The sequence below is a fragment of the Nocardia sp. NPDC047038 genome (assembly GCF_040644075.1).
In the GTDB taxonomy this organism is placed as follows: domain Bacteria; phylum Actinomycetota; class Actinomycetes; order Mycobacteriales; family Mycobacteriaceae; genus Nocardia; species Nocardia sichangensis.
The window spans coordinates 169,423-276,771 of record NZ_JBEYVQ010000003.1 but is presented as its reverse complement, the minus strand read 5'-3'; the positions used below and the strand labels follow the sequence as shown (position 1 = coordinate 276,771).

Annotated in this window: 105 protein-coding genes and 2 tRNA genes (1 of these 107 only partly in view); 44 read left to right on the top strand and 63 right to left on the bottom strand. The window is 68.1% G+C overall.

All coding sequences use genetic code 11. The features are described 5' to 3' along the window. The 4 genes from ABZ824_RS14810 to ABZ824_RS14795 form a co-directional block, all read right to left on the bottom strand. A partial coding sequence (locus tag ABZ824_RS14810) for an ABC transporter transmembrane domain-containing protein (RefSeq protein WP_356963668.1) occupies positions 1-1,514 on the bottom strand: 1,514 nt, incomplete at its 3' end. A gap of 4 nt (positions 1,515-1,518) precedes the next feature. Beyond that, a complete protein-coding gene (cydB, locus tag ABZ824_RS14805; RefSeq protein WP_355076974.1) occupies positions 1,519-2,550 on the bottom strand; it encodes a cytochrome d ubiquinol oxidase subunit II in 1,032 nt (343 codons plus the stop codon). 9 nt (positions 2,551-2,559) lie between these two features. Further along, entirely contained in the window at positions 2,560-4,050 is a 1,491-nt protein-coding gene (locus ABZ824_RS14800) for a cytochrome ubiquinol oxidase subunit I (protein ID WP_356963667.1), read from the bottom strand. 176 nt (positions 4,051-4,226) lie between these two features. Further along, a complete protein-coding gene (locus ABZ824_RS14795; RefSeq protein ID WP_356963894.1) occupies positions 4,227-5,087 on the bottom strand; it encodes an aminodeoxychorismate lyase in 861 nt (286 codons plus the stop codon). Between ABZ824_RS14795 and ABZ824_RS14790 the strand changes: the two genes are divergently transcribed. From ABZ824_RS14790 to ABZ824_RS14770, 5 genes are all read left to right on the top strand, one after another. Then, the gene (locus tag ABZ824_RS14790) at positions 4,995-5,240 is read left to right on the top strand and encodes a hypothetical protein (RefSeq protein ID WP_355077071.1); all 246 of its coding nucleotides are present in this window, start codon (positions 4,995-4,997) and stop codon (positions 5,238-5,240) included. The genes ABZ824_RS14795 and ABZ824_RS14790 overlap by 93 nt on opposite strands. A gap of 89 nt (positions 5,241-5,329) precedes the next feature. Beyond that, on the top strand, positions 5,330-6,442 hold the full coding sequence (locus ABZ824_RS14785; protein ID WP_356963666.1) for a folate-binding protein: 1,113 nt from the start codon (positions 5,330-5,332) through the stop codon (positions 6,440-6,442). 101 nt (positions 6,443-6,543) lie between these two features. Continuing rightward, a complete protein-coding gene (locus ABZ824_RS14780) occupies positions 6,544-7,260 on the top strand; it encodes an MOSC domain-containing protein (protein WP_355076969.1) in 717 nt (238 codons plus the stop codon). Continuing rightward, the gene (locus ABZ824_RS14775) at positions 7,257-8,210 is read left to right on the top strand and encodes an asparaginase (RefSeq protein WP_356963665.1); all 954 of its coding nucleotides are present in this window, start codon (positions 7,257-7,259) and stop codon (positions 8,208-8,210) included. The genes ABZ824_RS14780 and ABZ824_RS14775 overlap by 4 nt, the downstream gene beginning before the upstream one ends. 175 nt (positions 8,211-8,385) lie before the next feature. Then, on the top strand, positions 8,386-8,598 hold the full coding sequence (locus tag ABZ824_RS14770) for a DUF3073 domain-containing protein (RefSeq protein ID WP_039794982.1): 213 nt from the start codon (positions 8,386-8,388) through the stop codon (positions 8,596-8,598). Between the two features lie 149 nt (positions 8,599-8,747). Here the strand turns inward: ABZ824_RS14770 and purM are convergent, their stop codons facing one another. From purM to purF, 7 genes are all read right to left on the bottom strand, one after another. Continuing rightward, a complete protein-coding gene (gene purM / locus ABZ824_RS14765; RefSeq protein WP_355076965.1) occupies positions 8,748-9,824 on the bottom strand; it encodes a phosphoribosylformylglycinamidine cyclo-ligase in 1,077 nt (358 codons plus the stop codon). A 130-nt stretch (positions 9,825-9,954) separates the two neighbouring features. After that, positions 9,955-11,643 (bottom strand): ABC transporter ATP-binding protein, encoded by a 1,689-nt coding sequence (locus ABZ824_RS14760; protein ID WP_356963664.1) that lies wholly within the window; start codon positions 11,641-11,643, stop codon positions 9,955-9,957. Further along, entirely contained in the window at positions 11,636-12,550 is a 915-nt protein-coding gene (locus tag ABZ824_RS14755; RefSeq protein WP_356963893.1) for an ABC transporter permease, read from the bottom strand. The genes ABZ824_RS14760 and ABZ824_RS14755 overlap by 8 nt, the downstream gene beginning before the upstream one ends. Before the next feature lie 83 nt (positions 12,551-12,633). Beyond that, complete coding sequence (locus ABZ824_RS14750) at positions 12,634-13,644, bottom strand: ABC transporter permease (protein WP_356963892.1); 1,011 nt, start codon at positions 13,642-13,644, stop codon at positions 12,634-12,636. A 125-nt stretch (positions 13,645-13,769) separates the two neighbouring features. Beyond that, positions 13,770-15,302, bottom strand: coding sequence for an ABC transporter substrate-binding protein (locus tag ABZ824_RS14745; protein ID WP_356963891.1), 1,533 nt, complete (start codon positions 15,300-15,302; stop codon positions 13,770-13,772). Between the two features lie 433 nt (positions 15,303-15,735). Beyond that, a complete protein-coding gene (locus tag ABZ824_RS14740) occupies positions 15,736-16,122 on the bottom strand; it encodes a hypothetical protein (protein ID WP_355076962.1) in 387 nt (128 codons plus the stop codon). A 64-nt stretch (positions 16,123-16,186) separates the two neighbouring features. Continuing rightward, positions 16,187-17,776, bottom strand: a complete 1,590-nt coding sequence (purF, locus tag ABZ824_RS14735; RefSeq protein ID WP_355076960.1) for an amidophosphoribosyltransferase — start codon at positions 17,774-17,776, stop codon at positions 16,187-16,189. A 205-nt stretch (positions 17,777-17,981) separates the two neighbouring features. Here purF and ABZ824_RS14730 point away from each other — a divergent pair, with 205 nt between their 5' ends. Next, positions 17,982-19,250, top strand: a complete 1,269-nt coding sequence (locus ABZ824_RS14730; RefSeq protein ID WP_356963890.1) for an ABC transporter permease — start codon at positions 17,982-17,984, stop codon at positions 19,248-19,250. A 30-nt stretch (positions 19,251-19,280) separates the two neighbouring features. Here the strand turns inward: ABZ824_RS14730 and ABZ824_RS14725 are convergent, their stop codons facing one another. The 3 genes from ABZ824_RS14725 to ABZ824_RS14715 form a co-directional block, all read right to left on the bottom strand. Next, positions 19,281-19,670, bottom strand: coding sequence for a sterol carrier family protein (locus ABZ824_RS14725; protein WP_355076959.1), 390 nt, complete (start codon positions 19,668-19,670; stop codon positions 19,281-19,283). A gap of 157 nt (positions 19,671-19,827) precedes the next feature. Then, a complete protein-coding gene (locus tag ABZ824_RS14720) occupies positions 19,828-20,493 on the bottom strand; it encodes a lysostaphin resistance A-like protein (RefSeq protein ID WP_356963663.1) in 666 nt (221 codons plus the stop codon). A gap of 14 nt (positions 20,494-20,507) precedes the next feature. Beyond that, entirely contained in the window at positions 20,508-22,241 is a 1,734-nt protein-coding gene (locus ABZ824_RS14715; protein ID WP_356963662.1) for an alpha/beta hydrolase, read from the bottom strand. 185 nt (positions 22,242-22,426) lie between these two features. On the opposite strand from ABZ824_RS14715, the gene ABZ824_RS14710 reads away from it, so the two are divergent. Further along, a complete protein-coding gene (locus ABZ824_RS14710; protein WP_356963661.1) occupies positions 22,427-22,717 on the top strand; it encodes a YiaA/YiaB family inner membrane protein in 291 nt (96 codons plus the stop codon). Between the two features lie 61 nt (positions 22,718-22,778). Here the strand turns inward: ABZ824_RS14710 and purL are convergent, their stop codons facing one another. Next, positions 22,779-25,073, bottom strand: coding sequence for a phosphoribosylformylglycinamidine synthase subunit PurL (gene purL, locus ABZ824_RS14705; RefSeq protein WP_356963660.1), 2,295 nt, complete (start codon positions 25,071-25,073; stop codon positions 22,779-22,781). A 170-nt stretch (positions 25,074-25,243) separates the two neighbouring features. Between purL and ABZ824_RS14700 the strand changes: the two genes are divergently transcribed. Next, complete coding sequence (locus ABZ824_RS14700) at positions 25,244-26,557, top strand: glycosyltransferase 87 family protein (protein ID WP_356963659.1); 1,314 nt, start codon at positions 25,244-25,246, stop codon at positions 26,555-26,557. Here ABZ824_RS14700 and ABZ824_RS14695 read toward each other — a convergent pair. Beyond that, positions 26,506-27,804: a M18 family aminopeptidase gene (locus ABZ824_RS14695; protein ID WP_356963658.1), complete on the bottom strand. Its 1,299-nt coding sequence runs from the start codon at positions 27,802-27,804 to the stop codon at positions 26,506-26,508. The two genes, ABZ824_RS14700 and ABZ824_RS14695, sit on opposite strands and share 52 nt — an antisense overlap. 228 nt (positions 27,805-28,032) lie before the next feature. Next, entirely contained in the window at positions 28,033-28,464 is a 432-nt protein-coding gene (locus tag ABZ824_RS14690) for a MarR family transcriptional regulator (RefSeq protein WP_355076947.1), read from the bottom strand. 49 nt (positions 28,465-28,513) lie between these two features. On the opposite strand from ABZ824_RS14690, the gene ABZ824_RS14685 reads away from it, so the two are divergent. Further along, positions 28,514-29,590 (top strand): substrate-binding domain-containing protein, encoded by a 1,077-nt coding sequence (locus ABZ824_RS14685; protein ID WP_356963657.1) that lies wholly within the window; start codon positions 28,514-28,516, stop codon positions 29,588-29,590. 18 nt (positions 29,591-29,608) lie between these two features. On the opposite strand, the gene purQ is transcribed toward ABZ824_RS14685, so the two are convergent. Together purQ and purS are read right to left on the bottom strand one after the other, a co-directional pair. After that, on the bottom strand, positions 29,609-30,286 hold the full coding sequence (gene purQ, locus ABZ824_RS14680; RefSeq protein ID WP_355076943.1) for a phosphoribosylformylglycinamidine synthase subunit PurQ: 678 nt from the start codon (positions 30,284-30,286) through the stop codon (positions 29,609-29,611). Further along, positions 30,283-30,519 carry a phosphoribosylformylglycinamidine synthase subunit PurS gene (gene purS / locus ABZ824_RS14675; protein ID WP_195078153.1) on the bottom strand — a complete coding sequence of 79 codons (237 nt, stop codon included), beginning with the start codon at positions 30,517-30,519 and terminating at the stop codon, positions 30,283-30,285. The genes purQ and purS overlap by 4 nt, the downstream gene beginning before the upstream one ends. 131 nt (positions 30,520-30,650) lie before the next feature. Here purS and ABZ824_RS14670 point away from each other — a divergent pair, with 131 nt between their 5' ends. Then, positions 30,651-31,295, top strand: coding sequence for an MBL fold metallo-hydrolase (locus tag ABZ824_RS14670; protein WP_356963656.1), 645 nt, complete (start codon positions 30,651-30,653; stop codon positions 31,293-31,295). 2 nt (positions 31,296-31,297) lie between these two features. On the opposite strand, the gene ABZ824_RS14665 is transcribed toward ABZ824_RS14670, so the two are convergent. Then, positions 31,298-32,653, bottom strand: a complete 1,356-nt coding sequence (locus tag ABZ824_RS14665) for a dipeptidase (RefSeq protein ID WP_356963655.1) — start codon at positions 32,651-32,653, stop codon at positions 31,298-31,300. Positions 32,654-32,846: 193 nt separating this feature from the next. Here ABZ824_RS14665 and ABZ824_RS14660 point away from each other — a divergent pair, with 193 nt between their 5' ends. Then, positions 32,847-34,238: a glutamate decarboxylase gene (locus ABZ824_RS14660; RefSeq protein ID WP_356963654.1), complete on the top strand. Its 1,392-nt coding sequence runs from the start codon at positions 32,847-32,849 to the stop codon at positions 34,236-34,238. Positions 34,239-34,352: 114 nt separating this feature from the next. Here ABZ824_RS14660 and ABZ824_RS14655 read toward each other — a convergent pair whose 3' ends face one another. The 3 genes from ABZ824_RS14655 to ABZ824_RS14645 form a co-directional block, all read right to left on the bottom strand. After that, positions 34,353-35,054 carry a DUF2334 domain-containing protein gene (locus ABZ824_RS14655; RefSeq protein ID WP_356963653.1) on the bottom strand — a complete coding sequence of 234 codons (702 nt, stop codon included), beginning with the start codon at positions 35,052-35,054 and terminating at the stop codon, positions 34,353-34,355. A gap of 144 nt (positions 35,055-35,198) precedes the next feature. Further along, complete coding sequence (locus ABZ824_RS14650; RefSeq protein WP_356963652.1) at positions 35,199-37,367, bottom strand: S9 family peptidase; 2,169 nt, start codon at positions 37,365-37,367, stop codon at positions 35,199-35,201. Between the two features lie 10 nt (positions 37,368-37,377). After that, positions 37,378-37,749, bottom strand: a complete 372-nt coding sequence (locus ABZ824_RS14645; RefSeq protein ID WP_355077056.1) for a MerR family transcriptional regulator — start codon at positions 37,747-37,749, stop codon at positions 37,378-37,380. Positions 37,750-37,795: 46 nt separating this feature from the next. Here ABZ824_RS14645 and ABZ824_RS14640 point away from each other — a divergent pair, with 46 nt between their 5' ends. Further along, positions 37,796-38,884 (top strand): alkene reductase, encoded by a 1,089-nt coding sequence (locus tag ABZ824_RS14640; protein ID WP_356963651.1) that lies wholly within the window; start codon positions 37,796-37,798, stop codon positions 38,882-38,884. A 132-nt stretch (positions 38,885-39,016) separates the two neighbouring features. On the opposite strand, the gene ABZ824_RS14635 is transcribed toward ABZ824_RS14640, so the two are convergent. The 4 genes from ABZ824_RS14635 to ABZ824_RS14620 form a co-directional block, all read right to left on the bottom strand. Then, entirely contained in the window at positions 39,017-39,436 is a 420-nt protein-coding gene (locus tag ABZ824_RS14635) for an HIT domain-containing protein (protein WP_355076930.1), read from the bottom strand. Positions 39,437-39,535: 99 nt separating this feature from the next. Beyond that, complete coding sequence (gene purB, locus ABZ824_RS14630) at positions 39,536-40,957, bottom strand: adenylosuccinate lyase (RefSeq protein WP_356963650.1); 1,422 nt, start codon at positions 40,955-40,957, stop codon at positions 39,536-39,538. A 6-nt stretch (positions 40,958-40,963) separates the two neighbouring features. Continuing rightward, positions 40,964-41,662 carry a TetR family transcriptional regulator gene (locus ABZ824_RS14625; RefSeq protein ID WP_355076926.1) on the bottom strand — a complete coding sequence of 233 codons (699 nt, stop codon included), beginning with the start codon at positions 41,660-41,662 and terminating at the stop codon, positions 40,964-40,966. A gap of 128 nt (positions 41,663-41,790) precedes the next feature. Beyond that, positions 41,791-42,957, bottom strand: coding sequence for a pyridoxal phosphate-dependent aminotransferase (locus tag ABZ824_RS14620; protein WP_355076924.1), 1,167 nt, complete (start codon positions 42,955-42,957; stop codon positions 41,791-41,793). 53 nt (positions 42,958-43,010) lie between these two features. Here ABZ824_RS14620 and ABZ824_RS14615 point away from each other — a divergent pair, with 53 nt between their 5' ends. After that, positions 43,011-43,988, top strand: coding sequence for a M23 family metallopeptidase (locus tag ABZ824_RS14615; protein ID WP_356963649.1), 978 nt, complete (start codon positions 43,011-43,013; stop codon positions 43,986-43,988). Between the two features lie 212 nt (positions 43,989-44,200). Here the strand turns inward: ABZ824_RS14615 and ABZ824_RS14610 are convergent, their stop codons facing one another. Beyond that, the gene (locus ABZ824_RS14610; protein ID WP_356963648.1) at positions 44,201-44,500 is read right to left on the bottom strand and encodes a hypothetical protein; all 300 of its coding nucleotides are present in this window, start codon (positions 44,498-44,500) and stop codon (positions 44,201-44,203) included. A 28-nt stretch (positions 44,501-44,528) separates the two neighbouring features. After that, positions 44,529-45,800 (bottom strand): phosphoribosylamine--glycine ligase, encoded by a 1,272-nt coding sequence (purD, locus tag ABZ824_RS14605; protein ID WP_356963647.1) that lies wholly within the window; start codon positions 45,798-45,800, stop codon positions 44,529-44,531. A 181-nt stretch (positions 45,801-45,981) separates the two neighbouring features. On the opposite strand from purD, the gene ABZ824_RS14600 reads away from it, so the two are divergent. Together ABZ824_RS14600 and ABZ824_RS14595 are read left to right on the top strand one after the other, a co-directional pair. After that, a complete protein-coding gene (locus tag ABZ824_RS14600; RefSeq protein ID WP_356963646.1) occupies positions 45,982-46,359 on the top strand; it encodes a PH domain-containing protein in 378 nt (125 codons plus the stop codon). Positions 46,360-46,409: 50 nt separating this feature from the next. Beyond that, positions 46,410-46,835 (top strand): HIT family protein, encoded by a 426-nt coding sequence (locus ABZ824_RS14595; protein ID WP_356963645.1) that lies wholly within the window; start codon positions 46,410-46,412, stop codon positions 46,833-46,835. 194 nt (positions 46,836-47,029) lie between these two features. Here ABZ824_RS14595 and ABZ824_RS14590 read toward each other — a convergent pair whose 3' ends face one another. The 5 genes from ABZ824_RS14590 to ABZ824_RS14570 form a co-directional block, all read right to left on the bottom strand. Then, positions 47,030-48,742: a glycoside hydrolase domain-containing protein gene (locus ABZ824_RS14590; RefSeq protein WP_356963644.1), complete on the bottom strand. Its 1,713-nt coding sequence runs from the start codon at positions 48,740-48,742 to the stop codon at positions 47,030-47,032. Between the two features lie 677 nt (positions 48,743-49,419). Continuing rightward, a tRNA-Thr gene (locus ABZ824_RS14585) sits at positions 49,420-49,497 on the bottom strand. A 103-nt stretch (positions 49,498-49,600) separates the two neighbouring features. Then, positions 49,601-49,672, bottom strand: a tRNA-Thr gene (locus tag ABZ824_RS14580). A 244-nt stretch (positions 49,673-49,916) separates the two neighbouring features. Further along, positions 49,917-50,156 (bottom strand): MbtH family protein, encoded by a 240-nt coding sequence (locus ABZ824_RS14575; RefSeq protein ID WP_067795192.1) that lies wholly within the window; start codon positions 50,154-50,156, stop codon positions 49,917-49,919. 168 nt (positions 50,157-50,324) lie between these two features. After that, positions 50,325-51,143, bottom strand: a complete 819-nt coding sequence (locus ABZ824_RS14570) for an alpha/beta hydrolase (protein WP_355077054.1) — start codon at positions 51,141-51,143, stop codon at positions 50,325-50,327. A 188-nt stretch (positions 51,144-51,331) separates the two neighbouring features. Here ABZ824_RS14570 and ABZ824_RS14565 point away from each other — a divergent pair, with 188 nt between their 5' ends. From ABZ824_RS14565 to ABZ824_RS14550, 4 genes are all read left to right on the top strand, one after another. Beyond that, positions 51,332-51,502, top strand: a complete 171-nt coding sequence (locus tag ABZ824_RS14565; protein WP_169334155.1) for a hypothetical protein — start codon at positions 51,332-51,334, stop codon at positions 51,500-51,502. An 84-nt stretch (positions 51,503-51,586) separates the two neighbouring features. Further along, positions 51,587-53,128 (top strand): trehalose-6-phosphate synthase, encoded by a 1,542-nt coding sequence (locus ABZ824_RS14560; protein WP_356963889.1) that lies wholly within the window; start codon positions 51,587-51,589, stop codon positions 53,126-53,128. Positions 53,129-53,198: 70 nt separating this feature from the next. Continuing rightward, complete coding sequence (locus tag ABZ824_RS14555) at positions 53,199-53,930, top strand: response regulator transcription factor (protein WP_356963643.1); 732 nt, start codon at positions 53,199-53,201, stop codon at positions 53,928-53,930. After that, complete coding sequence (locus ABZ824_RS14550; RefSeq protein WP_356963642.1) at positions 53,927-55,393, top strand: HAMP domain-containing sensor histidine kinase; 1,467 nt, start codon at positions 53,927-53,929, stop codon at positions 55,391-55,393. The genes ABZ824_RS14555 and ABZ824_RS14550 overlap by 4 nt, the downstream gene beginning before the upstream one ends. A 19-nt stretch (positions 55,394-55,412) precedes the next feature. Here the strand turns inward: ABZ824_RS14550 and ABZ824_RS14545 are convergent, their stop codons facing one another. The 12 genes from ABZ824_RS14545 to ABZ824_RS14490 all read right to left on the bottom strand — a co-directional run bounded on the left by ABZ824_RS14545 (position 55,413) and on the right by ABZ824_RS14490 (position 67,127). Continuing rightward, positions 55,413-55,907, bottom strand: coding sequence for a h domain protein (locus tag ABZ824_RS14545; protein WP_355076913.1), 495 nt, complete (start codon positions 55,905-55,907; stop codon positions 55,413-55,415). Positions 55,908-56,052: 145 nt separating this feature from the next. Continuing rightward, a complete protein-coding gene (locus tag ABZ824_RS14540) occupies positions 56,053-56,844 on the bottom strand; it encodes a hypothetical protein (RefSeq protein WP_356963641.1) in 792 nt (263 codons plus the stop codon). After that, positions 56,841-58,265 (bottom strand): MlaD family protein, encoded by a 1,425-nt coding sequence (locus tag ABZ824_RS14535; protein ID WP_356963640.1) that lies wholly within the window; start codon positions 58,263-58,265, stop codon positions 56,841-56,843. Before ABZ824_RS14535 ends, ABZ824_RS14540 begins: the two co-directional genes overlap by 4 nt. Then, complete coding sequence (locus tag ABZ824_RS14530) at positions 58,262-59,515, bottom strand: MCE family protein (protein WP_355076909.1); 1,254 nt, start codon at positions 59,513-59,515, stop codon at positions 58,262-58,264. Before ABZ824_RS14530 ends, ABZ824_RS14535 begins: the two co-directional genes overlap by 4 nt. Then, positions 59,512-60,783 (bottom strand): MCE family protein, encoded by a 1,272-nt coding sequence (locus tag ABZ824_RS14525; protein ID WP_356963639.1) that lies wholly within the window; start codon positions 60,781-60,783, stop codon positions 59,512-59,514. Before ABZ824_RS14525 ends, ABZ824_RS14530 begins: the two co-directional genes overlap by 4 nt. Beyond that, a complete protein-coding gene (locus tag ABZ824_RS14520) occupies positions 60,780-61,841 on the bottom strand; it encodes an MCE family protein (RefSeq protein ID WP_355076906.1) in 1,062 nt (353 codons plus the stop codon). Before ABZ824_RS14520 ends, ABZ824_RS14525 begins: the two co-directional genes overlap by 4 nt. Then, a complete protein-coding gene (locus ABZ824_RS14515) occupies positions 61,838-62,866 on the bottom strand; it encodes an MCE family protein (RefSeq protein WP_355076905.1) in 1,029 nt (342 codons plus the stop codon). The genes ABZ824_RS14520 and ABZ824_RS14515 overlap by 4 nt, the downstream gene beginning before the upstream one ends. Beyond that, positions 62,863-64,077 (bottom strand): MCE family protein, encoded by a 1,215-nt coding sequence (locus ABZ824_RS14510; RefSeq protein ID WP_355076903.1) that lies wholly within the window; start codon positions 64,075-64,077, stop codon positions 62,863-62,865. The genes ABZ824_RS14515 and ABZ824_RS14510 overlap by 4 nt, the downstream gene beginning before the upstream one ends. Positions 64,078-64,082: 5 nt before the next feature. After that, complete coding sequence (locus ABZ824_RS14505; protein WP_355076901.1) at positions 64,083-64,934, bottom strand: ABC transporter permease; 852 nt, start codon at positions 64,932-64,934, stop codon at positions 64,083-64,085. Positions 64,935-64,938: 4 nt separating this feature from the next. Continuing rightward, positions 64,939-65,703, bottom strand: coding sequence for an ABC transporter permease (locus tag ABZ824_RS14500; protein WP_355076899.1), 765 nt, complete (start codon positions 65,701-65,703; stop codon positions 64,939-64,941). A 289-nt stretch (positions 65,704-65,992) separates the two neighbouring features. Beyond that, on the bottom strand, positions 65,993-66,895 hold the full coding sequence (locus ABZ824_RS14495; RefSeq protein WP_356963638.1) for a 3-oxoacyl-ACP reductase: 903 nt from the start codon (positions 66,893-66,895) through the stop codon (positions 65,993-65,995). A 43-nt stretch (positions 66,896-66,938) separates the two neighbouring features. Next, positions 66,939-67,127, bottom strand: coding sequence for a ferredoxin (locus tag ABZ824_RS14490; RefSeq protein WP_355076896.1), 189 nt, complete (start codon positions 67,125-67,127; stop codon positions 66,939-66,941). 154 nt (positions 67,128-67,281) lie between these two features. On the opposite strand from ABZ824_RS14490, the gene ABZ824_RS14485 reads away from it, so the two are divergent. Together ABZ824_RS14485 and ABZ824_RS14480 are read left to right on the top strand one after the other, a co-directional pair. Next, entirely contained in the window at positions 67,282-68,475 is a 1,194-nt protein-coding gene (locus tag ABZ824_RS14485) for an acyl-CoA dehydrogenase family protein (RefSeq protein ID WP_356963637.1), read from the top strand. 20 nt (positions 68,476-68,495) lie between these two features. Then, positions 68,496-69,590, top strand: coding sequence for an acyl-CoA dehydrogenase family protein (locus ABZ824_RS14480; protein WP_356963636.1), 1,095 nt, complete (start codon positions 68,496-68,498; stop codon positions 69,588-69,590). Between the two features lie 70 nt (positions 69,591-69,660). Here ABZ824_RS14480 and ABZ824_RS14475 read toward each other — a convergent pair whose 3' ends face one another. Beyond that, complete coding sequence (locus ABZ824_RS14475; RefSeq protein WP_356963635.1) at positions 69,661-70,248, bottom strand: TetR family transcriptional regulator; 588 nt, start codon at positions 70,246-70,248, stop codon at positions 69,661-69,663. A 101-nt stretch (positions 70,249-70,349) separates the two neighbouring features. Between ABZ824_RS14475 and ABZ824_RS14470 the strand changes: the two genes are divergently transcribed. Genes ABZ824_RS14470 through ABZ824_RS14460 form a run of 3 tightly spaced genes read left to right on the top strand, consistent with a single transcriptional unit; the run spans position 70,350 to position 72,382 of the window. Beyond that, a complete protein-coding gene (locus ABZ824_RS14470; RefSeq protein ID WP_356963634.1) occupies positions 70,350-71,537 on the top strand; it encodes an FAD-dependent monooxygenase in 1,188 nt (395 codons plus the stop codon). Positions 71,538-71,567: 30 nt separating this feature from the next. Then, positions 71,568-72,032 carry a hypothetical protein gene (locus ABZ824_RS14465; protein WP_356963633.1) on the top strand — a complete coding sequence of 155 codons (465 nt, stop codon included), beginning with the start codon at positions 71,568-71,570 and terminating at the stop codon, positions 72,030-72,032. Continuing rightward, positions 72,029-72,382 carry a hypothetical protein gene (locus ABZ824_RS14460; RefSeq protein ID WP_356963632.1) on the top strand — a complete coding sequence of 118 codons (354 nt, stop codon included), beginning with the start codon at positions 72,029-72,031 and terminating at the stop codon, positions 72,380-72,382. Before ABZ824_RS14465 ends, ABZ824_RS14460 begins: the two co-directional genes overlap by 4 nt. Before the next feature lie 56 nt (positions 72,383-72,438). On the opposite strand, the gene ABZ824_RS14455 is transcribed toward ABZ824_RS14460, so the two are convergent. Then, positions 72,439-74,088 carry an acyl-CoA synthetase gene (locus tag ABZ824_RS14455; RefSeq protein ID WP_356963631.1) on the bottom strand — a complete coding sequence of 550 codons (1,650 nt, stop codon included), beginning with the start codon at positions 74,086-74,088 and terminating at the stop codon, positions 72,439-72,441. 60 nt (positions 74,089-74,148) lie between these two features. On the opposite strand from ABZ824_RS14455, the gene ABZ824_RS14450 reads away from it, so the two are divergent. Further along, positions 74,149-74,931 (top strand): crotonase/enoyl-CoA hydratase family protein, encoded by a 783-nt coding sequence (locus ABZ824_RS14450; protein ID WP_355076882.1) that lies wholly within the window; start codon positions 74,149-74,151, stop codon positions 74,929-74,931. A 72-nt stretch (positions 74,932-75,003) separates the two neighbouring features. On the opposite strand, the gene ABZ824_RS14445 is transcribed toward ABZ824_RS14450, so the two are convergent. Beyond that, positions 75,004-75,423 (bottom strand): VOC family protein, encoded by a 420-nt coding sequence (locus tag ABZ824_RS14445; RefSeq protein WP_356963630.1) that lies wholly within the window; start codon positions 75,421-75,423, stop codon positions 75,004-75,006. 184 nt (positions 75,424-75,607) lie between these two features. On the opposite strand from ABZ824_RS14445, the gene ABZ824_RS14440 reads away from it, so the two are divergent. Continuing rightward, positions 75,608-76,606: a sigma-70 family RNA polymerase sigma factor gene (locus ABZ824_RS14440; protein ID WP_356963629.1), complete on the top strand. Its 999-nt coding sequence runs from the start codon at positions 75,608-75,610 to the stop codon at positions 76,604-76,606. Positions 76,607-76,774: 168 nt separating this feature from the next. Here ABZ824_RS14440 and ABZ824_RS14435 read toward each other — a convergent pair whose 3' ends face one another. Further along, entirely contained in the window at positions 76,775-77,617 is an 843-nt protein-coding gene (locus ABZ824_RS14435; RefSeq protein ID WP_356963628.1) for a helix-turn-helix transcriptional regulator, read from the bottom strand. Next, on the bottom strand, positions 77,614-78,114 hold the full coding sequence (locus ABZ824_RS14430; RefSeq protein ID WP_356963627.1) for a DUF6879 family protein: 501 nt from the start codon (positions 78,112-78,114) through the stop codon (positions 77,614-77,616). Before ABZ824_RS14430 ends, ABZ824_RS14435 begins: the two co-directional genes overlap by 4 nt. Before the next feature lie 751 nt (positions 78,115-78,865). Here ABZ824_RS14430 and ABZ824_RS14425 point away from each other — a divergent pair. Then, entirely contained in the window at positions 78,866-78,997 is a 132-nt protein-coding gene (locus tag ABZ824_RS14425; protein ID WP_356963626.1) for a hypothetical protein, read from the top strand. Positions 78,998-79,588: 591 nt separating this feature from the next. After that, on the top strand, positions 79,589-79,795 hold the full coding sequence (locus tag ABZ824_RS14420) for a hypothetical protein (protein WP_063022326.1): 207 nt from the start codon (positions 79,589-79,591) through the stop codon (positions 79,793-79,795). A gap of 211 nt (positions 79,796-80,006) precedes the next feature. On the opposite strand, the gene ABZ824_RS14415 is transcribed toward ABZ824_RS14420, so the two are convergent. Both ABZ824_RS14415 and ABZ824_RS14410 read right to left on the bottom strand, forming a co-directional pair. After that, positions 80,007-81,599 carry an acyl-CoA synthetase gene (locus ABZ824_RS14415; RefSeq protein ID WP_356963625.1) on the bottom strand — a complete coding sequence of 531 codons (1,593 nt, stop codon included), beginning with the start codon at positions 81,597-81,599 and terminating at the stop codon, positions 80,007-80,009. Between the two features lie 22 nt (positions 81,600-81,621). Beyond that, positions 81,622-82,659, bottom strand: a complete 1,038-nt coding sequence (locus tag ABZ824_RS14410) for an LLM class F420-dependent oxidoreductase (protein ID WP_355076864.1) — start codon at positions 82,657-82,659, stop codon at positions 81,622-81,624. Between the two features lie 129 nt (positions 82,660-82,788). Here ABZ824_RS14410 and ABZ824_RS14405 point away from each other — a divergent pair, with 129 nt between their 5' ends. Genes ABZ824_RS14405 through ABZ824_RS14385 form a run of 5 tightly spaced genes read left to right on the top strand, consistent with a single transcriptional unit; the run spans position 82,789 to position 87,284 of the window. Continuing rightward, a complete protein-coding gene (locus ABZ824_RS14405) occupies positions 82,789-83,739 on the top strand; it encodes an OB-fold domain-containing protein (protein ID WP_356963624.1) in 951 nt (316 codons plus the stop codon). Between the two features lie 12 nt (positions 83,740-83,751). Next, positions 83,752-84,786 (top strand): thiolase domain-containing protein, encoded by a 1,035-nt coding sequence (locus ABZ824_RS14400; RefSeq protein ID WP_355076860.1) that lies wholly within the window; start codon positions 83,752-83,754, stop codon positions 84,784-84,786. Next, entirely contained in the window at positions 84,783-85,949 is a 1,167-nt protein-coding gene (locus ABZ824_RS14395) for a thiolase domain-containing protein (protein ID WP_355076859.1), read from the top strand. Before ABZ824_RS14400 ends, ABZ824_RS14395 begins: the two co-directional genes overlap by 4 nt. Before the next feature lie 5 nt (positions 85,950-85,954). Beyond that, positions 85,955-86,839: a TIGR03619 family F420-dependent LLM class oxidoreductase gene (locus tag ABZ824_RS14390; protein ID WP_356963888.1), complete on the top strand. Its 885-nt coding sequence runs from the start codon at positions 85,955-85,957 to the stop codon at positions 86,837-86,839. Positions 86,840-86,867: 28 nt separating this feature from the next. Continuing rightward, positions 86,868-87,284 carry a nuclear transport factor 2 family protein gene (locus tag ABZ824_RS14385; RefSeq protein WP_355076857.1) on the top strand — a complete coding sequence of 139 codons (417 nt, stop codon included), beginning with the start codon at positions 86,868-86,870 and terminating at the stop codon, positions 87,282-87,284. 56 nt (positions 87,285-87,340) lie between these two features. Here ABZ824_RS14385 and ABZ824_RS14380 read toward each other — a convergent pair whose 3' ends face one another. Continuing rightward, positions 87,341-88,642, bottom strand: coding sequence for a cytochrome P450 (locus ABZ824_RS14380; RefSeq protein ID WP_356963623.1), 1,302 nt, complete (start codon positions 88,640-88,642; stop codon positions 87,341-87,343). Positions 88,643-88,744: 102 nt separating this feature from the next. On the opposite strand from ABZ824_RS14380, the gene ABZ824_RS14375 reads away from it, so the two are divergent. Continuing rightward, positions 88,745-89,908 (top strand): steroid 3-ketoacyl-CoA thiolase, encoded by a 1,164-nt coding sequence (locus ABZ824_RS14375; protein ID WP_356963622.1) that lies wholly within the window; start codon positions 88,745-88,747, stop codon positions 89,906-89,908. A 359-nt stretch (positions 89,909-90,267) separates the two neighbouring features. Beyond that, positions 90,268-90,684, top strand: a complete 417-nt coding sequence (locus tag ABZ824_RS14370) for a helix-turn-helix domain-containing protein (protein WP_011207048.1) — start codon at positions 90,268-90,270, stop codon at positions 90,682-90,684. A 1,085-nt stretch (positions 90,685-91,769) separates the two neighbouring features. Here ABZ824_RS14370 and ABZ824_RS14365 read toward each other — a convergent pair. Next, positions 91,770-92,681 (bottom strand): SDR family oxidoreductase, encoded by a 912-nt coding sequence (locus tag ABZ824_RS14365; protein WP_356963621.1) that lies wholly within the window; start codon positions 92,679-92,681, stop codon positions 91,770-91,772. Positions 92,682-92,709: 28 nt separating this feature from the next. After that, positions 92,710-93,492 carry an SDR family oxidoreductase gene (locus ABZ824_RS14360; RefSeq protein ID WP_356963620.1) on the bottom strand — a complete coding sequence of 261 codons (783 nt, stop codon included), beginning with the start codon at positions 93,490-93,492 and terminating at the stop codon, positions 92,710-92,712. A gap of 62 nt (positions 93,493-93,554) precedes the next feature. On the opposite strand from ABZ824_RS14360, the gene ABZ824_RS14355 reads away from it, so the two are divergent. The 5 genes from ABZ824_RS14355 to ABZ824_RS14335 all read left to right on the top strand — a co-directional run bounded on the left by ABZ824_RS14355 (position 93,555) and on the right by ABZ824_RS14335 (position 97,842). Then, complete coding sequence (locus ABZ824_RS14355; RefSeq protein ID WP_039794869.1) at positions 93,555-94,319, top strand: enoyl-CoA hydratase family protein; 765 nt, start codon at positions 93,555-93,557, stop codon at positions 94,317-94,319. Between the two features lie 14 nt (positions 94,320-94,333). Beyond that, complete coding sequence (locus tag ABZ824_RS14350) at positions 94,334-95,209, top strand: CoA-transferase (protein WP_356963619.1); 876 nt, start codon at positions 94,334-94,336, stop codon at positions 95,207-95,209. Continuing rightward, complete coding sequence (locus tag ABZ824_RS14345) at positions 95,209-95,967, top strand: CoA-transferase (protein ID WP_356963618.1); 759 nt, start codon at positions 95,209-95,211, stop codon at positions 95,965-95,967. Before ABZ824_RS14350 ends, ABZ824_RS14345 begins: the two co-directional genes overlap by 1 nt. After that, positions 95,964-97,058 carry a nitronate monooxygenase gene (locus ABZ824_RS14340; RefSeq protein ID WP_356963617.1) on the top strand — a complete coding sequence of 365 codons (1,095 nt, stop codon included), beginning with the start codon at positions 95,964-95,966 and terminating at the stop codon, positions 97,056-97,058. Before ABZ824_RS14345 ends, ABZ824_RS14340 begins: the two co-directional genes overlap by 4 nt. A gap of 322 nt (positions 97,059-97,380) precedes the next feature. After that, the gene (locus ABZ824_RS14335) at positions 97,381-97,842 is read left to right on the top strand and encodes a YbhB/YbcL family Raf kinase inhibitor-like protein (protein WP_356963616.1); all 462 of its coding nucleotides are present in this window, start codon (positions 97,381-97,383) and stop codon (positions 97,840-97,842) included. A 613-nt stretch (positions 97,843-98,455) separates the two neighbouring features. Here the strand turns inward: ABZ824_RS14335 and ABZ824_RS14330 are convergent. Together ABZ824_RS14330 and ABZ824_RS14325 are read right to left on the bottom strand one after the other, a co-directional pair. Further along, positions 98,456-98,680 carry a hypothetical protein gene (locus ABZ824_RS14330; RefSeq protein WP_356963615.1) on the bottom strand — a complete coding sequence of 75 codons (225 nt, stop codon included), beginning with the start codon at positions 98,678-98,680 and terminating at the stop codon, positions 98,456-98,458. Continuing rightward, on the bottom strand, positions 98,656-99,603 hold the full coding sequence (locus tag ABZ824_RS14325; protein ID WP_356963614.1) for a hypothetical protein: 948 nt from the start codon (positions 99,601-99,603) through the stop codon (positions 98,656-98,658). Before ABZ824_RS14325 ends, ABZ824_RS14330 begins: the two co-directional genes overlap by 25 nt. Before the next feature lie 751 nt (positions 99,604-100,354). Between ABZ824_RS14325 and ABZ824_RS14320 the strand changes: the two genes are divergently transcribed. From ABZ824_RS14320 to ABZ824_RS14305, 4 genes are read left to right on the top strand one after another with little or no spacing between them, the layout of a single operon-like run. Next, positions 100,355-100,963 (top strand): DUF3558 domain-containing protein, encoded by a 609-nt coding sequence (locus ABZ824_RS14320; protein ID WP_356963613.1) that lies wholly within the window; start codon positions 100,355-100,357, stop codon positions 100,961-100,963. Between the two features lie 9 nt (positions 100,964-100,972). Further along, the gene (locus tag ABZ824_RS14315) at positions 100,973-101,353 is read left to right on the top strand and encodes a hypothetical protein (RefSeq protein WP_355076840.1); all 381 of its coding nucleotides are present in this window, start codon (positions 100,973-100,975) and stop codon (positions 101,351-101,353) included. Then, positions 101,350-102,657, top strand: coding sequence for a hypothetical protein (locus ABZ824_RS14310; RefSeq protein WP_356963612.1), 1,308 nt, complete (start codon positions 101,350-101,352; stop codon positions 102,655-102,657). Before ABZ824_RS14315 ends, ABZ824_RS14310 begins: the two co-directional genes overlap by 4 nt. After that, entirely contained in the window at positions 102,650-103,429 is a 780-nt protein-coding gene (locus tag ABZ824_RS14305; protein WP_355076837.1) for an ESX secretion-associated protein EspG, read from the top strand. The genes ABZ824_RS14310 and ABZ824_RS14305 overlap by 8 nt, the downstream gene beginning before the upstream one ends. Positions 103,430-103,594: 165 nt before the next feature. Here the strand turns inward: ABZ824_RS14305 and ABZ824_RS14300 are convergent, their stop codons facing one another. The 5 genes from ABZ824_RS14300 to ABZ824_RS14280 form a co-directional block, all read right to left on the bottom strand. After that, positions 103,595-104,749, bottom strand: a complete 1,155-nt coding sequence (locus ABZ824_RS14300; protein WP_356963887.1) for an acetyl-CoA C-acetyltransferase — start codon at positions 104,747-104,749, stop codon at positions 103,595-103,597. Between the two features lie 49 nt (positions 104,750-104,798). Further along, a complete protein-coding gene (locus tag ABZ824_RS14295) occupies positions 104,799-105,407 on the bottom strand; it encodes a TetR/AcrR family transcriptional regulator (RefSeq protein WP_356963611.1) in 609 nt (202 codons plus the stop codon). Between the two features lie 45 nt (positions 105,408-105,452). After that, entirely contained in the window at positions 105,453-106,226 is a 774-nt protein-coding gene (locus tag ABZ824_RS14290; protein ID WP_356963610.1) for a hypothetical protein, read from the bottom strand. 199 nt (positions 106,227-106,425) lie between these two features. Beyond that, entirely contained in the window at positions 106,426-107,223 is a 798-nt protein-coding gene (locus tag ABZ824_RS14285; RefSeq protein ID WP_355076832.1) for an SDR family oxidoreductase, read from the bottom strand. Beyond that, positions 107,220-107,349 carry the 3' end of an acyl-CoA dehydrogenase family protein gene (locus tag ABZ824_RS14280; protein ID WP_356963609.1) on the bottom strand. It continues 1,088 nt past the right edge of the window, so 130 of the gene's 1,218 nt are visible here — the last part of the coding sequence; the start codon falls outside the window, past its right edge; it ends in the stop codon at positions 107,220-107,222. The genes ABZ824_RS14285 and ABZ824_RS14280 overlap by 4 nt, the downstream gene beginning before the upstream one ends.

The window sequence follows — 107,349 nt, the reverse complement described above, 5'->3', positions numbered from 1 at the left end:
AAGGCACAGCGGTCGCATGCACCGGCGCGCGTCGACTCGTCCCGCACCGCATCGACGCGCGCCACCCCCTGCACGCCCCGGCTGGACAGCGACTCCACCGGCTCGTGGTCAGGCGCCGTCGCCGTGCCGAAGTCCTGGGGACTGCCGCGGCGAGCCGTCACCACGGCTTCCTCCGGCAAGGCACAGCGGTCGCATGCACCGGCGCGCGTCGACTCGTCCCGCACCGCATCGACGCGCGCCACCCCCTGCACGCCCCGGCTGGACAGCGACTCGACCGGCTCGTGGTCAGGCGCCGTCGCCGCGCCGGAGTCCTGGGGACTGCCGCGGCGAGCCGTCACCACGGCCTTCTCCGGCTCGGTGCGTCGACAGTCGCATGTACCCGCGTGGGCCGACTCGTCCGGTGCGCCCACACCGGCGTGCGCCGCCGCTCGCCGCGCGCCGTGGCCGGGTAGCCGCTCGGTCGGTTCGGCGGGCGTGGACTCGAGGATCGCGAACGCTCGGTCCGCGGCCGCCATACCGTCCTGGGCGGCATGGAAACGTTCGCCCACCATGCGCAGCGGCAGATACACCTCCGGGGCGAGCACCAGCACCACCAAGCCCGCGTAAAGACTCATCTCACCGAAGACCAGTCGCAGCCCGATGGAGACCGCGATCAGTGCCACGCTCAGCGTGGCGAGCAACTCCAGCACCATGGAAGACAGGAAGGCGATGCGGAGCGCGCCCATGGTGCGCCGGCGCAGCGCGTCGCCGAGATCGCGAACACGGTGCCGCATGGTGTGCGCGTGTCCGGTCGAACCGCCCGTCCCGGTGTCGTTCCGCTGTCCCCGCGCAGTGGGCTCGGGTTCCGCGTCGCCGGTCTCGCGGCCGAGCGCACGCAATGTCGGCATGCCCGCGAACAGATCGAGCATTTGGTCCGACAGCCGGGTGGTGGCCGCGAGCGTGGCTTCCGCCCGGCCCTGGGTCAGCAGCCCGATGAGGATCATGAAGATCGGGATGAGCGGCAAGGTGATCACCACGATCACACCGGAAGTCACATCGTGGGCCGCGATGACCGCGAGCACGATCGGTGGAACCAGCACCGCCAGCAGCAGAGCGGGCAGGTAGCCGACGAGATATCCGCGCAGCCCGGACAGGCCCGTGCCGACGACCACGGCCAATTCCGTTCGACGCGCGTCGAGTTCGCGAGGCGACAGCCGTGCGCCCGCACCGAGCACCGCGCCTTCCAGCTCCGCCACCACGCTCGCGCCCGCTCGGTGCGCCAGCCGGGACTGCGCCCACGTGGCGAGCACCCGGGCCGCGATCGCGACCGCGAGCACGACGAGTTCGACCGTCCACGCGCCGAGCGTGCGCGCACTCGGATCGGTGACCACCCCGGCGAGCACCCGCCCGATCAGCACCGCCGCGACCACGATCGCGCCGGTGACGACCAGCGACAGCGCCACGCTCAGCGCGAGGTAGCTGCGCGCCGAGCGGGCATAACGCCACAGGCGCGGATCGATCGGCGGGCGGGCCATGGCGTCAATCCTGCGCGACCCGCAGGGGCAGGCCGACCGGGGGCGGGATCTGCTCGACGGTGATGCGCTTGCGGAACACCCAGTACGTCCAGCCCTGGTACACCAGCACGACCGGCGTGACCAGCGCGGCGGCCCAGCTCATCACCTTCAGCGTGTACGGCGTGGAGGACGCGTTGTAGACCGTCAGGTCGAACGCCGCATCGATCGTCGAGGGAAGCACCGCGGGGAACAGCGAACCGAACAGCAGCGCGGTCGCCGCCGCGACGGTCACCGTGGTGCCGGTGAACGCCCACCCGTCGCGCTGCGCGAGATCGGCCGCCGCCGCCACGACCAGACCGAGCACGGCCAGCCCCAATGGGATCCAGGTCCAGTCGTTCCCGTAGGCCAGCTGCGTCCACAATCCGAATCCGCCGACGACGACCACGGTCGGGACGAGCAGCAGCCGGGCGGTGCGTCGTGCGTCGTCGCGGACCTCGCCCGCGGTCTTGAGCACCAGGAACATCGCTCCGTGCAGCGCGAACAGCAGTCCGGTCGCCAGCCCGCCGAGCAGGGCGTAGGGCCCGAACAAGTCGGCGACCGAGCCCGCGAACTGCTTCTTCTCGTTCAGCGGGACACCGTGCACCACATTGGCGAACACCCAGCCCCACGCCAGCGCCGGAACCCAGGAGCCGATGCCGATGCCGATGTCGCAGCGGGCCCGCCAGCGCGGATCATCGATCTTGCCGCGGTACTCGATGGCGCAGATCCGCAGGATCAGCGCGACGAGCACCAGCAGCAACGCCAGGTAGAAGCCGGAGAACAGACTCGCGTACCACTCCGGGAACGCCGCGAACATCGCGGCGCCCGCGGTGATCAACCAGACTTCGTTGGCGTCCCACACCGGCCCGATCGTGTTGAGCACCGCGCGCCTGCGCCGGTCGGACCCCTTGCCGAGGATCGGCATGAGCATGCCGACGCCGAAATCGAAGCCCTCCAGCACGAAGTAGCCGGTGAACAGCACACCGATCAGGACGAACCAGAACTCTTGCAGACTCATCGCCGGCTCCTAGTAGGCGAACGAAAGTTGTTCGACGGCGGGCTCTTCGGGGCGGCGTTCGCCCGAAGTCGTATCCGTGTCGTGCGGTTCGGCGGCGGGCGCCGCCGGATCCGGTCCGTGGATCACGTACCGGCGCATCAGGAAGAACCACACGAACGCGAGCGCGCCGTACAGCAGCGTGAAGGTGATCAGCGAGAACAGCACGACGCCTGGCGCGTGATCGGAGACGCCCTGCTGAACGGTGAGGCGCAGATTCGGGTCGCCGGTTGGGTTGGGCGCGACCACCCAGGGCTGCCGCCCCATCTCGGTGAACACCCACCCGGCGCTGTTGGCCAAAAACGGGGTGGGTATGGCCAGCAGGCTCAGCCAGGCGAACCAGCGCTGGTCCGGCACTCGTCCGCGGCGGGTCAGCCAGAGCCCGGCCAGCGCGAGCAGCACCGAACCCGCCGACAGCCCGATCATGGCACGGAACGACCAGTAGGTGACGAACAGGTTGGGCCGGTAGTCACCGACACCGAACTTCTCGTTGTAGGTCTTCTGCAGGTCGACGACGCCGTCCAGCGTCACACCGGTGAACTCCCCCTTCGCCAGCCAGGGCAGCACATAGGGCACTTCGAGCACGTGCGTCACGCTGTCGCAGTTGTTGTGCGTGCCGACGGTCAGCACGGAGAAATCGGGGTCGAGGGCGGTGTGGCACAGCGATTCCGCCGAGGCCATCTTCATCGGCTGCTGCTCGAACATCAGCTTGCCCTGCACGTCGCCGGTGTAGACCAGAGCGGCCATCGCCGCGATCACCACGACGATGCCCGCACGCGCGGCGGGCCGCCACATCTCGCGCGCGTCAGCCGACTTCGCCTCGTCGCCACTGCGCGCGTTGCGCACCATCCACCAGCCGGCGATGCCGACGACGAAGGTGCCCGCCGTGAGGAAGGATCCGGCCACCACGTGCGGGAAAGCCGCCAGCAAGGTGTTGTTGGTGAGCACCTTCACGATGCTCTCCAGCTCCGCGCGACCGGTTTCCGGGTTGTAGCGGGCGCCGACCGGATGCTGCATGAACGAGTTGGCCGCGACGATGAAGTACGCCGAGGCGTTCACGCCGATCGCGACCATCCAAATCGCGCCGAGGTGCAGCAGTTTCGGCAACCGGGTCCAGCCGAAGATCCACAGTCCGAGGAAGGTCGACTCCATGAAGAAGGCGATCAGCCCTTCCAGCGCGAGCGGGGCGCCGAACACGTCACCGACGAAGCGGGAGTACTCGCTCCAGTTCATGCCGAACTGGAACTCCTGCACGATGCCGGTCGCGACGCCGAGCGCGAAGTTGATCAGGAACAGCTTGCCGAAGAACTTCGTCAGCCGCAGCCAGTGCTGCTTGCCGGTGACGACCCATGCCGTCTGCATGGCAGCGACCAGCGGCGCGAGACCGATGGTCAGCGGCACCAGCAGGAAGTGGTAAACGGTTGTGATGCCGAACTGCCATCGGGAGATGTCCAAGGCGTTCAAGCCGGCCTCCTGCGTGTCTACGACATGTCGTAGTAAAGCCTACGCCGGAGCAGACCTCGAAAAATGAGTCCTAGGCCACGCCACCAGGGCTGATACTGCCGGTTCGGCCTGTTTTCCGTGCTCATCACCGCCCCGTGCCCGCCCGAGTAGGACGGAGATCACGGAGCGGCGCACACTCACCAGTCGCCGATGGCTCCCGCCCGCTCGATACCGCGATCGACCAGCCCGATGATCTCTTCGGCGTTGTCCGGCGCGGACATCCGCAGCCCGTCCAGCGAATTCACCCGCGCCGCAAGCGAAATGCTCGACAGCATCCAGATGCTGTCACAAGTGAGCAGGTCGGCGGTGAACAGCGAGTCGTAGCGGCATTGCCAGCCGGCCTTCTCGGCTTCGGCGAACAGCGCGCGCTGGGTGACGCCGGGCAGCACACCGTTCTTCGCGGGCGGCGTGATCAGCTGCTTGTCGCGGGCGATCACCACGGTGGATCGCGGCCCCTCCAGCACCCGGTTCTCCGTGCTGGTGAAGATCACGTCCTCCGCGCCCATCCGCGCGGCGAACCGCAGGGCGGCCATATTGGTGGCATAGGACAGCGTCTTGGCACCGAGCAGTTGCCATGGCGCCGCTTGCGCGAGGTCGACCGAGATGCCCCGCGACAGGCTCACCACGGCGACGCCCTCGGTGCGGGCCTTCTCGACGCGCTCGGGCACCGGCACCACGAGCACGAAAGCGGTCGGCACGGGCACGGCGGCGGCGAGGTCACCGGTCTTGACCTTGTCGGGCGTTGCGGCCAGCTCGGAGTCGCGCCCGCGGGTGAGCACCAGCCGCATCACGCCTTCGCGCTCGCTGCCCCACTCCTTGGCGGCGGTCTCCACCGCCTCGCGCCATTTGCCCAGTTCCGGCTCGGGCAGATCGAGCGCCTGGGCGGAGCGGCGCAATCTGCCTAGATGAAATTCGATCGCACACGCGACGCCCGCGCGCACGAGCACCGTTTCGAAGACACCATCGCCACGCAATACGCCAATATCGTCCGCAAACAACAACGGCGCATCCGCATCCCGGACCGCGCCATCGAGAGTTACCAGAACTCGATCCACCATGCGACGAGCGTAGGCGGTGTGAGCGGACAATGCCTATGTCACGGCCGCTTTTGCCAGACCTTTTGTGCAGCCGCCCCACGCGGCCCGCTGTAATGCTCGGACAATGCCGATCGGCTATGCCGTTCTCCGGCGCCCTGGCCCGGTTCGCGCACCGCCGGGCGGGCCCGCCTAGAGTGGGAGAGGTGTCCGTGGTCGTTGCGCCCAGCCCCATCCTCAGTGTGTCGGGAGCCGTCGCGGGAGCGGCGGGTTCGCCCGACGCCGCCGTCGCGTGGCATTACGGCGATCCGTTCGGCGAGCAGCGCGCCGCGGTGCAGCGCGCCGCGATCGTCGACCGGTCACACCGATTCGTGCTGCGCATCACCGGCGCGGAGCGGCTCTCCTGGTTGCACACCATCTCCAGTCAGCATGTCGCCACCCTCGGCGACGGGCAGTCCGCCGAGAACCTCGACCTGGATTTGAACGGCCGGGTCCAGCATCACTTCGTGCTCACCGAACTGGACGGCGCCGTCTGGATCGATACCGAAGCCGAGCGCGGACCCGACCTGCTCGCGTTCCTGCAGAAGATGGTCTTCTGGGCCGATGCCAAACCCGAAGCCGCCGACCACGCGGTACTCGGCCTGCTCGGCCCCGGAGTGGCAGACCTGGCCGAAACACTCGGCATCACCGCCCTTCCCGGCGTGTACGAGGCGACGCCGCTGCCCGGCGGCGGATTCCTGCGCCGGATGCCGTGGCCGACGGCCGACTCCTTCGACTTGGTCGTCCCGCGCGATCAGCTGACCGGCCTGTGGGACCGGCTCACCGCGGCAGGCGCCGTTCCCGCCGGAATGTGGGCGTTCGAGGCATTGCGCGTCGCGGCCGTCCGGCCGCGGATCGGATCGGACACCGACGAGCGGACCATCCCGCACGAGGCCCGCTGGATCGGCGGCGTCGCCGAACACGGAGCCGTCCACCTGGACAAGGGCTGCTACCGCGGCCAGGAGACGGTGGCCAGGGTGCACAACCTCGGCAAACCGCCGCGGCACCTGTTGCTGCTGCACCTGGACGGCTCGGCGGACGAGCGCCCGGTCATCGGCGACGACGTCACCGCCGGCGGCCGCGCGGTCGGCAGGCTCGGCACGGTCGTCGACCACTTCGAACTCGGCCCGATCGCCCTCGCGCTGGTCAAGCGCGCGGTTCCGGCCGACACCGCGCTGGTCGCCGGCCCGGTCGCGGCGTCCATCGATCCCGATTCGATGCCCTCCGACGACGAACCGCAAGCGGGCCGGCTCGCGGTCGACCGGCTGCGTGGGCGCTGACCTGTTGACCGGCCACCGGCAAGCGGCACGTTTTCCTCAGCCGACATCCGCACTCTTGCTCAGCGCCGAGCTCCCCATTCGTGACGAGAGGAGCGCCGTTCATGCGCGTCGGTGATTCCGGAGAGGTGCTCGCGGCGTGCGTCGTGCACGCCGATATCGAGGTACCGGGAAGGGTCGGTCGCAGCGCCATCGACAAGCGCCCGGCGGCGGGACGAGTCGCGGTACGCGCCCTCGGCTTGGACGGCGATCACGTCTGCAACACCAAGCATCACGGCGGCGTGCACCAGGCCGTCTACGCCTACGCCGACGAGGACGCCCGCCGCTGGGGCACGGAGCTCGGCCGGGAACTGCCCGCGGGCTGGTTCGGCGAAAACCTGCGCGTGCGTGGCCTTCCGGTCAGCGACTCGGTGATCGGCGCGCGCTGGACGGTCGGTGACACCGTGCTGGAGGTGAGCGCTCCGCGCGTGCCGTGCGCCACGTTCCAGCACTGGAGCGGCGAGCAGCAGTGGGTCAAACGGTTCACCCTGCGCAGCGATACCGGCGCCTATCTGCGGGTGCTCACCGAGGGCACGATCGCGGCGGGCGACCGGATCTCGGTGGTACACGTCCCCGAGCACGGCATCACGGTCCGCGATCTGTTCACCGGCGCCGATCCGGATCTGCTGGCGATCCTGCTCGCCGACGAGCCGACCATCTCCGACGACGTGCGCATGCAAGTGGAACGGCACGCGCGCAGGCATGGCAACGCCGTGCGCGCCACCGCGCACCGGCACGCGACGACGAGCACCGACGACATCGGCACGGGAGCGAAATCGTGAGTGTGGAACTGGTCGAAGTGGTCCGCTCGGGCTTCCGTGAATGCGTGCACCGCGGCTCGGTGGTGGTGCTCGACGCCGCGGGCGAGCCCACCCTCGAACTCGGCGAAGTGCACCTGCCGATCTTCCCGCGCTCGACGAACAAGCCGATGCAGGCGATCACCCTGCTGCGCAACGGTTTCCAGCCGGTCGATGACGCCGAACTGGCGATCGCCACCGCCTCGCACTACGGCGAACCCGACCATGTCGCGCTGGTGCGCAGGCTGCTGGACCGGTTCACCCTGCCCGAATCCGCCCTGGCCTGCCCGGCCGATCTGCCGTACGACGAGGGCGCCCGCACCGCGTTGCTGTCCGGCGGAGGACAACCCCGCCCCATCTACATGAACTGCTCGGGCAAACACGCGGCGATGCTCGCGACCTGCGCGATCAACGGCTGGCCGACCGAGGGCTACCAGGACCGGGCGCATCCGCTGCAGCGCGCGGTGATCGCGACCGTGGCCGACCTGACCGGCGAGCCGGAAGCCGATCTGGGCATCGACGGCTGCGGATTGCCGATCATCCCGGTCTCGCTCGTCAACCTCGCGCGGGTGTTCTCGACCATCGCGACGGCCGAGCCGGGGAGCCCGGAACGCCGGGTCGCCGACGCGGTGCGCGCGCATCCGCGAGTGATTTCCGGCACGAACGCGCCCGATCTGCTGACCATGCTGGCCACTCCCGGGCTGGTGTGCAAGATCGGCGCGGATGGTGTGCACGCGGGCGCGCTGCCGGACGGATCGGCTTTCGCGTACAAGATCGAAGACGGCCACGATCGCGCGCGAATGCCGCTGACGCTGGCGATTCTGCACCGAATGGGAATCGAGTGGACCGATGCGCACGCGGAGCTGGCGGCCCCCGCGGTGCTGGGCGGGGGTATCCGAGTCGGTGTGATTCGTGCTATACCCGGGGTCGTCTAGCTATTCCACGGCAGGGCGACAAGCGGGCAAACGGCACTGGTTCCGGAGTTCTTCACCCACTCCTGGAAGCGAGACCGCCGGACACACGCTAAAGTGTCTGTCAGGAAGAGTATTAATTCGAACGGGGCCGCCACCAAACCCCAGGCCGCCCCGCTGTGACGCGAGGGGGTCAGCCATGGGCCGTGGCCGGGCTAAGGCAAAGCAGACCAAGGTCGCACGCGAGCTGAAGTACAGCTCGCCCACGACCGACTTCGCGAGCCTTCAGCGCGAGCTTTCGGGAAGCCCCAACTCCCAGCGGAGTGGTGGTGTGCTGTCCGATGAGCACGACGCGGACGACTCCTTGTCCCGCTGGGACGAGGACGACGACTACGACGACTGGCGCCGCTGACTCGGATTTACGTCTGAAGGGGGAGGCCGACGGGCCTCCCCCTTCGATCGTTGTCGCGGGTTGACGTCTCTGGCGCCGAAAAGGCTTGCAACACACCGGAGTCCCGCATCGTACATAGATGCGGGACTCTCACGTGTCTTCACCGCGAATCAGAACCGCGGATGCTCACCGACCAGCACGGCGCGCGCGGCGTCGGCGTCCTTGGCCTTCTTGACCGTGCCCAGCGTCCAGCACTCGATGTGCCGTGCGGTCAGCACCGCCAGCGCCCGGTCCACATCCTCGGGAGCGACGACGGCGACCATGCCGACGCCCATGTTGAACGTCTTCTCCATCTCGGGCCGCTCGACCCGGCCGCGCTGGGCGATCATCTTGAACACCGGCGCCGGGTTCCAGGTGCCTCGATCCAGCTCGGCCACAATGCCCGCGGGCAGCACCCGGGCGAGATTGGCCGCCAAGCCACCGCCGGTGACGTGGGCGAACGTGCGCACATCGGTTTCGGCGATCAGCGCGAGGCAGTCCTTGGCGTAGATCCTGGTCGGCTCGAGCAGTTCCTCGCCCAGGGTGCGGCCGAACTCCTCGACGTGGCCGGTGAGCGACATGCGATCGATCTCGAGCAGCACCTTGCGGGCCAGACTGTAGCCGTTGGAGTGCAGTCCGGAGGACCCCATGGCGATCACCACGTCGCCGGGACGGACCCGGTCGGGTCCGAGCACCGCGTCGGCTTCGACCACGCCGATGCCGGTGGCGGACAGGTCGTAGTCGTCCGGATCCATCAGCCCGGGATGCTCGGCGGTCTCGCCGCCGAGCAGCGCGCACCCGGCGCGCACACAGCCCTCGGCGATGCCGGAGACGAGTTCGGCGACCTTCTCCGGGACGACCTTGCCGATGGCGATGTAGTCCTGGAGGAACAGCGGCTCCGCGCCGCAGACCACGAGATCGTCCACCACCATGGCCACCAGGTCGAGGCCGACGGTGTCGTGTTTGTCCATCGCCTGCGCCACCGCGATCTTGGTGCCGACGCCGTCGGTGGAGGCCGCCAGCAACGGTTCCCGGTAGCCGCCCTTCAGCGCGAACAGCCCGGCGAAGCCGCCGAGGCCGCCTTGGACCTCGGGCCGGGTCGCCTTCTTCGCCAATGGCCCGAACAACTCGACTGCGCGATCACCTGCCTCGATGTCCACGCCTGCCGCGGCGTACGAAGCACCACCACTGGGGGTCTGTTCAGTCATTTTCGGGGAAAGCTCCAAACCGAATCGGCGGATAGATGCCTGCTCACGCTACCGGAGCCGGATAACGACCCCGCACCGGTGTTGGCTCGCCCTCTTGACAATAGGGCAGAGCCAACCGTAAAGCGGACGATCAGTCCGTCTCGTCGCCATCGAACCCCGCGGCCTGTGCCCGGCGGTGGCGTTGCCGCACCGGATCCGGTACCGGCACCGCGGCGACCAAGCGGCGGGTGTACTCCTCCCGTGGGGCGCGCAGGATGCGATTCCGATCGCCCGCTTCCACCACCGCACCGTCGCGCAGCACCACGATCCGGTCGGCGAGCTGGTCGACCACGGCCAGGTCGTGGCTGATGAACAGGCAGGCCCAGCCGCACTCGCGCTGTAGCTGACCGAACAGCTCCAGCACCGCGGCCTGCACCGAGACGTCCAGCGCGCTGGTCGGCTCGTCGGCGACCAGCAGGTCCGGGTCGAGCACCAGCGCGCGGGCGAGGCTGGCACGCTGACGCTGCCCGCCGGACAACTCGTGCGGGTACCGGCGTTCGACGCCCGCGGGCAACCGCACGTCGTCGAGTAGCAGGCGCACCCTGGCGCGAATCTCCGCCGAGCTGCCCGCCTTGTGCACGAGCAGCGGTTCGGACACGCACTCGCCCACGGTGAGCCGGGGATTCAGCGAACTGGCCGGGTCCTGGAAGACGAATCCGAAGCGCCGCCGAATCGGTCGCAGCGCGCGCTGTGACAACCCCACGATGTCCTGCCCGCGCACTCGCACCGTTCCGGAGGTGGGCCGTTGCAGTGCCGCGACGCAGCGGCCGATGGTCGACTTGCCCGAGCCGGACTCACCGACCAGGCCGAGCGTCTCGCCGGGACCGATGCGCAGACTCACGCCGTCGACAGCGCGGAAACGCGGCCTGCCGAACGGGCCGGGAAATTCGACCACCAGATCACGGACCTCGAGTACCGGATCGCCCTCGGTCTCGGCACTGTCGGGCGGGCCGTGCTCGATCTGCTCGGTACCCAGGTGCGGGACCGCGGCAAGCAGGGCGCGGGTGTAGTCCGCCGTGGGACGCGCGAACAGTTCGTCCACCGGCGCCTGCTCGACCACTGCTCCGTCGCGCATCACCACCACGCGGTCGGCGATGTCGGCGACCACGCCCATGTTGTGGGTGATCAGCACGATCGCGCTGCCGATCCGGTCGCGCAGGCCCCGCAGCAGGGCGAGGATCTCGGCCTGCACCGTGACGTCCAGCGCCGTGGTCGGCTCGTCGGCGATGATCACCTTCGGCTCGCAGGCGATGGCGATGGCGATCACCACGCGTTGTTTCTGCCCGCCGGAGAGCTGATGCGGGTAGTAGTCCACCCGGTGCTCCGGATCGGGCAACCCGACCAGGCGCAGGAGTTCCACCGCCCGCGCCTTGGCCGCCTTCTTGGTCAGGTCGGTGTGTGCGCGCAGCGCCTCGCCGATCTGGAAGCCGACGGTGAACAGCGGGTCCAGGGCCAGGCCTGGTTCCTGGAACACCATCGAGATCGCGCCGCCGCGCAATGCGGTGAGCTGCCTCTCGTTCATCGTGGTGACCTGCTCGGTCCCCAGGGTGACCAGGCCGCGCACCGTGGCCGTCTCCGGCAGCAAGCCCATCGCGGTGCGTGAGCTCACGGACTTGCCCGAACCGGACTCCCCGACGATGGCCAGCACTTCGCCGGGGTAGACCTCGTAGGAGACGTCGGTGACCGCGTGCACCGGCCCCGCGTCGGTGGCGAAGGTGACCGACAACGATTCGATGGACAGGGCGGGGCGGCCCCGCTCCGTCGCGGAGGACTCAGGCATCGGTCGCGTCCTTTCCGCCGCCGTCCGGTCCGGCCACCGCCGCGGCGCGGCGGGTGCGCAGGACGGGGTTCAGCACTTCGTTGAGGCTTTCCCCTACCAAGGTCATGCCGAGCACGACGAGCACGATGGCGACACCGGGAAAGATGCCCGTCCACCAGATGCCGTTGGACACGTCCGGCAGCGCTTTGTTCAGATCGAAACCCCATTCCGCGGCCTGGGTCGGTTCGATGCCGAAACCGAGGAAACCCAGGCCGGCCAGGGTGAGGATGGCTTCCGACCCGTTGAGCGTGATGATCACCGGCAGCGATTGAGTGACATTGGCCAGGATGTGCCGGAACAGGATTCGTGTGGTCGACGCGCCGGTTACCCGCGCCGCGTCGACGTACGGCTCCTGCTTCACGGCCACGGTCGCGTTGCGCACCACCCGGAAGTACTGCGGGACGAAGACCGCCGTGATGGCCACCGCCGCGGACAGCACACCGCCCAGGCTGGTCGAGCGACCGCCCGCGACCACGATGGACACCACGATCGCCAGCAACAATGTCGGGAACGCGTACATCGCGTCCATGAACAGCACGAGCAACCGGTCCGGCCACCGGCCGACGTAGCCGGACAGCAGTCCGAGCGGTACCCCGATCAGCAGCGAGAGCAGCAGGGAGATCGTGATCACCCACAGGGCTGTCCGCGCGCCATAGATCACCCGGGAGAACACGTCTTCCCCGCGCACCGAGGTGCCGAACCAATGCTCGGCCGACGGTGCTTGCTGGCGAACGAAATCGACGCCGTCGGCGGCACTCTGGGCGAATCCGTACGGTGCGATCAGCGGAGCGAAGAGCGCGGCGACCACGAAGACACCGACCAGAGCCAGTCCGAGGACCAGCGTCGCACGCTGCAAACCGGAGGTCATCGAGAACAACCGGAGGCCGGGTACACCCCGCCGCGCCGCGGGTGGCGTGACCAGGGTTTCGTTCAGCAGTTCCGGAGCCGTCATCAGAACCTCACCCTCGGGTCGATCAGCGCCACCAGGACGTCGACCAGGAAGCTCATCACCGCCACGATGAGCGCGATGAACGCGACGATGCCCTGCACGGCGATGAAGTCGCGCGCCGAGAGGTATTGCGCGAATTGATAGCCGAGGCCTTTCCACTCGAACGTGGTCTCGGTGAGCACCGAGGCGCCGAGCATCATGGCGATCTGCATGCCCATCACCGTGACGATCGGGATCAGCGCGTTGCGGAAGGCATGCCGCCCGGTCACCACGCGGCGGGACAAGCCACGGGCCCGTGCCGCGTCCACGTAGTCGGCGCGGAGGGTCTGGATCAGGTTGATCCGCACCAGCCGCAAGAAGATGCCCGCGGTGAGCAAGCCGAGCGCGATGGCGGGCAGCACGGCGTGTTTCAGCACGTCGAGCAGGTATCCGGCGTCGCCGTAGAGGATCGCGTCGATCAGCATGATGTTGGTCTTCGGCGAGACGTGTTGCAGCCGCAGTTCCACATTGGTGCTCGCCCGGCCCGCCACCGGCAGCCAGCCGAGTCGCACCGCGAACACCAGCTTCAGCAGCAGGCCGACGAAGAACACCGGCGCGGCGTAGAACAAGATGGCCAGCAACCGCAACGTGGTGTCGGCGGCCGAATCCCGCCGGGTGGCGGCGTACCTGCCCAGCGGGACGCCGATCGCGAACGCGACCACGAGTGCCCAGCACACCAGTTCCAGCGAGGCGGCGCCGTAGGTGACCACCACCTCGCTGATCTCCCGGTTGTCCTGGGAGCGACCGAGATCCCCGTGCAGAAGCCCGGACAGATAGTCCCAGTACTGGGTCAGGATCGGGCGGTTCAGCCCGGCCGCCTCCTTGCGCGCCTCGATCTGTTCCTGGGTCATGCGTCCGCCCATCGCCGCGCTGATCGGGTCGCCGACCACGCGCATCAGGAAGAACACGACCGTGACCAGGATCCACGCGGTCACCGGAATCAGCAGCAGGCGGACGCCGAGGTAGCGCAGCAACGCGCCGTGGCGTGAATCGTCGCCGCCCTTGCCAGTTCGCCGCAGGGCGAAGGGCCGGGCCCGGACGGGTGTCGGCGCGATGTCCGCCGATGTGGTCGCCCCGGGCCCGGCCGGACCGCCGGAACTCACTTGCTCAGCACCGTATAGCGGAACTTGAACGATGCGTCGAGCGTCTGTTCCACACCCTGCACCCCGGTGGCGGAGACCGCGATCTGCTTGCCGGACAGCAGCGGAACGATCGGCAGGAAGTTCTGCGCGAGATCACGCTGCACCTGCTGGATCTGCGCGAGCCGCTTGTCCTTGTCGGGCTGGGTCGCCTGGGCGATCAGCTGGGCGGAGATGCCGGGGTCTTCGAAATGCGACTGCAGGAAGTTGTTCGGCCCGAAGAACGGGGAAAGGTAGTTGTCCGGGTCCGGGAAGTCCGGGAACCAGCCGAACTGGAAGAGCGGGTAGGCATCACGGGCGCGTTCCCGCTGGTAGGTCACCCATTCGGTGGATTGGAGATCGACCTTGAACAAACCCGTTGCCTCCAGTTGCGACTTGATCGCCGCGTACTCCTCGGAGCTGCTGGAGCCGTAGTGGTCGGGGTTGTACTGGAGATTCAGCTCGACCGGCGTCGCGACCCCCGCGTCGGCGAGGAACTTCGCCGCCTGGTCCTTGTTCGGCTGGGGGCCGTAGATTTCCTTGAACGGCTCGGCCGCGCCCGGCATGCCCTGCGGCACGGACGAATACGCGGGCAGGTAGGTCTTCTTGTAGACGCCGTCGGCGAGCGCGGCACGGTCGACGGTGGCCGCGACGGCCTTGCGCACGGCCAGTTTCTGCGCGGGCGTGCCACCCGGCATGGTGTTCAGATTGAACACGATGTAGCGGAGTTCCCCGCCGGGTCCCTCGTGCACGGCGACCTTGCCGTCGTTGCGCAGCGACTCGATGTCGGTGGGCGTGAACGACCGATATCCGACGTCGAGCGAACCGTTCTGCAGGTCGAGCTTCATGTTGTCGGTGGTGGCGTAGTACTTGGTGGACACCGTCTCGGTCTTCGGCTTGCCGAGGATGCCGTTGTAATCGGCGAACGCCTGGTACTCGACGAGTTTGTTCTTGTCGTAACTGGCGATGGCGTACGGGCCGGAGTAGCCCTTGGCCTTCACCACATCCTCGTCCGGCATCACCTTGTCCGGCGCGTATACCTTCTCGTCGACGATCGGCCCGGCCTGGGTGGGCAGGATCGCGGGGAAAGTCTGATCGTCGGCCACCTTCAACGTGAACGCGACGGTGCGCGGGTCCACTACGTCGGTCTTCTCCAGGTTGCCGAGCAGCGAGGCGGGACCGTTCGGGTCGTTGATCCGCAGCATCCGGTCGAAGGAGAACTTCACGCTGGTCGCGGTCAGCGGGTTGCCGTTGGCGAACTTCAGGCCGTCTTTCAGCGTGCAGGTATACACCGTGGGCGTGGTGAACTCGCACTTCTGGGCCGCGTCCGGCTTCGGCGTCGCGTCACCGGGTGCGAAGTTGAGCAGGTACTGATAGATCTGCGTCTCGGCGACCAGCGACCCGTTGTCGTAGGCGGCCGCGGGATCGAGCGAGAAGATCTTGTCGGTGGTGCCCGCCACCAAGCCGCCGCCGTCACCGCCCTCCCCGGTTCGCCCGGAACCGCATCCCGCCAGCACCGAACCCGCCAATGCCAGCAAGCCCACGGCCGCGATGGTTCGCGTCCCGATCTGTCGCCCCAACCTCGAATTCCTCATCACGGCCCCACTTCTCGAGCGCCGCACGCGTTGCCCTGGATCGCAGGCCCGGTGCGGACACGGGTGAACTTCCGATCTGATCGGCACCGTACCTACGAAGCATTTTCGGCACGTTACGTTTTCGAAGAAAATCCGCGGCGCTCTCAGCAGGTGTTATGCGCGGCGACTACGACCGGCCCGAAAAACCGGTCGTACGTCCAGAATCGCCGGACGGTGCACCGCGTGATGTCTCGAGCAGGCCACATCACCGCGCGAGACAGCGAACAGCATCAGCAGCGCATCGCGTTCTCGCCCAACAGCGCGACTGGCCCGAACCTCAGCGGTGGTTCGTGATCGTCAACGACGTTCGGGGTCACGGCACGCTGACTCCCAACTGCCCTATTGGCGCCACCATCGCACGTGTCCTCGGACACGACCACACCGCCACCCCGCCGCTCACGCCCGCCGCCAGCGGATGAGTGTTCGGATGTCTCGGGCACACCGGCCACACCGGTGACTCGCCCGCCGTCCACAACGCCTCTACCGCCCACTCGTGCGCCTTGTCGGCGAGATACGCCACCTGCTCCGCGTAGTCGTCGCCGACCAGCGGTCCGATCCCGGCGCCGCTACCGTCCGGCTCGTAGAACATCACCCAGTCCATGCCCTGATGCGTCTCCTCGACCACGATGGGCTGGACAGCGCAGGTAGCGGCCAGATCCCGACGCACGGGCTCCAGCGCGGCGGCGTACTTCGCATCCATGCGCTCATTGTGCGGCACGCGGTGAGCGAGTTCGGTTACGCGGATCCCGCGCGACGTCCCGCGTTCAGGGACGGCTCAGCGCGCTCGCATTCGCGTTGTCGCCCAGCAGTTCGGCCTCGGTCTGACCGGTGAGCATGCCCTCGAGCACGTTCTTCCCGATCGCGGCCTCGGTGGGCAGCGGGATCGGATAGTTGCCGTCGAAGCACGCGGCGCACAGCCGCGAGCGCGGCTGTTCGGTGGCGGCGATCATGCCGTCGAGCGAGATGTAGCCGAGGGTATCGGCGCCGATCGACCGGCGCACGCCCTCGACCATGTCCGCGACGTCACCCTCGGTGCCCGCTCCGTTGGCGATCAGTTCCGCCCGCGAGGCGAAGTCGATGCCGTAGAAGCAGGGCCACTTCACCGGCGGCGAGGCGATCCGCACGTGGATCTCCAACGCGCCAGCCTCGCGCAACATCCGGATCAGCGCGCGCTGGGTGTTGCCACGCACGATCGAGTCGTCCACGACGATCAGGCGCTTGCCGCGGATGACCTCGCGCAGCGGATTGAGCTTGAGCCGGATGCCGAGCTGACGGATGGTCTGGCTGGGCTGGATGAACGTGCGGCCGACGTAGGCGTTCTTCATCAGGCCCTGGCCGTAGGGCACGCCCGACCCCTGCGCGTAACCGACGGCGGCCGGTGTGCCGGATTCGGGAACCGGGATCACCAGATCGGCGTCGACCGGGTGCTCCTTCGCCAGGCGACGGCCGATCTCCACCCGGGTGGCGTGCACCGACCGGCCCGCGATGGTGCTGTCCGGCCGCGCCAGATACACGTATTCGAAGACGCAGCCCTTGGGCTCGGGGTTGGCGAAGCGCATCGAGCGCACGCCGTCGGCATCGATCGCCAGCAATTCGCCGGGTTCGATCTCGCGGACGAAGGCGGCCCCGACGATGTCCAGCGCGGCGGTCTCACTGGCAACGACCCAGCCACGCTCCAGCCTGCCCAGGCACAGCGGGCGCACGCCGTGCGGGTCGCGCGCGGCGTAGAGGGTGTGCTCGTCCATGAAGGTCAGGCAGAACGCGCCCTTCAGGGTGGGCAGCAGTTCCATCGCGGCCCGCTCGATGCTGGAGTCGGCGGCGGCGTGCGCGAGCAGCGCGGTGACCACGTCGGAGTCGGACGTCGCCGCGGCGGGCTGCGGGCGCCCGCCCCGGACGGAGGCGAGCAGGCCGAGTTCCCGTGCACGGCCGGCCAATTCGGCGGTGTTGACCAGATTGCCGTTGTGCCCCAGGGCAAGTCCGGAGCCCACCGCGGTGGTGCGGAAGATGGGCTGAGCGTTCTCCCAGGTCACCCCGCCCGTTGTGGAGTAGCGACAGTGACCGACGGCGATGTGACCCGGCATGGCCGCCAGCGTCTGCTCGTCGAACACCTGGCTGACCAGTCCGAGATCCTTGAACACGAGGATCTGCGAGCCGTCCGACACCGCGATGCCCGCCGCCTCCTGTCCACGGTGTTGCAGAGCATAAAGCCCGTAATACGTGAGTTTCGCCACTTCTTCGCTCGGCGCCCAGACTCCGAAGACTCCGCACTCCTCGCGCGGCTCGTTCTCGTCGACGTCCGGGGTGGGACACGAGGCGGCGGAAATGCTCTGGACCGGCAGTTCGGCGTTGGTCACCGTTTGCTCCCTGTTCGGGCGGGCTGGGGGCAGATTTCATTCTACGGATGCCGCGGCGGTGCCCGCGCACCGCCGCCGCATCCGAGCAGCAATTCCAGGTGACCGAAGCGGGGTCGCCGCGACGCCTTCGGCTGTTACGGTGCGGACCGTGACGACTACGGACGACGCGGGCACGACGGGGCCGGTGCGCAGGCCATGGCCTCGGATGGTGCTGTTTCCCGTCGCGGTGTTGAGCCTGCTCACCGCGCTGCTGGGCATCATGTACCTCGACTATGTCGTCGATCCGGAGAAGAACCTGCACGACTTCCCGATCGCCCTGGTGAACCAGGATGTCGGCGACACCATCGGCAGCGGGAGCGCCGAGCAGAAGGTCAATTTCGGCGATCAGATCACCGAGGCGCTGGCCGCCGGAGTGCCGTCGGACAAGGTCGACCTGCGCGTGCTCAGCATCAACGAGTCCGAGCGGCAGATGCAGTCCGGACAGGTCTACGGCGCGATCGTCATCCCGAGCGATTTCAGCAAGCAGCTCGGCAATCTGGGTGTGGGCAGTGTCATACCCGGTGATATCCCGCGCCCGATCATCACGGTGCAGACCAACCCGCGCGCGGGCGCGTTCGGCACGCAGATCGTGCTGCGGGTCGGCAACGAGGCGCTGACCGAGGTGAACAAGCAGGTCGGCAAGCAGTTGCTCGACCAGGTGAACGCACAGCTGGCCCCGCGTCCCGGCGGTCCGCCCGCACCCGAACTGACCGGCGCGACCAGGGTGGCGCTGGCGTCGCCGATCGAGGTGGTGCAGCAGCAGTACCACCCGCTGCCGCACGGTAGCGGCCAGGGCCTGACCGCGTTCTTCTACGCCCTGTTGCTGCTGCTGGCCGGCGTGGTCGGCGCGATGGTCATCCACACCATGATCGATGCGCAGCTCGGTTTCGTGCCCACCGAGTACGGCCCGTGGTACGTGCACTACCCGCCCACGCCGATCTCGCGGTTCAAGACGCTGCTGATCAAGTGGGGCGTGTTCGTGCTGGCGGCGAACATCGTCGCCGGAGTGTTCCTCGTCGTGGGCGAATTGCTGGACATGCCGATCGGCAATCCGCTGGCCCTGTACCTCTACAGCGCGCTCGCCATGATCGCCGTCGGCGTGACCGGGCTGTCCATGCTGGCGGCGATCGGCTCGGCGGGCCTGCTGGTGAACCTCATCCTGTTCGTCATCCTCGGCCTGCCGTCCTCGGGCGGCACCGTGCCGATCGAGGCGACGCCGCGATATTTCGGCTGGCTCGCCTCCTTCGAACCCATGCACCAGGTGTTCCTCGGTGTGCGGTCGATCCTGTACTTCGACGCCGATTTCGAGGCCGGGCTCACGCGTGGTGTGTGGATGGCGGTCCTCGGGCTCGCGATCGGGCTGATCTTCGGCGCGTCGGTCACCCGCTTCTACGACCGCAAGGGGCTGGAGCGCCGCAACATCGTCCGGGCGTGAACTGTCCGCGCCGAAACGATCGGCTCGGTCTCAGTCGACTCGGACGATCGGCAGCCAGTGCGTGATCTCGGCCGCGCGGGTGCCGGACGCGCTCACCGCGCCGGAGTCGAGCGCGTCGTCGAACTCGAGCAGTCCGGTGGCCAGTAGCAGCCAGGTACGCGGGTCGGTCTCCACGACGTTCGGCGGTGTACCCCGGGTGTGCCGCGGGCCCTCGACGCACTGCACCGCGACGAACGGCGGCACCCGGACCTCGACCGAGTGCCCGGGCGCGGAGGCCGCCAGCGAGCGCGCCGTGGTACGCACAGCCGCCGCGAGTTCGGCGCGCGCGGGCGCGTCGACCGACTCGTCACGCAACCATTCGCTCACCACCGCCACCGCTGCCCGCGTCTGCGCGGGGTCGACCGTGCCTCGTCCTGCCACCTGCCCGACCCTACTTCGCGCTCCGTTCGCCGCGCGCACGTGATCGACCTGAGCCGTGCTTCGGCGAGGGCGGTCGACACGACGGTGTCGGCGCGGTGCCCGGCGTCGGCCGCCCCGTCAACGGGCTCGCGGTACATCCGAAGCCGGAGTTGCGAATTCATCCACAGTTGTCCCGAGGTCCGAACGTGCCACCCCGCATCGCCCGCGCGGAACCCAGGAAGTGGCGGGCCAGGCGCGGAGCGATCGCTCCGCCCGCGTTCATGGCGAGGTGCAGCACCGCGGGGGCGGCGGTGCCCGCGGTGCGGCGACGCAGCGAACCGAACACGAGTCCGCCCGCCGTAGTTACCGCCACAGTGGCGGGAACACTGTCGCCCACGGCCCGCGCGGGAGTGATGTGCCAGAGTCCGAAGGTCGTCGCGCCGACCAATGCACCGGCTCGCGGACCGAAAAGGCGGTCCAGCATGGGATCCAGCGTGCCGCGGAAGACGAGTTCCTCGCTGTAGACAGTCCCGAGAGGAATGTGCACAGCCACCCACTCCTGCGTCGACACAGCGGGCCCCCGTTCAGCGAGTTCGGCCAGTTGCCATCGCAGCGACGGAACGGCAAGGGCCGCTGCGTAACCGGCCACGACGACCGACGCGGCGAGCAGCCCGCAGCGCACGCCACTCTTCGACCAGCGGCCAGGTTCGGCGCGCAGCGCGACCGCGTAGGCGGTGGCGAAACCGGCATTGGCGGCGGTTCGTCCGCGGATGCCGAGACGGAGGCGGGGCAGGACCACGTTGCTCCAGAACAACGGAACGGCAACGGCCGCAATGGTTCGCACGGCCCGTTCCTGGCTCACTTGATCTTCCGCTCGAATTCCTCCGCGGCCTCGACTTCGACCCGGATCCGCTCGGAACGCTCGGCGGTCCAGTCCGGTGGCGCGGCGATGGCGGCCCAGCCGTCCAGGACCAGGCTGCCGTAGCGGTGTCCGTGCCCGTCGGTGACGCCCTGCGCGTTGGTCAGATCGGCGGCCACCTGCCAGAAGGTGACGAACGGCCACCAGCGCATCTGGGAGGAGACGTCCGAACCGCGCGGCTCCGACAGCCAATCCGGCCGCGAGAAGATCAGATCCGGCGACCACCAGACGATGGGATCGGACGCGTGCTGCAGATACGCGATGCGCGGCGGCCGCCATTCCGACGACGGGCGCGCCAGGTCACCGCTGTCGGAGGCGAACCGGACCACCAGCCCGTCGGCGTACAGCGGCTCCACCTCACGGGACCCCGGATCGCGGCGGGCGACGAACTGCTGCCACAGCCGGTTGGAATTGGGCGGGCCGACCCACAGCGCGCCGTCGACCTTGGCGCGCAGATCGGCCAGACCGTCGAACGCCGCCTCGGAACCCTGCGAACCGAGGCTCTCCCCGTATACCAGCAATTTGGGTCGTGCCTGCGGCGGGCGCGCGGTCCAATGCTGGTACACCGCGTCGAACAGATCCCTGCCCGCCGCGGCGGCCTTGCTCCGGTCGGCCAGGAAGGACAGCACGCTGGGCAGATACGAATACTGGGTGGCGACGATCGCGGTGTCGCCGTCGTACATGTACTCGAGCGCGGACGCGGCCAGCGAGTTCACCCATCCGGTCCCCGTGGTGGTGACCACCACGAGCGCCTTCCGGTCGAACGCACCGGTTCGCTCGAGCTCGGACACCGCCAGCTCGGCCGGTTCCTGGTTCCCATCGACCGACTCCAGACCGACGTAGGCCCGGACGGGCTCCTTGGCCGGGCGGCCGGTGAGCGAGGTGATGTGGCTCGCGGTGGGACCGTGCGAGACGAACCAGCGCCCCTCGAATCCGAGGGTCTCCCATTTGGCCAGCGAGGTCGGGCTGCCGGAGCGCTCCGGTTGCTGCGGCTGCACCGCGTTCACCGAGGTGTGGTCGTTGCGCACGCTGAACGCGGAGTTGGCCACCGCGAAGAACGCTTGCGTGGCGACACCGTTGAAGATCGTCACCGCCAGCACCACCAGCACCAGGAATCCGGCGGCCGGAGCGAGTTCGCGGGGCACCTTCACCCACCGGTTGAGCAGGCGGGCCAGGAACAGGATGAACTCGCGCACGGTCCGGTAGACCGCGACCGCCGCGGCGCCGACCGCCATGCTCAGCAGTCCGGTGCGCAGATAGGCGGGCGTGGTGGTGCCCGCCATGCCCATCAACGCCGTGATCTCCCGCTGCCAGCGCGCCGACTGCACCAGCATCAGCGCGGCGCTCAGCGCGGCGGTGAGCAGCACGGCGGACTTGACGGCGTAACGCGCCCACGTCGGCGGCGGCGCGATCTTCAGCCGCGGCCGCACCCACAGCCGGAACAGCCACTCCAGCAAACAGCCGGCGCCGTATCCGATGGCGGCATTGATCCCGCTGATCAGCCCCTGGAACAGCCAGTCGCGCGGCAGCAGCGACGGCGTCACCGACAGCGCGAAGAACACCGTCGCCACCACCAAGCCGACGTAATTGAGGTCGATGACGTCCTCGACGCGCCGGATCACCGCGACCGCGCGCGTGCGCAGTTTCCGCATGGTCCCGGCGGTCTCCAGCATTCGATCAGTATGGCGGTCGCCACCGACGGCCCGGCGCGTCGCCCACCGTGACGCGGGCGCGCACGACGCGGATCACACCCTGCGCGACCCCGTGATCGGACGCCTTCGCGCGGATGGCAACTACCCATTTCGCTCGAGTAGTTGTACACGGGTGCGCGGGTCGCGCCATCCGGAAACTTTGGTCCATGAGCACAACGACCGCGGCGCAGAAAGCCAGCGCCGCTTACGTCGCACAGGCCGCGATCGCCTTCGGCATCAGTTTCGTCGGCATCGGCATCGGGATCTACGCGCTGCCGCTGGACGTCTGGCAGCGCGGATTCCTCGGTATGTCCGTGTTCTTCCTGGTGACCAGCACCTTCACGCTGGCGAAAGTGGTGCGCGACCAGCACGAGGCGGCGACCGTTCACGGTCGCATCGATCAGGCGCGGATGGAGAAGCTGCTCGCCGAGCACGATCCGTTCAATTCCGTCGCCTGAGTACGCGCACCTGGGCGGGCCCGGTAACGAGGGGTTCAGGCCCGCCCAGGTGGGCGTCTCGTCAGACGGTTCCGGCGCCGAACAGCTTCGGCAGCGTGCCCTCGTGCGCGGTCCGCAACTCGTCCATGGTGATCGAGAACTGGCCCTGCACCTCGACCGAATCCGAGCCCTGATCGACCACGCCGATGCGCACCCACGGCAGTTCGCGCGCGGTGCACATGCGGGTGAACCTGGTCTCCTCCGAGCGGGGAACCGCGACCAGCACACGGCCCGCCGACTCGGAGAACAGCGTGACGAACGGATCCGCGTCCTCGGGAAGCAGGATGCGGCAACCGGTCTCACCGGCGAGCGCCGCTTCGACGACAGCTTGAGCGAGACCGCCCTCGGACAGGTCGTGCGCGGCGCTGATCATGCCGTCGCGCGAACCGGCGGTCAGCACCTCGGCGAGCAGCTGCTCGCGGGCGAAGTCGACCTTCGGCGGGACGCCGCCGAGATGGTCGTGGGCCACCTGCGACCAGATCGACCCGCCGAACTCGTCGCGGGTCTCGCCGAGCAGGATCAGCGTCTCGCCCGGCTCCAGGCCGATCCCGGTCGGGATGCGGCGGTGCACGTCGTCGATCACGCCGAGCACACCGACCACCGGGGTCGGCAGGATCGCCGTCTGGCCGGTCTGGTTGTAGAAGCTGACGTTGCCGCCGGTGACCGGGATGCCGAGCGCCACGCAACCGTCGGCCAGGCCGCGCACCGCCTGCTGGAACTGCCACATCACCCCGGGATCCTCGGGCGAACCGAAGTTCAGGCAGTTGGTGACCGCCTTCGGCGTGGCACCGGTGCTGGCCACGTTGCGGTAGGCCTCGGCCAGCGCGAGCTGCGCACCGGCATAGGGGTCCAGCTTGGTGTAGCGGCCGGACGCGTCGGTGGCCAGCGCGATGCCTCGGCCGGTCTGCTCATCGATCCGGATGACGCCCGCGTCGGCCTGATCGGCCAGCACGGTGTTGCCGCGCACGTAGCGGTCGTACTGCTCGGTGATCCACTTGCGGCTGCACAGCTGCGGGCTGGAGATCATCCGCAGCAGCGTCGCGCGCAGTTCGTCGGCGGTTTTCGGACGGGCGAGCCGGTCCGGGGTGTCGGCGATCAGCGCGTCCTGCTCGTCCGGGCGCGCGACCGGGCGCTCGTAGACCGGACCCTCGTGCGCGACGGTGCGCGGCGGCACGTCGACCACCGTCTCGCCGTGCCAGGTGACCACCAGCCGGTCGCCGTCGGTGACCTCGCCGATCACCGTGGCCAGCACGTCCCACTTGCGGCACACGGCCATGAACGCGTCCACGTTCTCGGGAGTGACGACCGCGCACATGCGCTCCTGCGATTCGCTGGAGAGCACCTCGGCGGGCGTCATGCCGGTCGCGCGCAGCGGCACCTTGTCCAGCTCGATGTGCATGCCGCCGTCGCCGGCCGCCGCGAGTTCGGATGTGGCACAGGACAATCCGGCGCCGCCGAGGTCCTGGATGCCCACCACCAGCTTCGCCGCGTACAGCTCGAGACAGCACTCGATGAGCACCTTCTCGGTGAACGGGTCGCCCACCTGCACCGACGGCAGCTTCTTGCGGCCGGAGCCGGATTCGTCGCCGGAGAAGGTGTCCGAGGCCAGCACCGAGACGCCGCCGATGCCGTCCAGGCCGGTGCGCGCGCCGAACAGCACGATCTTGTTGCCGGTGCCGGAGGCGAAGGCCAAGTGCAGGTCCTCGACTCGCATCACGCCGGCGCACAGCGCGTTCACCAGCGGGTTGCCCTGATAGGAGGCGTCGAACACGGTCTCGCCGCCGACGTTCGGCAGGCCGAGCGAGTTGCCGTAGCCGCCGACACCGCGCACCACGCCGTCCACCACGCGACGGGTGTCGGCCGCGTCCGCCGCGCCGAAGCGCAGCTGGTCCATCACCGCGATCGGGCGCGCGCCCATCGCCATGATGTCGCGCACGATGCCGCCGACGCCGGTGGCCGCGCCCTGGTACGGCTCCACGTAGGAGGGGTGATTGTGGCTCTCCACCTTGAAGGTGACCGCCCAGCCGTCACCCACGTCGACGACGCCCGCGTTCTCGCCGATGCCCGCGAGCATGGATTCGCGCATCTCGTCGGTGGTGGTCTGGCCGAAGTAGCGCAGGTGCACCTTGGAGGACTTGTAGGAGCAGTGTTCGCTCCACATCACCGAGTACATCGCCAGCTCGGCGTCGGTCGGCCTGCGACCGAGGATCTCCTTGATGCGGGCGTACTCGTCGTCTTTGAGGCCGAGTTCTTTGTAGGGTTGCGCCACGTCGGGGTTTGCTGCGGCTGCGCTGACGGTGTCGACCTGCGGAGTCACGGAGTACCAGGGTCCTTTCGGCCGGGCATGGGGGTCGGCAAGCCGGCGGAGCCGGCGGGGTGGGCGAGCTCAGCGAAGCGACGAGCGTTGTCACTGGGCGGCGGCGAGATGCCTACGTGTAAGTCTAGAGGCACTGGGTACCGACCATGCGCACCGGCTACTCTGGGCCCGTGAACGAAGGATCGGGGGTCGCGAATCCGGGTGAGAGATCGGTCACCTCGGATGCCGCGCCGACCGGCAGCGGCGGATCGGGGACCACATCCGGTCACGCGTCGCCGAACCCACTGACCCCGCAAGTACGCTGGCTGATTGCTGCGATCGCGTTGTTCGCGGTGTCGGCGATCGTCTCGCTGCTCGCGCACTGGTGGCACGGCTACATCGACCTCCAGGTGTATCGCAACGGCGCCCGGGTCTGGCTGGACAACGGCGACCTGTACGGCCCGATGCCGCCGGTCGAGGGAATCGGACTGCCGTTCACCTATCCACCCTTGGCCGCGTTGTTCTTCGCGCCGCTGGCCCTGATGCCGCTGGTCGCCGCCGAGGTGCTGGTGGTCGTCACCAACGTAGTCAGCCTTGGCATCTCGCTGTGGCTGGTGCTGACCCGCCTGCGGTCCGAGCTGTCGCGCCCGATCCTGCTCACGCTGGTCATCGGCGCGGTCGCGGTGGCGCAGTTCTTCGAACCCATCCGCCAGACCTTCGGCTTCGGCCAGATCAACCTGGTGCTGATGGCCGCGATCACACTGGATTGCCTGGCGCGCAAGCCTTTCTGGCCGCGCGGCATGCTGATCGGCATCGCGGTGTCGGTGAAGCTGATCCCCGCCGGTTATCTGCTGTACTTCGTACTGCGCAAGGACTGGAAAGCCGCGGGCACACTGGTGGTCTCCGCGATCGCGGCCGTGGGTCTCGGATTCCTGCTGTTCCCCGGCGATTCCGTGGACTATTGGTTCCACACCCTCGCCGACACCGGCCGGATCGGACCTCCTTACTTCGCGGGCAACCAGTCCATCAAAGGCATGGCCTTCCGCCTCGGCATCGGCGACACGGCGGCCACACTGGTGTGGATCACCTTGTCGGTGCTGGCGGTCGCGCTGGCCGCGGTGTGGATGCGCAGGCTGATCGAGGCGGGCGCCACCGTGGCGGCGCTGCTGGTGAACGCCGCGGCGGTGCTGCTGGTCTCGCCGGTGTCGTGGTCGCATCACTGGGTGTGGATCGCGCCCGCACTGGTCGTCGCCGCCGACCTCATGGTGCGCGGTGCGCGCAGCCCGCGGGCGATCGGCGTGGTCACGGTCGCCGCCGCGCTGTTCCTGGTCGGCCCGCACTGGCTGCTGCCGCACTCGCGCGACCGCGAGCTGGACTGGGCCTGGTGGCAGCAGATCATCGGAAGCAATTACGTGCTCGCCACTTTCGCCGTGTTCGTCGTCGCGGTGTTCACCTATCGCCCGGTGGTCTCGGGCGTGAGGAAGGCGGCCAGCGCGGCGGCGTAGGCCGGAACGTCGAACGCGCCCATTAGCTCGCGCGCCGAATGCATCGCCAGCTGCGGCGCACCGACGTCGACGGTCGACATGCCGGTACGCGCCGCGGTCATCGGCCCGATGGTGGAGCCACAGGGCAGGTCGGCGCGATGGACGTAACGCTGCAACGGGACCGCGGCCTGCGCGCAGGCCAGCGCGAACGTGCCCGCGCCGGTGGAGTCCGTGGCATAGCGCAGATTCTGGTTGACCTTCAGCACCGGCCCGCCGTTCACCTCGATCCGGTGCGCGGGCTCGTGCCGCTCCGGATAGTTCGGGTGCGTCGCGTGCGCCATGTCGCCGGACGCGCACACCGAACCGGCCAGTGCGGCGAGATATTCGGCGCGGCCGCCGCCGCGCGCGAGCACGATCCGCTCCAGCACCGCGGGCAGCAGATCGGACTGTGCGCCGCGGTCGGACTGACTGCCGACCTCCTCGTGGTCGAACATGGCCAGCACCGGGACGGCCGCGCCCGGCTCCTCGATCGCGGCCAGGAACGCCTGCAAGCCCGCGAAGCAGGTGCCCTGGTTGTCCAGTCGCGGCGCGCTGACCAAGTCCTGGTCCCGCCCGATCAGCCTGCTCGGCGTCAGGTCGTGGGTCATCAGCTCCCAGCCGAGCACGTCGCCCGGATCGACCTCGGCCCAGTCGGCCACGAAATCGATGAAGGCGGCCGGCTCGTACCCCGCGCCCCACACCGCGTTGACGTGCCGCTGCGGGTCCAGCGTCACACCCCTGCGGTCCTCGGACAGATGGATGGCCAGCTGCGGCACCCGCAGGATCGGCTCATCGATGCGAACCAGGCGCTCGCGCATCGTGTTTCCGTCCCGCACGCTCAGCCGACCGGAAACACCCAGCTCCCGGTCGAGCCACGAGTTCAGCCACGCACCGCCGTAGGGCTCCAGCCCGACCAGCTGCCAGCCCGCCGAGGTCAGGTCGGGATGCTGCTTGACGCGCAGGTTGGGACTGTCGGTGTGCGCTCCGACCACGCGGAACCCCGTCGCGGCCGCGGTGTCCCCCGCCGCCCAGGCGACCAGCGACCCACCGCGAATCACGTAATGCCTGCCCGGGCTCTCCGCAGACCAGGTCTGCGACTCGGCGAGCCGGGTGAACCCGCGCGCGTCCAATTCCGCGGCGACCGTGCGGCAGACGTGGAACGGCGACGGGGACGCATCGATGAACGCGCACAGCCCGGCGGCCGTGGCTGCGGTGGTGGAGACGGGCATGCCTGCGATCCTAGGCAAGCGGGGCGCGACCGGCGTGTCCCGGTCGCTGGGCACGCGTGGCGAATACCGTCCGAAACGGTGCGGACTATGCCGTTATAGCCGCACCGAGATCAGCTCGAGGCGCCCGCCGATTCGTCCCACAACATAAGGGCAAGAATGGTCCGGCGACCGATCACGAATCGGACGTACGCGGCATTCATCGGACGAATGTCCGGTACGCCGGAGTATTTACTCCGAGGCGATGGAAACCAGGTCGAGCAATCGCATGAGTTCGGTATATCGGCGTGCGCCGATTCGCCCGCGCAACTCCTGCTCGGCGCGCGCCTCCTCCGCGCGCACCTCGCCGACCAAGTCGGCGCCGAGCCTGCTCAGGCCGATCAGGATGCGGCGCCGATCGTCCTGCGCGGCGAGCCGGAAGATCAGGCCGCGCTCGGCCAGATAATCAGCATGCCTGGTGGCAGAGGACGGCGCGAGCTGCGATTTGGCCGCCAGCTCGGTCATCGTGATACCCGCGTCGCCGCACAGATTCGACAGCATCGACCACTGATCCGGCGAGAGCTGCCTGGCGCACAGCGCCGCGTCCAAATGCCGTACCCAACCGCGCTCCGCGGCACGCAGCGCGCCATGCAGCGTCGAATTTCCGCTTACAATGGACGTCATTATTTCCCGCCTGCCGTGAATTCCGTTCGAACGAGAAGAAGAGTACCGAATGTCGACGCCGATCGAGAGCCCCGACGGCACGATCGAGGTCCTGAACATAGTGCCACGGCAGGGACCTGGCGGTATCGTCGCGCCGTCCTGCGATGCGGCGATATCGCTCGCGGTCGACGAAATCAACCGAGGCGCGGGAATTCTAGGGCGGGAAATTCGTACTACGAATATCGACGGGGGACGGTCGCCGCACGAGGTGGCCGCCGAGGTCTCCGCCCTGCTGGCCACCGGCATGGTGCACGCCATCACCGGCTGGCACACCTCCGCGGTGCGGCGGGCCGTGGCGCGAGCCGGTGCGGGCCGGGTGCCGTACCTGTACGCCACCAGCCACGAGGGACTGACCGACGAGCTACCCGGCGTGCTGATGCTCGGCGAGCACCCGGCCGGACAGACCGTGGCCGCCGTGCACTGGCTCGAACGCGAGTACGGCGTGCGGCGCTGGGCCGTCATCGGCAACGACTACATCTGGCCGCGCCGGTCCGCCAAGGCGATTCGGGAAAGCCTGTCCGACCCGGCCGCGATCGTGCTGGAAAGGTATGTGCCACTGGGATACGCGGATTTCGCGGACTTCCTCGCCCATCCGGCGCTGGACTTGGCCGACGCCGTGGTGATCCTGATGGTCGGCGCCGACGTCGCCCGCTTCAACCGGCAGTACGCGGCCAGTGGCCGTGCCGCGACGCAGTTGCGGGTGAGTCCGGCCGCCGACGAAAACGTGCTGTTGGCAGCGGGAGCGGAGGCGAACCACGACTTCTTCGTGGCTTCCAGCTTCTTCCTCGACGACCGTATATCCGACGGACACGACCGGATGACCCGCTATCGCGCGCGGCACGGCGCGTTCGCTCCCGCGCTGACCAGCTTCAGCAACGCCACCTACGAAGCCGTCCACACGCTGGGCGCGCTCGCGCGGACGGTCGGATCACTGGAGGTGCCGGAGATCCTCGACGCCCTCGACCACGGCCTGCACCTCGAAACCCCTTACGGAATCAGAAGTTTCCGAGGCAATCAGGCGATTCAGCACGGCTACATCGCCCGCGCGAACGGCGTCGACTTCGAGATCGTCGACCGGATCAGCTGACCCGACGCCGCGGGACGATCACACCCCGACCAGCGTGTCCAGCACCGAGAGGAACAGGCCGAGCCCGTCGTCGCTGGGGCCGGTCAGCGGCTCGGTGGCATGTTCGGGATGCGGCATCAGGCCGACGACGCGACCGTTGGCCGAGGCGATACCCGCGATACCACGCTGCGAGCCGTTCGGGTTGTCGCTCGCGTAGCGGAAGACCACGCGGCCCTCGCCTTCGAGCTGGTCCAGCACGGCCTCCGACGCCTGGTAGCGCCCCTCCCCGGACTTGAGCGGGACGAGGATCTGCGCGCCCGTCTCGAAGCGGGAGGTCCACGCGGTCGACACCGACTCCACGGTGAGCCACTCGTCGCGACAGATGAAGTGCAGCCCCTCGTTGCGGGTCAGCGCACCGGGCAGCAGGCCGGCCTCGCACAGCACCTGGAAGCCGTTGCAGATGCCGAGCACCGGCAGCCCGGAGCCCGCCGCTCGCACGACCTCGCCCATCACCGGGGCGAAACGGGCGATGGCGCCCGCACGCAGGTAGTCGCCGTAGGAGAAGCCGCCGGGCACGATCACCGCGTCGACGCCCTTCAGGTCGGCGTCGGCATGCCACAGGTCGACCGCCTCGGCGCCGGCCAGACGCACCGCCCTGGCCGCGTCGATGTCGTCGAGCGTGCCGGGGAACGTGATGACCCCGATGCGCGCGGTCATGAGACGCGAACCACCTTCCACTCCTCGATCACCGTGTTGCACAACAGCGATTCGGCGATCTGCTCGAGCGCCGCGTCGTCGACGCTGTCGTCGACGTCGAGTTCGAATCGCTTGCCCTGCCGCACGTCCGAGATGCCCTCGAATCCCAGACGCGGGAGTGCGCCGACGATGGCCTGCCCCTGCGGATCCAGGATCTCGGCCTTCGGCATCACCTCGACCACGACTCGTGCCACGCGTTGCTCCTCATGTGGTTGGGGGGTTACCTCAGCAGCGTAGTTGTGCTGGTCGCGTGCGTCATCCGCGGGGTCGGCCGAGACCGTGGCACTGTCGTGGAGAACACACCCGGCGTGGTTAGCATGGCGGCATGCGCATAGCCCACTTCGGTCATTCCTGCCTCCTCGTCGAGCTGCACGGCAAGAAGATCCTGTTCGATCCGGGCACCTTCTCGCACGGCTTCGAGGGCCTCACCGGCCTGGACGCGATCGCGGTCACCCATCAGCATCCCGACCACATCGACCCGAACCGGATCGAGGCGCTGATCGACGCGAACCCCGGCGCACGGTTGCTGTCGGACCCGCAGACCGCCGAGCAGCGCGGCGAACGGTGGGAGGCGGTGCACGCGGGCAACGTGCTGACCCTCGGCGATCTCCGGATCACCGGCGGCGGGGGCAGGCACGCGGTCATCCATCCGGAGATCCCCGTGATCGACAACACCGTCTTCCAGCTGGGCACCGCCGACGACCCGGCCCAGCTCGTCCACCCCGGCGACTCGCTGTGGGTGCCCCCGGTCCCGGTCGGCGTGCTCGCCGCACCGGCCGCCGCGCCCTGGATGCGGATCAGCGAAGCCGTCGATTACCTCCGCGCGGTCGCTCCGCGTGTCGCGCTGCCCATCCACTACGGCATCATCCGGGAGGAGGCGCAGGGCATCTATTTCGGCAGGCTGTCGGAGATGGCCCCCGCGGGAACCGAATTCCGGGTGCTCGAGGCGGAGAAAGACACCGATCTGTAGCGCTACCCGGCGTAGGTGGCGAGGAATATCGCCTCGGCCAGCGCCATGTGTTCGATCTCCTTCGGATCCACGCTCTCGTTGGGCGCGTGGATCAAGGACTTCGGCTCCTCGACACCCATCAGCATGATCTCCGCGTCCGGATAGGTGGTGGCGAAGACGTTGCACAGCGGAATCGAGCCGCCCTGCCCCTGGGTGGTCGCCGGGCGGCCGTAGGACGCGGCCAGCGCCGCTTCCATCGCGGCGCGCGCGGGTCCGCCGGTCGAGGAACGGAACGGCGCTGCGGTGCCTTCCAGCTCGACGGTCAGCCTGGCGCGCCACGGCGTGTTGGCCTCGAGATGCGCGAGCAGCGCCTGGTACGCGTCTTCCGGGTCGGTGCCAGGCGGAATACGCAGGTTGAGGCGGGCCCGCGCGGTCGCGGGGATCGCGGCGGCCGATCCGACCACCGGCGGCGCGTCGATGCCGAGCACGGTCAGCGCCGGTCGCGCCCAGAGCATGTCGGCGACAGTGCCGTCACCGATGAGTTCGACGTCGCGCAGGACGCGCGCGTCGGCGTGGAACTGCTCGCTCGGGTACTGGACCCCCGGCCAGACCTGATCGTTCGACAACCCGTCGATGGTGGTGTTGCCCCGCTCGTCGCGCAGTGAGGCCAGCAAGCGGATCAGCGCGGCCAGCGCGTCCGGGGCGGGGCCGCCGAACATGCCGGAATGCAAAGGGCTGGCGAGCGTTTCGATGGTGACCACCACGTTCACGCCGCCGCGCAACGTCTGGGTCAGGGTCGGCACACCGGCGGCGAAGTTGCCGCAGTCGCCGACCACGATCGCGTCCGCGCGCAGCAGTTCCGGATTGGCCTCGACGAAGCGCTCCAGTCCTCCGGTGCTCTGCTCCTCGGAACCTTCGGCGACGACGGTCACCCCCAACGGCAGATCCGGGCCGAGCGCGCGCAACGCCGTCAGGTGCATGACGATGTTGCCCTTGCAGTCGGCGCTGCCGCGTCCGTACCAGCGCCCGTCGCGCTCGGTCAGTTCCCACGGCGGGGTGCGCCACGCCGCCTCGTCCATCGGGGGCTGAACGTCGTAGTGACAGTAGAGCAACACCGTGGGCGCGCCGTCGGGAGCGGGCCGGGACGCGACGACCGCCTTGGTGCCGTCCGGCGTTTCGTGTAAGCCGACCGTGGTCAGTCCGGCGGCGACGAACGCGTCGGCCACCCACTGCGCCGCCATGTCGCACTCCTCGATCGGATACTGCCGTGGATCGGCCACCGATTGAAACGAAACAAGCTGCGCCAAATCGGTTTTCGCCTGGTCCATCAATCCGGCCACGGCACCGCGCAATTCCGCCACCCGCACATCCTCCGCCATTCCCCCACCCTATCCCCCGTTCCTCGGGCGGAGTTCGCACCGCCTGCCGGGTGTTCGGACGGTCCGCGCGCGGAAGCGGGAAGTGCGCCCGATGGCGGAAAGGGTGTGCCAAGCTGAGCGTCGAGGGCGTTGGCTAACTGTCGGCATCCTCGGCGGGCACACCCGCACACCGTCGAATCGGGAGGCCGTTCTCATGTCCGAAGCAGCCGATGACCTGTTCGCCCTGCCGGGGCTCAGCCGGTCCGCGCCCCGGTCCGGATTCCCCGTGCACGAGATGTTCCCTCAGGTCGCCTACGAGATCGTGCACGACGAACTGATGCTCGACGGCGTCTCCAGGATGAACCTGGCCACGTTCTGCACCACCTGGGTGGACGACCAGGCGCGCAGGCTGATGTCCGAATGCCTGGACAAGAACATCGTCGACAAGGACGAGTATCCGCAGACCGCCGAGCTGGAGCGCCGAGCCGTCCGGATGGTCGCCGATCTGTGGCACGCGCCGGATCCGGCCGTCACGCACGGCACCTCGACCACCGGATCCAGCGAGGCGGCCATGCTCGGCGGCTTGGCGGCGAAATTCCGCTGGCGCAAGCGCGGCGGCACGGGGACACCCAACTTCGTCTGTGGACCGGTGCAGGTGTGCTGGGAGAAATTCGCGCGCTATTTCGATGTCGAGATCCGCCAGATCCCGCTACGTGGCGAGCGGCTCACCATGCACCCCGACGACCTCGCCCAGTACTGCGACGCGAACACCATGATGGTCGTGCCCACCTTCGGGCAGACCTACACCGGCCTGTTCGAGGATGTGGCCGGGATCAGCGCGGCGCTCGATGCCTTGCAGCGCGAGAAGGGCCTGGACATCCCCATTCACGTCGACGCGGCCAGCGGCGGCTTCCTGGCCCCGTTCGCCGCACCGGATCTGGTCTGGGATTTCCGGCTGCCCAGGGTCAAGTCGATCAACGCCTCCGGCCACAAGACCGGGTTGGCCCCACTCGGCGCGGGCTGGGCGATCTGGCGCGAAGCCGACGACCTGCCGGAGGAGTTGATCTTCGACGTCGACTACCTCGGCGGCAGCATGGCCACCTTCAACCTGAACTTCTCCCGGCCCGGCGGGCAGGCGATCACGCAGTACTACCAGTTCATCCGGCTGGGGCGCACCGGCTACGCGCGGGTGCAGTCCGCGATCTACCGCGCGGCGCAGCACTTGGCCGCGGGAGTGCGCGGGCTCGGGGTCTTCGAACTGATCCACGACGGCGACCCGCAACGCGGCATCACGGCGGTGTGCTGGCGCCTGACCGGCGATCCCGGCTTCAACCTCTACGACCTGTCCGACCGGCTGCGTTCCCGAGGCTGGCTGATCGCCGCCTATCCGCTGCCCGCCGACCGGAACGACGAGACGGTGATGCGGGCGGTGCTGCGCCACGGCTTCACCATCGACATGGCCGACCTGCTGCTCGCGGACCTCGACCGCTGCATGCGGCAGCTGCGGCAGCGGCCGTTCTCGACCTCGCTCACGCGCGCCGAGGCGGGCGGCTTCACACACGACGCGGCGCCCGCCGTAGCGAAGCCGTCGATCGCCGCGTCCTGACAGCGCCGCCGCCCGGCTACGCCATTCGCGGGCGGCGGCGCCGATCGGTCGCGCGAAGGCGGTCCCGACCGGCCGCGGGCGATGGAGCCGACCCACCGTCGCCCGCGGCGTCAGTCATGCGGCCCGAGCCGCCGCGAAGGGCTCCCACCGGTAGGTGGCGCCCACCGCACCGTGGAACAGCGCGAGGTCGACGGCGTCGAGCACGGCTTGGCGCGGGCCGGACCGCCCCAGCTGCGCGGCGGACACGGCCAGCCGCAGCACCCCGCCGCGACGGGCGGCGCGCGCGGCGCCCATGACCAGGGCGCGGCACCACCACGGTTCCGCGCGGAAACCCTCGCCGATGCCGTACACCCTGGCCTTCTGCGCCGTGTTGCGCTCCAGGTCGACGATCGACGTGAGGCCGAGCGCCAGCCGGAAACCGGCTCCTGGCAGCGCCTCGAGCGCCCCCGTCGAGGCATCCCAGCGGGGAGCGGCGAACAGCCGGGTGCGCAGGTCGGCCTGCTCCAGCACCCGGTCCGCGGCGGTCAGCCGCAGCCGCGCCTCGTGTCCGGGCAGCGTGGCGAACTCGGCGCGCCGCCGCTTGGTGGCCGCCTGGTCGTAGCCGTGCAGCACGATCGCGTCGCCGCGAGCCCGCCTGCCGCGCAGCCAGGCCTGCGTCGCGGGATCCTCCAGCAGCCGGTATTTGCCCTTCAGCCGCGGCGCGACCAGCAGCGAGAGCGGCACGCCGCGCCGATCCATCTCTTCGGCGAATTCGATCGCCGTGTCCCGGGTGGTGTCCCTGATCCCGGAAATCGACACGATCAACTCAGCGTTCATGACCCCACGGTGCCAGCCGCACGTGTCCGTGATGTGCAGAGTGTATGACCACGTGGCGAACACTCCGCCACGCCTGTGCCGAGTGGTCGCCCCGCGGTCGGCGCGCCGATGCCACCCGATGGCGGGCGTCGGCGCGCCGGTGCGCTACGCGCCTGCGAGACCGAGCGTGTCCAGAATCCAAGCGTGTTCGAAGGCCACTTCCCGCCATTTCTCGTAGCGCCCGCTGACCCCGCCGTGGCCCGCGCTCATCTCCGTCTTCAGCAACAGCGGCGCGTCACCGGTCGCGGTGGCGCGCAGCTTGGCGATCCACTTCGCGGGCTCGACGTAGAGCACGCGGGTGTCGTTCAGGCTGGTGATGGCCAAGATCGCCGGATAGTCCTTGGCTTCGACGTTCTCGTACGGCGAGTAGGACTTCATGTACGCGTAGACGTCCTCGTCGGCGAGCGGATTCCCCCATTCGTCCCACTCGATCACGGTGAGCGGGAGCGACGGATCGAGGATGGAGGTGAGCGGATCGACGAACGGGACGTTCGCCAGGATGCCCGTGAACAGTTCGGGAGCCAGGTTCGCCACCGCGCCGACCAGCAAGCCGCCCGCACTGCCGCCGTCGGCGATCAACCGGTCCGGGGCCGTGACCCCGGTGTCGACGAGATGCCGTGCGGCGGAGACGAAGTCGGTGAAGGTGTTCTTCTTGGTGAGCGTCTTGCCGTGCTCGTACCAGAGCCTGCCCATCTCGCCGCCGCCGCGCACGTGCGCGACCGCGAAGACCATGCCGCGATCCAGCAGCGACAATCGGGCAACCGAGAAGGACGGGTCGATGCTCGCCTCGTAGGAGCCGTAGCCGTACAGCAGCAGCGGCCTCGGCCCGTCGGCGGTCGTCTTCTTCCGCACGAGCGAGATCGGAATCCGGGTGCCGTCCTCGGCCACGGCCCAATCCCGGTGCTGCTCGTACTCGTTCGCGTCGTAGCCGCCGAGCACGGGCTGCTCCTTGCGCAGCAGCAGCTCACCGGTGACCGGGACGTAGTCGAACACCTGCATCGGCGTGATGAACGACGTCACACCGATGCGCAGGGTCGGCTGCGCCCACTCCGGGTTGGAGCCGACGCCGACCGCGAAGAGTTCCAGATCGAAGTCGAGTTCCCGGCGCTCGCCGTAACCGGAGTCGGTCAGCGGCCACACCGCGATCCGGGTGAGCGCCTCGCGCCGGTAGCTGAGCACCAGGTGGTCGCGGAACGCGTCGATATCCTCCAGCCGCACGTCCTCGCGATGGCCGATCAGCTGGGTGAGGTTCGACGGGTCGTCCACCGGCGCCTCGGCGAGCACGAAGTTCTCCGCCTTGACGCCGTCGACCACGTCGTTGTGCAGGATCAGGAAGCGGTGCTCGCCGCCGATCACCGCGTGCTCGGCGGAGTACTCGACGCCCTCGCGGCGCGGCAGCAGCACACGGAACTCGCCCTCGGGATCGTCGGACTCGAGGACCCAGCCCTCGCTGGTGATCTTGGAGCCGACCCAGATCATCAGGTATTTCTCCGACCGGCTCGCGCCGATGCTCACCCAATAGCGCTCGTCGGGTTCGTGGAACACTTTGACGTCGGGATCGGTGGCGCCGAGCCGGTGCCGCCACACCGTATCGGGCCGCCACGACTCGTCGACGGTCTGATAGAAGACGTGGCTACCGTCCAGCGACCAGGTCGCGCCCGGAGCGGTGCCCGCGATCTCGTCGCCGAGCAGTTCGCCGGTGCGCAGGTCCTTGAAGCGCAGCACGTACCGCTCGTCACCGACGTTGTCCACCGAGTAGGCGAGCAGCGTGCCGTCATGGCTGATCGAGAACGCGCCGAGCGAGAAGAAATCGTGTCCTTCGGCCAGTTCGTTGCTGTCGAGCAGCACCTCTTCGCCCGGGACCTCGGTCTCGGCGTTCAACTGCGGCGGAGTCCACGCGTCGATACCTTCGGCGCCCGCCGCGATCGGGCACCGGCAGTGCACGCCGTACTGCTTGCCCTCGAAGCTGCGCGAGTAGTACCAGTAGTCGCCCAGACGGGTGGGCACCGACAGATCGGTCTCCTGCGTGCGCGCTTTGATCTCGTCGAAGATCGTCTCGCGCAGCGTGCTCAGGTGCTCGGTCTGCGCCTCGGTGTAAGCGTTCTCCGCCTCCAGGTAGGCGATGACGTCGGGGTTGTCCTTGTCCCGCAGCCACTCGTACTCGTCGACGAACACGTCGCCGTGGTGCACCCGCTCGGTGGGCACCGTCTTGGCGACCGGCGGCGCCACCGCGCCGCTACCGGGTTCGGAGATCGTTCCGCTGTCGAGAGCCATGGCGTCCACCCTACTGTTCGGATGCCTCGCCGCCCGCCGCCTGGATGATGCCGTCGAGCACGTCACCGGTCCGGCGCAGATCGCGCATCGCCTGATCGATCCTGGCGCGCTCCTCGGTGAGCTTTTCCACCAGGAACGGCGTCGCCCTGGCGTTGGGCGTGCCGTCGACGTCGTGGATGCACGGCAGCAGTTCGCCGATCGTGTCGCTGTGCAGGCCGGCGGCGAACATCTGCTGGATGCGCCGGACGCGGTCGACCGCCGCCTCCGCGTACTCTCGCTGCCCGCCGGAGGTCCGCTCCGAGGCCAGCAGTCCCTTGGTCTCGTAGTACCGCAGCGACCGGACGCTCACGCCGGTCCGCTCGGCGAGTTCACCGATCCGCACCATCGCTCCTTGACCTAACATCAATGTCAGGTTTTACGGTACAGCCATGCTGCTGTTGACCGAATACCGCAACCACCCGCTCGACCTCCCCAACCGGATCGTCATGGCGCCGATGACCCGGCTGCGCTCGCTGCCCGACGGCTCGCCGACCGGCGACGTCGCCGCCTACTACGCCCAGCGCGCCACGGCGGGACTCATCGTCACCGAAGGCATCTGGCCGCATTCGACCGGCCAGAGCGAAGCGTGGGTGCCCGGCTTGCAGACGCCCGCGCACGTCGCGGCGTGGCGCCGGGTCACCGAGGCGGTGCACACGCGCGGCGGACGGATCTTCGCGCAGCTCATGCACGGCGGGCGCAAGGGTCATCCGCTCGCCCGGATCGATGGATCCTGGCCCGCCGGACCGTCGGCGGTGCTGGACGGCGACAGAGTGCACCTGATCGACGGCGGCAAGGCCGATCCGATCACTCCCGCCGCACTCGATCGCGCGGATATCGAGGCCACGATCGAGCACTACGCCGCCGCCGCGCGCAATGCCGTGGCAGCGGGCTTCGACGGCGTCGAGATCCACGGCGCGAACAGCTATCTGCTGCACCAATTCCTCGCCGACAACACCAACCTGCGCGACGACGAATACGGCGGTTCGATCGCCAACCGCATGCGGCTGCCCCTCGCGGTAGTGGACGCGGTGAGCGAGGCCATCGGCGCGCACCGCACCGCCATCCGGCTCTCGCCGGGCAATCCCCAGTTCAACATGTACGAGGCGGACCCGGCCCCGCTCTACCGCGCACTCGTCAGCGAGCTCGATCGGCGCGAGTTGGCCTACCTGCACCTGACCGACAACGACCGCTACCCGGCGCTGGCCGACCTGCGGCCGCGCTGGCACGGCACGCTCATCGCGAACATCGGCGAGAACCGCGAGCCGACCACGGCGGCGGGCGCGGAACAGGTGCTGCGCGCCGGTCACGCCGACCTGGTTTCCTTCGGCAGGCAGTTCATCTCGAATCCCGATCTCGTGCACCGCATTCGGCATGACCTGCCGCTGGCTCCCATCCGCGAGGAATACCTGTACGGCCGCACCGCCGAGGGCTACAGCGACTATCCGAACTGGACCGCGGCCGAACTGGTGCGCGACTGACTCGTCGCTACGGGAAACGCGGGCGCGGCCGATTCCTCGCGTCCCGCGAAAACCCGAGAGGCCGGGGCATCACCGCGCCGATCGATGACGCCTTGGCGATGATCGCCGACCATGAGCCGAGCGACGGCGAGCTCAGTCCAGCGCGCCGCGGATCGAGGAGGCCAGGTAGTCCAGATCCTCCCGCCGCGGACTGGTCGGGCGGCCGCGCAAGCCGAACCCGTCGCCCGGAGTACGCGGGATCACGTGCAAGTGGACGTGGAATACCTCTTGCCCGGCGGTAACTCCATCCGCCAGAAAGAAATTCACCCCGTCGCACCCCACCTCACTGGCCCGCAACGCCGCCGCAAGCCGCTGCCCCACCTGGAACAACTTCCCCCCGACGACCGGATCGAGCTCCGCCAGACTGCGCGCCGCCACCTTCGGCACCACCAGCAGATGCCCCGGCGTCATGGGCCGAATGTCCATGAACGCCAGAACATCGTCATCCTCGTAGACCTTGCTCGACGGCGCTCGCCCGGCAACGATATCGGCGAAAATCGTGTAGGGATTCACGACTCGCAGCCTATGCGGTCGTCTGTGTCTTCGTGCTACGCAATCCCTTCCGGTTCCCGCCCGCGCGACGAAGGATTTCGCCGCGAAAGGCGCAGTCCGCTAGAGGATCGGTGACGGCGAGTATCGGGCCGCGTCCGGGTACCGGTCGACGAGTTTCTGCACCTGGCCGATCACGTCGGCGACCTGGGCTTCGGCGGCGCCGACGAAGACGGACTTGTCGGACAGCGCCGCGTCGAGGGCGGGGCGGTCGAGCGGGAGGCGCGGGTCGGCGGCGAGGCGGTCCAGGAGGTCGGGTTCGCGACCCTGCTCGCGCATGGCCAAGGCGACCGCGACGGCGTGCTCCTTGATCACCTCGTGCGCGGTCTCGCGGCCGACACCGGTCCGGACGGCTGCCATGAGGATGCGGGTGGTGGCGAGGAACGGCAGGTACCGGTCCAGTTCGCGGGCGATCACCGCCGGGTAGGCGCCGAACTCGGCCAGCACGGTGAGGAAGGTCTCCATCATCCCGTCGATGGCGAAGAACGCGTCCGGCAGCGCGACGCGGCGGACCACCGAGCAGAACACGTCGCCCTCGTTCCACTGCGCACCGGCCAGCTCGGCCGCCATCGAGGCGTAACCGCGCAGCACCACTTGCAGACCGTTGACCCGTTCGCAGGAGCGGGTGTTCATCTTGTGCGGCATCGCCGAGCTGCCCACCTGCCCGGGCTGGAAACCCTCGGTGACCAGCTCGTGCCCGGCCATGAGCCGGATGGTGTGCGCGAACGAGGACGGGCCCGCGCCCACTTGCACCAGCGTGGACAGCACATCGTGATCCAGCGAGCGCGGGTAGACCTGGCCGACGCTGGTGAGCACGGTCGCGAAACCCAGGTGCCGGGCGACCTGCTGCTCCAGCCGGGCGAGCTTGGCCGGGTCGCCGCCGAGCAGGTCGAGCATGTCCTGCGCGGTGCCCATCGGGCCCTTGATCCCGCGCAGCGGGTAGCGGTCGATCAGCTCGCGCAGCCTGGTGAGCGCGATCAGCAATTCGTCGGCCGCGGAGGCGAACCGCTTGCCGAGGGTGGTGGCCTGCGCCGCGACGTTGTGCGAGCGGCCCGCCATCACCAACGCCTGGTATTCCGCGGCGCGCTCGGCCAGTCGCGCGGCGATCGCGACGCCGTGCGCGTGCACGTGCTCGAGCGAGAGCCGGATCTGCAGCTGCTCCACGTTCTCGGTGAGGTCGCGGCTGGTCATGCCCTTGTGCACGTGCTCGTGCCCGGCCAGCGCGTTGAACTCCTCGATGCGCGCCTTCACGTCGTGCCGGGTGACCCGCTCGCGTTCGGCGATGGAGGACAGATCCACCTCGTCGAGCGCCCGCTCGTAGTCGGCGATCACCCCGTCGGGCACGTCGACGCCCAGCTCGGCCTGTGCCCGCAGCACCTCCAGCCACAACCGCCGCTCGAGTACGACTTTGTGCTCCGGCGACCACAGATGCACCAGCCCGGGACTGGCGTAGCGGGTGGCGAGGACATTGGGGACGATGCTCACGTCCGGTCAGTCTAGTGCTCGGTAACGATCCACTTGCTGGGGCGTGGCACGCACGGGGCTGTCCGCGGCCGCGTAGGCCGCCGCCTCCGGAGGCGCCGACCGCGCCGGGGGCGCGACGATGTCGATCACTTCCAGCAGCGCGCCGCGAGCCATCCGCCGGGGCTCCGGGTCCATCTCGGTGAGCGCGGCGACCACGGCTCCGTCCACCACCGCGACGAGTCGGCGCAACTGTTCCGGCCGCACCATCCGGTCGGATCGGCGCAGCACGTCGGCCAGCAGCTCGTCCAGCTGGGCCCGCAGCCGTAGCTGGACTTCGCGTAGCTCCGGGTGCCGCGCCGACGCGACCGATCGCTCGTAGCGGGCGATGAGCTGCCCGCGCGCGCCCTCGTCGGCCCCGTCGCTGCCCACCAGCAGGTCGAGCACCAGGTCGACGGTGGCCTCCGCGCCGCGGCGGCGGTGGCTAACCTCGCCGACGCGCCTGCGCATCGCGTCCAACTCGGCGTTGCCGCTGAACTCGACCGCTCGCGCGATGAGGTCGTCCAGCGATTCGAAGTAGTAGGTGGTCGACGCCAGAGGCAGATCAGCGCGCGTCGCAACCGAACGATGCCGCACCGCCTCGAATCCGCCTTCGAGCAACAGCTCGGCAGCGGCGGCTATCAAAGCCTGGCGACGCCGTTCGCCTTTCGGGGTCGTCGCGGTGATCACCGTGCCATCGTGCCAGTCGTCATCAGTTCTTCCAGGGGAAATCAGCGAGGAAAAGCAACCATCGTTGTTTTACCGCATCCGCGCGGCCGGGGTGCCGAACTGCGAAAAGTTCTTGCCGGGCAAAGCTTTCAAACGCGTAGATAGTGCCCTAGACGCAGCAGCGCCGCCTCGATGTCGGCGGTGGCTCCGGCAAACGAGAAACGTACCGTTCGGTGTCCGTTGACGGTGTCGAAATCCACTCCCGGTGCGAGCGCGACGCCGGTGTGGTTCAGCACGTCGGCGCACCAGGCGCGGGAGTCGTCGGTGAGGTGGCCGATGTCGGCGTAGGCATAGAAGGCGCCGTCGGCCGGGGCCAGGTCGGTGATGCCCAGTTTCGGCAGTCCGTCCAGCAGCAACCTGCGGTTCACCGCGTACCGGCGGACGTGCCCGTCGAGTTCCGCCTTGGCCTCCGCGCCGAACGCGTGCAGCGCCGCGTACTGCGAGATCGCGGGCGGGCACACCGTCAGGTTCGAGGCCAGGCGCTGCAACGCGGGGCGCAACCCGCTCGGCACCAGCATCCAGCCCAGCCGCCAACCCGTCATGGAGAAGTACTTGGAGACCGAGCCGATCACCACCGCTTCCCGCGATGTTTCCCACGCCGACGAGGTCGCGCTGTCGGCCCCCGTGTCATAGGTGATGCCGTGGTAGATCTCGTCGGAGATCAGCAGCGTGCCGTGCTCCTCGCACCAGCGGGCCAGCGCCGCGAGCTCCGCCGGGGCGATCATGGTGCCGGTGGGGTTGGCGGGGCTGGCCACCACCAGACCGGCGGGCGGCTCCGGAAGCGCTTCGAGCATGGCGACGGTGGGCTGGAACCTGGTCTGCGCGCCGCAGTCCAGCTCCAGCACGCGGCAGCCGAGCGCGGCGAGCGTGTTGCGGTAGGCCGGATAGCCCGGACGCGCGACCACGACGGTGTCGCCGGGGTCGAACGCGGCGAGGAAGATCAGCGAGAAGGCGCCGGACGAGCCGGTCGTCACGACGACGTCGTCCGGATCGACCTGATAACCGTAGGTCTCCCGATGATGTTCGGCGATCGCTTCCCGAATCGCCAGGATGCCGAAAGTCTCGGTATAGCCCAGCAATTCGGATTGAATGGCCAGTTGTGTCGCGCGCAGCACCGGCGCGGGCGCAGGCGTCGACGGCTGCCCCGCCGCGAGCACTAGCACATCACCGTGCGTCCGGGCGCGTTCCGCGGCGGCTTTCCACACATCCATCACGTAGAAAGGTGGAATGGTCGACCGGCGAGATTCTCTGGACACTCGACAGACGGTAGAGCACGCTTCACCGCGCAGTCGCGGTTATGGTCTACCCGATGCTCGATAAGTCTCGACGAGACGGACTCGACCGAGTGCGCGGAGTAGCCGGCATAGGCGTCATTCCGCGCGACTGGCGTGCGCGCCTACCGCGACGTTCCCGACCTCGACTTTTCGGGAGACTCGATCCGCGCGTGCTGTGGGCGCGCCGCCGCCACCTGCGCGCCTGGTGGCGGCGCAGGCCGGATCCCCGTGACCTGTGGCGCCGCAAACCCAGCGGCGAGGCGTTGCTCGGACTGGCGCGCAAGCACAAGGTGCTGCTCGGCGGGCTCGCGGCGACCGCGGTGTTCGCCGCGAGCGACATGTCGTTCGCCGGGACGGTCACCGATCGCACGCCCGCGCCGGACGCCGCCCAGCTCGTCGCCGTCGCGTATCCACCGCAGATGCAGAACACTCCGCCCTCGGTGACCAGGTTGCTGAACGCCATCGCCAACGGTGAGCGGCTGCGCGAACAGGCGGTGGTCGCGGCCGCCGCACGAGCGACCCTCGAACGCGCGAAGGCCGAGGCCGCCGCCGCCGTCGCCGGAGAGCAGCAGCCGTGGATGACCGGAACCGCACCGGTGCAGCCCGGGGCGATGCTGCCGGGCGGCCGGGGCTTCGTTCTACCCGCCCACGGCGTCTTCACCTCCGGCTTCGGCTCGCGCTGGGGCACGTTCCACAACGGCATCGACATCGCGGGCCCGATCGGCACCCCGATCTACGCGGTCGCCGACGGCACCGTCATCGACGCGGGACCGGCGCAGGGCTTCGGCCTGTGGGTGCGAATCCGCCACGATGACGGCAGCATCACCGTCTACGGGCACATGTACGACTTCTTCGTCTCGGTCGGCGAGCGGGTGCCCGCGGGGATGCAGATCGCCCGCATGGGCAACCGAGGCGACTCGACGGGGCCGCACCTGCACTTCGAGGTGATCGTCGGCGGACAGCACGTGGACCCGCAGCAGTGGCTGGCGGTGCGCGGACTCACGTTCGGCTGAACCGCGACGCACCCGGTGGCTCGAGCGGCATCGGGGCACGCGCAACCGTCGGCACAGGAGCGGTTCCACGCACCTGCGGCGAGGACCGGCACTGCGCTGCTGTGGCCGACGGTCGGCCACGTAGCGGCATAGGAGGTCGACGCCGCGGACCAGGCCCGACCAGTAGCAGGCTCAGCAGTTCGAGCCCCATACTGCCGTCTGCTGGGCGGCTATCAGGGCCTGCGCCGACCGAGCCGGTTCGACCCGATCCACTGCCTCTGCTGCGCGGCCACCAGCGCCTGCACCGACCGAGCCGGTTCGACCCCGACCCGTCGGCTCTGCTGTACGGCCACCAGCGCCTGCACCGACCGGCCCGGTTCGACCCCGACCCGTCGGCTCTGCTGTACGGCCACCAGCGCCTGCGCCGACCGGACCAGTTCGACCCCGATCCACTGCCTCTGCTGCGCGGCGACCAGCGCCTGCGCCGACCGAGCCGGTTCGACCCCGATCCGTCGGCTCTGCTGCGTGGCCACCAAGGCCTGCGCCGACCGAGCCGCCCGCTCAGACCTCGATGCGGTTCTCGACGGCGGCCAAGCCGATATCCGTGCGGTAGTGGCTGCCCGGCAGTTTGATCGCGGCGATGCGGTCGTAGGCGCGGGCGCGGGCCTCGGAAAGGTCGGCGCCGACGCCGACCACGTTCAGCACCCGCCCGCCCGCGGAGAGCAGGGCGCCGTCTTCGCGCTGCGTGGTGCCCGCGTGCAGCACCGTCGCGTTCTCGTCGGACGCGCCCTCGCCCGCGCCGGAGATCGCGTCGCCGAGACGCGGACGCCCCGGGTAGTTCTCCGCGGCGAGCACCACGGTGATCGCGGAGCCGTCGCGCCAGCGCGGCGGGGCGACCTGCGCCAGCGTGCCGGTGGCGGTGGCGTGCAGCAGCTCGCCGAGCGGGCTTTCCAGCAACGCGAGCACCGCCTGCGTCTCGGGATCGCCGAAGCGGCAATTGAATTCGACCACGGCGGGTCCGGCCGCGCCGATCGCCAGCCCCGCGTAGAGCAGGCCGGAGAAGCCGCTGCCGCGCCGCACCAACTCGGCGGCAACGGGTTTCACCACGTCGTCGACGATCGCGGTGACGGTCTGCGCGGGCAGCCAGGGCAGCGGCGTGTACGCGCCCATGCCGCCGGTATTGGGGCCGGTGTCGCCGTCACCGACGCGCTTGTGGTCCTGCGCGGGCAGTAGCGGAACCACCGTCTCGCCGTCGACCAGGCAGAACAGCGAGACTTCCGGTCCGTCCAAGAACGATTCCAGCAGCACGGGGTGGCCTTGTTCGAGCAGTTCGGCCCCGTGCTCGCGCGCGGCGGAGCGGTCGGCGGTCACCACCACGCCCTTGCCCGCCGCGAGTCCGTCGTCCTTCACCACCCAGGTAGGACCGAAACGGTCCAGCGCGTCGTCCAGCTCGGCCGGGTTGTCCACCACCTCGCTGTGCGCGGTGCGCACGCCCGCGGCGGCCATCACATCCTTGGCGAACGCCTTGGAGCCCTCGATCCGGGCGGCCGCGGCCGACGGGCCGAAGCACGGGAAGCCCGCCACCCGCAGCGCGTCGGCGACGCCGAGCACCAGCGGGACCTCAGGGCCGATCACCACCAGGTCGGCGTCCACCTCGGTGGCCAGCGCGACCACGTCCTCGGCGGCGCACGGGTCGACCGGGCGGACCTGCGCGTGCTGGGCGATCCCGGCGTTGCCGGGGGCGGCGAAGAGCGCGGTCACCGCGGGGTCCCGGCGCAGCGCCAGGACGAGGGCATGTTCACGGGCTCCGGAACCGATGACGAGTACACGCACGGCAGACAGCCTAAACGAGCCGTTCGGCGTCTTCGCCGCTGCCGGTGCGCGCGGAGGGGATGATGAAAGGGGACAACGGATGTGGGGCGTGACACGGCCCACACCGACCACTGTCGTCCTTTCCGGCACGAGCGGGGGCCTGACCACTCGTGCCGCCGGAGCACCCGAAGGAAGTGCTGAGATGGGTCTGATCGACGGACTGATGGGCAACGCCGGCCGGATCGATCCGGGGCAGGCGCAACAGGAGTACGCCAAGCTCCTCGGCAACGGCGAACAGGTCTATGCCGCGTACCTGCTGGTCCGCGACGCGATGCTGTTCACGAACCGCCGCCTGATCCTCATCGACAAACAGGGCGTCACCGGCCGCAAGGTGAGCTACCACAGCGTTCCCTATCGCGCGATCACCCATTTCTCGGTGGAGACCGCAGGAACCTTCGATCTGGACGCGGAGCTGGCCATCTGGATCTCGGGCGGCGACGAGCCGCTGCTGAAGCGGTTCAACCGGCAGGTGGACATCTACGAGGTGCAGGGCATCCTGTCGCATTTCGTCGCGGTGTAGCGCGGGGCGGTCCGGCGCCTGGGCACACGGGCCGGTCTACGCTGCGGGACATGGCTTCCGTCTTCAGCGCGATCATCGCCGGTCAGCTCCCGGGCCGTTTCGTCTGGGAGGACGACGAGTTCGTCGGTTTCCTCACCATCGCCCCGGTCACTCCCGGTCACACCCTCGTGGTGCCCCGCAAGGAGATCGACCACTGGCAGGACATCGACGCCGACACCCTCGCCCGGCTGACCGCCGTCGCACAGAAGATCGGCCAGGCCGTGCGCGCGGCCTGGGACGCGCCGCGCGCCGGTCTGCTGATCGCCGGCCTGGAGGTGCCGCATTTGCACGTCCACGTGTTCCCGGCCTTCTCGCTGGGTGACTTCGACATCTCCGGCGCCGACCCGAACCCGAGTCCGGAGTCCCTGGACGAGGCCCAGGCCAAGATCAAGCAGGCGCTGCGCGACCTCGGCCACGGCGACAACGTCCCAGGCTGATCCGCCTCTCCGGGTATTCAGGCCGTACTGGTCGGGTGGTGCGTAATTTGCGTTCTGGTCCTGCGTTGCGTGCCACGTAGGTTCTGGGCGTACCCGGTGAGTTACCCATGTTCGTACGAGATCAGTCGTCGCCTCGGTTTTGGTAAGGGCCGACCGCTCGTCGCGGTCGACCCTTACCTTTCTCTATCTATCGGTCAGCTCGCGACGTCGTGCAAGGGTGTGTCGACTCCGCCGACCGCGACGGTGGCCAGGGTCTGGCGCGGGGTCCAGTAGATCCGGCCGTGCTCGAAGTCCTGGTAGGTACCCGTGTCCCAGGGGATCTCGTCGGTCGTCGGCCAGCCCAGCGGGCCGCTCTGATAGCCCGAGCGGTTCCAGCGGTCGCGGATCGCGCCGTGCACCCAGCACACGCTGTCGCTCGATTGGCGCCGGTAGAGCGCTCCGCCTTGGAAGCCTTGCACCTCACCCGTCGTCTGGCCGTCCGCCCCGTGCACGACGGTGCGGTCGGTGATCGGGTAGCCGAGCGGGCCTGCCTCCCAACCCAATGCTTCGAACTTTCCCCACAGCGTCTCCGGGATGGCGTGCGCGCCGGTGTCCGGATGCCAATAGATGTATCCGTGCTCGAACTGGGCGAAGCGCCCCGCGCCGTCGGGTGTCGCGATCTCCCCTGCCGTGATCCGCGTACCGAGCCACGGATTCGCCGCCGCGCAATCGTTGATCGCGTTCGGCTCCGATCCGCTCGGCTCGCCGGTGGCGAAGCCGCGCACGTCGTCGGCGAACACGTCCCAGGGGAAATTCGGTCCCACATCGGTGTGCGTGCCGATGCCGAGACACTCGGTGACGTACTTGTGGTCGGAAATGCCCTGGCGCCGCTGGTAGGGCGGTGTGATGACATACGTGTCGAAGCCGTATTTGCGCGCGTCCTGCACCGCGAGCCAGGCCGCGATGCGGATATCGTCGCGGATGCGCAGCCAGTCGTCCCGGCTCCATGCGACGCGGCTGCCCGCGAAGCAGAGGTTGATGGTGAACGAGTTCGCGTCCAGCACCGACCAACTGGAAAGGTCGGTGTCGACCACGTCGACCACCACGCCATCGCGGACGGTGTAGTGGTAGCTCACGCCGTTCGCCGGATTGTTCAGATAGTTGGCCAGGCTTTCGGCGGTTCCGTTGCCTTCCTGGGTATGCAGCAGGAAGTTCTCGACGCGCGCACCGTGGCGGCTGGACGCGGAGTCGCCCATCCGGTCCAATTCGACGTAATCGGGCTTCTGCATTGTTCCCCCTGAGTTCGGATTAGCCTTCGACCATTGGCCGTAGTCGGCGGCGAGGACTTTGTCGACATCCACGACGACGCCGCCGACCCGGTCGGCGTCGATGCGGATCTGATGGAGGTGCGCGGCGGGATGGTCGCCGTTGATCGAGGAATCACCGGACCAGTTGTGTTGCCAGAACCACGTGGCGACGCCGTCCTCTAGCGCCCAGTCGATGCACCGGGCGTTGCCGTACATGCCGGTCCATTCCAGACCGACGACCGATGCCCAGCCCCGGAGAAACGGCGCGATCAGCGAATTCCACTCGTCCAGCGACGGATTCGCGTCAACGGGGGCATACAGCGGGCGGGAATCCGGCCCGCCGGCCGCGCGGTGGTAACCGAGCGCGATCCGCGCGTGGCGCACGCCCGCGTCGTAACCGCCTTTCCAGTCCGACGTCTCCCCCTTGCCGTACTGGTAATTGGTGACTATCTCGAGCCCGATGGCGCGTAATCGGTCGCAGTATTCCCGCCGCAGCGGCTTCGCACCGAAATTCGTGCCAGGACGGGAATCGCTGAAGTAGCCTATGACGCCCGCGTATCCAGCGTCTTTGATCGCTTGCGGCTCGATGAGCGCGGCGGAGAAGTCGATCAGCTCAGTCATCGCGCGCCCCCTTGGTCGTACGAGCCCGCGCAACGGTCGGCGGCAACGCGTTGTATTCGTACATCTGAAGCAACTTTCGGCAGATGGAGAACCCGACAGAGCTAGAGTCACCCGAATGTGCGCGAAGTATGCCGAGATGTCCCGTTTGTGGCCCATCCGGTGTTTGCGCGTGATCTGAACATGCTCGTCACGAGCAATATTTGCGCACACCAGACTACAAACAGACTCGTAGCGGGAAACATGCTCGCCAGTCGGTAATCAGATTTGCCAACTGTTTGCTATCACTCTCGAACTGGTCAGCCGTTTGCGCTGAGCACTCGGGAGCAGGCCAGGATGACGAATTCTTCACCGCAGCCACCGAATTCGAATCGGCGCGTTCGGCGGCAGGTCTTTCGCGGCCACCGCGATCGTTCCCTCTGGCCGCGCCACAGCCCGCAGATCGTCCAACTGGCAGCGCAAGCGGTGCGCCCGGTCCGCCTCGGCTCTCGCCTGCCGCGATCGTGACGCCCTCTCGGAGACTCCCGAAAGCGCCCGGCCCGACCGAATCACGCAGCCGAACTCGAGCCGGAGACGACCGCGACCGCGACCGCGACGAACGGTGTCGGGGCCGCCGATCGAATCGAGCGGCATCCTGCCCGGCAGAGACCTCACGGGTTGCAACCACAGAGGTGCCGAATGGCGTCCCGGTCAGGATTGAACTGACGACCGCTCGCTTACAACATCGAGCACGGCCTCTACCACTGAGCTACAGACGCGCAGCGGCTGCGGAGCCCCCGGTCAGGATTGAACTGACGACCGCTCGCTTACAACATCGAGCACGGCCTCTACCACTGAGCTACAGACGCGCAGTGGCTGCGGAGCCCCCTGTCAGGATTGAACTGACGACCGCTCGCTTACAAGGCGAGTGCTCTACCACTGAGCTAAGGAGGCGGGAAAGCGGTTGTCATCATAGCCCGGTACGCCGTCCGCATCACAACGGAATCCGCGTTCGGCACCGAACGCGACCGTACCGGCCCGACAACCGCTTTCGAGCGAAGCGAGATCGAGCATGTGCCGTTCGCGGCCCAGCTCATAGCCGAGTGGCCGCCGCGTCCGCGACGAAGTCGCGAGCGGCGGTCACTCGGACGGGAGCCGTCAAGGAGCCACGAGCACGCCGTGCCGGAGGCGCGGCAGATCAGACAGAGCCCTGACGAGCCGCGTCGTCCGCGGCCATGGCGTCGCGCAGGCTCTTCGGACGCATGTCGGTCCAGTTCTTCTCCACGTACTCGACGCAGGCGGCGCGGCTGTCCTCACCGAACACGACTCGCCATCCGGCTGGAACCTCTGCGAAGGCCGGCCACAGGGAATGCTGTTCCTCGTCGTTGACCAGGACGAAGAAGCGGCCGTCTTCATCATCGAAGGGGTTGGTGCTCAATTTCACCTCACTGGATACTGGCGCTATGTACGGGATCGCTCCTGGTTCGCACGGTGCCGGGTTGCTTCCAACCTCTGGCGCCGACAGACCCGAGCGTTGTTTCGACACTAGCAAGCAAGACGTTACGCCTGGGCGGTTACCTATGCCCGCACCTCGGCCGACTCGCAATCAGGACGCAAAGAAGTCCAGGAGAATCTTGTTCACCGCCTCCGGCCGCTCCAAATATCCGAAATGCCCGGCGTCCGGTACCTCCTGGTACCGCGCACCCGGAATGACCTCGGCGATCTCCCTGGACAGATACGGCGGAATCATCCGGTCGTCGGCGAATCCGACCGAAAGACATGGCACCCGGATCGCCCGGTAGGCCTGCACCCGGTCGAAATCGTGATCCATCCTGCGCTGGGCGCGAATGCCTGGCGAGACCGGCCCGCCGGTGAACTCGAACAGGTCGAGCCAGTCGCGCGCGGCGTTCGGCTCGGCCATGGTCGCAGGCGAGAGATTCATGACCGCGGTGATCGCCGCCTCGTATTTCGGCGGCAGTGTCACCCCGCCCGCGTCGAGTTCGTGTTCACCGAGCGAGAGCGTCTTCTGGAACTGGTCCAGCCGCCCGTGCCCGGCCATGAACACGGCCTTGCGGACCAGGTCGGGGCGGGCCAGTGCCAACTCCTGCGCCACGCGCGCCCCCATCGAGGTGCCCACCACCAGCGCCGGGCCCTCGTCCAGGAATTCGATCAGGGCGGCGGTGTCGGCGGCCAGCTCGTCGATGGTCATGCCGGAGGCGGCCTCGAAGGACGGCGCGATCCCGCGGTTGTCGAACGTGCACACCCGGTAACCGGCCGCGACCAGGGCCGGAACCTGGTGCAGCTCCCACACCCGGCCGGGACTGCCGGTGCCCATGATCATGACCACCAGCGGCGCGGAGCCCTTGGCGCGGTCACCCTTCACCTGATAGTTGAGGGAAATCCCGTTCACCGTGGCCAGCGGCATGTCGACCCTTTCGTGGAGTTGGTGCTGCGCTCCCCACGGTATAGGGACCAGCGAGGAAGGCACGTCGACCGGGGTGTCCTGGCGGCGCGCGCCGCCATTGCGCCAACGCCCCGGCGGGCGCGCCTCCCAGCGTCGCATACCATTGACTTTTCGCAGGGTAAGAGCGCACGAGCCGGGAGGACTTGACGATGGCCGCGAAGGGCAGCGCCAACGACATTGCGGACGACGATCTGGAACCACTCGCCGATGAAACGGCGCGTCAGGCGCAGCGAGTGGTCGCGGCCTACGCCGAGGACGCGGACGAATGCCGGATGTTGTTGTCTATGTTGGGTATTGGACCGAACGCTCGAGGCGAATAATCTCGTTCTCGACGCCAACGGCGACGTCGACTACACAACTCCAGCGGGATACAGCAACGCGCAAAGGATGCGTGAGTGGACCAGATGAATCCGTCCGACGACTCCGAGCACGCCAGAGACACCTCGACTGCTGACGCCGCGGCGGAAACCACCGGCTCCGGTGCTGGCTCCGGTTTCGTCGTCGTCGCCAACCGGCTCCCGGTCGACCTCGAACGACTGCCCGACGGCAGCACCAGGTGGAAACGCAGCCCGGGCGGTCTGGTGACCGCGCTGGAATCGGTCTTGCGCAACAACAAGGGGGCGTGGGTCGGCTGGGCGGGCGTCCCCAATGTCGACGTGGACCCGATCATCGAGGACGGCCTCGAACTGCATCCGGTCCCGTTGTCGGCCGACGAGGTGGCCGACTACTACGAGGGCTTCTCCAACGGCACGCTGTGGCCGCTGTACCACGACGTCATCGTGCGGCCGGTCTACGACCGCAGGTGGTGGAGCGCCTACGTCACCGTGAACCGGCGCTTCGCCGAGGCCACCGCCAAGGTCGCCGCCGAGGGCGCGACGGTGTGGGTACAGGACTACCAGCTCCAGCTGGTGCCCAAGATGCTGCGCATGCTGCGCCCCGACCTCACCATCGGGTTCTTCCTGCACATCCCGTTCCCGCCGGTCGAGCTGTTCATGCAGATGCCGTGGCGCACGGAGATCGTGGAGGGCCTGCTCGGCGCCGATCTCATCGGCTTCCACCTGCCCGGCGGCGCGCAGAACTTCCTCTATCTGGCGCGCAGGCTGGCCGGTCAGCCGACCTCGCGCGGGTCGGTCGGCGTGCGCTCCAAGCTCGGCGTCGTCCAAGTCGGTTTCCGCACGGTGCGCGTCGGCGCGTTCCCGATCTCCATCGCCTCCGCCGAGCTGGACGAGCACTCCAGGCGCAGATCGGTGCGCGAGCGCGCCGCCAAGATCCGGGCCGAGCTGGGCAACCCGAAGAACATCCTGCTCGGCGTCGACCGGCTGGACTACACCAAGGGCATCGATATCCGCCTCAACGCGCTCGAGGAGCTGCTCGTCGAGGGCCGGATCGACCCCGCCCACACGGTCATGATCCAGCTGGCCACGCCCAGTCGCGAGCGGGTGGAGAGCTACATCCAGATGCGCGGCGACATCGAACGCCAGGTCGGCCGGATCAACGGCGAGTTCGCCCGGGTCGGCTACCCGGTGGTGCACTACCTGCACCGTCCGATCCCGCGCGACGAGCTGGTCGCGTTCTTCGTCGCCGCCGACGTGATGCTGGTGACGCCGCTGCGCGACGGCATGAACCTCGTCGCCAAGGAGTACGTCGCGTGCCACAGCGGGCTCAACGGCGCCTTGGTGCTGAGCGAGTTCACCGGCGCCGCGTCGGAACTGCGGCAGGCGTACCTGTGCAATCCGCACGACCTGGACGACGTGAAGGACGCCATCGTCGCGGCGTTGGAGGACGAGCGCGACGTCAAACGCAGGCGGATGCGCTCGCTGCGCAGGCAGGTGCTGGCGCACGATGTTGATCGCTGGGCGCGGGCCTTCCTCGACGCGCTGGCGCAGGACCAGGTCGCGGGCAGCGCGCTGCTGACCGACGACGATGTCTATCCCGAGGACCGCTGAGTCCGACGTTCACAGGAATCACCCAGCTTCGGTCCAGGAAGTTCGCAGGCGAACAGCGGACGATGAAGCCATGAGTGGCGCCCCCGTGCAGCAGACACCCGCGGCCAGGGTGCTGGTGGTCGACGACGAGCCGATGATCGTCGAACTGCTCGCGGTGAGTCTGCGCTATCAGGGCTTCGAAGTCGACACCGCGGCCGACGGCGCGCAGGCGCTGGACAAGGCGCGCAGCTTCCGTCCGCAGGCGCTGATCGTGGACGTGATGATGCCCGGCATGGACGGCTTCGGCCTGCTGCGCAGGTTGCGGGCCGACGGCATCGACGCGCCCGTGCTGTTCCTGACCGCGCGCGACGACGTGCAGGACAAGATCACCGGCCTCACCCTCGGTGCCGACGACTACGTCACCAAGCCGTTCAGCCTGGAGGAAGTGGTGGCCCGGCTGCGGGTGATCCTGCGCCGCGCCGGGCACGCCGCGCCGCAGCGGGAAAGCTCGCGCCTCCGTTTCGAGGACATCGAACTCGACGACGACACCCACGAGGTGTGGAAGGCGGGCGAGCCGGTGGCGCTGTCGCCCACCGAGTTCACACTGCTGCGCTACTTCATGGTCAACGCGGGCACCGTGCTGAGCAAACCGCGCATCCTCGACCACGTCTGGCGCTACGACTTCGGCGGCGAGGTCGGCGTCGTGGAAACCTACGTCTCCTACCTGCGCAAGAAGGTCGACACCGGCGATACCCGGCTGATCCACACGCTGCGCGGCGTCGGCTACGTGATGCGCGCGCCCCACCGCAAGAGCGGTTCATGAGCCGGGGCCGGATCGTCGGCGCGCGCGCGAAGGTTTCCGGCTGGCTGTCCGCCGTTCCGCTGCGCGTGACGCTGATGGTTCTGCTGGTGCTCACGGCGGGGCTCGGCTTGCTCGTCTCCGGCATGGTGGTCACTTCGGCCCTGGAACAGCAGCTGACCGCCCGTACCGACCAGCAGTTGCGCGGAGGCGCGATGGAATGGTCCCGGCGTGGGCCGCCGCCACCGGTGCTGCCACCCGACCCACGCCACGCCCCGAGCCAGTTCTGGGTGCGTTCGATACGCACCGACGGGCGCGCGTTCCTCATCCCGGCGTTCGCCGTCGACGCGGAGCCGGTGCTGCCTGCCACGCCGCCGACGGGCCCGTACACCGTCGACTCCGCGAACGGAGGAGCGATCCGGTGGCGGGTGCTGACGCTGCGCACACCGGAGGGCACGACGACAGTGGCGCTGCCGCTCACGCAGAACACCGACACGGTGCACCGGCTCGTGGTGCTGGAGCTGATCGTCGGGGCGGTCGTCCTGGCCGTGCTGGCGGTGCTCGCGTACTTCATGGTGCGGCGCAGCTTGCGGCCGCTACGCCGAGTGGAGAGCACCGCCGCGGCCATCGCCCAAGGCGACCTGCACCGCCGGGTGCCGGTGCGCGACACCAACACCGAGGTCGACCGGCTGTCCAGATCGCTGAACGGGATGCTGACGCAGATCCAGCGCGCGTTCACCGCGACCGCCGCGTCCGAGGAGGCGGCCCGCCGGTCCGAGGACCGCATGCGCCGTTTCATCGCCGACGCCAGTCACGAGTTGCGCACCCCGTTGACGACGATCCGCGGGTTCGCGGAGCTGTATCGGCAGGGCGCCACCGACGATCCCGCCGCGTTCATGGACCGCATCGAGCGCGAATCCCAGCGGATGGGCGTGCTCGTGGAAGACCTGCTGATGCTCGCGCGGCTGGATGCGCAGCGCCCGCTGGAACTCGGCCCGGTGGACCTGCTCGCCGTCGCCAGCGACGGAGTGCACAACGCGCGCGCCGTGGTCTCCGCCGGGCACGCCGACGGGCCCGTCCGCACCATCGAGCTGCGGATCGAACCGGGCGAGGGGACGCTCGAGGTGATCGGGGACGAGGCGAGGCTGCGCCAGGTACTGAGCAATCTGCTGAACAACGCCCTCACCCACACCGCGCCCGACGCGAAGGTGACGGTATTGCTCACCCCCGGCCCCGACGATGTGCTGCTCGAAGTGGCGGATACCGGTCCAGGACTGACAGCGGAGGACGCCGACCGCGTCTTCGAGCGCTTCTACCGTGCCGACACCTCCCGCGCCCGCAGCAGCGGCGGCACGGGTCTCGGCTTGTCCATCGTGCAAGCGCTGGTGACGGCGCACGGCGGCGAGGTGGGCGTGCGCAGTACGCCCGAGGCCGGGACGACGTTCACGGTGCGGCTGCCGCGCACAGTGTCATCGGAATCGGCCTAGCGAATCCAGCGGACCGGCGTCAGACCGGCGTCACCGCCGACACCAACCAGTGCGAATCGGACTTCGTCAAGGAGACGCGTACCCGGCTGCCCGTGGTGGTGCCCTGCGGGGTGTCCTTGCTCGTCATCACCTGGTTGAGGAACAGCAGGACCTGCGCGTGCGAGCGGTCGGCGGAGATGACGCCGGCCGCCTGGGTGGTCGCAGTGACGGTGAGCTGCTTCTCCTTGGCGCCGGGAGCGATCTGCTTCTCGATCAGCGTCAGGTAGTCGGCGCGGAAGTCGCCGCTGAGGTTGTCGGCGGATTTGCGCAGCTCGGTGTCGACGGTCTGCGGGTTGTAGGTGAACATGGCCTCGAGAGTGCGGCCCGCCGTCGCGACCGCGTCCTTGCGCGATTGCTCGGCCTGCCGGTCATCCCAGTAGCGGTAGCCGTTCACGCCGCCGACGACCGCGGCCGCCGCGACGACCACACCAAGGACCGCTAGCAGGATCTTGGCGCGAATGCCGTTCATACTCATGCTGTGTCCTCTCCGGCATGAACGGGGCCCTGCGTGGTCACGCTCCGCTGCCGCCTCCGGGCCTGACCGTTCATGCTGTGTCCGATTCCGGCATGAACGGAGCCCTGCGTGGTCACGCTCCGCTGCCGCCTCCGGGCCTGACCGTTCATGCCACGAACTCCACGTTGGACACCGACAGCCCCGAATCGCCGCGCGACACGGTGACCCGGAACCGGTAGTACCTGGTCTGCGGCTCGGCCTGGCCCGCGTTGGTCAGCGTCTGCTTGGCGGCGACCAGCACCCGTCCGGAGCGATCGTCGTCGCTTTCCAGCGCGGCCTCGACGATTTCGCCGCTGGAGACCACTTTGGCCTGCTGCACGATGCTGGTGAACGGGTCGACCCGGCCGTCGAACTCGGTCTTGAACTCCCCCGAGGCCAGCGAGAGGATCCGGTCGATGTCCTGCTTGGCCGTATCGGCGCGGATGGTGGTCAGGTTGACGATCGCCTGCCTGGCGGTTCCCACGTATTCGGCTCGGCGCTGGTCACGTTCGTGCGTCGCGTGCATCGCTACAACCGACACGACCGCACCGGCCACGAGCGCCACGACCAGCAAGGCCGCGGCGGCCGCGGCGAGGACACGCGGGACTCCGCGCCGTTTGTTCCCTTCGGGCTCGCCCGGTGTTGCCTCGGAGTCGGGTTCGGCGTCGGTTTTCGTCACGGATACCTTCGCCGCATCGACGCTCGAGTCGTCCGTGACCGGCGCCGAAGCGGACGAGACCTCCGGGTCGGCCGCAAACGAACTCGTACCGCCGTCCGCGACGCCGGTTTCGGTCGCGGCGGCAGGGTCCTTCGCGACCACGGTCCGCACGCCACCGGTCGCGTTCTCCTCGACCGGCGGCCCGGCCGAGCGCACCGCACGCCGTCGCGCGCGGTGACCTTCTCCGTTGCTCTCACTCATCGTTGCTGCTCCTCGAGCATCGCCTGCCAGCTCGACGGTACCGCGCCCGAACCGCCCGGTCCGATATCGCCCTGTCGGTAGGTACGCCCGTCGGTGCCGATGTACACGCCGGTGGCCGGGTCGTACGACCGTGCGGCGGCTGGTGTGCCGCCACCGTAACTCGCGGGTGCGACGACCGGGGGCTCGCTCGCGGGCGCGGCGGCGGGCGCCACCGGACGCGGCGGCCCGAACGGCGGGTTGTCACCGATCGGAACGTACCCCGTGCGGCACAGTTCCGGCGTCGGGGCGCGCACACCGGGCACCTCGGCGCACGGCGTGTTGCGGATGCCGCGCACCGCTTCGGGTGCGTCCTGTGGAACCTTGCAGTACAGGCCCGGCGGCGTGTCCGGGGTGTCGAGCTCGCTCGGCGAACGCCGCTGGTCGGGCGGGAGGAAGCCGGTCGTGCACGCGGGCGGGTCGTTGACCAGCGCCATGAAGTCGACCAGCGCGCCGTATTCCAGCGGACCGCGGACGGCGGTCAGCAGCGCGGCGACAAGCGGCGGATAGACCACCAGGATCTGCTCCAGCCCCGGGTGATACGTGACGGCGACCTGACCGACGCTGACCAGATTCGACAGCAGCAGCGGCAGTGTCGGCCGCAAGTCCTCGAACAGGTTGGTCACCCGCTGCATCGAGGACGGGCCCTCGCGCAGAATTCCACGCAGCGCGGGGTCGTGACCGCGCAACTGGTCGGTGACCGTCGCGAGATCGGCGGTCCAGGAACGGATCGCGGCGTCCGAGCGGGTCTGGGTGTCCAGCAGCGGCCCGATCCGGTCGAGCAGCTGTTTCGTCGGTTCCGCGTTGGCCTGCGCTTCCTGCACCAGCAACGACGCGGAATCGATGAACCGTTGCAGGTCCGGTCCCGCGCCGTTGAACGCGAGGAACGCCTCGTCGATGACCTGTTTCAGCCGGGTGTCCGCGACGCTCGACAGCAGCCGGTCGGCCTGGTCGAGCAGCGCGCCGACCTCTTGCGGCAGCTTCGTGCGCTCCACCGGGATCACGCTGCCGTCGCGCAGGTTTCCGCCCGTGCGGTTCTGCGCGGGCACCAGGTCCACGTATTGCTCGCCGACCGCGGAGACGCTGCGCACCCACGCGTCGACATCCGAGGGAATCTTGTAGTCGCTGGCGATGGACAGCTTCGCGTCCACCCCGACCGGCGTGAGCCGGACCTCCTTCACGACACCGACGTTCGTGCCGCGATAGGCGACGTTGGCCGTCGGGTAGAGACCACCGGTCGCGGCCAGCTGCACGGTGACCTCGTAGCGCCCGATGCCGAACATCGCCGGCAGTTTGACGTAGGTGCCGCCCATGACCACCAGGCCGATCACCGTCAGCACGGAGAAGATGATCAGCTGGGTACGGACGAACCGGGTGAGTGTCACTGTCCCGGACCCCCTTGCGGCGCGGTGTTGCCCGGCATGGGCACGGTCAACCCGGGAATGGCGGGAATGCCGGGGATCGGCGGGAGTCCCGGGATGGTCGGGGCGGGCTGGCTCGCCGCGGGCGGCGGCGCCTGCAACGGGCCCGTGGCCGGGTCGCCGTTCTGCGCTGCCGTGCCGGGCGCGAAGCTGCCGAGCGCGCCTTCCACGCCGCCGAACCGTCCGCCCAGCGGCGTTCCGGTGAGGAAGTTCGAATCCAGCCGCTTGCCGGTGATGTCCACGGTCATGAACAGGTTGAGGTAGTCACCCTTGATCGCGTGGTCCAGGTTCTTCATCGGGAACGGGAAGGTGGCCAGGATCTTCAGCGCCTCGGTCAGATCGCTGCCGGTGTCCGACAGCGACTTCAGCACCGGCACGAGGCTGTGCAGGTTGGCCTTCAAGTCGTCGCCGCTCGCCGCGACGATGCGCCGCACGACGTCGCTCAGCTCGCCCAGCGCGGTGATCGCCCTGGTGATGTTCGCGCGGCGATCGGCCAGCACGGTCAACGCCGGATGGATCTGCTCGATCGCCTCCGCCACCACGTCGCGCTGCTCGGCGAGCTGACCGCCGAGCCGGTCCAGTCCGCTCATCGCGGCGATGATGTCGCCGGTCTGGCGGTCCAGGTTCGTGGTCAGCTCGTTCAGCTGCGGCAGCAGGTCCCTGATGGCGTCCTCCCGCCCGGTGAGCGCGGAATTCAGCTCGTGGGTGATGGTTTCCAATTGCGCGACGCCACCGCCGTTGAGCACCACCGACAGCGAGGACAGCACCTGCTCGGTGGTGGGATAGGTTCCGGCACGCGCGAGCGGGATGACGTCGCCAGCCTTCAACTGGCCTTCGGGGGGCTGATCGGTCGGCTCGGAGAGCTCGAGATGGTTGGAGCCGAGCAGACTGGTCTGCCCGATCTTGGCGACGGCGTTCGCGGGCAGGTGCACGTCCGGGTTCAGCGAGACGGTGACCAGCGCGTGCCAGTCCTCCACCTCGATCTTCGAGACGGTGCCGACCGCGACGTCGTGCACCCGCACCGGCGAATTCCTGGTCAGCGTGGTGACGTTCGGCATCTGGACGCGCACCTCGTAGGAGCCGGGTGCGGTCCCCTCGGTGCCGGGCATGGGCAGCGAATTCAGTCCGTCCCACTGACAGCCCGTGACGCCGAGCGCCACCGCCAGCCCCGCCGCGACGGCGGCGGTGCGGCGCATCCGCCGCCTCGGCATCATCGCCCTCCTCCTGTCAGGCCCGGGATGGCCAGCCCGGCGAGGCCGTCCGGGATGCTCACCGGAGCGGGCTGCGGCTGCGCCGGATTCTGGCTCGCCACCCGCCCGGCCAGGCTGGGATCGGAGTACACCAGCTGGTCGGGGAACGCGGTCACGCCGCTGGCCGGGTTCGTCATGATCGGCACGTAGTTCATGCTCAGGCTGTTGATCACGGGCGCGAGGTATTGCGCGCACAGGTCGGCGCTGCGATCGGAGTCGTTGGTCTCCAGCGCGCGGACCGAGCCGCACAGGAAGCCGAGCGGGTCGGCCGGGTTGTTCAGCGCGATCGCGCCGGTCAGGGTGCCTTGGGCCGGTTTGTAGATCTGGTAGAAGTTCACCAGCGCGGTCGGGCCGGAGTGCAGGACGCGTTCCAATTCCGGTCGCTTGTCGACCAGCACTTGGGTGGCGTCGGCCAGCCGCTGCACGCCCTCGGTGAGTTCCGCTCCGCTGCCCGCGATGAACCGGCGCACGTCGACGATCGCCGCGTCCAGGTTGTCCAGGCCCGCGCCGAGATCCGAGGAGACCCCGGCCAGCACCGAGGACACCGACGCGAGCCTGCCTTCGAACTGCACGATCTGCTCGTTGCTCGCCGACAGCACGTCGACGAACTTCTGCAGGTTGCGCACGGTGCCGAACAGGTCGGTGCGGCCGTCCGACAGCGTGTTCAAGGTGGCCGACAGCTCCCGCAGGGTGTCGCGGAACCGCTGTCCGTTGCCGTCGAGGTTGTTCGCGGCGGTGTCGACGAAGCGGCCGAACGACCCCTGTTTGTCGTCGCCGACCGGGCCGAGCGCGGTGGCCAGCTTGGACAGCTCGGCCTTGATGTCGTCCCATTCGACCGGCACCGCGGTGTGCTCGATCGGGATCACGCTGTTGTCCTTCAATTTCGGACCGCCGGTGTAGGCGGGCGCGATCTGGATGAAACGCGCCGAGACCAGCGAAGGCGAGATGATCACCGCTTTCGGGTCGGCGGGGACGTCGACTCCGCGATTCAGGGTCATGGACACCTTCACCCGATCCGCGCCGGGCTCTATCGCGTCGATGCGGCCGACCTTGACGCCGAGCACCCGCACGTCGTCGCCCGCGTACAGGCCGGATGTGGCGGTGAAATAGGCGGTGACCTTGGTAGTCCCGATCCGGGTTATGCCGTTCCAGGCGACGGCGACCACGAGCGCCGCGACGACCACTCCGGCCAGCACCAACGCCCAGCGAGGTAGTTTCCGTACGATATTCACCGCGGCGGCTCCTGTATCGCGGGTTCGATCGATGGGGACGGCGTGAGGTAGCTCTGCAGATCACTCGGCAGGTGCTGCGGCCACACCAGCGCGTCCACCAGCGGTTGCAGCGTCTTGCTCGCCGCGTTGATCACGTAGGCCTGGAAGTAGGGACCGCTGCCGACCTGCTCACCCAGGGCTGCGGCGAACGGTCCGAGCCCGTCCAGCGCGTCCGCGAGATTCTGCTTGTTGCGCTGCAACAGCGCCAGCACCGAATTCAATTTGTCCAGGGCGGGTTTCAGCTGCGCCTCGTTGTCGGCGACCAGGCCGGAGAGCTGCTGGGCGAGTCCGTTGACGTAGACGATCAGCTGCCCGAGGGCGGTGCGCCGCCGGTCCAGCTCGCCGAGCAGTTCGTTGCCGTCCAGCAGCAGCGCGCTGATCTGGTTGCCCCGGTCGGCGAGGATCTTCGTCACGTTCTGCGCCCGCTTCAGCAAGTCCGTCAGCGCTTGATCGCGCGCGTTGATGCTGCGGGAGAGCGCGGTGACGCCGTCCAGCGCCGAGCGCAACGGCGCGGGCGTGTCGGCGAAGGTCGCCGAGAGCGCGTCGAGGGTTTGGTCGACCCGGTCCAGGTCCAGGTCGTGCACCGTGCCCGCCAGGTCGCTCAGCGCCTCGTTGAGCGAATACGGCGATGTGGTGCGCTCGAGCGGGATGGTGTCGTCGACGCGCAGCGCGCCGGTGCCCGACGGCGTCAGCTCCAGCGACTTGCGGCCGAGCACCGTGTTGGTCTTGATCGCCGCCGAAGTCTTCTCACCGAGCACGATCGACTCCGCGAGAGTGAACCGGACGAGCACTTTCGCGCCGTCCAGGCTGACGTCCTCCACGCGACCGGATCGAACGCCCGCCACTTGGACCGGGTCGCCGGGCAGCAAACCGCCCGCGTCGGCGAAGTAGGCGGTGAACGTCGCGCCGGAACGGATGAACGGCAGCCGGTCGAATTGCAGGGCCGACAGCGCCACCGCCACCGCGAGCACGAGGCCGACGATGCCGATGGTGATGGCGGGTGATCGCTGCTCTTTCATCGGTTGTCCGCACACCTTCCGGTCGTCTGCGCCCCGGGCATGTTGATCTTCATCGTCTGGCCGTTCGGGCCGTCCACCAGGAAGTTCGTCGAGCAGACGTAGAGCTGGAGGAAGGAGCCGTATGAGCCGATGCGGATCAGCTGGCGATAGGTCGACGGCAGCCGGTCCAGCACCCACTGGACCGTGTCCGACCCGGCGTCGAGATTCGTGGCCAGGCGCCCGGTCTGCTCGATGGTGCCCCGCAGATCGGGGCGGGCTTGGGAGAGCAGATCGGTCAGGTCGCCGGTGGCGCCTGCGATGCGCGGGATCGCGTCGCCGATCTGGTCCTTGTCGGCGGCCAATCCGCTGATCAAGCGTTGTAATTCGGCGATCGTGGTGGCGAACTGGTCGCCGCGCTCATCGATGGTTTGCAGGACCGCGTTGAGGTTGTTGATCACGCTGCCGATCAGGGCGTCCCGGTCGGCGAGCGTCTTGGCGAACGAGCCGCCGCTGTTGAGCAGCGACACCAGCGTGCCGCCTTGGCCCTGGAAGATCTGCAGCAGCGCGTTGGTCAGGTCGTTCACCTGGCCGGGGTCGAGTCCGCGCAGCAGCGGCCGGAAACCGCCGAGCAACATGTCCAGATCGAGGGCGGGCGCGGTCTGTTCCTTGGCGATGGTGCCGCCCGGCTGCAAGACGCGGTTGGAGCCGGGGCCCTCCGACAGCTCGAGATAGCGGTCGCCGACCAGGTTCTCGTATTTGATCGCCGCACGAGTGCTGGTGAGCAGCCGGTACTTGCGGTCGACATCGAACTCGACGTGCGCGAGATAGTCCTTGCCGACCTTCACCGACTTGACCGAGCCGACCGGCACGCCCGCGATGCGCACCTTCGCCCCAGGCAGCATGCCGGACGAACTGGTGAACACGGCGTGGTAGCCGTTCTCCCGCGCGAAGCGCATCTGACTGAACACGACCGCCAGGCCTGCGAAGATCAGCGTCATCACCAGGGTGAAGATGGCCAGTTTGACGGTGGTCGCGGTGTTCTTCACGGGCGCGGCACCCCCGGTAGTCCGGCGAACAGGATCTGGAAGATCTTCGGCGGGTTGACACTCAGTGTCGTCGACGGTGTGTACACATGCCCCTCCGAGGTGTCGGTGACGACATAGTCCGAGTGGCTGCCCGGCACCCGGTCCAGGATGCCTCCGCACTGCGGGCCGCCGGTCGCGTTGACCTTGGGCAGATCCTCCGGGTAGGTGTACGGCTTCGCGCCGTACATGAAGCCGGTGTTCAGCGCGACGCCTTCCTGCAGTCCACCGAAGACCGCCTCACCCATCGGCAGCGCCTTGCCCAGGCCGCCGATCAAGCAGTACAGCGCGGGCGCGTACTCGTCGAGCAATCCGGTGGTCGGGCGCAGCAGATCCAGCGCCGTGCCGAGCTGATTCTCGTTGTCGCGCAGGACCGATCCGGTGGTGTCGGCCAAGCCGGTGAGGTTCACCAGCACGTTGTCCAGGCTGTCCTGTTCCTGGGTCAGGGTCTTGCTGGTGACCGTGAAGTTGTCCACGGTGCGCAGCAGGTCGTTCACCGAGTCCGCGTACAGGTCGGTGACCTGGCCGGTCTTCGCCAGATCCTGTTGCAGCGTCGGCAGATACGGGTTTATGTCGCGCAGGTAGGCGTCGCTCTGCTCGAGCAGTTCGCCCAGTTTCTCCCCGCGGCCCTGTAGCGCGGTGCCCAGCGCGGACAACGTCGCGTTCAGCTTCTCCGGCTCGATTTTGGCGAGCACGTCGGACAGGTGCTGGAACAGCGTGTTGAACTCGACGGTCACCCGCTGCGCGGTGACGACCGCGCCAGGTTGCAGCGAAGTGGTCGCCGGCTGCTGCGGGACGATGAAGTTGACGTACTTCGCGCCGAACACCGTGGTGGACCTGATGTCGACGTCCGCGTTGGACGGCACCAGCTTCAGCAGTTCCGGATCGAGGGCCAGCTTCAGCCTGGCGCCCTCGTCGGTGTGGTCGACCGAGGCCACCCGGCCGATCTCAACACCGCGCACCTTCACCTTGGCGTCCGGGTCCAGCACCAGGCCGCTGCGCGGCGCGTCCACCGTCACGGTGGCGGTGGGCGTGAACCCGCCGACGAACATGATCAGCGCGACCGCCATGATCGCGACCAGCGCCAGCACCATCGCCGCTCCGGCCAGTTTCAGGCCGAGCCCACCGCGCAGCGCCCGCACCAGGCGGTTTTCCGTTTGCTTCGATTCCGCCATGTCGCTTATCCGGAGAGATGGAAGTTGCCGGAGGTGCCGTAGATGGCCAGCGAGATCAACAAGGTCACCGTGACCACCGCGACCAGCGAGGTGCGCACCGCGTTGCCCACCGCGACACCCACGCCGACCGGCCCGCCCGCGGCGTTGTAGCCGTAGTAGGTGTGGATCAGCATGACCGCCAGTGCCATGAAGATCGCCTGGGCGAAGGACCAGAGGATGTCGCTCGGGATGAGGAACGTGGAGAAGTAGTGGTCGTAAACGCCCGCCGACTGCCCGTAGATCACCACGGTGGCGAACCGGCTGGCCAGGAACGAGGCGATTACCGCCAGCGCGTAGAGCGGGACGATCGCGATCATCCCGGCCAATACGCGGGTGCCCACCAGGTAGGGCACCGGCCGGATCGCCATCGACTCCAGCGCGTCGATCTCCTCGGCGACCCGCATCGCGCCCAATTGCGCGGTCGAACCGGCCCCGATGGTGGCCGCCAGGCCGATGCCGGAGATCACCGGCGCCGCGATCCTGACATTGATGAACGCCGCGAAGAAGCCGGTCAGCGCCTCGACGCCGATATTGCCCAGCGAACTGTAGCCCTGCACGGCGATGGTGCCGCCCGCGAAGAGGGTCAGGAACCCGACGATCACCACCGTGCCGCCGATCACCGCCAGCGCGCCCGTGCCCATGCTGATCTCGGCGATCAGCCGGATGGTCTCGGTCCGGTAGTGCACCAGCGCCCGTGGAATGGCGCCGAGCGCCTGGGCATAGAAAACGGCATGCTTTCCCACCGAATCGAGCGAGTCCGACATCCGACGCACCCGTCGAACGGTACGGGGGAAGCGGGATTCGATTACGAAGGCCATCGGATCACCGCGCCGTGAACTTGATGCCGACGGCGGTGACCACCACGTTCACGACGAACAAGGCCATAAAAGCGAAGACTACGGTCTGATTCACCGCATCACCGACACTCTTGGGTCCGCCTTTGACATTAAGGCCCAGATAGCAGGCGACCAGTCCGGCGATCAGCCCGAACAATCCGGCTTTCACCTCCGAAATGATCAGCTCGGGCAGATGGGTGAGCAGCGTGATGCCATTGACGAACGCGCCGGGGTTCACGTCCTGCAGAAACACCGAGAACAGAAATCCGCCGACGATGCCGATGGTGCACACCAGGCTGTTGAGCATCAGTGCGACGAACATCGAGGCGAGCACTCGGGGCACCACCAAGCGGTGCACCGGATCGATGCCCAGCACCCGCATGGCGTCGATTTCCTCGCGGATGGTGCGTGCGCCGAGGTCGGCGCAGATCGCGGTCGCGCCCGCCCCCGCGACAATGAGCACGGTGACGATCGGCCCCACCTGGGTGACCGCACCGAACGCCGCACCCGCTCCGCTGAGGTCGGCCGCGCCGATCTCCCGCAACAGAATGTTCAGCGTGAAGCTCACCAGAACGGTGAACGGAATGGCCACCAGCAATGTCGGCACGATCGATACCCGCGCGATGAACCACGACTGGTCGATGAACTCGCGCCATTGAAAGGGTCTGCGCACGCTGGCGCGTGCGACATCGGCGGTGAGTTCGAAGAATCCGCCGACGGCCCGCAACGGCACGGCAAGGACCTCGTTCATCCGCGATCCTCCTTGCTCACCGGCGACACAGCACACGGCGCGAATCTCACCGTGGCCGCACCGCCGGAACGATTAGAACATGTTCACCGTGTTGCCGGTAGCATTTTTCACACATTTGAAGTGCAATTTTTCGAAAGATCGGCATATAAATTTGGAACCGGTGTCAGGGATTGATGATCCCACCTTTGTGAGGTGAGACATAACCCGTCCCTATGTCTACCAAGCACCGATCCCACGATCAACAGTTGGACAGCTGATCAGTTGCGTGCTCGCGGCGGGCCGCCGCGGCTCACCCCAACTCGGTCAGCGAAGAGGCCGAGAAGGTCCGCCCATCGGGGCGATCGGCGAAGTAGCCGCCCAGCGTGTCGGCCAGATCCCGCGGCGACCACTCCCCCGCGGCCGCGTCGAACCGATGCTCGACGACGGGCGCCGCCATGAGCGCCACCATCCCCCCGTAGACGACGAACAGTTGCCCATTGACCGCGTCGGCCGCGGGCGAGGCCAGATAGGCCACGAGCCGGGCCACGTGATCGGGCGACAGCGGATCGGGCTCCCCCTCCGGCGCGGGACTGAACACCGCCTCGGTCATCGCCGTGCGCGCCCGCGGCGCGATCGCGTTGGCGCGCACGCCGTAGCGCGCCAGCGCCCGTGCTGCCGAAAGGGTCAGCGCGGTGATGCCCGCCTTCGCGGCGCCGTAGTTGGCCTGCCCCTCCGGGCCCAGCAAGCCGGCCTCCGAGGAGGTGTTGACCAACCTGCCGTAGACCGGCGCGCCCGCCTGCTTCGACTTGCCGCGCCAGTAGGCGGCGGCATTGCGCGACAGCAGGAAATGGCCGCGCAGGTGCACCGCGAGCACCGCGTCGAAGTCCTCGTCGGACATGTTGAACAGCATCCGGTCGCGGGTGATGCCCGCGTTGTTGACCACGATGTCGACCGAGCCGAACGACTCCTCCGCGGCGCGGATCAGCGCGTCGGCGGTGGCGCGCTCGGCGATGCTGCCCGCGACGAACTCCGCCTTGGCGCCGAGCGCCCGGATCGCGCCGAGCGTGTCGGCGACCGCGTCGGACTCGGCGAGGTCGTTGACCACCACGGACGCGCCGGCTTCGGCCAGCGCGAGCGCTTCGGCCCGCCCAAGTCCGGCGCCGCCGCCGGTCACGATCGCTACTCGGCCCGCCAGGCTCAGATCATTGCTCACGCGGCCGACTCTAGAACGTGTTCCAACTTACGGCAAGAGTCCTTCACTGCAGCCGCAGCGCCGCCTTGGGGCACTGCGCGACGGCATCCTGGACATCGGCGAGCCGATCGGCGGGCACATCGGCGTTCGCGATGTGCAGCACGTCCTCGTCATCGAGTTCGAACACGTCGGGGGCGATTCCGACACATATTCCATTAGCTTCGCACTGGTCTGGATCGACACTGATCTTCATGGCAACTCCTTTACCACCACTCTGGCCGAAGCCTAACAAGCCGATCCGCTCCACCGGGGCGTCATCGGGAGGATTCAGTATCAATACTGGAACATGTTTCAGTCCATATGCAATGATCGGGGGAACCCGATCCAACGAAGCATGAGGTATAGCCATGCGCATTGCGTACACGCCGCAACAGGAGCAGCTGCGCGCGGAACTGCGCGACTACTTCGCGCGGCTCATCACCCCCGAGCGCCGGGAGGCCCTGAGCGCGCAGACCGGCGAGTACGGGCAGGGCAACGTCTACCGCGAGGTGGTCCAGCAGATGGGCCACGACGGCTGGCTGGCGCTGGGCTGGCCCAAGGAGTACGGCGGCCAGGATCGCCCCACCATGGATCAGCTGATCTTCACCGACGAGGCCGCGATCGCGGGCGCGCCGGTGCCGTTCCTGACCATCAACTCGGTGGCGCCCACGATCATGCACTACGGCAGTGAGGAACAGAAGAAGTTCTTCCTGCCCAAGATCGCGGCCGGTGAACTGCACTTCTCCATCGGCTACTCGGAGCCGGGCGCGGGCACCGATCTGGCCAGCCTGCGCACCACCGCGGTGCGCGACGGCGACGACTACGTGATCAACGGCCAGAAGATGTGGACCAGCCTGATCGCCTACGCCGACTACGTCTGGCTGGCAGTGCGCACCGACCCGACCGCCAAGAAGCACAAGGGCATCAGCATGCTCATCGTGCCGACCACCGCCGAGGGCTTCTCTTGGACGCCCGTGCACACCATGGCCGGGCCGGACACCAGCGCCACCTACTACCAGGACGTGCGGGTGCCCGCGAGCGCGCTGGTCGGCCAGGAGAACGGCGGCTGGGCGCTGATCACCAATCAGCTCAACCACGAGCGCGTCGCGCTCACCTCGGCCGCACCGCTCGCGCTGGCCCTGCGCCAGACCGTCGAGTGGGCGAGCAACACCAAGGCCGGTGACGGCTCCCGCGTGATCGATCGCGAATGGGTGCAGCTCAACCTGGCCAAGGTGCACGCCAAGGTCGAGTACCTCAAGCTGCTGAACTGGGAGATCGCCAGCCGGGCCGACGCGGGCGGCGACGCGGCTCCGCGCCCGTGGGACGCCTCCACCTGCAAGGTGTACGGCACCGAGCTGGCCACCGAGGCGTACCGGTTGCTCATGGAGGTGCTCGGGCCGCAGGCCTACCTGCGCCAGGACTCCCCCGGCGCGGAACTGCGCGGCCGTCTGGAGCGCATGCACCGCGCCGCGCTCATCCTGACCTTCGGCGGCGGCACCAACGAGGTGCAGCGCGACATCATCGCCATGACCGCCCTCAAGCAGCCTGCCGCGGCGCGCTGATCGAAAGCAGGTAGAACGCCATGGATTTCACCCCCACCGAAGCCCAACTCGATCTCGGCCGACTGACCGGCGAGGTGTGCGGCAAGCTCGTCACCGCCGACCGGCTGCGCGACCTCGACACCGCAGACGAGCGATTCGATCAGCAGCTGTGGAACTCGCTGGCCGGGACCGGCGTGCTCGCGGCCGCGCTGCCCGAGGCGGTCGGCGGCAGTGACCTCGGCTCGCTCGAGCAGACCGCCATCCTGCGCGAGCTGGGCAAGCACCTCGCGGCCGTGCCGTACCTGTGGTCGATCGCGCTCGGCGCGGGCGCGCTGGCGCGGTTCGGTTCCGCGGCGCAACAGGAGCTGGCCACCCGGGCGGGCGCGGGCAGCGTCATCCTGACGGTCGCGCTGGCCGAGGAGCGCAACTGGGAACCCGCCGCACCCACCACCACCGCGGTGGAGACCGAGGACGGCTGGCGGCTGACCGGCGCGAAGACCACCGTGCCCTTCGCGAACCGGGCCGAGCGAATTCTGGTGCCCGCCACCGTCTCGGGGACCACCGCGGTGTTCCTGGTCGATCCCGCGGCGGCGACCGTGACCGCGCAGCAGGTGGTCGACCGTAGCCCTGAATTCGCGGTCGAACTCACCGATACCCCCGGCGAACTCGTCGGCACGGCGGACAGTGGCGCGGAGATCCTGGACTGGATCCTCACTCGCGCCTGGCTCGGTCTGAGCGCCCTACAGCTCGGCACTCTGGAACGCGCGCTCGAGCTGGTCGCCGACTACGCCAGGGAGCGCGAGCAGTTCGGCAAGGCGGTCGGCAGCTTCCAGGCGGTGGCGCAGCGGCTCGCCGACGCCTACATCGACGTCCAAGGCCTGCGCCTGGCGGTCACCCAAGCGGCATGGCTGCTGTCGGAGGACCTGCCCGCCGCCGAAGCGGTGCACACCGCCAAGTTCTGGGCCGCCGACGCGGGCCACCGCGTTGCGCACACCGTCGTCCACGTGCACGGCGGCGTCGGCATCGACCGCGACCACATCGCGCACAACTACTTCACCGCCGCCAAACACAACGAGTTCGCCCTCGGCGCGGGCACCGACCACCTCCGCGCCCTCGGCGCGTTGCTGGCAGGCTGAGCGCGGCACGGCAGACCGATCGGCCCGCACGACAGCACGTCGTGCGGGCCGATTTCGTTGCGCGCTGATTTCACTCAGTCGGGATGGATGTCAGGTAGCGCTGGAGGGTGGGCGCGACCTCGGCGATGATCTGGTCGCGGGTCAGGGCTACGACCGGGGGCAGGCACAGGACATAGCGGCACAGGGCGAGGCCGAGCATCTGCGTGACGATCAGACCTCCCCTGCGTGGAGCGTCGGCGGGATCCCCGAAACGCAGGACGGCGGGCAGTATCTGCTGGGTGAAGATGGCGCGGACGCGTTCGGCCACGGCCTCGTCGGTGATCGACGAGCGCAGCAGCGTCAGCAGCACCTCTCTGTTCGGCTGCTCTTCCCAGATCTCGAAGAAGCGGCGCACCAACTGCTCGCCCAGGGTGTCCGGGTCCGCGGAGCCGAGGTCGGGCAGATCGAGACGGACGTCGACCGCCGCCGCGAAGAGGCCGTCTTTGCTGCCGAAGTACCGCATGACCATGGACGGGTCGATGTCCGCGTCCGCGGCGATGGCGCGGATGGTCGCCTTGCGGAAGCCTTCGGCGGCGAATCGGGCACGGGCCGCTTCCAGAATCGCCGCACGCGTCGCGTCCGAGCGCCGAGCGGGGGCTTGATCAGGCTCTACGGTCATGCCAACAAGTGTAGGCCAACAACTGTTGACTTACTAGCGCGGCCCGCGCTACGGTTATGTCAACAAACGTTGGCCTACAAACGTTGACCTGAGGAGTTCCGATGAACGCCACCCCGAACCCGCTGCCCGCCACCACCTCCGTCGTGATCGTCGGCGCGGGTCCCGCCGGACTCACCGCCGCCATCACCCTGGCCGACGCGGGGGTGGATTTCGTCCTGCTGGACCGGCTGAGCGAAGGCGCGAACACCTCGCGCGCCGCGGTCGTGCACGCCAGGACGCTGGAAGTGCTCGAGCAGCTCGGCATCGCGGACGAACTGGTCGCGACGGGCGACATCGTCGCGCGCTTCACCGTCCACGACGGCGGGCACACCTTGGCGACCATCGGGTTCGACGGGCTGCCGACCCCCTACCCCTACACCTTGATGACACCGCAGGACACCACCGAGGCGGTGCTGCTGAAGCGGCTGCGGAAAGCCGGCGGCGACGTGCGGCGGCCGTACCAGGTCACCCGGGTCGTGGAGGAGAACGCCGGAGTCACGGTCGAATACACCGACGAGGCGGGCGCGCCCGGCAGCATGCGCGCCGACTACGTCATCGGAACCGACGGCATGCACAGCATCGTCCGCGAGCAGGCGGGCATCGGATTCACCGGCGCGACCTACCCGGAATCCTTCGTCCTCGCCGACGTGCGGATGGATTGGCCGATCGCGCGCGACGAAGTCGCCTTGCATCTCTCACCGGAGGGCGTCATGGTGGTCGCGCCGCTCCCTGACGAGAAGGAGCCGAACCGCTTCCGCGTGGTCGCGACCCTGGAAACGGCGCCCGAGCACTCGACCACCGAGGACCTCCAGAAGCTCCTGGACGCCCGCGGCCCCGGCGGCACGGTTCGGGTGCACGAGGTGCTGTGGAGCTCGCGATTCCGCGTGCACCACCGCGTCGCCGACCACTACCGCAGCGGCCGCGTCCTGCTCGCCGGGGACGCAGCCCATGTGCACAGCCCGGCGGGCGGCCAGGGTATGAACACCGGAATCCAAGACGCCGCCACCCTCGGCCCGCTGCTGGCCCGCGTGCTGGCCGGCGAGCCGGACACCTTGCTGGACGACTACGAAACCACCCGCCGCCCCGTCGCGCTCGGCGTCGTCTCGTTCACCGACCGCATGACCAAGATGGCCACCCTGCGCGCACGCCCCGCCCGCACCCTGCGCAACCTGACCCTCACCACCCTGGCCCGCATCCCCACCTTCCGCCACCGCCTCGCCTACCAACTGTCCGAACTCGCCAACCGCTGAACTACTTCAGAAGTCGCGTAGAATAGTCACATGACCGCGAAGAGCTTTCCCTTCAGCGACCTGATTCGTAAACAGACGTCGGTGTTTCCCGCCTTGGACGACGCCGACGTTATCCTGGAGCGCCGCGATGCGGAGAATCTGGTGCTGTCGCGCTCAGAGCGCTTCGAGGCCAAGGAGACGGCGACGCGACTGCTCGCCCGCACCCTCGCCATAATCGCCCGGTCCAATCGGTCCTTGGCGGAAGAGGTCTTCGCCGAAGAACTCCCCTGGCTGAAATGGTTGCCCGAGACCGGCCGCATCGAGGCGGTGAGCGAACTGCTCGATCAGCTCATCGCCGGTGCCGACACCGGACTTTTCATTCCGTTCGCGCGCGATCTGGCCGCATGGCGGAGCACCGCCGAGATCTACGCTCAGCCAGAACTCGCACGCCGACTGACCGGACCGTTCGACCCGTCGGAATTCACCGAGGTCTCCCGGCCGGGAACGGCGGAATGAAGCTGCACCGAGGCGATGAGGTGCCGCGGCCCAATCCATGGCGAGTCGTCGTACACAGCCTGAATGCCGCGCGCGGATGGGCGGAACTGCTTGCACAGGCACCGGGAAACCTCGATCGCGCATGGGTCGACATCACGGGCGACCCCCGCAGCGCAGCGAATCCTGCCCGTCAGCACCGACTGAAGTATGAGCTCAAATCGGTCAAACTCGGAGGCGCGGAATTGGAGCAATGGCAGTACGAGGTCACCGGAGGCGGACGGATCTGGTACGCGATCGATGACGCCAACCGCACCCTGTACCTCACACTTGCCGGCACAGGGCATCCCCGGCAGACCGATCGACGCCGCTGATGCCGTCATGGTCGGCCACCACGTGAGACGCGGAGGCCGACCACGCGAATGAACCCCTACTTCGCGCTCGCCACGGCGTTGTCGTCGGCGGGACGGGAGAGGGCCTGTTCCTTGGCCCAGCGGTAGTCGGGCTTGCCCGCCGGAGAACGCTTGATCTCGTCGACGAACCACAAGCTGCGGGGGAGTTTGTACGGCGCGATCTCCTGGGTGAGCATGGGGCGGAGCTCTTCCAGGGTGGGGCGGGACTCGCCGCGGCATTGCACGACCGCGACCACTCGCTGGCCCCAGCGCTCGTCCTCGATGCCGACCACGAGCGCGTCGAAGATCTCCGGATGCGTCTTGAGCGCGCCCTCGACCTCCTCGGGGTAGATCTTCTCGCCGCCGCTGTTGATGCTGACCGAACCGCGGCCGAGCATGGTGACCGTGCCGTCCTCCTCGACGCGAGCGAAGTCGCCGGGGATGGCGTAGCGGACGCCGTTGAACTCCTTGAAGGTCGCCGCAGTCTTGACCTCGTCCTTGTAGTAGCCGAGCGGGATGTGCCCGCGCCGGGCCAGGATGCCGACCGCGCCGGAGCCGGGCCGCACCGGGTTGCCGTCCTCGTCGAGCACCTCGGTGGACGCGTCGATCTTCACGCGCGGACCGCCGGTGTGCGTCGCGCCCTTGGCGACGATGGCGATACCGCCGAAACCGGTCTCCGAGGAGCCGATGGAATCGGAGATCATCCGGTTGGGCAACAGCTCGAGGAACTGGTCCTTGAGCGCGGGCGAGAACAGCGCCGCACTGCTGGCCATCACGTACAGGCTCGAAAGATCGTAGGGCTGACCGGTTTCCGGATTGCCCTCGATCAGCGCGTCGAGCATCGGGCGGGCCATGGCGTCACCGGTGATGAAGATCAGATTGATCTTGTGCTGATCGATGGCCTGCCACACGCCGTGCCCGGAGAACTCCGGAAGCATCACGGCTTTGCCGCCGCCGAACAGGCTGTGGAACGTGGCCCACTGCGCTCCGCCGTGGATCATCGGCGGGATCGGGAACCGCACCATCGGCGGGCTGCCAGCACCGACCTTGGCCAGCTCCCACTCGTCCTGGACGTATTCGCCGGTGATGAAGTTGATGCCCGCGCCGAGCACGCGCCACACGTCCTCCTGGCGCCACATCACGCCCTTGGGCATGCCGGTGGTGCCGCCCGTGTAGACCATGTACAGGTCGTCCGGGGAACGCTCGCCGAAGTCGCGCTCGCCCGAGGACTGCGCGATCACCGCCTCGTATTCCACCGAATCGGCTGCGGTGGCGATCGTGCCGGTCGTATCGTCGTCGACGACGATGACGGTGCGCAGCTGCGGGGTCTTGGAACGAACGGCGGCGACCCGGTCGCTGTAGCGCCGCTCGTGGATCAGCGCGACCATGTCCGAGTTGTCGAAGATGTACTGCAACTCGTTCTCGACGTATCGGAAGTTCACGTTGATCATCACGGCCCGCGCCTTGAAGACCGCGACCATGGCCTCGACGGCCTCGATCGTGTTGCGTGAGTAGATACCCACCTTGTCGCCCGGCTGGACTCCCTGTTCTTGCAGGTAGTGAGCGAGACTGTTGGCCCGCTCCTCCAACTGGGCGTAGGTGACCTCGCGGCCGTCGTCGGCCAGCGCGACGCGGTCGGGCATCAGGTCGATGGCATGTTCGACAAGGTCCGCTATGTTGTAGCTCACAGCCATAAAAATAGAACGTGTTACTGTTTCTGACAAGGCTCGAAGTCAGGAGAATCAGCGATGCCGCACTGCCTCGTCGAGAAGCGCGACCACGTCCTCATCGTCACCATGAACCGGCCCGAGGCGCGCAACGCGCTGTCCGGCGAGATGATGGCGATCATGAAAGACGCCTGGAACCAGGTGGACGACGATCCGGACATCCGGGTCGCGATCCTGACCGGCGCGGGCGGCGCGTTCTGCGCGGGCGCCGATCTCAAGGGCATGACCTCCGAGCACCCCGGCGACACCATCGACGGCGGCGGCTGGAATCCGGCCAAGCTCGAGGCGCTGCTCAAGGGACGCAGGCTGACCAAGCCGCTGATCGCGGCGGTCGAGGGCCCCGCCATCGCGGGCGGCACCGAGATCCTGCAAGGCACCGACATCCGCGTGGCCGGGGAGAGCGCGAAATTCGGCGTTTCCGAGGCGCGTTGGGGCCTGTTCCCGCTGGGCGGCTCGGCGGTGCGGCTGGTCCGCCAGATCCCTTACACCGTCGCCGCCGAGATTCTGCTCACCGGACGGCACCTGACCGCCGCCGAGGCCAAGGAGATCGGCCTGATCGGGCACGTGGTGCCGGACGGCACGGCGCTGGACAAAGCGCTGGAGATCGCGGGGCAGATCGCCGCCAACGGCCCGCTGGCCGTGCAGGCCATCCTGCGCACCATCCGCGAGACAGAGGCCATGCCGGAGGAGGACGCCTTCCAGATCGACGCCAAGCTCGGCATGTCCGTATTCCGCTCGGCCGATGCCAAGGAAGGGCCGCGCGCGTTCGCGGAGAAGCGCAAGCCCTCTTTCACCGGAAACTGAGTTCCCGGATCGAGCCCTACGCCCCCGATGCGCGGCCAGTGCACGCGCATCGGGGGCGACCCCTCGCCGGGCTCAGTTCGCGCCCGGGTAATCCATCCAGAACGGCTCCCACTGGTGACCATCCGGGTCGATGAAGGTGCGGCCGTGCATGCCGACCTGCGCCTCCTGCGCTCGCTTGTCCTCGTTCACCTCTTCGGTCGCGCCCGCGGCGAGCGCGGCGTCGGTCAGGCTGTCGACCTCCTCGGCGCTGCCGAGCGCGAGCGCGTACGCGGCGTTGATCGCCGTTTTCGTGTCGGCCACCGGACGCTTGCTGAAGGTGGTGAAGAAATCCCTGATGAGCAGCATCAGGCAGATGTTGTCGTCCACCACGATGCAGGCGGCGTTGTCGTCGGTGAACTCCTGGTTGACCTTCCAGCCCAGCGCCTCGTAGAACGCCATCGATCGGTGCAGATCGGCGACCGGGAGATTGATGAAGATCATCTTGCTGCTCATGGCCTCTTCCTCTCGAGCAAATTCTTTTCGTGTCACCGGATATGACGGTCCGCGAGCGGTCGATTCATCGCCGCGACGACCGTGACACGTCCCACAGGCCGCACAGGTTTAATGATCTTGATCAGCGCGGTACTCGAGTTGAAGAGCCTGTTTCTTGTCGGTGGCCTGTGGCAGGGTGACACCCATGAACGACTCGCCCGGCTCCCCCGCCGGCCTCGCTCCCGATCTGCTCGCCGCGTTCGAGACCCATCGCAAGGAGCTGTGCGCGTACGCCTACCGCATGCTCGGCTCCTCCTTCGAAGCGGAGGACGCGGTGCAGGAGACCCTCACCCGGGCGTGGAAGTCCTACGACTCGTTCGAGGGCCGCGCCAGCCTCCGCTCCTGGCTGTACAAGATCACGACGAACGTCTGCCTCGACATGCTCGACGGTCCGCAGCGCCGCGCCAGGCCGATGGATCTGTCCGGTCCGTCGCGGCCGGATTCGCCGTTGCCCGCGCCCCAACCGGATTACGTCTGGATCGAGCCGATCCCGAACGCCCTGGCCTTCGGCGCTGATCCGGCCGAGCACGCCAGCGCCAAGGACACGCTGCGCCTGGCCTTCGTCGCCGCCTGCCAGCACCTGCCCGCCACCCAGCGCGCGATCCTGATCATGCGCGAGGTGCTGCGTTTCTCCGCCAACGAGACCGCCGAGGCGCTCACCATGTCGCCCGCGTCGGTCAACAGCGCGCTGCAACGAGCGCGCGCCACCATGTCCAAGGTCCAGCCCGCGGCCACCGACACCTACGACGAGACCGACGACGACCAGCGCAGACTCGTCGACAATTTCGTCAAAGCGTTCGAGGCCTACGACATGGACACCCTCACCACCTTGCTGAAAACGGATGTGGCACTGTCCATGCCGCCGATCGAGCTGTGGATCTCGGGCCCGGAGAACGTGGCCGCGTTCATGCTCGGCACCGGAAGCGCCTGCCGCGATTCGCGATTGGTCCGGCTGGCGGGCGCCAACGGCCTGCCCGCCTTCGGCCACTACAAGCCGGGCGACGAGCCGGGCGTGTGGGTACCGTGGTCGATCACGGTGCTGGAACTCGACGGCGACACCATCGCCGGGCTGAACTTCTTCCTGGACACCGAGAAGTTGTTCCCACTGTTCGGCCTCGCGCCTCAACTGCGCGAGAGCATCTGACCCGAGGCGCCCTTAGCGGCATAAGCGCCGTGGATGCGTCGTGTGAACAGCACCGCTTCGAGCCCTGCTGTTCGGGCGCGAGTAGGCGCCGCCGTCCTCTTGCACCGTGCGCGAAGATCGACGCGGAGAAGGTTCCCGAACCGCTGACCAGCGAATCCCCCTGCACGGTCACGGTCGGGGCGTACGGGCGTCCAGCGCCTTGCGGATCAGCTCCCGTGCTGCTTCGCCGGTCACGGACTGACCGGCCAGGACATCGAACGTCCGGTGATACACCGCTATCTCTCGCGGCTGAGTGATCGACAGCTCTGCTGTTATGTTTTCGACCAGGACACGGCTCGAATCGAACATCAGAAACGACGTGGTAGCCGTCTCGAACGGTGCCAGCATCGGCACGATACCGAGCGTCACACGTGGCATACCTTGGACAGCTAAGAGCCGGTCGAGCTGGCCGACCATCGTCTGAGCGTCGCCAACGGTGGTATACAACGCTTGTTCACCAAGGACGAAGTGGAACAAGTGATCCCGCTGATACAAGACTTGTTGCCGCTGCAACCGCTTGGATACACCCGCGTCCAGATCGTTCGGAATCTGCTGGAACTCGATCACCTTCCGCAGGATGCCCGCCGCGTAGTCGGCGGTCTGTAGAAGACCGGGAACCAAGACCGGTTCGAACGATCGGATGATCCGAGCTTCGGATTCCCACTTGATCGACGCTTGCTGTCTGCGCTTGGTTCCGGTACCGAGAATCTTCCGCCACTCGAGGTACGCGGTATCGATGCTCTGCCGCGCCGCGTGGAGGTCTGCTAGCTGGTCACCCGCGTTGCAGTGTCGGCAGTACACCGAGATGTCCTCTAGAGACGGGCGTATCCGGCCGTATTCGATCTTTGAGACCTTGCTTGGGTCCCATCCGCTACGGCGTGCCAACTCCGCACCGGACAACCCGGCGGCAACGCGAATACCTCGGAGTTGCGCCCCGAGATACTCGCGCTGCTGGTCAACTGAACCGGTCACTGGGTGACGTACTCCGGAAACGAAGTGGCAAGAGGCCAGAACCGGGCTCGGAGCCCGCGACAGTACGCGGCAATGTGCGGGTCGGTAGTTGCCGCACCGGACCAACCTCCGGACTCCCCGAACGCTGAGAAGACCACTGTTTCGTCATCAAGTAGCCAGTAGTCATCCGAAGGGACTTCCCCGGCATGATGCCGGGGTAGATATCGAATGTCTTCGCCTGCCCGTACATTGAGCGCTGCCACGGCAAGCGCGAACCGGGTGTAGTCGGTGTGCGGTTCGGTGACGATTCGTACCCGTGTGACCGCTACACCCCGGCTGGTCGTCTCCTGTATCAGCTCGGTCCACGGCTGGAACCATGCGTAGTCATCCGGCTCGTCTGCCAGGAATCGCCGGAACGGTTCATGCTCGTTCGGTTCGGCGTAAGTGTCGAGCACTTCGAGATGAAACGCTTCCCGCTTGCAGGTCCGGAGTAGGTCCGGGAACCCTTCATCGGGCACTAGCAGCACCGTAGAATGTCCTTTCTAGCTTCGGAACCTCTATAGCGGTTTCGTCGTCCGCGATGTCGAGCTGGGCGAGTAGTTCCGGTTCAGTGACCGGCCGACCGGTGAGCCGGAATGTTCCCCGGCCGGTGTCGGTCAACGTCGCACCGATGAACGTATCCGGTTCCAAGAACCCGAGTAGCAGGTGTGGCAACTCGACTGTATCGGCCCGGTCCGTTTTCCATGCTTGGACGACGTACCCGCCGGGATCATTCGCCAGCAAAGTAGGGCACCCGTTGTTGGTGCTTCCGCCTTTGCCAAGGAAACGTAACGGCATCTGTGTACCTCCGGATTGTGTCGTGCACGAGATTGCACGTACAGAACCGATTGTGGCTCAGTGATACCAGGTAGGCACTGGAAATCTTTGACTCGTGCACGATTGAGCACGATCGTGGACCGGCGCGGTAGACGATTCGTACCGTCGGAGTCGGCCCCCGTGACATGTGCCGCGAACCGGTCACGGGGTGCCTACCACTTGCCTACTACAGGGGGTTGAGATGACCGCAGACGGAGTCCAACAACGCAGGCGCACAGAGCTTTACCCGTTCCCTGGTGGCGTGTTCGAACGGTGGGGTGACACCGGCGAGGCAGAGCCGGGCGTGTATGTCGAGTTCCACCACAGCCGGCAGTCGTGTAACGATGCTCGGGCGTTCGGCCCTGGTGAAGCGGAACGACTCGGTTCGGCGGACGACGAGACGGAGCCCGCGTGATGGGGTTGTTCATAGCCTTCGCTGTCCCGCTGGTCGCGTTCTTCGCGGTGGTGTTCTGGCCTCAGCGGATACCGAAACAGGGGCGGGACCGGATCGAACGCGAAGATACGCGTCAGCAAGGCGGTATCTAGATGACCGGCGAGGGTCTTCCGGAACGTGATCCCGGTACGAGATCGGGTCTGTTTCTTCTCTCCAGCTTTGACGAGTGGGAACCTCCAACGCCCGATCTTCTGGAGCGAGTTAGGTCCGGTCTGACATCGAAATCGGGGAATAACCGTTGAAAACCATTACTGGGCTGATCGCTGCGGCTGTGCTGATCGGCATGAGTCCAGCGGCTACCGGCACGGCCCACGCCGCCCGCAGTTGCGATTTCGAGTTCACGCACTCGGTGCCGACAGTGCTACCGCCCCAGATCACGGGCGACGGTATTGCCGCGTGTGATGTCCCGCCGGACGAACACATAGTCGTCTTGGCGTTGCAGCACGAGGAGGGCGGTCGGTGGGAGGTTGTCTCTACCCGAACCGATTCGACTATCCCCCCACCGTTCCGGGGCGGTGGACACTCCTACGCGGTGTCGGCCGCGTGCTACGCCGGGAAGTGGCGTGTCAGCGTCGGTATACGCGGCAAGATTCAGGGGCACCAGTTCACCTACAACAACGCATCCGGCACGGTAGAGGTCCCGACCTCCAAGTGCCCTGACTGGTTCTGACCAGAGGAGCGGTATGTCTACCACGGAACCCCCCGGCGCACTCGACAAGGAAACATCGGTGCGGCTACGAGACCAGCTCCAACAGATCACAGAGGAAGCGGGCCGCTACCTCGGTCCCGAGCACCGGGCCATAGCCGCATTGATCCAAGCTGCACGGGAGTTGGCCCTAGCCACCTTCCCCACGTCGGGGCGGTACGCCGAGTACACACCGGACGAGTGAGCCGGAGCGGAATCGAGACGACGTAAGCCCCCAGAGTCCGATCTCGCGGGGACGCGAATGCGCCCTTCACGGGAATCGTGAAGGGCGCATTCGCTTTCGGCGTCGTCGCGCGGCCGGGTCACAGCCCCAGCGGCCCGGCTGCGCGGCGCGCCTAGCGTCTGCCGGACGTGGGCCGGGCGCTGCCCGACAGCCGTCCGTCCGGCGGCGGGTCTCAGGACGCGGGGATATACCGCTCCCGCAGCTTGCGCTTGTAGAGCTTGCCGTTCGGATCGCGCGGCAGCTCGGGCAGATAGTCGATCGACTTGGGCATCTTGTACTTCGCCAATTGCGTGGCGGCGAAAGCGAGAAGCTCCTCGGTGAGCGCCTCGTCGCCCTCGGCTCCGTCGACGGGCTGCACGACCGCCTTCACTTCCTGGCCCCAATCCGGATGCGGGACGCCGAAAACCGCGACGTCGGCGACCTTCGGGTGGGTGATCAGGACGTTCTCGACCTCCGCCGGGTAGATGTTCACACCGCCGGACAGGATCAGGTCCGAGCGCCGGTCGTGCAGGTAGAGGTAACCGTCCTCGTCGAGGTGGCCGATGTCGCCGACGGTGAACAGGTCGCCGACGCGCGAGTCCTCGGTCTTGGCCTTGTCGTGGTGGTACTCGAAACTCGACGCGCCCATGCGCATGTAGACCAGGCCGGGTTCGCCGACCGGCACCTCGGAGCCGTCCTCTTCGCTCAGCACTTTGATCACCGACCACGGCCACGCCTTGCCGACCGAGCCCGGCTTGCGCAGCCAGTCGGCGCCGTTGATCACCGTGCCGCCACCTTCGGTGGCCGCGTAGTACTCGGTGACCGTCGGGCCCCACCATTCGAGCATCTGCCGCTTGGTCTCCTGCGGGCAGGGCGCGGCGCCGTGCACCATGCTGCGCAGGGAGGACACGTCGTACTTGGCGCGCACCTCCTCCGGCAAGGCCAGCAGCCGGTGGAACTGAGTGGGCACCATGTGGCTGTGCGTCACCCGGTGCTTGTCGATCAGCCGCAGCATCTCCTCGGCGTCCCAGCGATCCATCAGAACCAGCTTGTGGCCCAGGTTGATCGAGATGGTGGCGAAGTTCAGCACCGCCGTGTGGTACAGCGGCGAGCCGCAGATGTGCACGTGGTCGTCGTAGGGCGTGAGTTCGAACAGGCCGAAGAACGCGGTGGTGTGCGGCGGGACCACATCGGGGTCCGCGCCGGTGAGCGGCCGCCGGACGCCCTTGGGCCGTCCCGTGGTTCCCGAGGTGTAGAGCATCGGCGCGCCGGTGCTGCGGTCGGACGGACGGCCGGTGTCGGCGGCGCCGAGCCAGGCCACCGACTTGAAGCCCTCGATCTCGCCCACCGCGAAGCGCGCCGTCGCGGGCAACCCCGCCTCGTCGGCGGCGGCCTTGGCCGCGGCGGCGAAACGATCGCTGGCGATGAACGCCTTCGCCTCGCTGTCGGCCAGGATGTAGGCGACTTCCGGACCGGTGAGATGCCAGTTCACCGCGACGATGTACAACCCCGACTGGTAGGCCGCGAAGTACGCCGCGATCGCCTCCACGCAGTTGTGCACCATGCTCACCAGCACGTCACCGGTTTTCAGGCCGAGCCCGCGCAGGCCGGTGGCGTAACGATTGGCGAGCGTGGCCAATTCGCGATACGTCACCTCCCGGCCCCAGGGATCGACCATCGCGATCCGGTCGGGTTCGGCTTCGGCGATGTTCCACAGACCGAGGATTTTCACTGGCTCCGGTACGGGGGGATTGTGCGGAGCCGACGGGGCGGGTGAGGCAGTCACCCCATTGAATCTAGAACGTGTTCTACTGTTCGACAAGGGGTGCGAGCCGATGCAATTGCGCGACATCGGGAACCGACACCAGCATCATCGTGACGCCCGCGGCCTCCCAGACCCGCAGCTGTTTGCGGACATGCTCCTCGTCTCCGATGATCGCGGTGTCCAGAATCAGCTCGTCCGGCACCGCCGCCGCGGCCTCCGCCTTCTTGCCCGACTGGAACAACTTGCCGATCTCGTCGACCTCACGGTCGTACCCCATGCGCCGGTACACCTGGGCGTGGAAGTTCAACTCCGGCGCGCCCATGCCGCCGATGTAGAGCGCCATGATCCAGCGCATCCGCTCCAGCTCGCCCGCCGGGTCGTCGGTGATCACCACCTGACAACTCGCGGCGATCTCGAAGTCCTCCCTACTGCGCCGCGCACCCGCCCGCGCGAAGCCCTCGTCGAGCCACTCGTCGTACATACCGGCCAGCCGGGGCGCGTAGTAGATGGCCAGCCAGCCATCGGCGATCTCGGCGGTGAGCGCCACGTTCTTCGGCCCCTCCGCACCAAGCCAGATCGGCAAATCCGCACGTAGCGGATGGACGATCGGCTTCAGCGGCTTGCCGAGCCCGATCGAACCCGGCCCGGTGTAGGGCAGCGGGTAGTGCGGGCCGTCGCTGGTGACCGGCGCCTGCCTGGCCAGCACCTGGCGCACGATCCCGACGTACTCACGGGTGCGCTGCAACGGCTTGGCGAACGGCTGGCCATACCAGCCTTCCACCACCTGCGGACCCGAGACGCCCAAGCCGAGAATGGCGCGGCCACCGCTGAGATGGTCGAGGGTGAGCGCGTGCATGGCGGTCGCCGCAGGCGTGCGCGCCGACATCTGCACCACCGACGTACCCAGGCGCACCCGCCGTGTGGCCGAACCCCACCAGGTGAGCGGACCGAAGGCATCCGACCCCCATGACTCGGCGGCGAAGACGGCGTCGAACCCGGCTTCCTCGGCCGCCACCACCAGCTCCCCCGCGTTCGCGGGCGGCTGGGCCATCCAGTACCCGAGTTGCAATCCGAACTTCACGCCGGACCCCTTCCGATCAACTGCTTGCCACCAGAGTTAGAACCTGTTCTACTCGATATCGTGACTCAGGGGAATACTGCATCCACGGCAATCGCTGGTGGTAGCGGCACGGCATTGAACACGGGCGCCGTGCCCGAGGTACTCAGCGCGCCCCTGCGGGTGCGTTTCGATTACACCCGCTCCGTCGGCACCACCATCGGAACCTTTCTGACCCGATTGCGCGACCACAAGATCGTCGGCACGCGCGGGTCGGACGGCCGGGTGATCGTGCCGCCGCCGGAATACGATCCGATCACCGCCGAACCGCTGACCGAGTTCGTCGACGTCGCCGAGACCGGCACCGTCGAATCCTGGACCTGGGTGCGCGAGCCGCTGCCGGGCCAGCCGTTCGACCGCCCGTTCGCCTGGGCGCTGATCCGGCTGGACGGCGCGGACACGACGCTGCTGCACGCCGTCGACGTCGCCGCACCCGAGGACATCCGCAAAGGCTTACGGGTGACCGTCCGCTGGGCCGAGCAGACCGAGGGCAGCATTCGCGACATCCTCTGCTTCGAGCCCGGCGAGCAGGCTTCGGCGCCGGTGGAGTCCGCCTCGGCCGATCCGGTCACCATGATCACGACGCCGGTCGACCTGTCCTACAAGCACACCGCCTCGCCGCAGGAGACCGTGTACCTGCGCGGACTCGCCGAAGGCAAGCTGATCGGCGCGCGCACCGACGCCGCGGGCAAGGTGTACTTCCCGCCGCGCGGCGCGAATCCGACCGACGGCAGGCCGACCGACGAGTTCATCGAACTGTCCGATCACGGCACCGTGACCACCTTCTGCATCGTCAATGTGCCGTTCATGGGCCAGCGGATCAAGCCGCCCTACGTCGCGGCCTACGTGCTGCTGGACGGCGCGGACATCCCGGTGCTGCACCTGGTGCTCGGCTGCGACGCGAGCGAGGTGCGGATGGGCATGCGGGTGCAGGCGGTGTGGAAGCCGCGCGAGGAGTGGGGCTACGGGCTGGAGAACGTGGACCACTTCCGTCCCTCCGGCGAGCCGGACGCCGATTACGAGACCTATAAGCACCACCTCTGAGAGAGGCGCACGTTGACTGACAACGCCACCGACATCGCGGTCGTGGGCTTCGCCCACGCGCCGCACGTGCCGGAGACCTTCGGCACCACCAACGGTGTCGAGATGCTGGTGCCCTGCTTCCAGCAGCTCTACGACCGACTCGGCATCACCAAGTCCGATATCGACTTCTGGTGCTCCGGCTCGTCCGATTACCTTGCCGGACGGGCCTTCTCGTTCATCTCGGCGATCGACGCCATCGGCGCGGTGCCGCCGATCAACGAATCGCACGTGGAGATGGACGCCGCATGGGCGCTGTACGAGGCGTGGGTGAAACTGCGCTCCGGGCAGGCGACGACGGCACTGGTGTACGGCTTCGGCAAGTCCTCCGCGGGCACGCAGCGCCAGGTGCTCACCATGCAGCTGGACCCCTACCTGGTCGCGCCGCTGTGGCCGGACGCCTGGTCCATCGCCGGCCTGCAGGCGCGCGCCGGTCTGGACGCGGGCCGCTGGACCGAGCGGGACATGGCGGCCGTCGTGGCAGGCGACGGTGACGCCGACAGCCTGCTCGACCAGCCCTACGTCGCGGATCCGCTGCGCGCGCACGACATCGCGCCGATCACCGACGGCGCGGCCGCCATCGTGCTCGCCGTGGGCGACCGCGCCCGCGAACTGTGCGAACGCCCCGCGTGGATCACCGGCATGGCGCATCGGATCGATACTCCCGTGCTCGGTGCGCGTGACCTCACCGTCTCGCCTTCGACGGCCGCCGCCGCCCACGCGGTCACCGGCGGCGACGTCAGCGGCTTCGACATCGCCGAGCTGCACGCGCCGTTCAGTCATCAGCAGCTGATCCTCGCCGAGGCGATCGGGCTGAAGAACGGCACGAAGGTGAATCCGTCCGGCGGCGCGCTCGCGGCCAACCCGATGTTCGCCGCGGGCCTGGAGCGCATCGGCTTCGCGGCCGAGGCGATCATCGCGGGCTCGGCGAATCGCGCCCTGGCCCACGCCACCAGCGGCCCCGCGCTCCAGCAGAACCTTGTGACCGTCTTGGGATCGGAGAACCGATGAGCTTGCCAGCTGCGGTGCTCGGCACCGGACAGACCCATCACGTGACGAAACGGACCGACGTCTCCATGTCGGGGATGTGCCGCGAGGCCATCGATCGCGCCCTCGCCGACGCCGGTCTCACCATCGCCGACATCGACGCGGTCGTGGTCGGCAAGGCGCCCGACGGGTTCGAGGGCGTCATGATGCCCGAGCTGTTCATGGCGGACGCGCTCGGCGCCACCGGCAAGCCGCTGCTGCGGGTGCACACCGCCGGTTCCGTCGGCGGCTCCACCGGCATCGTCGCGACCAATCTGGTGCAGGCGGGTGTGCACAAGCGCGTGCTCGCGGTGGCGTGGGAGAAGCAGTCGGAGTCGAACGCCATGTGGGCGTTGTCGATTCCGGTGCCGTTCACCATGCCGGTCGGCGCGGGCGCGGGCGGATATTTCGCGCCGCACGTACGTTCCTACATCCGGCGCTCCAACGCCCCGGGGCACATCGGCGCCATGGTGGCGGTGAAGGATCGCCGCAACGGCGCCAAGAACCCGCTGGCCCACCTGAAGCAGCCCGACATCACGCTGGAATCGGTGCTCGCTTCGCAGATGCTGTGGGACCCGATCCGCTTCGACGAGACCTGCCCCTCTTCCGACGGCGCGTGCGCGATCGTGCTGGGCGACGCGGACGCCGCCGAGGCGGTCGAGGCCACCGGCCGCAAGGTCGCCTGGGTGCACGGCACCGCGATGCGTACCGAACCGACCACATTCTCCGGGCGCGACCAGGTCAACCCGCAGGCGGGCCGCGACGCGGCGGCGGCGCTGTGGCAGGCGGCCGGGATCACCAACCCGCTCGAGGAGATCGACGTAGCCGAGATCTACGTCCCGTTCTCCTGGTTCGAACCGATGTGGCTGGAGAACCTGGGCTTCGTGCCGCAGGGCGACGGGTGGAAACTCACCGACAAGGGCGAGACCGAGATCGGCGGCACTCTTCCGGTCAATCCGTCCGGCGGCGTGCTGTCGTCCAACCCGATCGGCGCCTCCGGGCTCATCCGGTTCGCCGAGGCGGCCAAGCAGGTCATGCAGCGGGCCGGGGACTACCAGGTCGAGGGCGCGCGCAAGGCGCTGGGACACGCGTACGGCGGCGGTTCGCAGTACTTCTCGATGTGGGTGGTCGGATCGGAGCGGCGGTGACTGCGCTGAAGTTCACCGTCGGCATCGCGCTGAGTCCGCTGGACCAGCTGCCGGAGCTCGCGAAAACCGCCGAGGAATGCGGTTTCTCGTCCATCGCCCTGCCGGATTCGTTGTTCTACATGAAGTCGGCGGCGGCGAAGTACCCCTACACCCCCGACGGCAGCCGGTTCTGGGGGCCGGAGACCCCGTGGGTCGACCCGCTCATCGGCGCGACCGCCATGGCGGCCGTCACCAGCCGCATCCGCTTCTACACGAACGTGCTGAAGTTGGGTTCGCGCAATCCGCTGCTGCTGGCCCGGCAGGTCGGCTCGGTGGCCAACCTATCGGGCAACCGCTTCGGTTTCGGCGTCGGAATCGGCTGGGCGCCGGAGGAGTTCGAGTGGTGCGGCGTGCCCTTCGCACGCCGCGGCGCGCGGGTGGACGAGATGATCGAGGTGATCAAGCTGGTGCTCGCCGGTGGCATGGTCGAGTACCACGGCGAGTTCTTCGATTTCGATCCGCTGCAGATCAGCCCGGCCCCGAGCGAGCCGGTGCCGTTCTATATCGGCGGGCACACCGACGCGGCATTGCGCCGCGCCGCACGGGTCGGCGACGGCTGGACCTCGGCCATGATGACCTATGACGAACTCCGGAGCACCATCGGCAAGCTCGGCACGCTGCGCGCCGAGTACGACCGGGCCGATGAGCCGTTCGAGATCCAGGCGGTGTGCATCGATCGCTTCGGACGGTCGGGCTATCAGGACCTCGCGGACGCGGGCGTCACCGACGCGATCGTGGTGCCCTGGCTGGCCGACGGCATCGGATTCGACGGTGAGCTCGCCGCCAAACAGGACTCGCTGCGCAAGTTCGCGCGACAGTACATAGCCGAACCCGTGCTCGCCGCGCGGTGAGACCCATCACCCGGTCGAAGGAGGCCGTATGACCACCGCCGAACATCCGGCCCGGGCTGCGGGCCTTGCGTCACAGGCCGCCGTGCGAGCACGGGACAAGCGGGCTTGGGTCGCGCTGTTCGCCGAGGACGGCATCGTGGAGGACCCCATCGGCCCGTCGGGCTTCGACCCGGAGGGCAAGGGCCACCGCGGTACGGAGGCCATCGCCGCGTTCTGGGACAAGGCGATCGCGAAGACCGATCTGATCGAGTTCCTGTTCGGCGACTCGTTCGCCTGCGGCAACGAGGTCGCCTTCACCGGCACGATCCGCAGCACCCTCGGCGGGCACCGGATCGACGCCGACGGCGTGTTCACCTACCGGGTGAACGAGGACGGCAAGATCGCCGCGCTGCGGGCGTTCTGGGAGGTCGATCGCGCCATGAAGACCGCGCGTCCGGTCGACTGACTCGGTACCGGACGAATAAGGCCCTCGCACCGAAGTGCGAGGGCCTTTTCCATGTCTCAGTGCGCGACCGGGCAGGTCTTGTAGTCGACCGGGAACTCCTTGATCCCGTTGAGCCAGCCCGAACGCAGCCGCTTGGCGTCGGCGACCTTGGTGATGTCGGGCAGGTGGTCGGCGATGGCGTTGAAGATCAGGTCGATCTCCAGCCGGGCCAGGTTCGCCCCGATGCAGAAGTGCGCCCCGGTGCCGCCGAAGGCCAGGTGCGGGTTGTCCGCGCGCATGATGTCGAACTTCTCCGGCTGGTCGAAGACCTCTTCGTCGAAGTTGGCCGCGCGGTACAGCATGACCACCCGCTGGCCCTTCTTGATCTGCACGCCGCCGAGCTCCGTGTCCTCCAACGCGGTCCGCTGGAACGAGGTGACCGGAGTGGCCCACCGGATGATCTCGTCGGCGGCCGTGGCGGGACGTTCCTTCTTGAACAGCTCCCACTGGTCCGGGTTCTCCAGGAACGCGATCATGCCGTGCGAGATGGCGTTGCGCGTGGTCTCGTTGCCCGCGACGGCGAGCATGATCACGAAGAAGCCGAACTCCTCTTCGGTGAGCTTGTCACCGTCGACATCGGCTTCGATCAGCGTCGTGACGATGTCGTCGGCCGGGCACTGCTTGCGCGCGGCCGCCATCTGGTAGGCGTAGCCCAGAATCTCGGCGGAAGCCGCGACCGGGTCGGCGGTGCTCTCCGGGTCGTCGTAGCCGGTCATGTCGTTGGACCAGGAGAAGACCTTCATCCGGTCTTCCTGCGGGACGCCGATCAGCTCGGCGATGGCCTGTAGCGGCAGTTCGCACGCGATCTGGGTGACGAAGTCGCCGGAACCCGACTCGGCCGCCGCCTTCACGATGGACTCCGCACGGGCCGACAGCTCCGCGCGCAGGCCGTTGATCGCGCGCGGGGTGAAGCCGCGCGAGATGATCTTGCGCAGCTTGGTGTGCTCCGGCGCGTCCATGTTCAGCAGGACGATCCGCTGCAGCTCGATCTGCTCCCGGGCGATGTCGTCGTTGAACCGCGGGATGGCGGTGTTCTCGTAACTGGAGAACACGTCGCTGCGCCGCGAGACCTCTTTGACGTCGGCGTGCTTGCTCACCACCCAGAAGCCGTCGTCGTGAAAGCCGCTGACGTCCGGGGACTGCGGGTTCCACCAGATCGGCGCCGTCCGGCGCAGTTCGGCGAACTCCTCGACCGGAACACGCTCGGCGTAGATGTCCGGGTCCGTGACGTCGAACCCGTCCGGAAGATTCGGCCGGGCATTCCGAGTGTCTACCACCAGATGTCTCCTTCGACAAACTGAAACACGTTCTATAATCATTGAAGCACAGGCGGGAGAACGAGGAAAGAAACCGGACAGATCCGCCCCTGACAAGTGCTATGAACGCGTTTCAGTTTTCTGTCCCATAAAGAGAGGTTGGACATGGGCACACCCGTGATCGTCGAGGCCGCACGGACCCCGATCGGCAAGCGCGGCGGCTGGCTGTCGGGCCTGCACGCGGCCGAACTGCTCGGCGCGGCCCAGCGCGGGCTGCTCGAGCGCGCACACCTGGACCCCGCGCAGGTCGAACAGGTCATCGGCGGCTGCGTCACCCAGGCGGGCGAGCAGTCCAACAACGTCACCCGGGTCGCGTGGCTGCACGCGGGCCTGCCGTGGCAGGTCGGCGCCACCACGATCGACACCCAGTGCGGCTCCGCTCAGCAGGCCAATCATCTGATCGCGGGCCTGATCGCGGCCGGCGCCATCGACATCGGCATGGCCTGTGGCGTGGAGGCGATGAGCCGGGTTCCGCTGGGCGCCAATGTCGGCGAGAACGCGGGGCCGCGCAGGCCCGCGTCGTGGAACATCGACCTGCCCAACCAGTTCGAGGCGGCCGAGCGAATCGCCAAGCGGCGCGGCATCACCCGCGCGGACGTGGACGCGTTCGGCGCACGCTCGCAGCGCCTGGCCGCGCAGGCGTGGGCAGAGGGCCGGTTCGATCGCGAGGTGCTCACGGTCACCGCCCCCGCAGCCGACAAAGAGGGCAACCTCACCGGCGAAAAGCTCGATGTGTCACGGGATCAGGGCCTGCGCGAGACCACCGTCGAAGGCCTGGCGAAGCTGAAGCCGGTCCTGGAGGGCGGCGTGCACACCGCCGGATCCTCCTCACAGATCTCCGACGGCGCCGCCGCGGTGCTGCTGATGGACGAGAAGGCCGCGCAGCGAGCGGGTTTGCGTCCGCGGGCGCGGATCGTCACGCAAGCGGTGGTCGGCGCGGAGCCGGAGTTCCACCTCGACGGCCCCGTGCAGGCGTGCACCAGGCTGCTGGAGCGGTCCGGCATGAATATCGGCGACATCGACCTTTTCGAGATCAACGAAGCGTTCGCGTCGGTCGCACTTTCCTGGGCTTCTGTACACCAGCCGGACATGGATCGGGTTAATGTCAACGGCGGCGCCATCGCTCTCGGGCATCCGGTCGGCTCCACCGGATCCCGCCTGATCACAACGGCTTTGCACGAACTGGAGCGCTCCGACCGCAGCACCGCAATGGTTCTCATGTGCGCCGGTGGCGCACTCGCGACAGGAACGATCATCGAACGTTTGTGAGTTCAACCATTTCATGCGCGTTTGTTGAACGTTCATCCCCTAGGCGCGCAAACGTGTCGTACGCCACACAAACCCATGTACCGCCGAGTCCATGAGATGTCAGCTATCTTGCGGCTATCAAGACCCCTTGCGTAGAGACCGCAGCGACGGGCCAGAACCGGTTCGTACCGCGGCTTCTCGAGAGGCCTTGGCGTGACCCGCAAACGCGACCGTCCCAGTGCCTTCGCCGCCTTCCGACCTAGAAGCTTCAAGGAAATCCGGAATCAGGCGTAGGTTTTCAGTTACTGAGCCGCTAATATCAATGATACGTATCCGAGATAACGACTGTTAGTACAGCGAAGGGAATTGGGCGGCTCACAATGGCTGATTTCGCGGCGCGGCTGAACAAGCTGTTCGAAACCGTGCATCCCCCGGGGCGTAAGCCGCACACCAACGCGGAGGTCGCGGCGGCGCTGACGGCCTCCGGACATCCGATCTCGAAACCGTACCTGTCGCAGTTGCGGTCGGGACAACGGACGAACCCGTCCGATGAGACGGTGGCCGCCCTGGCGAAGTTCTTCAAAGTCAAGCCGGACTACTTCTTCAACGACATCTATGCCGCCAAGATCGATCACGATCTGGAGCTGCTGTCCCAGCTGCAGGGCTATGGACTGCGACGGCTGTCGAGTAGAGCGTTCGACTTGTCCGAAGAATCACAGAACCTCCTCACATCCATGGCGGAGAAGTTGCGGGCAAGCGAGGGATTGCCCGAAATTCCTCCGGATGGAACCGAATAGGTTCTTCTGCACGGCAGCACAGTGCGACCCATCGGGTCGCACTGTGCTGTGTTTTGCGCACGCGTAAGCGGGCGAACACGCAACCGGCGTGCGGTCGTGCCCAGAGAAATTGGGGCCGCGACCGCAGGCCGGTTAGTGCCGCCCTCCCTATGATGTGCTTACATATGCACTTTCGGCGTGGTTCGCCGACAGTCGTTCATGTCGAAGAGGATTCCCGGCCCAACCGGTCTGTCCGAATAGTCCGCGTTCGGCTATTGCGCCGGATTGATCGTATTTGCGCGAGGTCGATCAATTTCGAGCGCAGCCGGGCGCGGTGGTCCGATAGGCGCGCGAGACGTGCCTGCACGCTCCGCCCGGACTAAAGCCTTCGGACGGAGCAATCCACCGCGCTCACCCGGTCGGTCCGGACCACCATCGAGGCGGTCGGTGCGCGTTCCGCCAGCACGAGGCCCTGATTCGCCGCCCGGCGGCATGTCGCCGATCTGCGATGAGCAGGCTCGCGACCTTCCAAGCGGGCCGAGCCAAGGCCGGACTGCCGGTCGCGACCCGGGCCGCGCACCGGATCCGATCCACGGCCGGTACCGCGAGCACCACGATGCCGCCGGGTAGAGCGCGATTGCACGGCCGACCCGCTGCCGAGCACACGCCCAGACCGGACGACCCGCTGCCGAGCACACGCCCAGACCGGACGACCCGGCGGCCGCCGAACCCGCTGCGGCCGAATCCGTTCCGGCGGTCGACCGGGCAGGGGCCGCATCGACCTCCGACCGCTGCCCCGGCACGGCCAGCGGAAGCCAGGGATCGCCGCTGTCGTAGGGCGGCGGCTCGGGATCCACCGCGCACGATGGGCGGGAAAGTGGCACGTGGGCGGAAACCCTGCCGCCGCGCAGAGCGGGGCCCGCGACGGCGCCGGACGCTGCCTGCACACGGAACGCGCGACCTACTCTCATGCGCCGAGCCTTCCCCTCATCAGTCGAAGCGCAGTTCTGTGCCCGGTCGCCACTCTCACACGGGACTTTCCGAACGGACGGGTGCCCATACTAGACCCCGGTCCGCGAACGCGCCCGTCGACGGGCCGAGGCCGCTCAGGCGCCGTATACCGGCTCCGGCGGAGTCGCTTTGGCGATCAGGTCGGCCACGACCGGTCCGAGCTCGGCCGGATCCCAGCGGGCGCCGCGGTCGGCGGGCTCACCGTGCCGCCAGCCGTCGGCCAGCGCCACCTTGCCGCCTTCCACCTCGAAGACCCGCCCCGTCACCGCCGCCGACTGCACACTGCCCAGCCATACGACCAGCGGAGACACGTTCTCCGGCGCCATCGCGTCGAAGCCGCTTTCCGGCGCCGCCATCATGTCCGCGAACACCGTCTCGGTCATCCTGGTGCGCGCGGACGGGGCGATCGCGTTCACCGTCACGCCGTAGCGGGCGAATTCGGCGGCGGCGGTCAGCGTCAGGCCCGCGATACCGGCCTTGGCCGCACCGTAATTGCTCTGTCCGACGCTGCCCTGCAGACCGGCGCCGGAGCTGGTGTTGATGATCCGTCCGTCGACCGGACGACCCGCCTTGGCCTCCGCACGCCAGTATTCGATCGCGTGCCGCATGGTCGCGAAGTGGCCTTTCAGGTGCACGCGGACCACCGCGTCCCACTCGTCCTCGCTGAGATTGACCAACATCCGGTCGCGCACGAACCCGGCGTTGTTGACCAGCACGTCCAGCTTGCCGAAGGCGTCGACGGCCTGGCGGACGAGCCTGCGGGCGCCTTCCCAGTCGGCGACGTCGTCACCGTTGGCCACCGCCCGGCCGCCCAGCGCCTCGATCTCGGCGACCACCTGCGCGGCGGGCGTTTCCGCGGTGGACGCGCCGTCGAGGGTCGAACCGATGTCGTTGACCACCACGCTGGCGCCCGCCGCGGCGAAAGCGAGGGCGTGCGCGCGGCCGATGCCCCGGCCCGCGCCGGTGACGATGACGACGCGCCCGGCGCAGATCTGCTCGGTGTCCATATGTGTCCTTCTTCGTGTGCGGTCTTGTTCAGGACTGCTGGTCGGCATTGGAAGCGGCGAGGAAGGCGGGCCGTTCGCCGCCGCCGTGCACCAGCAGGGTCGCGCCGCTGACGTATGCGGCCAGCGGCGAGGCCAGGAAGACGGCGCAGCGGCCGACGTCGTCGGGTCGGGCCATGCGACCCAGAGGAATGGTCCGGCCCACCGCGTCGACGCCGTCCTGATCGCCGTAGTGCAGTCGGCTCAGCTCGGTGTCGACCGGCCCCACCACCAGCGAGTTCACCCGAACCCTCGGCGCCCACTCGACGGCGAGCGAGCCGGTGAGACTGTCCACGCCCGCTTTCGCCGCGCCGTAGGCGGCGGTGCCCGGCGAGGGACGGTGCCCGCTGACGCTGGAGATGTTCACGATCGAGCCGCCCTCGTCCTGCCGCTGCATCACCGCGTTGGCGGCCTGCGCCAGCAGCAGCGGAGCGAGCAGGTTCAGCTCGACGATCTTGGTGTGGAACTTCTTGCTCGCCTCGGCGGCGAGTGCGAACGGAGCGCCGCCCGCGTTGTTCACCAGATGGTCGAGGCGGCCGTGGCGCTCGGTGATCGTGTCGATCAGGGCGCGCACCGCGTTCTCGTCCCGCACATCGCACGGCACGTAGTCGATCGAGCGGCCGTCGACTTCGACGGGCGCGTCAGCCGGTCGCCGTGCACAGGCCACGACGGTGGCGCCGGCGGCAAGGAACGCCTTGCTCACGCCCGCGCCCACACCGCGCACACCGCCCGTCACCAGAACGACGCGGCCGGACAGATCGATTTCGAGTGGCACCGTGCTAACCTACCAAGCAACTGCTTGCTTTGCCAATGCGTTCACACACGATGGGACTTGCCATGGGGATCAACCGCCACTCCGAATCGACCGGAATCAGCGTGGTCACGGTCGACTATCCGCCGGTCAACGCCATCCCCACGGACGGTTGGTTCGCCATCGCCGACGAAGTGCGCGCGGCGGGCCGCGACCCGGACACCAAGGTGGTGGTGCTGCGCGCGGAGAACCGCGGTTTCAACGCGGGTGTGGACATCAAGGAGATCCAGAGCAAGCCAGGCCATCAGGCGCTCATCGACGCCAATCACGGCTGCTTCGAGGCGTTCGCGGCGGTGTACGAGTGCCAGGTGCCGGTGATCGCGGTGGTCCAGGGCTTCTGCCTCGGTGGCGGCATCGGCCTGGTGGGCAACGCGGATGTCGTGATCGCCTCCGACGACGCGACCTTCGGGCTGCCCGAGGTCGATCGCGGCGCGCTCGGCGCGGCCACCCACCTCGCCCGGCTGGTACCGCAGCACTTGATGCGCGCGCTGTTCTACACCGCGAGCACCATCACCGCCCAGCAGCTGCACCACTACGGCTCGGTGTACCAGGTGGTGCCGCGCGCCGAACTCGACGCCGCCGCCTTGGAGCTGGCCAAGAACATCGCGGCCAAGGACGGCCGGGTGATCCGGGCGGCCAAGCGAGCGCTGAACGGCATCGACGTGCAGGACGTGCACCGCAGCTACCGGTACGAGCAGGGATTCACCTTCGAACTCAACCTCGCCGGCGTCGCCGACGAGATCCGCGCCCGGTTCGACGACGACCTCGCGGCGCGCAAGAGCGGGCAGTGAGAGAGGAATTACCCATGCGAGACAAGCGGATGTCGCTCGACGAGGTCGTCGGCGAGCTGCGCAGCGGGATGACCATCGGCATCGGTGGCTGGGGGTCACGGCGCAAGCCGATGGCGCTGGTGCGAGCCATTCTGCGTTCGGACCTCACGGACCTGACCGTGGTCGGTTACGGCGGGCCAGATCTCGGGCTGTTGTGTTCGGCGGGGAAGGTGCGCAAGGCGTACTACGGCTTCGTGTCGCTGGATTCGGCGCCGTTCTACGACCCGTGGTTCGCCAAGGCCCGCACCTCGGGTGCGCTGGTCGCCCGCGAGATGGACGAAGGCATGCTCAAGTGCGGGCTGGAGGCCGCGGCGGCGCGACTGCCGTTCCTGCCGATCCGCGCCGGGCTCGGCTCGGACGTCCCGAACTTCTGGGAGGGCGAGTTGAAGACGGTCGAATCGCCCTACCCCGTCGACGGCGCGCCGGAGACCCTGATCGCCATGCCCGCCCTGAATCTCGACGCGGCGCTGGTACACCTGAATCTCGGCGACGCGCACGGCAACGCCGCCTACACCGGCGTCGACCCCTACTTCGACGATCTGTTCTGCCTGGCGGCGCAGCGCCGCTACGTCTCGGTCGAGCGCGTCGTGGAGACCGACGAACTGGTGAAAACCGTTCCGCTGCAATCGCTGCTGCTCAACCGCATGATGGTGGACGGCGTGGTCGAGGCCCCCGGCGGCGCGCACTTCACCCTGGCGGCCGACGACTACGGCCGGGACGAGAAGTTCCAAAAGCACTACGTCGAGTCCGCGAAGACGCCGGAGTCGTGGCAGCGGTTCGTCGACACCTATCTGGCCGGCTCCGAGGAGCAGTACCAGGCCGCCGTCCGCCGATTCGCCCAGGAGGCGTGATGACCAGCACCGAAACCGTCACCCGCGCCGAGATCTGCGCCATCGCCTGCGCGGAGATCTTCAGCGGCGCGGGCGAGATCATGGCCAGCCCCATGTCGCCCATGTCCATCATCGGCGCGCGGCTGGCCAAGCTCACCACCGAACCGGATCTGCTGCTGTCCGACGGCGAGGCGCTGCTGTTCGCCGAGACTCCCCCGCTGGGCGGCAAAGCGCCGATCGAAGGCTGGATCCCGTTCCGGAGAGTCTTCGACGTGGTGGCGTCCGGGCGCAGGCACGTGGTGATGGGCGCCAATCAGATCGACCGGTTCGGCAACCAGAACCTTTCGGCGTTCGGCTCATTGCAGCAGCCGACCCGGCAGATGTTCGGTGTGCGTGGCGCGCCGGGAAACACGATCAATCACGCCACCAGCTACTGGGTCCCGCGGCACACCAAGCGCGTGTTCACCGAGAAGGTCGACATCGTCTCCGGGTTGGGATACGACAAGGTCGACGCGGCCGACCCGGCATACCGCTTCCACCACCTGCACCGCGTGGTGACCAATCTGGGCGTCTTCGACTTCGAAGGCCCAGGCCACACCATGCGCGCACGCAGCCTGCACCCCGGCGTCACCGCCGACGAGGTCGCGGAGAACACCTCGTTCGAGATCGCCGGGCTCGCCGAAGCGGGCGAGACGCGGCAGCCGACGGCCGAGGAGCTGCGGTTGATCCGTGAGGTGCTCGACCCCAAGAAGATTCGCGAAACCGAGGTCCCGTCATGAGCCCGCGCTTGCGTACCCCGCTGACCGATCTGGTCGGCATCGAACACCCGATCGTGCAGACCGGCATGGGCTGGGTCGCGGGCCCGAGCCTGGTGTCGGCCACCGCCGAAGCGGGCGGACTCGGCATCCTCGCCTCCGCCACCATGACCTTCGCCGAGCTCGAGGCGGCCATCGCGAAGACCAAAGCGCACACCGCGAAACCGTTCGGCGTGAACATCCGCGCCGACGCCGCGGACGCGTCAGAGCGGATCGATCTGCTGATCCGGGAGAAGGTGGCGGTCGCGTCGTTCGCGCTCGCGCCGAAGCAGGACCTGATCGCGAAGCTGAAAGACGCCGGGGTGGTGGTCATTCCGTCGATCGGCGCGGCGAAGCACGCGGTCAAAGTCGCGTCGTGGGGCGCGGACGCCGTGATCGTGCAGGGCGGCGAGGGCGGCGGACACACCGGCCCGGTGGCCACCACCCTGCTGCTGCCCTCGGTGCTGGACGCGGTGGACATTCCCGTGGTCGCCGCGGGCGGATTCTTCGACGGGCGCGGTCTGGCCGCCGCCCTGGCCTACGGCGCGGCGGGTGTCGCGATGGGCACGCGGTTCCTGCTCACCCAGGAGAGCACCGTCCCCGATGCGGTCAAGCAGGAGTACCTGCGGCGACAGCTCCAGGACACGGTGGTGTCGCTCAAGGTCGACGGCATGCCGCACCGCGTGCTGAACACCGAACTGGTTCAGCGGCTGGAGCATTCGGGCCGTTGGCGCGGCCTCACCGCCGCGGTGGGCAACGCGGCCCGGTTCAAGAGCATGACCGGCATGAAGTGGTCCACGATGGTCCGCGACGGCTTGGCCATGCGAAAGACCAAGGACCTCAGCTGGTCTCAGGTCGTCATGGCCGCGAACACGCCGATGCTCCTGCGCGCCGGATTGGTCGAGGGCAACACCCAGGCGGGCGTGCTCGCGGCGGGACAGGTCACGGGGATCATCGACGACCTGCCCACGTGCAAGGAACTGATCGATCGGATCGTCACCGACGCGGTGGAGCGGATCGAGACGATCGCGGCGCTGGCCGGAGACAAGGAGTCGGCGGGAACAGGGTCGGACTGAGGGATGGCGGCCGCCGGTTCGCCCTGGTGCCGCCCTGCCCGTGTCCAACTCGAAAGGGACCGACATCGGGCGACCCCCCGCATAGCCGGCCGGGCGAAGCGAGCCATGACCTCGAAGCCGACCTCGCGGTGGCCGGTCGCCTACAGGCAGTGATAACGGCTGATTTGCCCATAATCTGGATTGTCCCGCAAACGGCGTCTTACGCTGGACTGACAACGACATAACAGGGTTCGCCTGTCGATCGCCACATTGCGCCAGCCCGCCGTGCGACAGGCGAACCGTCGGACTCGATCACCATCCCTCGACTCGAGCGGAGGCCGCGATGCCCGCGACGAACGAGATCTCCGTGCGCAGTACCGCTTTCGCCCATGGCGACCCGATTCCGGTGGTCTACACCTGCAAGGGCAGGAACGAGCCGCCGCCGCTGAACTGGACGATGCCCCCGGAAGCCGCCACCTCGGCGCTGATCGTCGACGACCCGGACGCCCCGAGCGGCCTGTTCACCCATTGGGTGGTCAGCAATATCCCGACGACCACCACGTCCAGCGCGGAGGGACAGACACCCGCGGGCGGGGTGGTCAGCCTCAACAGCGCGAAGCGCGCCGAATACTTCGGACCGTGCCCACCCACGGGCACCGGCGTCCACCATTACCGATTCATCGTCTACGCGCTCTCGCGTCCCGTGAAGGTGGACGCGCGGACGTCGGCGAACGACGCGAGGTCCGCGATCGTCGACGCCAGCATCGGAGACGGCCAGCTCATCGGCACCTATACCGTCGACTAGCCACCTCATCCGCCCGTCCCCGCCTGGCGCCTCGTCGAGTGGCACATGACGGAGGGGCAACTCGCGATTCACCTCAGCCATGTGCCACTCGACTGATGGGTGCCTACCTTGCGGCGATCTCCGCCTTTGATCGGCGCAAGAGGCCCACAGCGGAGGCTTGCATGCCTGGCGCGGAGGGCCTCAGGTGCCGCTCTGGAGAGCTCGGAAGTCGGTCGCTCACCCGGTCACCATCGGCGCAGGTTCAGATAGTGCGCGGGGGCCAGATCGACATCAGCAGGGGTAGCCAGCTGCCCGTTGGGACAGATAGCTGCCGGTCGGCGGCAACCAGTGGAACATGGGACTCTCCCGTCGGGTCGAACGTCGTCACGAATCCGTGCGTTACTGCGGCGGCGGGCAGGGCGGCTGGTCGGGGCCCTGCGGCTGGCCCGGCGGGGGCAATGCGGATCCTGCGGTTGCGCGGGAGCGGGCGGCCGCTGATCCGGGGCCGGATCGGCGCTCGCCATACCCGCGCCGATGCCTACCAGGCCGCTACGAGTTGTTCACCGCCGTGCCGTGAGCGAACTCGTGCGTCACCCACGGTGGGGCGCCGCGCTGTAGGCGGGCCGGGTGATGTTCACAGGCCGAAGGTTTCGCGTGCGCGGTTTTTCCATTCCTCGATGAGTCGGCGTGCTTGCCGGTCGAATTCTTCGCGGTCGGCCGCGGGCCAAGTATCGGGGTCGGTGTCGAGGCCACGTTCGGTGACGAACCGCATGAAGTGGGCGGAGGTGGCTTTGCCGCGGGCCTCGATGAACTCACGTTCTTCCGGGGTGGGAGTCACAGTTTCTTCATCCCGTGCCATGACGATCCTTTCATCAGTTCCTCGCCGAGTTTCAGCTTGTCACCGGTGAGCATGACCAGTTCCTGGGGTGAGGGATATCCCACCGGCGGTCCGTCGAATCGTGTGCGCATGTCCTGAAGTAGCGCTGTGTCGGCGGAGCTCAGCGTGCCTATTTCCCCGTCGAGCAGTGAGTCGATCCTCGATCTCATGCTGTTGACGGACTTCGCCAGTTTCACCGGATCCGGGTTCCAGTCGTAGCCGGCCTTGGCCCAGGCGACCGCGCCGTCGAGTGAGTCGTCTTGCCGCAGTCTCGTGGCGGTCAACTCTATTCTGTCCACACCCGATCGACGGAAGTAGTCCTCTGTGGATGCGGCGAAGGCAGTGGAGAATCCCTTGCCCGTGAAGCCTTCGTTCAGTTCGGTGAGGTCATGGGTGACTACGAGCCTCCCGTCGTTGTCGCGCGTGAAGCTGTAGAGCAGCGAGCCGGCGTCTTCTCCGCCGGGACCGGAGATCTTCGCGGTGAACCCCACGTTCTCGGGGTGAATGCTTCCGTCCTCGCGTTCCCAAGACCGTTCGTACCAGGCGCCGAGATCCTCGAGGTGATAGGGACCGTACTTGCGCTGCAGTCCTCCCAGCTCCCGGGTCAGGTCGTAGTCGTCGAGATCGCCGCGCCGAGCGCCGTCGAAGAGGTCACCCAGCGGCCGCATATGCGACAGATCGGTGAGCGGTGTCCGCCCGGAGCGTGCGGCGACAGGAGCCGAACCGCCCGCGGCCTCGCTCGGTTCTCGGGTGCCCGCGATCCGGTCGTATCCGTCCTGGTCGCTTCTTCGGATGACGCGGTCGGTTTCTCTGACGCCTTCGGCTTTGCCGTGTATCCAGGCATTGTGACCCTCGGCTTGGCGGCGCAGCATTCCGCGCAGATCGTCACGGACTCGCCTGAACAACTCCCTGACAGCATTGGCCCCCGGACCCCTCATCGAGTCAGCGCTCCACTGCCACCGATTGGATGCAAGGCAGCACCATCGAGCCAAAGCAGTACGAGCTCAACGATGTTCGCCACACCCGAACTGTACAGAGAAAGATGGTCACTAATAATCGAACAGTCGAACGTTACGAACATTTCGAATACGTAGAACTTCGAATTCGGCGTCATCGAGATCCCCGCGTTTCTCGAGCAGGCGGTCGAATCTGCCCGGGATGCATGCACGGTCGGTGTGATGGCAACGAGGCCGCTGCTACAGCAGGCGGCCGACATGATGTTCGGCCTGGTCGCAGCACAAAGGGGGAAACAAGATGGGCATCGGAACGCACTGCACATGCGAGGCGAAGATCTGTGGCACCCGCCGCCGGAACGCGTGTAAGAACTCGGCACTTCGCCGCGAGCGGCCCGCAAACGGCAGACATCGACGGATCACATGCCGGAAGGGACGAGGGGACTACATGCGCGACCCCAACGGACACGACTAAGAGTTGTCAACTGCCGTGCCGCGAGCCGCGCTGCCGCGCCCGCAGAAGCCGATGCCCCAGAACCGCTCGGAAGCGCGAGCGTGTCAGAATTCCGCTCACCTGTGCCACTGTGCTCCGATTTCCGTCGCGCTTCGCCTCACCCGTCGGCGACTGTTGCGACCCCGTGAACCGCCCAGTAGCGTCGATCCCAGCTTGCAGGGGGCGGAGGAGCCGGTCCGGCTCCCGTCGATGCGTTACGGCACCGGCGGTGAGGAACCGATGACGAGCTGGGGGAAGCTGTTACGCGGTGCCGTGCTCGCGACCGGTGCGGTGGTGGTGCTGGCTGGGTGTGGTGACTCCACCGGGGGCACACCGACCTCCACAACGGCGGCGGCCACGGCGACTACCACCGCCACGAAGTCTGCCGACCCGGACGCGGCACTCTGGAACCCATGCGACCTGCCGGAAGCTGCGATATCGGGGACCGGGCTGGATACCGCCAGCAAGAACAAGGACGCGGCTGGCGTGGACTTCACCGGATGGAAGGTATGCGGGTGGCGAGCCGTCTCCCGCTGGTACGACTTGACGATCTTCTCCGGTACGCCCACTCTTCAGGACGTTCAGAAGCGTCGTGATTTCGAGTCCTTCACACCGCATCCGGTCGGTGCCCACAACGCCGTCGAGTTCCTCGATGTGGGCGACGCCAAGCAACTCAAGTGCAGCATCGCCGTCGAAGCGGCACAGGGCACGGTCTTGTTTCGGGTCGTAACTCGCTACTCCGTTGGCAAACAAGGCGATCCATGCGCAGAGGTCCGTCGCCATGCCTCCGATCTAGCGCAGTACCTGCCGAAAAACTAAGGAGGGGTTGTGTCTGTCGGAGTCGACGCAACGGAGTGGCGGAGAGTTCTCGACCTGGCCAATTCCGGTGAGATAGTGCTACATCCCGAGATCGGCAAGGGGTTGGACAAGGCCTGCGACGACTACTTGGACCGGCTGGACGCCATCCTGCAAATGGCGGACCGGGTCAAGATTATCGACGGTTTCGGCCCCTTTCCCTCAGGTCAGGTTCTCCGGGAGAAATTCGCCAGCAAGGCTGCTGGCACCGAGCAATCCTTGGACGCCGTCCTCATGCAGCACATCGACGCGGTAAAGATCGCGAAAGAGGTTGTCGCCAAAGCAATCGCGAACTTCGTGGAGCTGGACCAGTCGAGGGCCGACCAGTTCACCGGCTTGGACGCGCAACCATGACCTACGAGGAGTACCGCGCCCGGATCATCGCCGCGCAGGAGCAGTGGAATCGGGAGCGCGACACGATCTACGACTTCACCAGCCGGTTGGGCACATCGTTCCAGGGGGAGTACGAGCCGCCGCGAATTCCGGGACCGGACAACTACGACAGCATGACGTTGGCTCAGATGGTCGACGCCGTGAACGCGATGCGGCCGGGTACGGTACGCGAGGCGTCGGAGGCCTGGTTGAACATCGGGATGAATCTGACCGGTGCGATTCAGGCGTTCAACGAGCAGTTCGGCCGCACCGTGACCGGGGACGGCACGAATCCGGGCTGGACCGGGCAATCCGGGAAAGCGGCGGCGGACGCGGTGACGAACTACCGGAATCAGTCGGGGAATCTCGCGGATGCCGCGTGTCTGGTGAGTTTCAAGCTGTCGGAGATGCATACCGGTCTCGAGCAGACGCAGGCGTTGATGCCGCAGGCCACCGAACGCCCGGACCTGCGGGATAAGACGCTGCCCCAAGACGGTGTCATGAAGGCGGGCGATTACACCGAAGAGGAGGCCACGCAGGAAGCGCGGAGAATTCTGCGGACGGTGTACGGCCAAGTCGCGAATCAGACCGACCACGGTGTGCCCGTCCTGCCCACGGCCCCGCAGATCGTGGCAGATCCCGGGCAGCAGCCGGGTATCTCGTCACCTGGCGCTCCGAATACCTCCGCACCGCAGACGACGACTACCGAGTCGAACCAGCCCGAAGCCGCGCAACCGGAGACCACCGACCAATCCGACGGCGGCCCACGACAATCGCCCGAGACCAACCCCGCCACCACTCCGCAGGCAGTCACCCCGGCGGGTGTGGACCAGTCGACCGGCGTACAACCGACGACATCGAACACGCCGTCGACGACACCGAGCAGCACCACTACGCCGAGCCCGAACATCACCACCGCTCCGGCGACGCCTGGTCGGCCCGGGACGACGAGCCCGAATACACCCGGGCGTCCCGGCACCCCCGTCGTATCCGGTGCACCGAACATCACCGGAACTCCCGCACCGGGCCGCAACGTCCCGGCCGGCCCGCAGCAGCCGCACGCTCATCCGGCCGCCACGGCGACCGGAGCCCAGGCGGCGCGAACCGGCACGACCGGAACGAGCGGCATCGCCCCGGGGATGGGGTCTCGCGGCAAGGACGACGAACGCGAGACATCGGGCGTCAAGGACTATCTGATCAACCAGCACAACGGCGAGGAACTCACCGGTTCGGATTCCTTGCCGAAGGCCGTTCCCCCGGTCATCGGAGACAACCCGCATGGCTGACTGGCGCTTCACCGGGCAGGAATTCGAAATCCTTTGGTCCGCCTATGGTCGCGACCGTCTGCCGTACCCGCTGCAATATCGTCCGGAAGAGATGGATTTCGCCGATCTGAAGCGTCAACGCGAGGAAGCGGTCGACGCGCTGCTCGGGCGATACGCCGTCGAGCTGGAACAGGCGCTGGACGTATTGCTGGAGCCGGAGGTACGGGTCGAGTCCAAAGGCATGGGCGGCCCGGACATGTCGATCGTGTTCCGTTTCCACGGCGCGGTACGCGGGCAGGCCGGGGCCACCCTGGTCCAACTCCCCGGCCACGCACCGGACACCGGAGCTGACGTGATCGTGAGTTATTGCGCCGCAGGGCGGGTCGCCGCCAAAGCGGTGGCCGCGCTGCCGAAGATGCCCGCGGGCACCCATCCGCCGATCGAAGTGCGCCGCGAAGAAGTGACCGCCGACCGGGAACGGCCGGTGCGCAAGCCGTACGAGGTCGGCACCGTGGCGCGGCTGGACCAGATCTTCAAGCGGGAACGCCTCGGGCTGGGCGAGGTCACGGTGTTCGCCGGCCCAGCCGTCGACGCCCGCCCGAGTTTCGGGCGCGGTTTCTGGTGGATGGACTACACGGATGGCCGCTACTACGTGAGAACGGGCGACCCCATCGTCGCCAAACCGCTCGCCCCCGCCGCTATGGCGGCCGAGATCAACCGTCTCACCGTGCTGACCCAGCGTTACTACCGCGAGGACCGCGAACACGACGAGTACCTGCGCTCACAGCGATAAGGACCGCGCGAACGGCGGGTCCACCAGAGCCGTGGCGCCATCAATGATGGGCCGCCTCAGGGGCAGTCGGATCACGAGGTGCAATCCGACTGACCACGACCCGTCGCCCTCCACGACACGCGAGCGGCACGTCGAACTTCTCGGCGTGCCGCTCGCTCGCGCGGATCAGCGCGGCAGGCGCTCGATGATGGTGGCGTTGGCGGTGCCGCCGCCCTCGCAGATGGTGAGCAGGCCGTAGCGGCCCTCGATCCGTTCGAGCTCGTTGAGCAGCGTCGCGAAAAGCTTCGCGCCGGTCGCGCCGAGCGGGTGACCGAGGGCGATGGCGCCGCCGTTGACGTTGACCTTCTCGGGATTAGCGTCGGTCTCCTTCAGCCAGGACAGCACCACGGGCGCGAACGCCTCGTTGATCTCGATCACGTCGATGTCATCGATGGTGAGACCGGACTTCTCCAGCGCCCACTTGGTCGCCGGGATCGGCGCGGTGAGCATGTAGATCGGGTCCGCGCCGCGCGCGCTCACGTGGTGGATGCGCGCTCGCGGCGTAAAGCCGTACTCCCGCACCGCCCAGTCCGAAGCGAGCAGGGTGGCGCTGGCGCCGTCGGAGATCTGGCTGGCCACCGCGGCGGTCAGCGGGCTGCCCTCGGCCAGCGCGGGCAGCGAAGCCATCTTCTCCAGACTGGTCTCGCGCGGGCCCTGGTCGATCCAGAAATCGCCGACCGGCACGATCTCGTTGTCGAAGCGGCCGTTCTTGATCGCGTCGCGGGCCCGCTCGTGGCTGCGCAGCGCCCAGCGTTCCATTTCCGCCCGGCTGATGTCCCACTTCTCGGCGATCAGCTGGGCCGCGCGGAACTGGGTCACCTCGGCGGTGCCGTAGCGGTGATCCCAGCCCTGCGATCCGACGAACGGCGAGTCGAAGCCGTACTCCTTGCCCGCGAACATGGCCGCGGAGATCGGGATCGCGCTCATGTTCTGCACGCCGCCCGCGACGATCACCTCGGCCGTGCCGCTCATGATGGCTTGGGCGCCGAAATTGATGGCCTGCTGGCTGGATCCGCACTGCCGGTCCACCGTGACGCCGGGCACCTCTTCGGGATAGCCCGCGGCCAGCCACATGGTGCGGCCGATGTTGCCCGCCTGGGGGCCGACGTTGTCGACGCAGCCGACGATGACGTCGTCCACATTGCCCGGGTCGATCGGGTTGCGGTCCAGCAGGCCGCGCAGCGCGGCCGCGCCCAGATCGGCCGGGTGCACGCCCGCCAGTGCGCCGCCGCGCTTGCCGACCGGGGTGCGTACCGCATCGATCACGTAGGCGTCCCGCAGCGGGGCATACGGACGACGGGACGCGGAAGGTGCTGACATGTAAGGACTCCTACGTGGTGCGCTCGCCGGCGGTGAGCCCGTCGAGCACGATGGTCAGGTACTGCTTCGCGAGGTTCTCGACGGTGACCGAGCCGCCGGGGCGGTACCACCGCACCGCGACCCACACCGTGTCACGCAGGAACCGGTAGGCCAGTTCGACATCCAGCTCCGGCCGGAAGCTGCCGTCCTGGACGCCGTTGGTCAGCACCCGGTGCCACAGCTCGCGGAATTCGCGGTTGTACGCGGCGATGTAGGCGAACCGCTCCGAGTCGCGCAGCCGCTTCGCCTCGGCCTGGTAGATCGCCACCGCGGCGTGCCAGCGGTCGAACGACTCGTAGGACGCGAGCACCAAGGCTTCCAAGGTGTCTCGCGAACTCAGACCGGAGGCGACGATCTCGCGGTAGCGGCCGAACAGTTCGTCCAAGAACCCGCGCAGGATCTCGTCCACCATCGACTCCTTGGAATCGAAGTGGTGATAGAGGCTCCCCGATAGGATCCCGGCCGCGTCGGCGATGTCGCGCACTGTGGTCGCGCGCAATCCCCGCTCGGCGAACAATTCGGCCGCCAAGGCGAGCAACTCGCTGCGCCGTGCTGATTTAGAGGCGTCTGGTGCGGGCACACGGCCATCATACAACCAAGCATTTGCTTGGTACAGCGGCCCCGTTCAACGGGCCGAATAGCGCAGCGGCGAGGACACCGAGAGATCGGCGAGCAGGCGATCGCAGATGATCACCGGCGAGACGCCCGCGCGCGCCATCCGGGCGACGAGCGCGAGACGACGTTCGCAGCTGTCCCACTCCACGGTGAGCTGACCGCGATCGGGACCGGCGTCCACCGTGGCCATCACCCGTGGCGGGCCGCCGCGCACCGGCTCCTCGCTCAGCTTGAGCACCATGCCGCGCTGCCAGGCGTGGTAGGTGTCCATGTCGGCCCCGATCACCAGTTTGTCGGTGGCCGCGCACAGGCCCTGCGCGATCTCGTCCGAGAAGGTCACCTGGTCGAAACGGAATTTCCGGCATTTCGCGACCACCGCGAGCAAGTCGGCGCGCACCTCGCACAGCAAGTCCGTCTGGCGCTGCCTGCGCTGCTCCTGCTCGCTCTCCGTGCTGTCGGCGCTGAGGCCGATGCGCCGGGCACGCTCGCGATCGCGCGCCAGATCGGCTCGCAGCGCGCCGCGCGGATCGCGGGCGACCTCTCCCTCGTCGACGGCGTGCTGCTCGAGAATCCGCGCGGCGGCCGTGGCGACCGCGCTTTCGGAGGTGTGCTCGATGAGCTCGGCGCCGAGGGCGAGGGCCGAGAGGACGAGGCTGTCGAGCCGTCGCCTGGCCAGCACGACTTCGCGCACCACATCGAGTTCCAGTTGTTCGCGGGCAGGTGGGCGATCGCGACCCATAGCCATCGCCCCCTTGAAGAGCGCTGATCCGATCTCATCCAGCATGGCACACCCCGCCGCGCTCCGGCTCGTCCTTTTCCACCTGATCAGCTGCCCATTTCACCCGGCAGCCGTGATGCGAGAAGGCGATCGCAATACGGCGTGGAAGATCTCTCCGGGCGTGGCGGACGAACGGCTGCTCGATGGTCGCCGGGGTGTGCTCGTCCGCCCCATGCAGAGCGGACGAGCCCGAAAAGCCCGTGGCTCAGGCGCGTTGGCTGCTGATCGAAACCACCTCGCCGGTCAGGTAGGTGGTGTAGTCACTGGCCAGCATCGCGATCGTGGCGGCGACCTCCCAGGGCTCGGCCGCGCGGCCGAACGCCTCACGCTCCGACAGCCGGTCGAGCAGCTCGGTCGAACTGACCTTGTCCAGGAAGGCGTGCCTGGCGATGCTCGGGGCCACCGCGTTGATCCGGACGCCGAGTTCGGCAGCCTCGATTGCGCTGCACCTGGTCAACGCCATGACGCCCGCCTTGGCCGCCGCGTAGTGCGCCTGGCCGTACTGCGCGCGCCAGCCGAGCACGCTGGCGTTGTTCACGATCACGCCGCCGTGGCCCGCGTCGCGGAAGTAACCGAGGGCGGCCCTGGTGCAGCGGAAGGTGCCGTTGAGGGTGATGTCGAGGACGCGGTCCCACTGCTCGTCGGTCATGTCGACCACGGGCGTCTCCCCGCCCAGCCCGGCGTTGTTGACCATGATGTCGATGCGGCCGACGGCCTCGGCGGCGCCGCGGATCAGCGCGTTCACCTGTTCGGTGCTCTGCACGTCGCACGGGATCGAGGCGACCCGCCGGTCCGGGAACTCGGCGGCCAGCTCGGTCGCGGTCTCGGCCAGACGCCGCTCGTGCCAGTCGGAGACCACCACGTCCGCGCCCTCCGCCAGCAACCTGCGCGCGGTGGCCGAGCCGATGCCGGTGCCCGCCGCCGCGGTGATCACGGCCGAACGTCCGGTCAGCAGGCCGTGCCCAGGAACGGGCGCGGGGGCGACCGACAGCGGCCCGGTCACGGGCGGGCCTCGCGCGGCAGGCCGAGCACCCGCTCGGCGATGATGTTGCGCTGCACTTCGTTCGAACCTCCGTAGATGGTGTCGGCGCGGGTGAACAGATACAGCCGCTGCCATTCGTTGAGATCG

What these genes read in the sequence shown, in the direction of transcription:
- cydB (WP_355076974.1), bottom strand. Translation starts at nt 2,550, where the DNA reads ATGAGTCTGCAAGAGTTCTGGTTCGTCCTGATCGGTGTGCTGTTCACC.
- ABZ824_RS14790 (WP_355077071.1), top strand. Translation starts at nt 4,995, where the DNA reads ATGAAATTCGATCGCACACGCGACGCCCGCGCGCACGAGCACCGTTTC.
- ABZ824_RS14780 (WP_355076969.1), top strand. Translation starts at nt 6,544, where the DNA reads ATGCGCGTCGGTGATTCCGGAGAGGTGCTCGCGGCGTGCGTCGTGCAC.
- ABZ824_RS14770 (WP_039794982.1), top strand. Translation starts at nt 8,386, where the DNA reads ATGGGCCGTGGCCGGGCTAAGGCAAAGCAGACCAAGGTCGCACGCGAG.
- purM (WP_355076965.1), bottom strand. Translation starts at nt 9,824, where the DNA reads ATGACTGAACAGACCCCCAGTGGTGGTGCTTCGTACGCCGCGGCAGGC.
- ABZ824_RS14760 (WP_356963664.1), bottom strand. Translation starts at nt 11,643, where the DNA reads ATGCCTGAGTCCTCCGCGACGGAGCGGGGCCGCCCCGCCCTGTCCATC.
- ABZ824_RS14755 (WP_356963893.1), bottom strand. Translation starts at nt 12,550, where the DNA reads ATGACCTCCGGTTTGCAGCGTGCGACGCTGGTCCTCGGACTGGCTCTG.
- ABZ824_RS14740 (WP_355076962.1), bottom strand. Translation starts at nt 16,122, where the DNA reads ATGGATGCGAAGTACGCCGCCGCGCTGGAGCCCGTGCGTCGGGATCTG.
- ABZ824_RS14730 (WP_356963890.1), top strand. Translation starts at nt 17,982, where the DNA reads ATGGTGCTGTTTCCCGTCGCGGTGTTGAGCCTGCTCACCGCGCTGCTG.
- ABZ824_RS14715 (WP_356963662.1), bottom strand. Translation starts at nt 22,241, where the DNA reads ATGCTGGAGACCGCCGGGACCATGCGGAAACTGCGCACGCGCGCGGTC.
- ABZ824_RS14710 (WP_356963661.1), top strand. Translation starts at nt 22,427, where the DNA reads ATGAGCACAACGACCGCGGCGCAGAAAGCCAGCGCCGCTTACGTCGCA.
- ABZ824_RS14695 (WP_356963658.1), bottom strand. Translation starts at nt 27,804, where the DNA reads ATGCCCGTCTCCACCACCGCAGCCACGGCCGCCGGGCTGTGCGCGTTC.
- ABZ824_RS14690 (WP_355076947.1), bottom strand. Translation starts at nt 28,464, where the DNA reads ATGACGTCCATTGTAAGCGGAAATTCGACGCTGCATGGCGCGCTGCGT.
- ABZ824_RS14685 (WP_356963657.1), top strand. Translation starts at nt 28,514, where the DNA reads ATGTCGACGCCGATCGAGAGCCCCGACGGCACGATCGAGGTCCTGAAC.
- purQ (WP_355076943.1), bottom strand. Translation starts at nt 30,286, where the DNA reads ATGACCGCGCGCATCGGGGTCATCACGTTCCCCGGCACGCTCGACGAC.
- ABZ824_RS14670 (WP_356963656.1), top strand. Translation starts at nt 30,651, where the DNA reads ATGCGCATAGCCCACTTCGGTCATTCCTGCCTCCTCGTCGAGCTGCAC.
- ABZ824_RS14665 (WP_356963655.1), bottom strand. Translation starts at nt 32,653, where the DNA reads ATGGCGGAGGATGTGCGGGTGGCGGAATTGCGCGGTGCCGTGGCCGGA.
- ABZ824_RS14660 (WP_356963654.1), top strand. Translation starts at nt 32,847, where the DNA reads ATGTCCGAAGCAGCCGATGACCTGTTCGCCCTGCCGGGGCTCAGCCGG.
- ABZ824_RS14655 (WP_356963653.1), bottom strand. Translation starts at nt 35,054, where the DNA reads ATGAACGCTGAGTTGATCGTGTCGATTTCCGGGATCAGGGACACCACC.
- ABZ824_RS14650 (WP_356963652.1), bottom strand. Translation starts at nt 37,367, where the DNA reads ATGGCTCTCGACAGCGGAACGATCTCCGAACCCGGTAGCGGCGCGGTG.
- ABZ824_RS14640 (WP_356963651.1), top strand. Translation starts at nt 37,796, where the DNA reads ATGCTGCTGTTGACCGAATACCGCAACCACCCGCTCGACCTCCCCAAC.
- ABZ824_RS14615 (WP_356963649.1), top strand. Translation starts at nt 43,011, where the DNA reads ATGCTCGATAAGTCTCGACGAGACGGACTCGACCGAGTGCGCGGAGTA.
- ABZ824_RS14600 (WP_356963646.1), top strand. Translation starts at nt 45,982, where the DNA reads ATGGGTCTGATCGACGGACTGATGGGCAACGCCGGCCGGATCGATCCG.
- ABZ824_RS14595 (WP_356963645.1), top strand. Translation starts at nt 46,410, where the DNA reads ATGGCTTCCGTCTTCAGCGCGATCATCGCCGGTCAGCTCCCGGGCCGT.
- ABZ824_RS14590 (WP_356963644.1), bottom strand. Translation starts at nt 48,742, where the DNA reads ATGACTGAGCTGATCGACTTCTCCGCCGCGCTCATCGAGCCGCAAGCG.
- ABZ824_RS14570 (WP_355077054.1), bottom strand. Translation starts at nt 51,143, where the DNA reads ATGCCGCTGGCCACGGTGAACGGGATTTCCCTCAACTATCAGGTGAAG.
- ABZ824_RS14565 (WP_169334155.1), top strand. Translation starts at nt 51,332, where the DNA reads ATGGCCGCGAAGGGCAGCGCCAACGACATTGCGGACGACGATCTGGAA.
- ABZ824_RS14560 (WP_356963889.1), top strand. Translation starts at nt 51,587, where the DNA reads ATGAATCCGTCCGACGACTCCGAGCACGCCAGAGACACCTCGACTGCT.
- ABZ824_RS14555 (WP_356963643.1), top strand. Translation starts at nt 53,199, where the DNA reads ATGAGTGGCGCCCCCGTGCAGCAGACACCCGCGGCCAGGGTGCTGGTG.
- ABZ824_RS14550 (WP_356963642.1), top strand. Translation starts at nt 53,927, where the DNA reads ATGAGCCGGGGCCGGATCGTCGGCGCGCGCGCGAAGGTTTCCGGCTGG.
- ABZ824_RS14545 (WP_355076913.1), bottom strand. Translation starts at nt 55,907, where the DNA reads ATGAGTATGAACGGCATTCGCGCCAAGATCCTGCTAGCGGTCCTTGGT.
- ABZ824_RS14540 (WP_356963641.1), bottom strand. Translation starts at nt 56,844, where the DNA reads ATGAGTGAGAGCAACGGAGAAGGTCACCGCGCGCGACGGCGTGCGGTG.
- ABZ824_RS14530 (WP_355076909.1), bottom strand. Translation starts at nt 59,515, where the DNA reads ATGATGCCGAGGCGGCGGATGCGCCGCACCGCCGCCGTCGCGGCGGGG.
- ABZ824_RS14520 (WP_355076906.1), bottom strand. Translation starts at nt 61,841, where the DNA reads ATGAAAGAGCAGCGATCACCCGCCATCACCATCGGCATCGTCGGCCTC.
- ABZ824_RS14510 (WP_355076903.1), bottom strand. Translation starts at nt 64,077, where the DNA reads ATGGCGGAATCGAAGCAAACGGAAAACCGCCTGGTGCGGGCGCTGCGC.
- ABZ824_RS14505 (WP_355076901.1), bottom strand. Translation starts at nt 64,934, where the DNA reads ATGGCCTTCGTAATCGAATCCCGCTTCCCCCGTACCGTTCGACGGGTG.
- ABZ824_RS14500 (WP_355076899.1), bottom strand. Translation starts at nt 65,703, where the DNA reads ATGAACGAGGTCCTTGCCGTGCCGTTGCGGGCCGTCGGCGGATTCTTC.
- ABZ824_RS14490 (WP_355076896.1), bottom strand. Translation starts at nt 67,127, where the DNA reads ATGAAGATCAGTGTCGATCCAGACCAGTGCGAAGCTAATGGAATATGT.
- ABZ824_RS14485 (WP_356963637.1), top strand. Translation starts at nt 67,282, where the DNA reads ATGCGCATTGCGTACACGCCGCAACAGGAGCAGCTGCGCGCGGAACTG.
- ABZ824_RS14480 (WP_356963636.1), top strand. Translation starts at nt 68,496, where the DNA reads ATGGATTTCACCCCCACCGAAGCCCAACTCGATCTCGGCCGACTGACC.
- ABZ824_RS14475 (WP_356963635.1), bottom strand. Translation starts at nt 70,248, where the DNA reads ATGACCGTAGAGCCTGATCAAGCCCCCGCTCGGCGCTCGGACGCGACG.
- ABZ824_RS14470 (WP_356963634.1), top strand. Translation starts at nt 70,350, where the DNA reads ATGAACGCCACCCCGAACCCGCTGCCCGCCACCACCTCCGTCGTGATC.
- ABZ824_RS14465 (WP_356963633.1), top strand. Translation starts at nt 71,568, where the DNA reads ATGACCGCGAAGAGCTTTCCCTTCAGCGACCTGATTCGTAAACAGACG.
- ABZ824_RS14460 (WP_356963632.1), top strand. Translation starts at nt 72,029, where the DNA reads ATGAAGCTGCACCGAGGCGATGAGGTGCCGCGGCCCAATCCATGGCGA.
- ABZ824_RS14450 (WP_355076882.1), top strand. Translation starts at nt 74,149, where the DNA reads ATGCCGCACTGCCTCGTCGAGAAGCGCGACCACGTCCTCATCGTCACC.
- ABZ824_RS14445 (WP_356963630.1), bottom strand. Translation starts at nt 75,423, where the DNA reads ATGAGCAGCAAGATGATCTTCATCAATCTCCCGGTCGCCGATCTGCAC.
- ABZ824_RS14440 (WP_356963629.1), top strand. Translation starts at nt 75,608, where the DNA reads ATGAACGACTCGCCCGGCTCCCCCGCCGGCCTCGCTCCCGATCTGCTC.
- ABZ824_RS14425 (WP_356963626.1), top strand. Translation starts at nt 78,866, where the DNA reads ATGGGGTTGTTCATAGCCTTCGCTGTCCCGCTGGTCGCGTTCTTCGCG.
- ABZ824_RS14420 (WP_063022326.1), top strand. Translation starts at nt 79,589, where the DNA reads ATGTCTACCACGGAACCCCCCGGCGCACTCGACAAGGAAACATCGGTG.
- ABZ824_RS14395 (WP_355076859.1), top strand. Translation starts at nt 84,783, where the DNA reads ATGAGCTTGCCAGCTGCGGTGCTCGGCACCGGACAGACCCATCACGTG.
- ABZ824_RS14385 (WP_355076857.1), top strand. Translation starts at nt 86,868, where the DNA reads ATGACCACCGCCGAACATCCGGCCCGGGCTGCGGGCCTTGCGTCACAG.
- ABZ824_RS14380 (WP_356963623.1), bottom strand. Translation starts at nt 88,642, where the DNA reads ATGATTATAGAACGTGTTTCAGTTTGTCGAAGGAGACATCTGGTGGTA.
- ABZ824_RS14375 (WP_356963622.1), top strand. Translation starts at nt 88,745, where the DNA reads ATGGGCACACCCGTGATCGTCGAGGCCGCACGGACCCCGATCGGCAAG.
- ABZ824_RS14370 (WP_011207048.1), top strand. Translation starts at nt 90,268, where the DNA reads ATGGCTGATTTCGCGGCGCGGCTGAACAAGCTGTTCGAAACCGTGCAT.
- ABZ824_RS14365 (WP_356963621.1), bottom strand. Translation starts at nt 92,681, where the DNA reads ATGGACACCGAGCAGATCTGCGCCGGGCGCGTCGTCATCGTCACCGGC.
- ABZ824_RS14355 (WP_039794869.1), top strand. Translation starts at nt 93,555, where the DNA reads ATGGGGATCAACCGCCACTCCGAATCGACCGGAATCAGCGTGGTCACG.
- ABZ824_RS14350 (WP_356963619.1), top strand. Translation starts at nt 94,334, where the DNA reads ATGCGAGACAAGCGGATGTCGCTCGACGAGGTCGTCGGCGAGCTGCGC.
- ABZ824_RS14345 (WP_356963618.1), top strand. Translation starts at nt 95,209, where the DNA reads ATGACCAGCACCGAAACCGTCACCCGCGCCGAGATCTGCGCCATCGCC.
- ABZ824_RS14340 (WP_356963617.1), top strand. Translation starts at nt 95,964, where the DNA reads ATGAGCCCGCGCTTGCGTACCCCGCTGACCGATCTGGTCGGCATCGAA.
- ABZ824_RS14335 (WP_356963616.1), top strand. Translation starts at nt 97,381, where the DNA reads ATGCCCGCGACGAACGAGATCTCCGTGCGCAGTACCGCTTTCGCCCAT.
- ABZ824_RS14330 (WP_356963615.1), bottom strand. Translation starts at nt 98,680, where the DNA reads ATGGCACGGGATGAAGAAACTGTGACTCCCACCCCGGAAGAACGTGAG.
- ABZ824_RS14320 (WP_356963613.1), top strand. Translation starts at nt 100,355, where the DNA reads ATGCGTTACGGCACCGGCGGTGAGGAACCGATGACGAGCTGGGGGAAG.
- ABZ824_RS14310 (WP_356963612.1), top strand. Translation starts at nt 101,350, where the DNA reads ATGACCTACGAGGAGTACCGCGCCCGGATCATCGCCGCGCAGGAGCAG.
- ABZ824_RS14305 (WP_355076837.1), top strand. Translation starts at nt 102,650, where the DNA reads ATGGCTGACTGGCGCTTCACCGGGCAGGAATTCGAAATCCTTTGGTCC.
- ABZ824_RS14290 (WP_356963610.1), bottom strand. Translation starts at nt 106,226, where the DNA reads ATGCTGGATGAGATCGGATCAGCGCTCTTCAAGGGGGCGATGGCTATG.